The organism is Xanthomonas arboricola pv. guizotiae (assembly GCF_002940205.1).
Classification (GTDB): Bacteria; Pseudomonadota; Gammaproteobacteria; order Xanthomonadales; family Xanthomonadaceae; genus Xanthomonas; species Xanthomonas arboricola_C.
Genome location: NZ_MDSK01000015.1, coordinates 1 through 105,503 on the forward strand (window position 1 = coordinate 1; position 105,503 = coordinate 105,503).

The following is a 105,503-nucleotide window of genomic DNA, read 5'->3' on the forward strand; positions in this document are numbered from 1 at the left end:
CCAAAGCGCACTAGGGATCTCGTTGCGACGTGTCATGCCGGCAATGTTGTCGCCGACTCAACAGAATTCAAGGGTTTTGTTAGCCGCTCTTAATTCAGGCGTTAGGCCGACATGAAAGATCACGACCCGGCTGCAGATTCTCTGCCCCCTGACTCATCTCTATCCAGCAAAGATGCCATGTCTTCTGATCGTTTCGACCAAAGCCGCACACTTCCTGCAGAATCGGAAGGCATCGCGCGCCAGCGCATACGCGTCACCTTCCGTATGCTTGGCTCGCTCCTGCTGGGCGGAGTGGCGATCATGGGTTCGGTACTGGTCTTTCGGCAAGGCTTGCTACCACTGATCGATACGGTGTTCCAGCCTGGACCCGCATGGCTCAGCGTGTTCAGACGTGCCGGCATCATCCTTGTGGCCATCGTGGGCTACTGGGCCTATGTTCACTGGCATGAAAGGCGCAAAGCGACCGAGCTGCGGCTGCAGCCGGTTCCCCTGATACTTGGCGGTGTAGGCGGCGCCGCTCTGGTAGCGTTGCCGATCGCCATGCTGTTCGCGTTCGGCGCATACGAACTGGTGCTGTTTCGCGGCGCCTCGCCGGCTCTGCTGGGCGTGGCGGCCTTCATTGGAATTGCGGCCACCCTAGAAGAGCTGGTCCACCGGTGCCTGCTGTTTCGTCTGCTGGAGCGGGCTTGGGGAACAGTGGTGGCATTGGCGGTGCAAGCGGTGCTGTTCGCCCTGCCGCACTTGGAGAACGTCGCGCACGGTGGACCCGGCGATATCGTAGCCATGCTGATTTCGGTGACAGTGCTGGGCCTGCTATGGGGCGGGCTGTTCGTCCTGACGCGCAACCTATGGGTGGCGGCCGCCAATCACGCAGCATGGAACTTCACCATCTTTCTCAGTGGCGTGCCGCTTTCCGGTATCGAGGACTGGCGCGCCGTAGCGCCGCTCGAAAGCCGCTATGCCGGGCCCGACTGGCTGACCGGCGGAATGTTCGGTCCGGAAAGTTCGCTGCTGGTGATCGTGTCAGCCACAGTCGTGGTTGTGCTGTTGCTGCGCGCGGCACGACGGCGTGGCGCCTTCCTCAAGCCGGCGGCCTAACAATGCGTTCAAGGCGACGTGCGTACCGCACGTGCCTTAACTCCGGTGTTAGGCAGCTATGAAAAATTCCGTCTCGCGCTTTCAAGGCAAGTCGTTTGGTTGGGGGTTCATCCTTTTCATCGGTTTGTTTTCGGCGTCCGCTTTCTGGGGCGAGTCGGTGGGCCTTAGCAAATTGGCTGCCGCCGTTCTGTTCGGTGTGAGCGGCTTTATTCCATTCCTCATTCAGGCCTTTACTGGTTGCGCGCTTGATGGCGCGTGGGTAGCCAGATTCAGCCGCAGAGAGCATCCAACCAAGTATTGGCTGTTGCTTGCTCTTTCTGCTGCTATTGGCATCGGCTTCTCATATGACGCGTACAGCACGTACATGGAGGCTGCACATGTCGCGGCTTAACAATTCTTGCGAATCTTCATGGTGGCTTTGAAGAAGACTGGAGATGCGATAAGGCGGCGGCGCACGGATGCGAAAGTAATTTCGCAACCTGCTAATTCATTTCGCACCTGTCCGTTAAATTGCGGTATAGCCGCCTCATAATAAGCGCTTATCTAGACCGTCGGTGGCGCCACACCTATAGATCAAACTTCGAATAAAACGCCATATCCTGCTTGCCCCTAAGGAACCTCTGAACAACTCTTGGCGTTGCGAGCGAACTTGGGATTTCGCTTGATCACGACAATCTCCGTTGCTGAAAATCAATCACTTACGCGTGATGGCTCCAACCTCAGGCGTCGATCAGAAGTCTATCGAGGAGTTGTTCAGAGCTTCCCTAAGCAAAAAGCATTCCATATGCTCCGCGCCCTGCGTCCGAGGTTACTCTTCGCGAGGCGCTGCACCTGCGCCGTGTGGTCGCGCCATCCGGCTCCGCTGACCAGTTAGAATATGCCGACATTAGATCGATGTCACATTTATTATGTTGGAGATATCCATATAGGCTAGACGATTTACCGCATTTTTTGACCGGAAGGGGTTTGACGGTCAACTAAATTCTGACCCGCAGCCAAGCATAGCGCTCATTGGTCAAGATCCCGTCTCAGTTTTAATCATGAAACAGTGCATCAACGCGGCTCTTTCAGTAAAAAAGAAGATCCGTGCCAAACATTTGGTGTTACGGAATGGCTTTCTCCATCTGGGCTGGGAAGGTCTCGCCACAAGCTGTATTTGCGTTACCCAAACTTGATGAATTTTCCATAAGGTGAACAATATGAAGGCAGTGCTTGCACGATCCCATTCCTTGTCGTCACTCGATCACATACGCCAACCTGAATCTGGCGCGGATAACAATTCGGGTTTGGCACCTGACGCGCAGCTTAGCCATAGCGTCTACCGTCAGTCCGAAGACAGCAGGCTGCCAACCACCAAGCCCCCGCAGCGGCGCGGTGTAAGCCTCCGGCCAGCTAGCCCCGAGGCTGCCGGGCAAGGATCCGGCCGTACTGATAACAATGGATTGGAAACCCCACTACTGACCTCGTTAGCGGCTTTTCAAAAACCCGGGCATGTCGGCTCGGTGCGCAGGGAGTCGGGCCGACTTGTTTCTGACAACTCGGTCGTGCACGCGTTGTTATCTTTCGCGCAGGCTGACCAGCCATTCCCGTCACAGGCCGCGAGCATTGAGGGGGTCCGACTAGAGATGGCGTCGCGTCGAGACCCGGAGAAAGCGCTTGAGGAGTTCAAGGACGCATTCACGGTGGAAACGGCGCAACTGATGCCCACCGCCGACTCGTCAGAGCGGACAGCTGAGCAAATCGATGCTGACATTCATATCCCCTTATTGCTTAAGGCGATTGAGCGGGGCTCCGCAGCATTTGGCCCAAGCGCTTTGATCGAGATGGCAGACGGCAGCCAGATCAGCGCGAAAGCGTTCCTCGCCTCGTGTGCACCAGATGTCATGTCCAATGACGATGTCCTGTCGGCGTTCATCAAACAGAAACTCAAAGGGGACGAGGACCTCCAGGTTCGTCTGGGTGCACAGGAATTGCTACATGTGGCGACCAAGAAAGAATTCCAGCTCGGCGGCTTGGCCGGTAGCATTGGCGTCAGCAGCATGCTCGGCTCCGCATGGGAACTCGGCGCTTCGGAACTGTTGAAAAAAGCCATCTTCGGCAAAAATTTCTCGCCCAGTCAGTATGCTCTGCAATTGGCCGGAATCGATTCAGTGCCGCCTTTGATAATCGAGACTATGGACACCATGTGTGTGCTCGCAATCATCAAGGGTATGAAAGGTGAGGACTGGTCAATGCGCGACCTGCTCCCCAAGGCGATGAAAGCCGGTGCCATCTCTTCAGTTGTGTCATTCCCCAATAACGTCTTGCAGTACGCAGGCTTTAAGTCAGGATTAGGTGATCTTGCGGCCAATACGACGACAACCGAAGCGGCCATTTTTGGCGCTGCTTCAGGCATTCCACCCGAAGTCAAGGAAAGCGAAGAGTTGATGCGTGCTGGATTGTTCCAGAGCATTAAGGATGGCGTGATGGCGCATCCCGGCGAGAACATGGGCCCGGAGGAGGCGATTGAGCAGATGACGCGCCATGCGCTCGATATTGCCCCCGGCGAAAGCACCGCTGTCAAGTCTATGGGGCTGGCATCCATTGTCGGGATGATCCCGCTGATCGCCAGCGACAAAGCCACAGGATTGCTCTCGGAAAAGGTGCTACGTATCTTCCGGAGCGCCGTCTTCAATCCGATCGAAGCCATCGCTCTGAACGCGCTGGCGCTTGGCGGACGCGTGCATGTTCCTGGGCTATTCGAATCCGACAATGCTAAGCACGCGCGCGTTGTGCAAACCATTCTGACGCGAGCAAGCGAGCACATGGAAAGCGGAGAACGGGAAATTACCGCAGAAGAGTTGCATCAGATTTTGGTTCCCAGGAGCGAGTTCCTTCGTCATGTAGGAACCGCGATTGTCAAAGGCATGAATGCAAGCTTCGAGGCCCTTCCCGCGCTGGCCCGTAAACTTGGATATGGCGAAACTCCTTTGGCCGAACGTATTCCGTATCAGGACCTGGCTGTGTCTGATACGGCGCACCAACCCGCACCCTGAGCCGTAATCCACGGGATAGCCGGGGTTGCGATCAGTGGTTGGGGGATCATTGGGATACCTCGCTCCGCAGCTTCGAGGGATGCACGGCGCTGGCGAAGTCAGCGCCGTTGCGTACTGCCTAATCCAACAAGAGCGGTAGGGTACCTAGCACAACAACTGCAAATGGTTGTGCTAGGCATCTCAAGGCGTGCTACCAAGTTGTTTGCAACTCGGCCCAACTTGGGTTGACAGCACTTACGCCATCGCTTCGTCGGCATCCAGCGCAACCGCCGGCTGCTGGGCATGATCGAAGCGTTCGCGTGCGGAGCGGATGGCCGCATGATTCTCGCCTGCCCAGTTGAGCAGCTCCGAGATCGGGCCGAGCAGCGCCACGCCGAGCTTGGACAAGGCATATTCCACGCTGGGCGGCTTGGTCGCGTAGACCTTGCGGGTGATCATGCCGTTGCGCTCGAGGTTGCGCAGGGTCTGGGTCAGCATGCGCTTGGAGATGTCCGGCACGGCGCGCTGGATGGCGCTGAAGCGGGAGGGGCCGGGGATCAGCGTCAGCAGGATCAGCATGGTCCATTTGTCGCCGATCTGATCGAGCACATCGCGCACCGGGCACTTGGTGGCGTCGAACGGTATGCCTTGCAGGGACGGCGGCGGCGGAAACAGAGCAATCGCGTTCACTGGGATATCTCACGGTAACCAGGGGGTGGAAAGCTGCCTCCTTGCGGAGGTTCGAACGGCCCTGACAATAGGTGCGCGGACCAAGAGTCTAGATAGTAGACCACGCCTCTTATCAATACCTACTGGAGTTCACCATGGCACACCCCTCCCCCCTGATCCTCGTCACCGGCGCCAGCGGGCAGCTGGGCGCATTGGTGGTCGACGCACTGCTGGCGCGTGTCCCGGCCGCTCGGATCGTAGCAACGGCCCGCGATACTGCGTCACTCGCGCAGTTCGCAAAACGCGACATCACCGTGCGCCGCGCCGACTACGCCGACCCGCAGAGCCTAGATCAGGCCTTCGCGGGCGTGGGCCGGGTGCTGCTGGTGTCGTCCAATGCGGTGGGCGAACGCGTGCCGCAGCACCGCAACGTGATCGAGGCCGCCAAGCGGGCCGGCGTGGAGTTGCTGGCCTATACGAGCGTGCTGCATGCCGCTACCAGCACGCTCTCGCTGGCACCCGAGCATGTGGCCACCGAGGCGCTGCTGCGCGAAAGCGGCGTGCCGCACGTGCTGCTGCGCAATGGCTGGTACACCGAGAACTACACCGGCTCGATCGCGGCCGAGGTGGCGCATGGCGCGGTGATCGGCAGCGCCGGCGAGGGCAGGATCAGTGCGGCCACGCGCGCCGACTATGCCGAGGCCGCCGCAGCGGTGCTGGCCGCCGACACGCCGCAGGCCGGCAAGATCTACGAGCTGGCCGGCGATACCGCCTTCACGATGGCCGAGTATGCCGCCGAGGTGGCGCAGCAGTCGGGCAAGCCGGTGGCCTATCACGATCTGCCCGAAGCCGACTACGCGGCGGCGTTGGTGCAGATCGGTCTGCCGGCCGCATTCGCACAGGTGCTGGCGCAGTGCTCGGCATCCTCGCGCGGCGGCAGCCTGTTCGACGACAGCCACACGCTGAGCCAGCTGATCGGCCGCCCGACCACCCCGCTGCGCGATGCGGTGGCGGCGGCATTGCAGGCGACGCCGGCCGGCTGAGCCGGGCCGTGGCACGGTGCTGCGCGACACCGTGCAGCCGCGCCGGCCCGGCGCTACGCCACGCGGTGCGTGATCCGGCAAAGGCGGGCGATGCCCGCCTTTGCCATGTTGTTGAGTCATCGTCCCTTGCCACGCGTTGGCGACGACGACAGCACGCCATGGCCGTGCACAGCACGCGCTTCGGCCTTTGCGTCGGCAGCTGCTCCTGGCGGCACCATCTGCTCATGGCACCGCGGGCCGCCGGCCGGCGGCAGCAACCAAAGCGTCACATCGGTGCCCCGTGCGAACGCCGCGCGCCGATGGGCCTGCCTTCTGCGCGTCGCACAACTGACACGCGCCAGACACGCAGCTGACATAGCGCTGCGCTGTGCCGGGCCGCCGATGTCACCAAACTGACATCAAATCTAAATATAACTGCACGCATTGCCGCACCGTCAGGACGACCGGGCGCCTGGTGGGCGTGCCGGCGCCGTGTTCGCCGCCCGCCGGGCAGCGCAGGCCTGACGCTGCCGCCGACCCGTTTCCCTTGCACGAGCCGGACCAAATGAAAAAACGCAATCTCGCCACCGTCCTGTGCGCCCTCAGCACGACCGCCAGCGGCAGCACGCTGGCCGCCGAGCTGGAGCTGTACGTGGACCGCAAGACCAAGCAGATCTTCGCCGAGCCGGCCCCGGGGCGCGACAAGCTGGGCAAGTTCGTGCAGGTGGACGAGAACGGCAAGCTGCCGGCGTCGGCGATGCCGGCTGCACCGGCACTGCCGCCCGCCCCTGCGGCGGCGGCGCCTGCCGACACTGCCATCGCCCAGGCCGCACCTGCACCCGTCCCGGCTGCGGCAACGGCCAAGGCTGGCGAGGCCGGCAAGAAGTGGTACGACAAGCTGAGCCTGCGTGGCTACACGCAGATCCGCTACAACCAGGGCATCGGTGGCGACGCGCAGGATCTGCGCGCACCCGGCGACCGCTTTATCGGCAACGACCAGAGCCTGGGCATCCGGCGTGCGCGCCTGGTGCTGAGCGGCGATCTCAACGAGCACGTGTCGCTGTACTTCCAGCCGGACTTTGCGAGCACGCCGACCGGTTCGACCACCTCCAACTTCGCGCAGTTGCGCGATGCGTATGCCGACATCTACTTCGACAAGAAGCGCGAGTACCGCGTGCGCGTGGGCCAGTCGAAGATGCCGTACGGCTGGGAGAACCTGCAATCCAGCCAGAACCGTCTCACCCTGGACCGCGCCGACGCGCTCAACTCCGGCCTGCGCGACGAACGCGATATCGGTGCGGTGTTCTACTACAGCCCCACCGTGGCCAAGGGCCGCTTCCAGGACCTGGTCAAGTCGGGCTTGAAGGGCTCGGGCGACTACGGCGTGATCGGCGCCGGCGTGTACAACGGCCAGGGCGCCAACCGCGCCGAGCGCAACGACAGCATGCATGCGGTGGTGCACGCCACCTACCCGTTCAAGTTCGCCAACGGCCAGTACCTGGAAGTGGGTGCCGATGCCTACAGCGGCCGCTTCGTGCCGACCGCGGCGGCAGTCAACATCGGTGGCCGCAGCTTCACCCCGGCCATCACCGACCCGAACGGCTACACCGACCAACGCGTGGCCGCGCACATCATCTACTACCCGCAGCCGTTCGGCCTGCAGGCCGAGTGGACGGTGGGCCGCGGCCCGGAGCTGGATGTCGCACAGCGGCGCATCCGCACCCGCTCGCTGAGCGGCGGTTACGTGCAGGCGATGTACAAGCACGATGGCAGCTACGGCACCTTGCTGCCGTACCTGAAGTGGCAGACCTACCGCGGCGGCTCCAAGTTCGACACCAATGCGCCGCGCATGCGCCTGGACGAAGTGGAAGCCGGCGTCGAGTGGCAGCCGATGGATGCGCTGGAACTGGTGTTCGCCTATTCGAAGATGAAGCGCACCGACGTCACCACCGCGCCGTATCCGGTGGTGGAAGGCGACTTGCTGCGGCTGCAGTTGCAGGTCAATTACTGAGCCCTGCACCGTGATGGACGACCAGCAAGCCCCGCATGCGGGGCTTGCTGGTTGGTGCGTCGCGAGCCGTGGTGGCCACTTGCGACGGCAGGATGGCGCTAGCCGCCGCCCTGTTGCTTCGGCTGCCGATCAAACGCCAGCACCGGCGCGCTAGCGGGCCGCCAGTTCTGCGCGAATGATGTCTGCGCCTGCGCTGAGTGCCTTGAGCTTGCCTCTTGCAACGTCCCGGGCCAGAGGCGCCATCCCGCAGTTGGTGGACGGGTAGAGCTTGTCGGCATCGACGAAGCACAGCGCCTTGCGCAGCGTAGCGGCCACTTCCTCCGGCGTTTCGATCGTAGTGCTTGCCACGTCGATGGCTCCGACCATCACCTTCTTGCCGCGCACCAGTTCGATCAGGTCGATCGGCACGTGCGAGTTCTGGCACTCCAGCGAGATGATGTCGAGCGTGGATGTCTGCAGCTTGGGAAACGACTCTTCGTACTGACGCCACTCCGACCCCAGGGTCTGCTTCCAGTCGGTATTGGCCTTGATGCCGTAGCCGTAGCAGATGTGGACGGCGGTTTCGCAGGTGAGCCCTTCGACCGCACGCTCGAGGGTGGCAACACCCCAGTCGTTGACCTCGTCGAAGAAGACATTGAAGGCCGGCTCGTCGAACTGGATGATGTCCACGCCGGCCGCTTCAAGCTCCCTGGCTTCCTGGTTGAGGATGACGGCAAATTCCCACGCCAGCTTTTCGCGGCTTTTGTAGTGCGCGTCAAAGAGGGTGTCGATCATCGTCATGGGGCCAGGCAGCGCCCATTTGATCGGCTGACGGGTCTGCTGGCGCAGGAACCTGGCATCGTCCACGAACACCGGCCTGGGGCGGCTCACCGCGCCAACGACGGTGGGGACGCTGGCGTCATAGCGATTGCGGATCCTGACGGTTTCGCGCTTCTCGAAATCGACGCCGCTGAGGTGTTCGATGAAGGTGGTGACGAAATGCTGGCGGGTCTGCTCGCCGTCACTGACGATATCGATGCCGGCGTGCTGCTGTTCCTGCAGCGACAGGCGCAATGCATCGTGCTTGCCTTCGATCAGTTCGGCGTCCTGCAGTTTCCAGGGAGACCAGAGTTTCTCCGGCTGTGCGAGCCAGGACGGCTTGGGCAGGCTGCCGGCGGTGGAGGTAGGGAGCAGCTTTTTCATGATGAGTGGTGTCTTGCGTTCTTGTTGATCAGACAGCGTGGTGGGAGACCCACTGCGCGAGAATCTTGCCGTAGGGCCTGATGAAGTGCTCCTCGGTGAATTTGCCCTGCGTCACCGCGAGCTGGCTGCGCTCTTCCCGGTCGTAGACGATCTGGGTAGAGGAATAATCCTGGTGCTTCAGGCTCGGCTGGTAGACGGCCCCCGCCGCGGAATTGGCGTTGTAGATTTCCGGGCGGTAAATCTTCTGAAACGTCTCCATGGTGCTGATGGTGCCGATCAGCTCCAGGTTGGTGTAGTCGTTGAGCAGGTCGCCGAAGAAGTAAAAAGCCAACGGGGCGACGCTGTTGGGAGGCATGAAATAACGCACCTGCAGGCCCATCTTCTCGAAGTAGCGATCGGTCAGGGAAAATTCGTCCTGCCTGTATTCGATGCCCAGGACGGGGTGCCGGTTGCCGGTTCGGTGATAGACCCTGCTGCTGGAGACGCTGATGCAGATGACCGGCGGCTTGGCGAAGCGCGCCGTATAGGCGTCCGAGTCCACGAAGTGCTTGAACAACTTTCCGTGCAGGCTGCCGAAATCGTTCGGGACACTGAAGCCGGATGCATCCTGATTGTGCGCCGGCAACAGCACGCTGAAATCGTAGTCGCGCACGTAGGAGGAAAAATTATTCCCTGCAATGCCATCGATGCGCGCGCCGCTCGTCTTGTCGAGGATGCTGGGCTTCAATATCTCGATCAACGGGAATGCATCGCCGCTTTCGGTCTCGCCGATGTTCATCTCGACAGAGATGATGTCCAGTTCCACCGCATAGCGGTCGCGGGTGGGGTTGTCCCAATGCGCCAGGTCGTTGCAGCGGTTGTCGATCATCGCAAGCGTGTTGCGCAGGTTTTCCTGCCGACGCTGGCCCCTGGCCAGGTTGGCAAAGTTCGTCGTGTTGCGCGTATTGGCCGCGGGACGGTAGTCCTGGTCGAACCGCTGACGTTTGATGCTGAAGGTGAATTCTTGAGTCATTGCAAGCTGACGCCTTGTTTCCGAAATTGAATACGAGCGCAGGTCTCGGCGCAGGGGTGGATCCCTGCTGGATGGATGCCGGAACTCCGGATCGGTGGGCAATCGCCAACGAGTCCCGTGGCCGGCGAAGGGTGTGGTGGCCCGCCGGGCAACCGTGGCTGGATGGCCTCAGGCCGCGGCCACGTTTTCTGCGGCGATGGCACCTGCCTGCCGCGTCAATGCGATCAGCGGCAATGCCCGCTGCACCGCCAGCCTGGCCCGCTCGGCCAGGGCCTCGTTGTGCACGCGGTAGTCCAGGAAGTCGCGGTCGGTGGCGTAAACGCCCAGCGGCAAGGTGCGCGCCTGGAAGAAGCTGAAAAGTGGCCGCAGCTGGTGGTCGATCACCAGCGCATGGCGCTCGCTGCCGCCGGTCGCCGCCAACAGCACCGGGGTGTCGATCAAGGCATCCTGGTGGATGAAGTCGAAGAAGTGCTTGAACAGCCCGGTGTAGGAGCCGCGATAGACCGGCGTGGTCACCACCACCATGTCGGCCTGCTCCACGGCGGCAAGTTCCTGCTCCACCGTTGCCGGCAGCTGCGAGCGCCACACCGCACCGGCGAACTGCGGCGCCAACGCCCCGAGTTCGATCAGGTGTTGCTCGCACGGCACCGCAGCGGCAATCAACGCCAGCAGGTGCTCGGCCAGGGCGGCGGCCTTGGAGGGGCGCTGCAGCCCGCCGGAGACCGCGACGACGCGGAGGGGACGTGGCACGTTGACAGTCATGCGGGTTGACCTGAAACGACGAACCCCGATGCTAGGGCTCGCATTCAATGAAGTAAAATGGTGTTATTTCAACAATCCATGAATTCTGATCATCTGAATGCTTGAGCGCATCCATCTCACCATCGTCCAGCAGGTCGAGCAGCAAGGCTCGCTGACCGCCGCCGCCGGCGTGCTGAACCTGACCCAGTCGGCGCTGAGCCACAGCATGAAGAAGCTGGAGCAACAGCTGGGCACCGACGTGTGGCTGCGCGAGGGACGCAACCTGCGCCTGACCCAGGCCGGCCAGTACCTGCTGGCGGTGGCGAACCGGGTACTGCCGCAACTGGATCTGGCCGAGGAGCGCCTGGGCCAGTTCGCACAGGGCGAACGCGGCGCGCTGCGCATCGGCATGGAATGCCATCCCTGCTACCAGTGGCTGCTCAAGCTGGTGGCGCCCTATCTGGCCACTTGGCCGGATGTGGATGTGGACGTCAAGCAGAAGTTCCAGTTCGGCGGTATCGGCGCGCTGTTCGGCTACGAGATCGATCTGCTGGTCACGCCCGACCCGCTGTACAAGCCCGGGCTGCGGTTCGAGCCGGTGTTCGACTACGAGCAGGTGCTGGTCGTGGCCAAGGGCCATGCGCTGGCGTCGGCGGCCTACGTCAAGCCCCAGCAACTGACGCGGGAAGTGCTCATCAGCTATCCGGTGGATCTCGAACGCCTGGACATCTACAGCCAGTTCCTGCTGCCGGCCGGTGTCACGCCCAGGCGCCACAAGGCCATCGAAACCACCGACATCATGATGCAGATGGTGGCCAGTGGCCGCGGCGTGGCCGCCATGCCACGCTGGCTGGTGGAGGAATACGCCGCCAGGATGGACGTGGTGCCAGTGCGGCTGGGTGCGCGCGGCATTCCGAAGCAGATCTTCCTGGGCGCACGCGAGGCAGATATCGCCGTCGACTACCTGCGCGCCTTCATCGAACTGGCCCGCCAACCTGCCGATGGCACCACGACATCCGGAGCCCACTGATGGATACCACCGCAACCCGCACGCCACTCCCCCTGCCTGCCGGCCACGACAAGGTGTTGCTGCATTCCTGCTGCGCGCCATGCTCCGGCGAGGTGATGGAGGCCATGCTGGCGTCCGGCGTCGACTACACCATCTTCTTCTACAACCCCAACATTCATCCGCGCAAGGAATACGAGCTGCGCAAGGACGAGAACATCCGCTTTGCCGAGCAGTGCGGCGTGCCCTTCGTCGATGCCGACTACGATCGGGACAACTGGTTCGAGCGGGCCCGCGGGATGGAGAACGAACCCGAGCGCGGCGTGCGTTGCACCATGTGCTTCGACATGCGCTTTGAACGCACCGCGCTGTATGCGCACGAGCACGGCTTCCCGGTGATCACCAGCTCGCTGGGCATCTCGCGCTGGAAGAACATGCAGCAGATCAACGACTGCGGCGTACGCGCTGCGGCCAGGTATCCGGGCCTGGTGTACTGGGAATACAACTGGCGCAAGGGCGGCGGTTCCTCGCGCATGGTCGAGATCAGCAAGCGCGAGAACTTCTACCAGCAGGAATACTGCGGCTGCGTCTACTCGCTGCGCGACACCAATCGGCACCGCGTGGAAAGCGGGCGCAATCGCATACAACTGGGTATGAAATTCTACGGCGATGCGGAACAGGACGATTGAGTGCCCGCGGGTCATGGGGCGCGGCCGGGATTTCGATGTGCTCTTGGCTCCTGCCCGCTCGATCGGGGCTGACGCAGCGGCGCAGCCAATCACCACGACAGGACGGCAACACCCTTGATCGATCCGGACACGCCCAGCCTCGCCAGCCCCATCACCGAGGCCTATTCGCTGGAGATCAGCGCAAAGCACATTGCCGGGCTGGCTGCAGCGGCGCCCCGGATCACGCATGGCGCAACCATTGCCATCCCCTACCTGCCCAACCAGGACGACGACGCGCGGCTGGCCGCGGCACGGGTGGTGCGCACACTCGGCTTTCAGCCGATGCCGCATCTGTCCGCGCGCCGCATCGCCTCGCGCGAGCAGCTCCACGCCTTCGTCAGCCGCGCCGTCGAGGAAGCCGGCATCGAGCGCTGCCTGGTGATTGCGGGCGATCCGCCTGCTCCGCTCGGGCCGTTTGCGGACAGCTTGTCGCTGCTCGATACCGGGATCTTTGAGCGCTCCGGCATCCGGACCATCGCCGTGGCGGGGCATCCGGAAGGACATCCGAGCATGCCTGCAACCGATCGATGGGAGGTGCTGCAACGCAAGTGTCGCAGCATCGCCGAGCGCGGCATGGCGCCGCTGATCGTCACCCAGTTCGCGTTCGATGCCGACATCGTGCTGACGTGGTTGCAGGCGCTGCGCGCGCACGGCATTGCACATCCCGTGCGCGTGGGCGTACCCGGTCCTGCCGGCGTGGCAGTGCTCGCACGCTATGCCGCCAGCTGCGGTGTCGGCGCATGCGCATCGATGCTGTCCAAATACGGCATCTCGCTCGGCAAGCTGTTGGGCACCGCAGGGCCGGATCGTTTTGTCGATCGGCTGGCCAGTGGCCTGACTGATGCGCACGGTGAGGTCCACATGCACTTCTATCCCTTCGGCGGCATCGCACAGACTGTCGCGTGGGTGGAGCAATACCGCTCCCGCTCCGCGCGGGTTCAGGCGGACTGAGGCGCGCCGAATTCGGCGTTGCAGATCGACCGCAGACCTCTGATGTTCATCAGGCAATGCGCCGTGGAACTCGGCATCTCCACGACCTCGATCACACTCTGTACTTTTTAGTTCTGGTGGGTTGTTTGCTGCGCGTGAGGTGCTGCGGCGCACAGCAGACCTGTCACACATGCGGGGTATAACCATCGGCGAATCGCGGCGAGGGGGCGCTGCATCCGATGCCGTTGCCATGCGCGGCGGCATCGCTTCTGCAACGTTCAAGGAGAGATGTCGCCATGCCGAAGCCGTCGCTGTTGTCCTTGCTGTGCGCCCTGTCGCTGGTCTCCATGCCGCTTGCCGCGGCCGAGCTGCAGCCCAAACAACTGGCTGGCCCACCGGAGGAGTTCGCGCAGATGCGCGCGCCTGATCCGGCCGAGTCGGCGATCCTGTCCAAGAGCGCCTTGCTGCCGGTGGAATTGACGCCGGCCGGCACCTCCGCACGTTGGCAAGGCACCTTGCCGGTGGAAAACGGCCATCTGCGTTTCATGGTGCTGGCCGGCGACCAGCCGTGGGAGGCGGCAGTGACTGCACCACCCACGGCCGGCGCGCGCGCGGCGGCCGTTGCACCGCAACTGCAGACACAACGCACATTGCTGGGCAGTGCCGAGAGCGGCAGCAGCGGCATGCGTTACGCGGTGGAGTCCGCGCAGAACGGCAACTGGGCGCTGACGCTGCAATCGGCGGCACCGGTGGCGCAACGCGGGTATGTGCTGATGGAAGGCGATGCGCGCACGCAGCTGGCTTCGTACCCGCGCCATCGTCGGCAGTAGGTCGGCCAGTCGCTGACGCTCAACGCCTTGCTCAGCGGCAACGATGCAGGCGGCGCGAGCTTGCTTGCTGCACAGGCGGGGCAGATCGAGACAGCGAGCCTGCGTGTGATCGACCCGCAAGGCGGCATCCGCACGCTGCCGATGGCCGATGACGGACAGCACGACGATGGCGCTGCCGGCGATGGCGTGTATGGCGGCACGTTCCAACCGACAGCCGAAGGCACCTGGATCGCACAGGTGATCGTGCGCGGTCGCGACTAGGCCGGGCAGCCGTTCGTGCGCACCAGCGAGCATGTGTTGCCGGTGCTGGATACTTCCCTGCGTCTGCTCGGCAACGCGCTCAGCGCACGCGCTGCCGACGGCACCCCGGCTCAGCATTGCCTTGCCGGTCGCCGCACGCGGCAAGGCACCATCGCACTACCGCGTGCTTGGCCAGGTCTGGGGCACCGATGCCACGGGCAAGGACGTGCCGGTGGCATGGATCGGCGGCATGCTGACGCCGCAGCAAGGCCAGCTACCGTTGAGCCTGGACGAACGCTGGGTCGCGCGTGCCGGCGCGCGTGCGCCGTTTACGCTACGCGGGCTGCGCATCGAAGACCCGGATCATTACATCCCGCTGGTACAGGCCGACACGCTGCCGTTGCAGCTGCCCGCGTTGCGCCGCACCAGCATCGCGCGCTCCGCCACTGCGGTCGACGAGAGCATGCGCATGGGGCCGCGTCCGACGACGCTGGCCCGTGCCAGTGCGATGGCGCAACCGCAAGCCACGGGGTCGCAACTGGTGCTGGTGCACGGGTATTGCTCCAACGGCGTGTGGCCGCAGGCGCAGTTCACCAATGCGTCCTCGTTCCTTGATGCCAAACAGAACCGCAGCAACGACCAGTTCGCACAGCGGCTGGCGCAGTTCGCCAGTCAGTGGTCCTCGTTCGCGACGGTGGCGCACAGCCAGGGCGGCATGGCCGCGCTGCGTCTGTATACCTACTACTGGAGCGGGCTGGATAACGTCACAGGGGGGCGGGTGATGCAGTCGGTCGGCACGCCGTACCAGGGCACCAATCTATCCGGCATTCTGGCAGCGGTGGGCTCGTGGTTCGGCGTGGGTTGCGGCACCAATACCGACCTGACCTACGACGGCGCCAAGGCCTGGCTGCCCGGTATTCCGGCCGATGCGCGCGCCAAGGTCAACTACTACACCACCTCGTTCGCCAAGACCAACTGGTACACCAACGACTACTGCAACGCGGCCTCGGACCTGGTGCTGAACGACCCGGAAGATGGCACCGTGGAGCAGGTCAACGCGCAGCTGCCGGGCGGCGTCAATCGCGGCCACACCACCGGGCAATGCCACACCACCGGCATGCGCGACCCGGCGCAGATCTGGATGCCAGCCGCAATGCAGTGATGAACGCCAACGCGGCGAGATAATTGCGAGATGATGTGCGATGCGATGGTCGGCGCCTACGCGCCGGCCATCTTCTTTCACGATCTGCAACGCGCTTCAGCCGGTTTTCTCAAGCATGGGACGCAAGGGGTCTCTGTTCCGGAAGGGCGATGGTGACTGTGCCGCAGGCGCTCCCTGGCTATCGAACTCCCCGCTAAGGCGAAACAGTCTTCTCGCGGCCCCGGGCCAGGCCAATATTGCGCCTCGCGTTTCGTCGCAATTACCAACTCAGTCCAAATCCTCGCGGATAAGCCACCTTCCCTGTATTTGTCTTCACGTCGTAACTTTTCCAAAGATTTACCGGCAAGTTGCCGCGCGGCGTCAGTTTGCCAGTGAGCACTTCCGCTAGCGACAACATGGAGGGACCGAGCCACACACCGTTGTTATATCCGTAGTAGGAATAAGCGGCGACAGCTGCATCCGTGTCCTCGGAATAATTGACGATGTCGTATGGCGCGCGCAAGGAGAGGTGGACGCGCTTCTTCCCCAAGCCAGCAGCATACCTGAGCCAATCGAGATACCTGTTGTCGTCCTGCACCACGTTCGCTTGCGCAGCGGGAACAACATCCTGCTCGACTGCCGTATAGCTCGTCGGCAGGGTGCCAAGCAGGAACACATCGCACTTGGCGATGTTTTCTCTTATCTGCGCGTCAGTGAGCGTCGCCTCATCTGCGGCAACCACACTGCGGTATCCTTCCTGTCCCATCGCGACCGCAATGCCTGTGGACTGCTGAGCTTGAGGCGTCAGGACGAAATAGCGCAACGATTTGTCTTTCAACGGCAACAGAGACTGGCGATTTATCACCACGGTTATAGACTGATCCGCAATCGCTTTCTGGACTTCTCCTGCAACCAAGGAGGACGCTTTGGTAAAATTTCGGTCGCTCCTTGTCAGCAGGTTATGCCGAGCTTTGAGTTCCAAAATTCGTTCTACCGAGGCATCTATGTCATCCTCGCTGATGCGTCCTTCTCTAACCTCTTCGACAATCAGACTGACAAGTCGAGGCAGAAGGTCGGCCTGAGAGGGTGAAGAGATACTAATTGGCATCAGCGCAATGTCCACTCCCGCAGAAAACACCTTCGCGACGGAATCTTCTTGGTTGAAGTTGTCGGTGATCGCCCCCATGTCCAGCGCGTCAGAAATGGTCACGCCGGCATAGCCTATTTCGTCGCGCAAGATGTGCGTCTGTATCTGACGCGACATGGTGGCGGGAACTATAATCCTTTGCCCGTTACGGTTAGTGACCAGACTTTCATCCAGCGCCGGATACTGGATATGCGCCGTCATGACCATGTCCGGAGCGGCGTTTGCGGAGACGGCCTGTTGATAGGGCGCAATATCGATTGCGAAGGCTTGGTCCCGCGAGAGATCCACGCGGGGAAGGCCAGTGTGCGAGTCGGTTGAAGTGCTGCCGTGGCCCGGAAAGTGCTTATAGGTGGTGACCAGCCCCTGCTGCTGCATTCCGACTGAAATTTTTCGGGCCAAGCGAGATACGACATTTGGATCGTCGCTGAATGCACGAACGTTGATTACCGGATTGAAGGGGTTGGCATTGACATCGGCCACCGGTGCGAAGTTGGTATTTATCTTCAAGGCAAGCAGATCCTGAGCCAATAACCTGCCTTGTTCAAAGGCAAGCTGTTCGCTTGATCCTCCTTCAATGGCTGCCGCAAGCGCCATATTGCCAGGAAAGGACGCATACTCGTTACGGGGAAGTCGAAAGACATTACCTCCCTCATTGTCCGTTGCAATCAGCAAATGCACTCCCCCGCTGCTCTCCATTCCAGCATACCAAGCCGTAAGTCTTTTGATCTGGAACTGATCCTTGAAGTTATTTGAAAAAAGAATGACGCCGCCAACGTGATTGTTCTTAATTATTCGGCCAATTACGTCATCGGGAACTGTCATGTCCCGCTTTTCATTACCCGTCGGGTCCCAGTAGCGAAAATCAAGCATTATTTTCTGCCCGATTTTTTCTTCGAGCGTCATTGCCTTTACTTTTTCTCTTATGTTCACAGCAACCCTCTCTCTGCCACCCATGCCGAACATGCTCCCGCTGGAGCCTGCGGCGCTCTTTGCGCTGACCAAATGAGCGTACGTCGAGCCGTTTTCCGCGACATGATCGACAAACCTGGCCGTTCCGAGAGACGATTTGGATGTCGCCGCGACGCTGTCAGCGCGATTCACGGCCGTTGTCTCAGCGGACACGCCCGGCCCGCTGAGAAGACAGGACGTCAGCAGCAAGGCAAATACTGTCACTCTGGGGCGGGGTCGAGCTTTTCTCGGAGATTTCATTGTGCACCTGCATGATTGCATCGGGATGTAGTGCCCGATGCGCGCGGATGCGATCTGCGGAGGCAAGCCACCCGGCATGATTCGGCAGGCCACTACACTGCGCAACGGACCGATTTTTTGAAGAGTTCGCCGCAGACAGTGGCAGGTATCGCCAATGCTTATTCCGGATATGTCTTCCAGGAAAGCGCGAATTGCCCGCCAATGTGCAGCACTTTCCGTGGGTCTTGCTTTCCTTTGGCGAAAATTCGCTACCGATAACGAATGCTTCCGAAATTTCGTTGGTTTGCCCTGACAGACTCTGGTTATTAGCTGAAAGAATCGATCTGATAGGCAGCTGAATGCCAGTTCGAGCCACCTAGCCCAACACCAGGCGTTGCCCGTAGCTGAGATCTGCGCTCCCGGAGAGCACTGGATGCTCACAATTCCCCGCAGAAGCTCCAAAAATCAGGATCACTCAAGACCGGGCCGTGGTCCTGCCAGAGGTTTTCAGCAAGCTACTCGGCGTAACGAACACCCCTGCCATTGGGTCGCCCCGATCAGTCCCTGACCGTGTACCGGCGAGGGACGTGCCGCGACAGGGATGCCTGGCGCATGCTGGGTCAACGTGATGCCTGGCGACCTAAAGCGCCCGCAGCGCGATGTATCACGCCACCGCGCAAGGTAAACAAGCGAGGCTTTCCCTGGCCGACACCGCCTACCGCTTCAATCGAAGATTCCGGTTGAGCGAACGGTTATCGCGACTCGTCAATGCCAAGATGGAATCCAGCCCTTGCCAAGAGCAGCTTCTGTGTACTCCAGCGATTTTCACGATGCCGGTCAGAGCCCGACGGGTCTTCATTGGCGTGTGATGGCCGTTGAGGCGAGTGCGAAGCGGGCTATCGCGCGTCGAGACGCGATAGCCCGCTTCCCGGACGGTTGGCCGCGCCTCACCGAAACACCACCGTGCGATGGCCATTGAGCACGATGCGGTGCTCGACATGGCGACGCACCGCACGCGCAAGCACCAGCGATTCGGTATCGCTGCCCAGCCGCACCAGGTCGCGCGGCGTCATCGCGTGATCCACGCGCGCCACGTCCTGTTCGATGATCGGGCCTTCGTCCAGGTCTTCGGTGACGTAATGCGCAGTGGCACCGATGATCTTGACCCCGCGTGCGTGCGCCTGGTGATACGGCTGCGCGCCCTTGAAGCTGGGCAGGAAGCTGTGATGGATATTGATCGCCCGCCCCGCCAATGCGCGGCATAACTCGGGCGAAAGAATCTGCATGTAGCGCGCCAGCACCACCAGATCGATCTGCAGCGCCTCGACCAGCGCAAGCAGCTGCGCTTCCTGCGCGGCGCGCGTGTCGGCGCTCACCGGCAGATGGTGGAAGGCGATGCCATAGGAGGCGGCCAGCGACGCGAAGTCGGCGTGGTTGGACACCACCGCCGCGATATCCACCGGCAATTGCCGGCTGTGCATGCGGAACAGCAGATCGTTGAGGCAATGCCCCTGCTTGCTCACCAGCACCAGCAGCCGCGCGCGGCGGCGCGCATCGTGCAGCTGCCAGTCCATCTGGAACTCATCGGCCAGCTGCGCAAAGCGGCGTTCCAGCCCGGCAATGTCGGCGCCCGGCGGTTTGTCGAAGTGCACGCGCAGGAAGAAGCGGCCACTTTCGTCGTCGCCGAACTGCTGTGCGTCGAGGATGTTGCAGGCCAGGTCGAACAGCAGCCCGGTCACGCGATAGACGATGCCGGTGCGGTCGGGGCAGGACAGGGTGAGGATGTAGTCGGAGCGCATCGGCACAATGATAGCCAATGCGCCCGGCTGCGGGCGCAGTGCTTGCGCCCGTAACTTTCCGCTGCAGCTCAGCGCGGCGGCAGGCGCAGCATCAGCCGCCGATTGATCTCGTCCAGTTGCGCCATCGATGCCTCCACCGAGGTCTCCATCGCTTCCTGGGTGGTGATGTGCGCACGCAGATGCGCCGGATCGGCGAGCTCGCCACGCACCAGAAACACGTTCTCGCCCACCTCGCCGACGTGCCGGCTGAGCACCACGTGATCCACCTGGTCGAAGCCATGCTGCTTGGCCAGCGGCAGCAGGCGCGCGGCCATGCGGACACTGGCGGCGTCGGTGGGTTTGTTCAACTCGGCATCGAGCGCGGCCACCGCTTCGCGGATCTGCGCGAACAGAGAGTGGTCCGGATGCTCGGGATGGTCCGGGCCCACCGGGCCCTGATCGACGACCGGTACGGCGGTCATCGTGTCCCACCGGCGCAGGTCGGTGCGCGCGGTGTGCGCTCGGTCGAACCGAGCGTGATATGCAGGTGTCGCATCGCATCCTCCCTGGAGCGGCGGCTGTCACGAGCCGGCATTTTAGAAGGTCTGCTGCATGTCGAGGTGAGCAAGAGGTGGGCCGTGTTGCTCTGGAGCGAAGCGGCCCGAGAGTGGGGAGCAGATGGAGCCGAGGGCGTGCGAAATCTGCTGCACGTGGCGCCGCCTCCTCCCCTCACCCCAACCCCCGCTCCGCGTCCCGGCCCGCGCCAGCAGCGCGGGCGCTTCGAGGCTTGCGCGCCAGTGACGCGCAAGCCGTGCCTTGCCGCCCCGCCGGGAGAGCGGCTAGCTCCGCTTTGCGGAGGCTGCGATCAGGCCTGCCCGGCCCGCCGCGCCGACACCTCTGCCAGCACCGCCCAGTCGGCGTTGCCGTCGCCATGCGCGATGGCCTCGTCCAGGCCGGCGCGCAGCAACTCGCCCAGTGGCATCGGCACCTGCCTGTCGGCGCCGGCCTGGATCGCCAGATCCACGTCCTTGCGGCCCAGGGTGGCGGTGAAGCCGGCGGGCAGGTAGTCGCGCTGCATGATCAGGCGGCCGTAGCCCTGGTACGCGGGCGCGGCGAACAAGGTGCTGGTGAGCATGCCCAGGAACTGGGTGGCGTCCACGCCGTGGCCGCGTGCCAGCGCGCTGGCTTCGGCCATGGCGCCGATCGCGCTGGCCAGGCAGAAGTTGGCTGCCAGCTTGACCGCATTGGCCTGCTCGGGGGTGCGGCCGATCTCCCAGGTGCGTTGACCGAGCACATCGAACATCGGCTGCACGCGCGCCAGTGCTGCCTCGTCGCCGGCGGCCAGAATGTTGAGCTTGCCGGCTTCGGCCACATCGACCCGGCCGAGCACCGGTGCGGCCACATAGGCCACGCCGCGTTCGGCATGCAGGGCGGTCAGCTCGTGCGCCAGTGCCACCGAGATGGTGGCCATGTTGACGTGCACGCTGCCGGCCGGCAGCGCATCCAGCACGCCTTGCTCCAGCACGGTGGCACGCACCGCGTTGTCGTCGGCCAGCATCGAAAACAGCAACGGGCCGTGCGCAGCGTCGCGCGGCGCATCCACCGCCGTGGCACCGGCCTCGCGCAGCGACTGCGTGCGCTGCGGCGAGCGATTCCACACACGCAGCTCGAAACCGCCGCGCAGCAGGTTGTGCGCCATCGGCAGGCCCATCGTCCCCAAGCCCAGAAATCCTATCGGCATGCGTTGTCCTTGTTCGTTATGACGTCTATCGGATGGATCAGCTGGCGAATACGCCACGCGCATCGCGCGGCTCGCAGCGCAGGTATTGCGGCGAGGGCGTGACCGACGCGCCGAGTGCGGCAGCGGCATGCCACGGCCAACGCGGGTCGTACAGGATGCCGCGCGCCAGTGCGATCGCATCGGCCTGGCCGTCCTGCAGGATCGCCTCGGCCTGCGCCGGCTCGGTGATCAGGCCCACACCGATCACCGGCGTGCTGACCTGCGCCTTGATCTGCTGCGCAAACGGAATCTGATAGCCCGCCTGCACCGGAATCTGCTGGCGCGGATCCAGCCCGCCGCTGGAGACATGGATGTAGTGCGCACCGCGCGCATCCAGCGCCTTGGACAGCGCGATGCTCTGCTCGAGATCCCAGCCACCCTCTACCCAATCGGTGGCCGAGATGCGCACGCCGATGGCAATCTTGTCCGACACCGCCGCGCGCACCGCGTCGAAGATGCGCAACGTCAGCCGCATGCGGTTGTCCAGCGAACCGCCATACGCATCGCTGCGCTGATTGCTCAGCGGCGACAGGAACTGATGCATCAGATAGCCATGCGCGGCATGCAGCTCGATCAGCGCCAGGCCGAGGCGTTCGGCGCGCCGTGCCGCACCGACAAAGGCCTGTACCACCGCATCGATGCCGGCCTGGTCCAGTGCCTGCGGCAGCGGCTGACCGTCACCGAACGCCAGCGCCGATGCGGACACGGTCTGCCAGCCATGCGCGTGATCCGGCGCAATCGCCTCGCCGCCTTTCCACGGCAGATCGGTGGAGGCCTTGCGCCCGGCGTGCGCCAGTTGGATGCCGATCGGCATCGGCGACCACTGCCGCACCGAGTCCAGCACCTCGCCCAGCGCCTGCTCGGTGGCATCGTCGTACAAGCCGAGGTCGGCGTAGGAGATGCGCCCCTGCGGCTGTACTGCGGCTGCTTCCAGGATCAGCAGGCCGGCACCGGATTGCGACAAGGTGCCCAGATGGATGCGGTGCCAGTCGCTGGCGCGGCCGTCCTGTGCGGAGTACTGGCACATCGGGGCGATGACGATCCGGTTGGCGAGCGCAAGCGGACCGAAGCGGATGGGGGAGAACAGCTGGCTCAAGGGGGCATCCACAGATGACACGGGGATGCCCATTGCACTGCGCCGCGCGCGTGCGCACAACCGCTGCGATGGATCACTGCGTCATGCCGAGCGCGCACTGGCATCGTTGACGCTGCGTGCACGCAGCGGATCGAACGGCGCATGCAGAAACGCCAGTGCCTGCGCGCACGACTGTTCGACCTTCAGGCTGAGCAGCTCGTCCGCACGGGTGCGCCCGAAGTTGAGCGCGGCGATCGGCAGGCCGTTGCGTGCCGCGGTCTGCACGAAACGAAAGCCCGAATACACCATCAGCGACGAGCCCACCACCAGCACCGCATCGGCCGCCTGCAGATGCGCAAATGCACGCTCCACGCGCTCGCGCGGCACGTTCTCGCCAAAGAACACCACATCCGGCTTCAGCACGCCGCCGCACACCGGGCACGGCGGCACTGCAAAGCTGTCGAAGGCCACATCGTCCAGGTCCGCATCGCCATCGGGCGCCTGCGCCGCGTCCAGCTCGGCCCAGCCGGGGTTGGCGTGTTCGAGCAGCAGCTGGAATTCGGTACGCGGCATGCGCCGCTCGCAGCCCATGCAGCGCACCACATCGAGCCGGCCATGCAGATCGATCACCGCCTGACTGCCGGCGGCCTGATGCAGGCGGTCCACGTTTTGCGTCAGCAGCAGTTCCAGCTGGCCGCGCGCTTCCAGTGCGGCCAGCGCGTGATGGGTGGCATTGGGTTGCGCCAGCCCGAAGCGCGGCCAGCCGACCAGGCTGCGTGCCCAATAGCGCTGCCGCGTGGACAGCTCGCCCATGAAGGCCTGGAACGTCACCGGTTGCGGACGCTTCCAGCCGCCTTGCAGATCGCGGTAATCGGGAATGCCCGAATCGGTGCTGCACCCGGCGCCGGTGAGCACGAACAGGCGCCGGTGGCGCTCGATGAAATCCTGCAGTGCATTGCCGTCCTGCACGAGTGCCGCCGTCATCGCGCAGCTCCGGTGGCCATGAGGTAACCGTGCAGCAACACCACCAGTTGCGCCTGCAGCGGCGCAATCCGCGTGGCGGGCACGCCCTCCTCGAGCAGGCTCCTCACCGGCCCGGTGATGGCCGCCATGCCGATCTCGGCCACCGCCCCGCAATCGTCGAAGCGCACATCCGCGGCGGTGGCCAGCGCAGCGGCAAACGCCTGCTGCGAGCGCTTGCGCGCCTGCGACCCCAGCGCGGCGCCACCATGCAGCTCGGCAATGGCGTACAGCGCGCGCGCGACGTCCATGTGCTGCAGCTTGGCCTGCACGAAGGCATGCACCAAGGCCTCGCACTGCTGCGCCAGCGTGCGTCCGTGCTGTTGCGCGCAGGCCCGTTCCACCGCGTCGCTCACCGCCTGCAGATGCCACTGCAGCAACGCGATCAACATCGCCTGCCGATTGGGGTAGTACTGGTACACGCTGCCGACCGACACGCCGGCACGCTCGGCCACCCGCGTGGTGGTGCAGCCCTGCAGTCCGTCGGCCACCAGCACCTGGATGCTGGCCTGGCGGATGACCTCCACGGTGGCGCGCGAGCGCGCTTGCTGCGGGGCCTTGCGCGGTGCTGGCAGGGGCAATGAGGTGCTCACGAAGGCGGCTGTACACACGGATGGGTGGCACATAGTCTGGGGGCCTTCTCGGTGATTCCAAGCAAGCGCGCCGCTCCAACTCCGCAGCCCCTGGCGCTGCGCGACGGCGCCGAGCGCCCGATTGCTTCACCGTGTCGTTGGCGAAGGTACCGCGTAACGCGGGCCTTGCGGTCAATGCGCCGATGCAGTCGATCACGCTCGCGCCGCCACCGATCTCGACGACCACGCCGGTCCAGGCAGCGTCGAACAAGCGGCTGCCAGCGTGGCGCGGGTTGCGATGTCCGAGCTGGCGCCGGCGCGATGACACCGAGGGCGGGACGATTGACCTGGTGATGCGCACCGAGCGAGGCATAGCCGGCCACCTGCCGCGCACGGTTGAAACCGCTTGAAAACAAGTGCCACGTTACAGATCGGCACGTAGGCCCGCCAACTTAGCGTGATCGGGCGCACACGCAATGCTGCGGAAACATGGCGCCGCGACAGTGGGCAGCTCCCCCGCCGACCCCACTCCTGCCATGCCCTACACCCACATCCGGACGCGCTCCGGAGTGCGTCGTGCCGTGTCGCGTCGTCCGCTCGCCGTCCTGCTTGCATTGACCCTGACCACCCCCGCGCTCGCGCAGGAGGCCGCACCCGCCACGCCTGCCACCCGCAAGGGCGAGGACAGCATCTTCTCGCTGGACCGGATGATCGTCACCGGCGCCGGCCAGGCCCAGAACCAGTTCGACGCCTCGTATGCGATCACCGCGCTGACCGCCGAGCAGATCGACAAGCTGGCCCCGCTCAACCTGGCCAGCCTGATCGGCTCGATGCCCGGCATCTATGCCGAATCCACCGGCGGCGAAGTGCAGAACGTCTACCGCATCCGCGGCATTCCCGACGAAGGCTCGTTTGCGGTGATCCAGGAAGACGGCATCAGCCCCTACCCGGACAACAACGGCTACTTCTACAAGACCGAAGGCCTGGTGCGCCCGGACCTGATGGTCGAATCGGTGGAAACCGTACGCGGCGGGCCGTCGCCGATCTTCACTTCCAATGCCGCGGCCATCGTCAATTTCGTCACCCGCCAGGGCGGCGACACCCCCGAAGGCGCAGTGCGCACCACTGTCGGCGACACCGCGCTGTATCGGCTCGATGGCTACTGGTCGGGCAAGCTTGCCGACGGCTGGTACCTGGCTGCCGGCGGCTTCGTGCGGCGCAACGACGGCTACCGCGAGGTGGGCTTTTCGGCCGACGAGGGCGGGCAGTTCCGCATGAACCTCACGCACACGCTGGAGCACGGCAAGCTGAGCTTCACCGCCAAGCATCTGGACGACAGGAACGCGTTCTACATGCCGATCCCGCTGTACGACCCGCGCGACACCTCGCGTTCGCTGGACCCGTTGATCGACCGCTTCACCGGCACCTTGAGCAGCGCGCAGCTGAAGCGCGCCAGCATCGTCTCCAGCGATGCCAACGGCGCGCCGCAGCGCGAGTTGCGCGACCTGTCCGATGGCCGCCACATGAAGTTCAACCATCTGGGCGTCAACCTGGACCTGGCCTTCGACAACGGCTGGAGCCTGTCCAACAAGGCCATCGTCAATCGCCTGGACATGACCTTCGACGCGCTGTATTCCAGCAATGCGCCGCAGGACGCCGCCGCGTATGCCGACAGCCGCCGCGCTGCCGCCAGCGCCGCGTTTCCCGGGCTGAGCTCGCTGGGCTACGTCTACACCGACGACGGCAGCCGCTTCGATCCGGCCAGCACCGACGGCCTGGTGATCCAGGGCCAGTACCGCGCCATGAACGTGCGCGCCGATTCGTTCGCCGACGACCTGCGCCTGCATCGCCGCTTCGACTGGGGCGGCGACAGCCACGACATCACGCTCGGCGTGTACGGCGCCTACTACGCGCGTTCCTACACTTCGCGTTACCAGAGCTATCTGCTGGAAATGCGGCAGAACCCGCGCACGATCGACCTGCTCGGCTACGGCGCGGCCGGCAACGTGGTCGGTGGCGTGACCAAGGACGGGGTGGTGATCTACGGCGCCGACCGCACCCAGGGCAAGGCCTACACCAGCATGCTGGCGCCCTACATCGCCGACACCTGGCAGCTGACCGACACGCTGCGCCTGGAAGCCGGCGTGCGTCACGAGCGCTACCGCTACCGCGCCTGGAGCATGCTGCGCAGCACCGGCACCCTGGGCATGGCCGGCACCCTGGCCGACGATGCCGCGCGCCTGTTCACCGGGGCCCGCGCACACACCGCGCTGGACGTGGGCGTGACCAACTGGACCGCGGGCTTCAACTACGACATCAATCCCACCGTCGGCCTCTACGGCCGCGCCTCGCGTGCGCACCGCGCGCCCAGCGAGGGCGCCAACGCAGGCAACGTCAACATCCCCACCGCCGACCAGTTCGAGCTCGGCACCAAGCTCAACTTCGACACGCTGGACGTATTCGCCACCGCCTTCTACACCAAGTACGACCCCTACAACATCGGCACCAGCGCGGTGAATCCGCAGACCGGCGCGGCCGAATCCAAGGACTACCGCGGCAGCGTCACCAACCCCGGCATCGAACTGGCGGCGGTGTGGACGCCGGCGCAGTGGCTACGTCTTGATGCCAACCTGACCTACAACGACACCAAGGTGTCCGACCTCACCGAGGTGGTGGCCAATGGCGCGGTGGCCGTGGTCGACGTGGACGGCAACATGCCCAACCGCCAGCCGAGGCTGTACGGCAATGCCGGCCCGACGCTGTTGTTCACCACCGGTGCGTTCGATTGGGAAACCTCGTTGCGCTACGCCTACGTGGGCAAGCGCTACGCCGACCTGGAAAACACCACCGAGCTGGCCGCCTACGACACCCTGGCGGCCAACATCCTGGTGCGCAACGGGCCGTGGGACGTGCAGCTGTCGGTGGACAACCTGTCCAACACCTTTGCACTGACCGAAGGCAACCCGCGCACCGACACCATCTCCGGCCAGGGCACGCGCGCACCGATCTACGGCCGGCCGATCTACGCGCGCAACTCGCGGCTGGTGGTGACCTACCACTTCTGAGTGCGCCGGCGTCCGGGGTCTCGCAGCCTCGATGCCAGCGCTCCACTTCCCGATCCATCGCCTCTAGCGCCGCAGCTGCGCTGCAGGCCACAAGGACTGCCATGACAGCTTCCCGTCTTGCCTGTGCGCTGCTGGTTGCAGCAGCGACGTGTTCCGGCGATGCCGCCGCCTGGGGCCACCGCGCGCATGCCGCCATCGACAGCGCCGCGGTGCAGGCGCTGCCCGACGACGGCCCGGTCTTCCTCAAGCAGTACGCGCAGGTGATCGCCGACGGCGCCACGCTGCCGGACGGCTGGCGCAGCGACAGCGAACCCCTCCTCAAGATCGAAGAAGACCCCAACCACGGCTGGTTCCGCGAGCAGTTCGCCTTCATGCAGCACCTGCCGCGCTCGCGCTACGCCTTCGTGCTGGCTCTGTACGACCAACAGCGGCGCATCGCCGGCAGCGACCCGCAACTGGCGCAGCGCATGAACGTGCGTTGGGCCGGCACCTTGCCGTACGCCGCCAGCGAAGGCTACCAACGCATCGTGGCGACCATGCGGCAGCTGCGCACGCTGCGCGCCAAGGGCCAGGACACCCGAGAGCTCGAACGCAACTGCGCGTTCTACGTCAGCTGGTTTGCGCACTACATCGGCGATGGCGCGCAGCCGCAGCACGACAGCATCCATCACGACGGCTGGCAGGGGCCGAACCCGCACGGCTACAGCACCGACCCGAAGGTGCACGGCAAGTTCGAGAGCGATTACGTGGAGAAGATTGCGCTGACCCCGCAGGACCTGCTGAGCCGCATGCCGGCCCTGGCGCACCAGGATGGCGATGTGTTCGAGCAGATCCTGGGCTTTCTCGACATCGGTACCGGCCGTGTCGAGCAGGTCTATCGCCTGGAAAAGGCCGGCGCCTTCGACGATGCGTCCAGCAGCGACGGTCGCGCGATGGTCTATCGCACCGCCGGCGACGGCGCGGCGATGCTGCGCGACCTGCTGGTGCGCGCCTGGCGCGAAAGCGCGCTGCGACCGGGCACCTCCACGCCACCCAGCATGGACCCGGGCCATCCGCAGTACGACCCGGCGACCGGATCTGCACCTGCCGGCAGGTCGCCCACGCTGTAACTGGCGATGGCGACACGGGGGTGCCGCCATCGGCGTGCCGACCTGCGTGCCGACCTGCGCGGTGGCAGCGGGCGCCGCGCGGGCAGCGCAGCGCGCCCTGCGGATCGCACGTGCCATCACGCCGCGTCAGTCGGCGTTGGCGGCCTAGTCGACAAAGCGCAGCAGATCCTGACTGAAGCGCGGGCTGTCTTCCAGAAACGGGGCATGCCCGGCGTCGGGATACAGCACCGTCTGCGCACGCGGCTGCAGCTGCCGTGCACGCGCCAGCGTCGGCCCGGTGGTCACCAGTGCATCGCGCGCACCGTACATCAGCAACACCGGCAGCTGCGTGCGTTGCAGGCCGGCGACGTCGATCGACATGCCCTGCACGGCCCGCTGCATGTCCCACGAGGCCAGCGACGCATTGGCCAGCAAGGTTTCAAACACCGGCGCAGGCGGCTGGGTGGCGAAGCACAGCCGCAGGAAGTCCTGCACCGCCCGCAGGTGCGTGCGCAGGTCGTCGGAGACCAGGTCGCGATAGAGCGCCGGATGCGCGCCCAGTTGCTCTGCGCGCAATTCGATCACGCCATCGACATACACCACCCCGCCAAGCCCTTCGTCGCCGTAACGGGTGAGGTAGTTGCTGATCACCGCACCGCCCAGCGACCAACCCACCAGCACCGCATCGCGCGCGTTTGCGGCCTTCACCACGGCGGCAAGGTCGTCGGCCCAGCGCATGCCGTCCCGATATGCGGACGCAGCCGCCGGCTTGCCAGACCGCCCATGCCCGCGCAGGTCGTAGGTGATCAAGCGATAGCCTTGCAGGCGCGGATCGGCCAGCTGCGCGTCCCAATCGATGCGGCTGCCGAGCAGGCCGTGCACGAACACGATTGCCCGGCCATCGGTGGCGCCATGCTCCTGCACCGCCAGGGCCACGCCGTCGGGCGCGGTGACGGTGTAGCTGCGCGACGCCGGGGGTGAGGCAGGGCCCGCCGCCGCCAAGGTTGAAGAGAACAGCAGCAGGCAGGCCAGCAGGTAGCGCATCGGCACCATGCCAAGAACGGGGAGAAAGCGAACAGGCATCGGAGTGAGCTCCAGACAATGGGAGCCACCATCCTCCAGCCTCACCCCAATGTGAGGGTCAAGCGTTGCGTGCACCGTATGCTGGGCACATGGTCACATCGTCCGAACCCTCGCTGAGCATTGGCGCGCTTGCGCTGCAGACCGGCGCCAGCGTGCGCTCGCTTCGTCACTACGACGCGCATGGGCTGCTGACCTCCTCGCGCAGCGCCAATGGCTACCGGGTGTTTCCCGCCGCCTGCGTTGCGCAGGTGCGGCAGATCCAGCGGCTGATCGCCACCGGCTTCAGCCTGGACGACATCCTCGGCTTCCCCGATTGCATGCGTCTGGTGGAAGGCGCGCAGATGTGCCCGGAAACCGCGCAGGCGCATCGGGCACGCCTGCAGCTGATCGAGCGCCAGCTGGCCGACCTGGAGCGGCGGCGGGCGCGTTTGCTGGAGACCCTGGCGCAGGGTTCAGCGGATGCCGCGGCCACGCTGCCGCCTGCCGCGCAGACCAGACGCAGCAGGCGGGCGCGCTAGAGCGGCTGACAGACGCCGCGCAGTCGTGCAGTCAGTCGTTCCTGGACGCGGCGGTCGAGCCGCGTCACTCGCCGCGTGCAGGGTGCGGCGCAAAGCGCCCGTACGGCCGCGTGTCGTCGGCGCGCTGGCGCAGCACGTAGGCCGCGGCGAAGGCGAGCGCCAGCAAGGTCAGGCACATGCCGACCAGCGCCCCCCAGCCACCGTGTTGCCAGAACCAGCCGCCAAGCGCGCCGATCACGCTGGAGCCGGCGTAATACGCCAGCAGATACAGCGATGCGGCGTGACTGCGGTGCGCGCCGCCGAGCCGGCTCACCCACGCGCTGGCCGCCGAATGCGCAATGAAGAAGCCGATCGTCAGCAACACGATGCCGCCCACCACCAGCGCCAGCACATGCGCCAGGGTCAGCGCCACGCCGAGGACGCACAGCACGATGCCGGTGGTGACCACCGGGCCGCGCCCGAAACGGTCCGACGCCGCACCGGCCACCGACGAACTGACGATGCCGAACACATAGGCGCTGAAGATCATGCCGATCTGGCTCTGGCTCAGGCCGAATTCCGGCCCGCCCAGCCGGAAGCCGGCGTAGTTGTAGAGGCAGACGAACACGCCCATCAACAGGAACGGCAGCGCGAACAGGAACGGCAGGTTGCGGTCGCGCAGATGCCCGGCCCAGGCGCGCAGATGGAAGCGCAGGTTGATGCCGTGCCGGCGCACGAAGTTGCGCGACGGCGGCAGCAACCAGAAGAACGCCAGCGCGCACAGCAGGTCGAACACGCTCAACACCGCCAGTGCGGTGCGCCAGTCGTAGTGATCGGTCAGCACGCTCATCACGATGCGCCCGCTCATGCCGCCGAAGGCATTGCCGGCCACATACAGGCCGGTGGCCGCGCCCATCCTGCTGGCCGGCAGTTCCTCGCCCAGATACACCATCGCCACCGCCGGCACCCCGCCCAGCGCGATGCCGGACAAGGTGCGCACCAGCACCAGCGCGCCCCAGTGCGGAAGGAAGGCGGCGACCAGGTTGAGCACCGCGGCCAGCGCGATCGACACGAACATCAGCCCGCGCCGGCCCAGGTTCTCCGACACTGCGCCGGCGCAGAAGATCGCCAGGGCCAGCGCGCCGGTGGCCAGCGACAACGGCAGCGAGGCGATGGCCGCATCCACGCCGAAGACACGCGCAAACTCCGGCAGCACCGGCTGCACGCTGTACAGCAGCGAGAAGGTGGCAAAGCCGGCCAGGAACAGGGCAAGGCGGATGCGGCCGCTGGCCGGCGCATCGGCGGCGGCGGCGTTGTCGGCAACGCCGGCGGTGGCGCCCGGCAGGCGGCCGGTGCGGCGATCAGGAGAGGACACGGGCGCAGCATCGAGGTAGGGGACGGCGAGTATTCGCCTGCGCTGACCCCCTGTCCAATATATGATGCTGGCAGTTGCCATATGCAGAACAGATAGCATGGAACTTCGCCACCTGCGCTACTTCCTGGCCGTCGCCGAGGAGGGCAACTTCACCCGCGCCGCAGCGCGGGTCGGCATCGGCCAGCCGCCGTTGAGCCAGCAGATCCAGGCGCTGGAGCGCACTCTGGGCACGCCGCTGTTCCGGCGCACCCACAGCGGCGCCGAGCTGACCCCGGCTGGCGAGGCCTTCCTGGTCGAGGTGCGCCGCGTGCTCGCCGATGTGGAGCGCGCCGCGGAAACCGCACGGCGGGTGGCGCGCGGCGAATCCGGCCGGCTGCGGCTGGGCTTCACCGCCTCGGCCGCGTTCAACCCGGTGGTGCCGCACCTGATCCGCGATTTTCGTCGGCAATGGCCGCAGGTCGAGCTGTTGCTGGAAGAAACCAATACTGCCGGGCTGCTGCTGGCCCTGGCCGATGGCCGCCTGGACGCGGCCTTCGTGCGCTACGGCCTGAGCACGCCGCCCGACCTGCAACTGCTGCGCTTTGCCGACGAACCGATGAAGATCGCCGTGCCCACCGCGCATCGCCTGGCCGCCCGCAACAGCGCGCCACTGGCCGCGCTGGCGGGCGAACCGTTCATCCTGTTCCCGCGCAGCTTCGGGTCCAGCCTGTACGACGAGATCCTCGCCGCCTGCCGGCAATCCGGGGTGACCCTGCGCATCACCCAGGAGGCGCCGCAGATGTCGTCCATCGTCAACCTGGTGGCCGCCGAACTGGGCGTGTCGGTGGTGCCGGCCTCCACCGCGCAGCTGCAGCTGCCCGGCGTGCGCTATCTGGATATCGAAGGCCAGATGCCGCTGGCCAGGCTGGCCCTGGCAGTAGCGCCCGGCGCCCTGGACACCGCGCCGCTGGTCCAGCATCTGTGGGCGCTGGCGGAAGTGCTGTGAGCCCGGCTGATCTTGAGCCGACAGCACCACGGTTTTTGTAGGAGCGCACTCGTGCGCGATGTGGCTCTCCCGGTAACGCCCTCGCGCACAAGTGCGCTCCTACCCTGCCAACGGANGCCAGGCCTGTCGTAGGAGCGCACTCGTGCGCGACGTGGCTCTCCCGGTAACGCCCTCGCGCACAAGTGCGCTCCTACCCTGCCAACGGAAGGCCAGATGCCGCTGGCCACGCCTGTCGTAGGAGCGCACTCGTGCGCGATGTGGCTCTACCGGTAACGCCCTCGCGCACAAGTGCGCTCCTACCCTGCCAACGGAAAGCCAGATGCCGCTGGCCAGGCCTGTCGTAGGAGCGCACTCGTGCGCGACGTGGCTCTCCCGGTAACGCCCTCGCGCACAAGTGCGCTCCTACCCTGCCAACGGAAGGCCAGATGCCGCTGGCCACGCCTGTCGTAGGAGCGCACTCGTGCGCGACGTGGCTCTCCCGGTAACGCCCCTTCGCGCACAAGTGCGCTCCTACCAACCCGCGGGTCGAAAGATGTTGGATTGCGTTGCCTGCCACCAGCGATGGCGCTGGTTTTGAGCCGAGGTCTGATCAACACACCCTCAGCCACGCCAGCAGCCATTGCTCCTGTGGAAGCGCACATGCCCGCGATGCTTGCGTGGCGACATCATCGCGGCCAGGGCCTTCGCTGCAGGCAGCATGCACGTTGCCAGCGCGCGCACGTGCCCTGCCGAATCCGCGTACATCATCCGGGCACACCGCTTGACCTCAACCGCGATTGAGGGCTTTGCCGCGCTGGGCGACGATGATGGCTTGTTGATCGTGGTCGATCAGGCGCGGCGCTGGTTTCCGCAGCAGCGGCAGTTGCCGTGGGCCAGCGGCGTGCGGGTCAGCGTGGATGCACCGCAGGCGGGGCTGCGCTTGCGCGATGCGCAGGGCTGGGAGTTGCTGGCGGCGTGATGGCCCACGCCGCGCAGGTCATGCCGCCGCTGCAGGCGCGGGCAGACGGAAGAACGCCCGCGCCGCCGCAGTGCTGCTGGCCGCGGTCAGCACCATGTCCTCGCCGCGATCGCGTGCGAGTTCTTCGACGATATGCGACAGGAACATCGGCTCGTTGCGGCGGTCCTTGGGCATCGGCTTGAGCGTGCGCGGCAGCAGGTACGGCGCATCGGTTTCGATCATCAACCGGTTGGCCGGGATGTTGCGCACCAGCTCGCGCAGATGCAGGCCGCGGCGCTCGTCGCACAGCCAGCCGGTGATGCCGATGTAGTAATCGCGGTCCAGGTAGTCGAACAGTTCTTCGCGGCTGCCGGTGAAGCAATGCACCACCGCCGGGCCGAGGCGGCCATCGAAGCTGCGCATGATCGACAGGAAATCGTCGTGCGCCTCGCGCTGATGCAGGAACAGCGGCTTGCCGTTGTCGGCAGCCAGTTGCAGCTGGCGCTCGAAGGCCTTGTGCTGGGCCGGACGCGGGGCGAAATCGCGGAAATAATCCAGCCCGCATTCGCCTACCGCCACCACCTGCGGGTGCGCCTGCAGCGTGCGCATTTCGGCCTCGCATTCGGCGGTGAACTCCACCGCGTGGTGCGGGTGCACGCCGGCGGTGGCGTAGAGGAATCCGGGATGCTGCTGGGCCAGCTGCAAGGCCAGCGGCGAATGCTCGCGACTGGCACCGGTGATCACCAATTGCGCAACGCCTGCGTCGCGTGCACGTTGCAGCACGGCGTCGCGGTCGCGGTCGAAGGAGTCGTGGGTGAGGTTGGCGCCGATATCGATCAACTGCATGCTGCGGTGTCGTGTGGGGAGAGCCGGGCAAGTGTAACGAGTGGGGGTTGTGTGCGCTTAGCGCTTCGCGTCCCTTCGCCCGCCGGGAGAAGCTGGCGCGTAGCGCCGGATGCGGGTGCGAGCGAAGCCTCGCATGACCAACCACCCAATCTGGTTTCGCCCCGTCCCCCTCACCCCAGCCCCTCTCCCGCAGGAGAGGGGCTTTGCTCCGTTCTTCCAGGAGAGAGAGGGGTTCAACCAATCACCGGCACCACCATCGCATCGATCTTCGCCGCCAGCGCCTGGATCGTCAGTAGCGCCGAGCGCGACAGTTGCCGCTGCGGGGCCACGCACAGCGCCAGCGTCATCGGCTTGGTCAGGTGGCGGCGGAACGGCACGAACGCCAGGCGGCCGTCGGCCACATCCGGCGCGGCGTCCAGCCACGACATCAGGCCCACGCCGGCACCGGCGCGCACCAGCCCGCGCAGCGTGCGCACGTCGTTGCAGTGGGTCAGCCGCTTCACGTCGATGTGTTGGCGTTGGTACAGCACCTTGGCATGCTCGCCGACGATCAGCGGGGCGGCCGGCAGCAGCAGGCGGTGTTCCAGCGTTTCGCTCAGCTGCAACTCGGTACGGGTGCTGAGCGGGTGGCCGACCGGCATCGCAATCCCCAGCGGGATGTCGGCAAAGGCGCGCACCTCCAGGTCCACGCTGCTCACCGGGTCCAGCAGCAGGCCGATGTCCACATCGGCCGAGGTCACCATTTCCATCACCCGCTGGTTGCGCGCGGTGGACAGGTTGAAGGTGATGCCGGGGTACTCCTGCACCAGCGCCGCCACCGCCTCCGGCACCGCGCCCTCGCTGAGCGCGTCGATCATGGCGATCTCCACATGCCCGCGGCGCAGCCCCTTGAGCTCGTCGAAGCGCTCCAGGGTGCGGGCGTAGGCCTTCTCCCAGCCGCGCACGTCCACCAGCAGCAGCTCGCCGGCGGCGGTCAGCCGCAGCCGGCCGGGCAGGCGCTCGAACAGCTGCGCACCCAGCTCCTCCTCGGCCTTGAGGATCTGCCGGTCGATCGCCGAGGCCGACACGTGCAGCACCTCGGAGGCCTTGCGGATGCTGCCGCAGCGGGCCACTTCGATGAAGTAACGGGTGAAGCGGGAAAAGGTCAGCATGCGGCGGGGCTCGGTTGGCGTTGCATTTTTTGCAATGGCTTGGCTGAAAATCGATGTTTGATAACACACCCCCGGCTTCCTAGAGTCAATCCGGCACCGCTCCCGCCCTATGTCAGAGACTGGACCCATGGATGTCGCCGTCCCCGCCCTGCCGCTGCACTGCACCTTCGAGGCCGCCGACTGGCAGCGCCTGGCCCAGCACTGGCACGCGGTGGCGCTGAGCAGCGAGGTCGGGCAGGCGCCGTTCAAGGCCACCCTGCTGGACGAGCCGCTGGTGCTGTACCGGCTGGGCGAGGAACTGGTGGCCGCGCGCGATGTCTGCCCGCACCGCGGCGTGCCGCTGAGCATGGGCACCGCCGATGGCGGCGGCGTGGTCTGCGCCTACCACGGGCTGCGCTTCGGTTCGGGCGGGCGCTGCAACCACATCCCCGCCAGTCCCAGCCAGAACATCCCGGCCAAGATGCGCCTGCACACCTACGCGGTGGCCGAGCGCTACGGGTTGATCTGGGTCTGCCTGGCCAAACCGGCCGGCGTCAGCGCGGCCGAGGTGCGGATTCCACCGATGCCCGGCTGGGACGAGGACGGCTTCCAGCAGATCGTCTGCCCGGCCTTCGACATCGGCGGCAGCGCCGCGCGCCAGCTGGAGGGCTTCATCGACGTGGCGCATTTCGCCTTCGTGCACACCGCCACCTTTGCCCAGCCGGACAAGCGCGAGGTGCCGGCCTACACCACCACCGAGACGCCGACCGGCTTCAATGCCGACTACCTGAGCTCGGTGGCCAATTATTCGGTGGACATGCCGCTGCCGGACGTGGACCCGGATTTCCAGTGGCTGCGCCATTTCGAGGTGCATCTGCCGTTCACCGCCACCCTCACCATCCACTTCCCGGTGCCGGGCAAGCGGCTGGTGATCATGAACGCGGCCAGCCCGGTGTCCAAGCACAGGACGCGCCTGCTGGTGCCGATCGCGCGCAACTTCGACACCCATCTGCCGGTGGAGGACGTGCACGCCTTCAATCTGCGCGTGTTCGAGGAAGACCGCGCCATGGTCGAGGCGCAGCGCCCCGAATACCTGCCGCTGGACCCGCTGCTGGAGGTGCATATCCCGGCCGACCGCAGCTCCATCGCCTATCGCCGTGGCCTGCGCAGCCAGGGCTATAGCGACTTTTTCCTCCGTTGACGGCCGAGGACTACGCCATGCAGTTGCACGAGGTCCGCGTCGCCGGGGTCTTCGACCAGGGCCATCGCCAGCGCGCGATCCGGCTGGAGCCGGTCGGCGCGCAATTGCCGGCCTTCGAGGCCGGCGCGCATGTGGACCTGCATCTGCCCGACGGCATGATCCGCCAGTACTCCATCGCCAGCGCACCGCATGTGCGCGACCACTATCTGCTGTGCGTGAAGCTGGCCGACGCCTCGCGTGGCGGCTCGCGGCATCTGTGCGAGCAGCTGAGCACCGGCGACCGCCTGCGCATCTCCACACCGCGCAACCTGTTCCCCCTGCATCCTGGCGAGCGCCACGTCCTGCTGGCCGCCGGCATCGGCATCACCCCGCTGCTGTCGATGGCCGAAGCGCTGGAAGCGCGCGGCGAGCCCTTCGTGCTGCACTACTACGCGCGCCGGCACGCCGACGTGGCGTTCGGGCAGCGGCTGCAGCAGGGTTTCGTGCATGGCCAGGTGCAGGTTCATCTGAGCGATGGCGGCGAGAGCCCGCGCGTGCATGTGCCCGAGGAAGTGGGCCAGGCGCGTGCGCGCGACCAGCTGTACCTGTGCGGGCCGGCCGCCTTCATGGACCACTTCACGCTGCTTGCCAGGGCGCACGGCTGGACGGCGGAGCAACTGCACCGCGAACACTTCGCCGCCGCCGGGCCCGGCATCGCCCACGATGCCGACAGCGCCTTCGAAGTGGAACTGGCCGCCAGCGGCCGCGTGGTGCAGGTGCCGGCAGACTGCAGCATCGCCAGCGCCCTGCTGGACGCCGGCATCGAGGTGCCGCTGTCCTGCGAGCAGGGCATGTGCGGCGCCTGCCTGACCGGCGTCCTGGCGGGCACCCCCGATCACCGCGACAGTGTGCTCAGCGACAGCGAACGCGCGCAGAACCGGCAGATCACGCTGTGCTGTTCGCGTAGCCGCTCGCCGCGGCTGGTGCTGGATCTTTGAGGTGGCCTGGGTGCGGCGGATGCCTGTGCAGCGCTGCCGCGAGTGCGGCCATTGCCCCATGCCGACCGTCCTGCCGGTGCGATCGCTAGGCTCCGCAGATGATGATGCGTTGTGCCGCCGATCGTCATGACCTGCACGCAACCGCAGCGCATCACCCGTACATCGCATGCCCGCTGCCGGAAACGGCCTGGTCGCTGCAACGCGCTTGTCTGCGCTGCGCTGGTGTGCAGCGTCAGGCCTGGTGTGCCGATGAGCGGGACGCTGCGGGAGATCCGCAAGCGACGAAGCAGCGCTTGTCGATCCGCAGGCATTGATGGCGGCTTAGTGCCTCATGCAGCACTAAGCCGCCTTGCAACCTCACCCGGGCATCCGCCCATCAACACGACTTTCAGCGTCAGCAAAAAAACCACTCCGGCGCTGGCCGTCCACCACGCATGCAGGGCATGCTTCGCATCTACCGGCGGCGTAATCGCGCCATTGCCGTTCTTCCCGGGCTTTCCATCGCATGTCCATCGTTCATCGCAGTCTGATTGTGGCGCTATGCCTGCTGTTGCCCACCGCCGCACCGGCACGCAGCCAAGCCACCCCTGCACAGCAACGCGAGCAGCAGGTGGCGCAGCTGCTGCGCACCGCCGCCGATCAGCCTGCGCAGCTGCGTGCCTGGCTGCAGGCGATGCCCAAGGGCGGCGACCTGCATAACCATCTGTCCGGCTCGGTGTATGCCGAGGACTACCTGCAGTGGGCCAGCGAGGATGGCGCCTGCGTGCAACTGGACGACCTGAGCCTGCGCGCGCCGCCGTGTGGCAACGGCCAGGAGCCGGCACGCGACCTAGCAACGCGCAATGCCGCGCTGTATGGCCGGGTGGTGGATGCCTTGTCGATGCGCAAGTTCCTGCCCAGCCCAGCGCAACCCACCGGACACGGTCAGTTCTTCGGCACCTTCGGCAAGTTCGACGCGGTGGTGCGCACGCGCGTTGCCGACACCGTGGCCGCGGTGCTGGAGCAGGCCGCACGCGACCGTGTGCCCTATGTGGAAATCATCGCCAATCCGCCGCAGATGGATGAGGCGGCCAGACAGATGCAGTCCTTGCCCTGGAAGGGCGACGACGACGCGGCCAACCTGCGCGCCTTGCAGGATGCCTTGCCGCCGCTGGTGCAGGCCGCACAACGCGCGCTTGCCGACACCGATGCCCAGGTGCGCCGCGTGCTGCACTGCGACCAGCCCGATGCACGTCCCGGCTGCCAGGTCACCTACCGCTACGTGCCTTACGTGCTGCGCGTGTTGCCGCAGCCGATGGTGTTCGGGCAGATGGCGCTGGCGCATGCGCTGATCGCCGCCGGCGGCAGCCGCGCGGTGGCGTTGAACATCGTCGCGCCCGAAGACAATCCGGTGGCGCTGGCCGATTACGCGCGGCACATGGCGATGTTCCGCTTCTTCGCCGAGCGCTATCCCGACGTGCCGCTGTCCCTGCATGCCGGCGAGCTGGCCCTGGGCCTGGTGCCGCCGGCGCAACTGCGCTCGCATATCCGCCAGGCGGTGGACGCCGGTGCGCGCCGCATCGGGCATGGCGTGGACCTGCCTTATGAAGACGACGCCGGCGGCCTGCTGCAGCGCATGCGCCGCCAGCAGGTTGCGGTGGAGATCAACCTCACCAGCAACGATGTGATCCTCGGCGTCAAAGGCGCCGCACATCCGCTGGCGATGTATCTGCGCGCCGGCGTGCCGGTGGTGCTGTCCACCGACGATGCCGGCGTCGCGCGCGCGGACATGACCCACGAATATCAACGCGCGATGCAGGAACAAGGCATCGATTACCTTACCCTCAAGCAGCTCGCCCGCAACGGCCTGACCTACAGCTTCCTGCCGGGCACCAGCCTATGGGATGCCGACGGTAACGCTGCGCAGGCCTGCGCCACTGCGTTGCAGCGCGAAACCGATGATGGCGTCTGTCGCGCATTCCGCCAGGGCAGCGAGAAGGCCCGGCTGCAATGGCAGCTGGAAACCGACCTGGCCCAGTACGAGCGCACGTTGTTGCAGGTAGGAGCGCGCCAGAGCGCGAACGGGCTTTACCGGTAACCCCCCGTCGCGCGCAGGCACGCTCCTACCAACGCGACTTCCGATCCATCGCCGCTGCAATGCCTTCAGCCTTCCACGACAAAACGCAATGACCGACCCACACGCCCCCTCATCCAGACGCCGCGTCATTCTCGAAGACGACATCGACGGCTTCACGCCCGCGCAGCTGCTGCTGTTGCAGTCGCCCGAGGTCGAGGTGCTGGGCATCAGCGCGGTCAGCGGCAACATCTGGCGCGACGAAGTGCTGGCACATAGCTGCCGCCTGCTGGAATTGGCCGGTCACCCCAACATCCCGGTGCTGCCCGGCCCGGTGCATCCGCTGCTCAACAGCGAACTGGCCACCGAGCGCTGGGAAGCGCTCTACGGCAAGCTGGTCTGGAAAGGTGCCTGGACCAGGCACTGGGTGGATGGCGACACCGTGCAAAGCGCGCCGCGTTATCACGCCCACGACGTGGTGCCCGACCTGCCGTTGGGCAATCCCAGCGTGGTGCGCGCGTCCGACGAGCCGGCCGCATTGTTCATGCTGCGCATGGTGCGCCAGTATCCGGGCCAGGTGAGCATCATTGCCACCGGCCCGTTGACCAATCTGGCGCTTGCGCAGTCGCTGGATCCGACCTTCGCCACGCTGGCGCGCGAGCTGGTCTACATGGGCGGCAGCCTCAACCCGCGCCAGCAACGCAACAGCATCAGCGCGCAGCAGTTCGCACGCGAGTTCGTCAACTCGCCACGCCGCGAATTCAATATCCGCTGGGATCCGGAAGCGGCCAGCATCGTCATGCGCGCCCCCTGGCGCAGGATCACCATGGTGCCGGTGGACCCATCGACCGCGACCGAACTCACGCCCGACCTGATGGCGCGCATGAGCGCGGCCGACACCAGCATCGGCCAGGCCTTGCGCCGCAGCGAACCGGGCTTTCCGATGTGGGACGAGCTGGCCACCGCGGTGTGGCTGCGGCCCGAGCTGGCGACACGGACCGAGACGCTCTACGTCGATACCAACACCGCGTTCGATGCCGGATATGGCGACATCCTGTCGTGGGCACCGGGGTACCAGCCGGGGCTGGGCGAGCAGGCCCAGACCGTGGTGCACGCAGTGGATATCGAAGCGTTCGAACAATTGCTGGTAGACCATCTCACCGCACCGCAACCACCAGCAGTCGGCCTGCCGCTCCCCCTTCTCCCCTCGGGAGAAGCTGCCCGAGGCGCGGATGAGGCAGCGGCATCCCAATCCCGAATCCCAAGTAGCGAATCCCCGCTCCCAACCAGGTGACCCCATGCAACTCCCAGCGCAGTGGCAGGCCGGCATCGATCGCAATACCGAGGTCCTGCGTGGCCACGCGCAGCTGCTCGCCAGCTTCAGTGCGCCGCGCCCCGCCGCGCCGGACACCACCACGCCGCGCGGGCTGATCGCCTCCATCGTCAGCACCACCCGCAGCCAGCCCAGCCTGGCCGCACGCCTTGCCACGCAGACGCTCACGCGCATCAACCAGGCCAACGGCAGCCTGCGTGCGATCACCCGCCTGCTGCCCGCACGCGCCGCCGCCGATGCCGCGCGCGTGCAGGCCGCGCTGGCCGGCGGCAGCGATGGCGGTGCGTTGGCCGGCGTGCCGTTCGTGGTCAAGGATCTGTTCGACGTCGCCGGCCAGGTCACCACCGCCGGTGCCGTCATGCGCGCGCACTGCGCGCCCGCCAGCCGCGATGCGGCCGTGGTGCAACGGCTGAGCGACGCCGGCGCGGTGCTGGTCGGCACCGCCAACATGGACGAATTCGCCTACGGCTTCGCCACCGTCAACGCGCACTACGGCACCACCGCCAACCCGCACGACCACCGTCATCTGGCCGGTGGCTCGTCGGGCGGCTCGGCCGCCGCGGTGGCCGCCGGGCTGGTGCCGTTCGCGCTGGGCTCGGACACCAACGGCTCCATCCGCGTCCCGGCCGCGCTGTGCGGCGTGTACGGCCTGCGCCCCACGCATGGCGCGTTGCCGCTGGATGGGGTGTTCGGCTTCGTCGATGCGCTGGACGTGGTCGGCCCGTTCGCCAGCTCCATCGCCGACCTGCGCCGCGTCCATGAAGTCATGCTCGGTCGCCCGCTGGCGTCGTGCAATGCCGGCAGCCTGCGCGTCGCCCGCCTGGGCGGCTGGTTCCAGCGCAACCTGGATCCCGAGCTGGATGCCGGCCTCGGCACGTTGCTGACCGCCTGCAATAGCGTCACCAGCATCGAATTACCCGAAGCAGAACGCGCCCGCGCCGCCGCCTTCGTGCTCACCGCTGCCGAGGGCGGCCACCGCCACCGCGCCGGCCTGAGCACGCAGGCCGAGTGGTTCGACCCGGCCACCCGCGACCGCCTGCTCGCCGGCCTGCAACTACCCGCCAGCGCGGTGGCCGATGCGCACCGCTTCGCGCAGTGGTTTGGCGCCGCCATGCAGCGCCTCTGGGACGAGGTGGACGTGTTGATCGCGCCGGCCACCCCCTGCGTGGCACCGCGCATCGACCAGGACAGCATCCAGATCGACGGCCTGCCAGTGTCCGCACGCGCCAACCTGGGGATCTTCACCCAGCCGCTCGGCCTGGCCGCCTGCCCGGTGCTGGCCGCGCCGTTGCCGCGCCCCGGTCGCCTGCCGCTGGGCGTGCAGCTGATTGCCGCACCCGGCCGCGAAGACCGCCTGTTCGCACTCGCCGCGCAACTCGAACGCGACGGACTGCTCGCCTTCAGCCCCCCGGCGGAGACACGCTGATGCTGCACACCTTGCGCGCACGCCGCGGCATGATCGTGGCCCCGCACCATCTGGCCGCACAGGCCGGGCGCGATGTGCTGCGCGACGGCGGCAATGCCATCGAAGCGGCCGTCGCCACCGCCGCCTGCCTGGCCGTGGTCTACCCGCACATGACCGGTATCGGTGGCGACGGCTTCTGGCTGATCCACGACCCCGACGGCCGCGTGCACGCCATCGACGCCTGCGGCCGTGCCGCACAGGCTGCGACACTGGAGTTCTATCGCGGCCACCGCAGCATTCCGTGGCGCGGCCCGGGCGCGGCCAATACCGTCGCCGGCACCGTCGCCGGCTGGGCGCTCGCCCTGCAGCAGGCAGGCGGCAATCTGTCGCTGCAGCGCCTGTTGCAGGACGCCATCCACCACGCCAGCGCCGGCGTGCCGGTGACGCTGGGCGGCGCGCACATCGCCGCCAGCAAGGGCGCCGAACTGCGCGTGCAGCCCGGTGCCTACGCCGACATCTTCGAACCCCACGGCGCGCCGCTGCACGAAGGCGCACTGCTGTATCAGACGCAGCTCGCACATACCCTGCAACGGCTGGCCGACCACGGCCTGGACAGTTTCTATCGCGGCGCACTGGCCGACGACATCGCCGCCGACCTGCAGGCGCTCGGCAGCCCGCTGCGCGCGCACGATCTCGCACGCCACCATGCCGAGCCCAGCGTGCCGCTCTCGGTCGCCATCCGCGGTGCGCGCCTCTACAACCACGCACCGCCCACGCAAGGCCTCGCCTCGCTGCTGATCCTTGCCTTGTTCGATCGCCTGCAGGTCGAACAGCCCGACAGCTATGCGCACCTCCATGGCCTGATCGAAGCCAGCAAACAGGCCTTCCTGATCCGCGACGCACACCTCGGCGACCCCGCCTGGATGACGCTGGACGCACAGGCGCTGCTCGATGACAGTGGCGCACTGGATGCGCTCGCCGCACGCATCGACATGCGCAGCGCACTGCCCTGGCCGCAGCCCTCGCAGGCCGGCGACACCGTCTGGTTCGGCGCCATCGACGCGCACGGCCGCGCGGTCAGCTGCATCCAGTCCACCTATTTCGAATTCGGCTCCGGCCTGGTGCTGCCGCGCACCGGCATCACCTGGCAGAACCGTGGCTGCAGTTTCCGCCTCGCGCCCGACGGCTGGAACGCGCTCGCCCCTGGGCGCAAACCCTTCCACACCCTCAACCCGGCGCTGGCCACCTTCGACGACGGCCGCGTCATGGCCTACGGCACCATGGGCGGCGAAGGCCAGCCACAGACCCAGGCGGCGATCTTCTCCCGCTACGCGCGTTTCGGCGTGCCGCTGCAACAGGCCATCACCACACCACGCTGGTTGTTGGGCCGCACCTGGGGCGAAGACAGCACGTCACTCAAGCTGGAAGACCGCTTTGATCCAGCGCTGGTGCAGGCACTGCGCGATGCCGGGCATGCGGTGGACGTGTTGCCCGCCTACACCTCGGTGATGGGACACGCAGGCGCGCTGGTGCGCGAGCTGGATGGCGTGATCGCCGGGGCAAGCGATCCGCGATCCGATGGTGCGGTGGCTGGGTGGTGATGGTCGGGCGTTGCGCGGTGACGGGCGGACCTCGCTGCCCGCCGATCGAGCCATCGGGTCGGAGCGTCCGCCTGCACCCCAGCACCGGCTGGCGCTCAGGATCCAGACCCCAGCCGGGTGCGGGCCGACACGGTAAACATGGCATAGACTCTGGGCATGCTCTCCAAGGCGACGATGGCGGACTCAACCACGCCGATCACTGGACACGACGTCCCGGCTTTCTTGGGCATGCAAGGCGATGGGTAGGGACTTCGCCACGCTTATTTCGACAGACGCATCACCCGTTCTTCCACCAAGGAGAGCCATATGACAGAGCAAGAAGACAACCAACCAACCCTGGAAGACGTCAAGCTGGCGTTCGACGGCCAGAGCCTGGATTGGTATTTGCAGAAACTGGTCGCAACCGTCAACACCTGGAACGTGCAGTTCGGCATCACGCTGTTTGTCGAAGGCATCATCGTGTCCGGCCAGCTGGTCAGCGGCAAGCAATACTTCGAGGCGTTTGCGCAGGAGTTCTCTACCGCCTATCCCGGCGACGCGGAAGAAAAAGAGGATATCCGCCGTGCGTTTGCCAGCCACGCCAGCATCTACGACACCGAGGAAGATGCGCAGCAAAGCAGCCGGCCGCCGCAGTTCATCCACCTGATCGAATCGCGTTGCTTCTCGCCCGGCGGCCAGCCCCTGCCCAGCAACCGTGGTGTGCTCTGGCGCGGCAAGATCAATGCCGTGTCCGGCTTCACCCTGGGCTCGCTGTCGGCCGATTGAGCCTGGCAAGTTCCACGTTGGTATGAGGTGCTCGTCATCGCACATTGGACTGGCGGAGAGAGTGCCAGGAGCACTCCACCACCGCATAGCAGCCAAGCGTGCCTGCGCTTGCCGCCAACCTTGCGCGCGCCAACCGCTTCGGTTGGTTCCCGGCACCAGAGCGGCGCGGCTCCAATGGCAGCAGCACCGGCCACGCGGCAATGCCTACGCAGTCACCTCGAGCGTGCGCGGCGAGCTGTCGCCGATGGCGCTTGCGACGGCGGGCAAGCCGATTGCCGTCCAGGACGCGCGTTCGTGAGCTTCGTGCGCGATGCGCTTGAGCAAAATCCGCTGTTGCCTGCGGCGTCGTTGCGCGACACGAACCGGCGTCCACGCAATGCGCGCTGCACCGTGCGCTCGCCATCGCTCACGGCTGCAGACGATCGCCCCGGCCTGCAACCAGTGACGAGGCCAGCAGCAACATGCTGGCTCCGACAAAGGTGGCGCCGATCGACACATGATCCAGCAGCACGCCGCCTGCGGCACCGCCCAGCATGATGGAAAGCTGGATTGCGGCAACCATCAGGCCGCCACCGCTTTCCGGTGCGTCCTTGACGCAACGGCTCAACCAGGTGGACCAGGCCACCGGCATCGCCGAGTTGAGCGAGCCCCAGGCAATCATCGCCACCGCCACCGCCCACAGCAGATGCCCGGCCAGCAGCATGCCGATGGTCGCCACGCCCAGCGCGACCGGCAGCACGCCGAGCAGGGTGAACAAGCGCTTCGGCACCAGCGCGGTGGCGGCATAGGTACCGACGAATCCAGCCAGGCCCAGGCCGAGCAGCAGCAACGACAGTTGCGAGACATCGACCTGCGCAACGGTTTCCAGAAACGGGCGGAAGTAGGTGAACGCAGAAAACGCGCCGGCAAATCCGAGCATCACCGCCAGCATGGCGCGCGCCACATAGCGACGCTTCAACAAGGTGACGCTGCTGCCCAGCGACGTGGCGCCCCGCATGGGCATCGACGGCAGGCTGCGCCATTGCCAGGCGATGGTCAGCGCCACCAGCGGCAGCATGCCCCAGAACACCCCGCGCCAGCCGATGCTGGCGCCCACATAGCTGCCCAGCGGCGCTGCGAAGGCGGCAGCGACCGCGTTACCGATAAATATGATGCCCAAGGCCTTGGGCACCACATGCTCGGGCACGATGCGCATCACCGTGGCGGTGGACAACGCCCAGAAGCCGCCGATGGTGATGCCGAGCAACGCGCGCGCCACCATCAACATGCCGAAGCTGTGCGCATTGGCGATCGACAGCAGCGACACCAGCATCACTCCGGTCAGGGCGATCAACACATGGCGCCGGTTGAAGCGCGACGACAGCGGTGCGATCAGCAGGCTGGCGACCACCGCGAACAGGCCGGAGATCGAGATCGCCTGGCCGGCCATGCCGGCACTGGCGTGCAGATCGGCGGCGATCGGCGTGAGCAGGCTGACCGGCATGAATTCGGAGGCGATCAACAGCGCAACGCAGAGCGACATCGAGCCGACCGCGCTCCAGGTCTGGCGGGTTGCGACGGGTGCGGCACGCGAGGATGGATCGGTAGCGAGCGAACTGGCGTGCATGTGGAGCCCTTGTGCAAAGTGGGATGCGAGACGAACGCCACGCCGCAAGCGCGCTGACGCCGCGCTCGATCGCGAACCTGGTGTTCGGAGGGGATGCGCCGCAGGCAGCGATGCACTGCACCGACCTGCCAGCGCAGCGACGCACGCCGGGCGCAATGCAGCAACGGGTGCTGCGGCTCGGGCATGCGCGTGTCCGAAGGTGCTGCAGCTTACGCAGGCAGTGGGCGGCGATAAAGATGGCGGATCGGCACGGGCTTATGAAGTCCACTCATCAACCGCGTGTCTGCAGCGTGATGCTGCGCCTTCCACCGACACCGACTTGCGCAAGCGCAGCGCAGACGCGTGCTCGTGCTGCGCTCGCAGCGGAACGATCGGCCGCTGGGCCTGCATATATGCTGGATTCGCGCACCAATGATGCCGGCAACGCGGCAGATCCTTCAGCCCTTGTAGCGCAGCGCATCCACGACGAGGTTGAAGGCGGGCGAGCAATGGCGGCGGCTGGGGTAGAATGCGTGCAAGCCCGGCCAGGTCGGCGACCAGTCCTTCATCACCCAGCGCAGCCGCCCGGCCTTGATATGCGGGCGTGCCAGATCCTCCTGCACGAACGCGATGCCGAAGCCGTCCACCGCCGCGTCCAGCGCTTCGTAGGTGCCATTGAAGGTCAGCTGGCCATCCACGCGCACGATGACTTCGCGTCCGTCTTTCTCCAGCTCCCAGGCGTAGATGCCACCGGCGGTTTGCATGCGCAGGTTGATGCAGCTGTGCGCGGTGAGATCCTGCGGCGTCCTGGGGATGGGCCGACGCGCGAGATAGGACGGCGCGGCGACGATGGCCATGCGCCTGTCCGGCGCGATGCGCGCGGCGATCATGTCCTTTTCGACCTGGTCGCCCAGCCGCACGCCCAGGTCGTAACGGTCGGCGACGATGTCGGTCAGGCCGTTGTCGACCACGATCTCGACCTTGATCTCCGGGTAGTCGCGCAGCAACCCGGACAGCTTGGGCCACAGGATCGCGCGCGCGGCGTAGTCGGTGGCGGTGATGCGCACGCTGCCTGCGGGCGTGTCGCGCATTTCGCCGAGCGCAGACAGCGCCTGCTCGATTTCGGCAAAGCGCGGCGCCACCGTCTGGATCAGCCGCTCGCCGGCTTCGGTGGGCGCCACGCTGCGCGTGGTGCGGGTCAGCAGGCGCAGGCCCAGCGTCGCTTCCAGCCCGCGAATGGTATGGCTCAGCGCCGATTGCGAAACGCCCAGCTTGGCGGCGGCGCGGGTAAAGCTGCCCTCGCGAACGATGGCGATCAGCGCCAGCAGGTCCTTGAAGTTGTCGCGCGCCATTGGTGAATCTCTTTCATGGAATCCACATGACTGTAGCAGCCGGTGAAAGAGGAATCCCAAAGCCCCGCTCCTGCGGGAAAGGGGTTGGGGTGAGGGTACGGCTGCTCAGCTGTCTCGACGCTGCCGCACCCGCATCCGCCCTTCGGGCACCTTCTCCCGGCGGGAGAAGGAACAAAGCCAGCCACACGCTGCCTGTCGCATTTTTTGCAACGCCCGGCCCTAAAAAAACCGCTTTGGGGTGACGGGGCCGGTTCGTATAGTCGATTCGACGGCCGCCGCCTGCCGCGCAAGCACCTGATGCCATGGCGAGGCGACCAATGTTGGCGATATCCGCCCCCTTTCCACACCGCCTGCGGAGGCCTCATGCATCAGTCCCTGTCGCATCGCGGTCCTGGCAGCTCCTTTGCAACAACACACCCGCACGGCACCCCATGCTGAGCGCGCAACGCAGCTCACCCGTCCACAGCTCGGGCGCACGCGCGGTCGCCCGCTGCGACGCCCTGGGTGTTCCGCCCTACAGCGACACGCCCGGCGGGTTGTTCCGCGCCTGGCTCAGCCCGGCGCATCGCGCCGCCGTCGCACAGGTGGGGGAATGGATGCGCCAGGCCGGCATGCAGGTGCGACTGGATGCAGCGGCCAACCTGATCGGCCGCTACGAAGGCGCGCGTGCCGACGCACCGGCGCTGCTGATCGGCAGCCACCTGGACAGCGTGCGCGATGCCGGGCGCTATGACGGCCCGCTCGGCATCCTGCTCGGCATCGAATGCGTCGCCGCGCTGCATGCCCAGGGCCGGCGCCTGCCGTTCGCGATCGAGGTGATCGCCTTCGGCGACGAGGAAGGGTCGCGCTTTCCTGCCTCGATGTTCTGCAGCCGCGCAGTCGCCGGCACGCTCGACCCCGCCATGCTGGCGGTCACCGACGCGGCCGGCACCGACGTGGCCAGCGCGCTGGCCGACTGGGATCTGGACATCGCGCACATACAGCAGGCCGCACGCGCGCCCGGCAGCGTGCTGGCCTATCTGGAAACGCATATCGAACAAGGCCCGGTGCTGGAAGCCGAAGGCCTGCCGGTCGGCATCGTCACCGCGATCGCCGCGCAACGGCGCTTTGCGCTGCGCTTCGACGGCCGCGCCGGCCACGCCGGCACCACCACCATGGCCTTGCGTCGCGATGCATTGAGCGCCGCTGCCGAGGCCTTGCTGGCGATCGAAGGGATTGCACGCGCCGGCAGCGACGACCTGGTCGCCACGATCGGCAAGCTGCAGGTCGCACCCGGTGCCACCAACGTGGTGCCCGGCCGGGTGGACTGCACGCTGGACGTGCGTGCCGGCGACGATGCAAGGCGCGATGCGGCAGTGCTGGAGATCGAACGCGCCCTGGCCCGTATCAGCAAAACCCGCAACATCGCCATCGCCATCGACCCGTTGCAGACGCTGGCCGCCAGCCCCTGCGCGCCGGCATTGATGAGCCGCCTGGCACACGCAGTCGCCGCACAAGGCATCGTGCCACGCCGGCTGGTGTCCGGCGCCGGCCACGATGCGATGGTGATGGCCGCGCTCTGCCCCACTGCAATGCTGTTCGTGCGCTGCGCCGGCGGCATCAGCCATCATCCGGACGAACACGTGGCCCCGGCCGATGCCGAGCTCGCACTGGCGGTCATGCGCCACTTCATCGAACACCTGGGAGATCCCCTTGTCACCTGATCTGCGTCACCTGCACACCTTCGGCGAGCTCGATCCCCCGCAACGGCTGTTGATGGGCCCGGGTCCGGTCAATGCGCATCCGCGCGTGCTGCGTGCGATGGCCGCCGATCTGCTCGGCCAGTTCGATCCGGAAATGACCACCTACATGAACGAGGTGATGGCGCTGTACCGGCCGCTGTTCGGCACCGAGAATCGCTGGACGTTTCTGGTCGACGGCACCGCGCGCGCCGGCATCGAAGCGGCGCTGGTGTCGCTGGTCAGCCCGGGCGAGCGCGTGCTGGTGATCAACTTCGGCCGCTTCGGCCTGCTGCTCACCGAGATCCTGGGCCGGCTCGGTGCCGACGTGCACACCGTGGATGCGCCCTGGGGCGAAGTGCTGCCGCTTGCTGCCATTGCCGAGGCGATCGAGCGCGTGGCACCCAAATTGGTCGCTACCGTGCACGGCGACACCTCCACCACCATGGCCCAGCCGCTGGATGGCCTCGGCGCGCTGTGCCGCGCGGCCGGCGCGCTGAGTTACGTGGATGCCACTGCCACCATCGGCGGCATGCCCATCGCCAGCGACCGCTGGGACGTGGACGTGGTCACCGGCGGCCTGCAGAAATGCCTGGGCGGGCCGTCCGGCTCGGCGCCGATCACCGTCTCCGACACGGCGGCCGAGGCGATCTTCGCGCGCCGGCATGTCGAACGCGGCATCGTGCGCGCCGACATCGTCAACGGCAGCGGGCCGCGCATCGCCTCGAATTATTTCGATCTGGCGATGATCATGGATTACTGGTCGGACAAGCGCCTCAACCACCACACCGAAGCCACCACCATGCTGTACGGTGCCCGCGAATGCGCACGCGTGGCGCTGCAGGAAGGCCTGGACGCCCGCTTCGCCCGCCACGCTGCGGCCGGGCGTGCGGTCAGCGCCGGCATCCGCGCACTGGGGCTGGAGGTATTCGGCGACGATGCGCACCGCATGACCAATGTCACCGGCGTGGTGATTCCGCACGGCATCGACAGCGATGCGGTGCGCCGGCGCATGCGCGAGGATTTCGAGATCGAGATCGGCACCGCGTTCGGGCCGCTGCAGGGCAGGATCTGGCGCATCGGCGCGATGGGCTACAACGCGATGAAACACAAGGTGCTGATCACCCTGGCCGCGCTGGAAGCGGTGCTGCGCGCCGAAGGCTACGCCTGCACACCAGGGCTGGCGGTGGAAGCCGCTCTGGCCGCCTGGCACGCGGAGCCGCAGGCATGAACGCAGCGCGCGACCTGGTCGGCTATGGCGCCACCCCGCCTGCGGCGCAGTGGCCCGGTGGCGCACGCATCGCGGTGCAGTTCGTCATCAATTACGAAGAGGGCGCGGAAAACTGCGTGCTCAACGGCGATGCCGGCTCGGAAGCCTTCCTGTCGGAGATGGTCGGCACGCAAGCGCAGCCCGGCGCGCGTGCCATGGCGATGGAAAGCCTGTACGAATACGGCAGCCGTGCCGGCTTCTGGCGGCTGCATCGGTTGTTCACTGCGCGCAAGGTGCCGGTGACCGTATTCGGCGTGGCGCAGGCATTGGCCTCCAATCCCGAAGCGGTCGCCGCGATGCAGGCCGCAGATTGGGAGATTGCCAGCCACGGCCTGCGCTGGATCGATTATCAGCATGTGGATGCGGCCACCGAGCGTGCGCATATCGCCGAAGCCATCGCCGTGCACACCCGCGCCACCGGCAGCCGCCCGCTGGGCTGGTACCAGGGCCGCACCAGCCCCAACACCGCGCGGCTGGTCGCCGAGGAAGGCGGCTTCGTCTACGACGCCGACAGCTACGCCGACGATGTGCCGTACTACGACCATCGGCACGGCCGTGCGCAGTTGATCGTGCCGTACACGCTGGACGCCAACGACATGAAATTCGTCGCCTACAACGGCTTTGCCGATGGCGAGCCGTTCTTCCGCTATCTGCGCGATGGCTTCGAGCAACTGCGCAGCGAAGGCGGGCGCATGCTGTCGGTCGGCCTGCACGGGCGCATCGTCGGCAAGCCGGCGCGCGCGGCGGCCCTGGCACGTTTCGTCGATCACGTGCTCGCCAGCGGCGATGCCTGGATTGCGCGCCGCATCGATATCGCGCGGCATTGGCTGCAGGTGCATCCGGCATGAGCATCGGCACCGACGACATCGACCTGCCCGAGGTGATCGCGCAAGTGACCGCCGCCTTCCACGCCTACGAACAGGCCCTGATGGACGACGACATCGCCGCAATGGACGCGCTGTTCCACCCCGCACCCAGCACGGTACGCTATGGCGTGGGCGAGGTGCTGTACGGCATCGAGGCGATCCGCGCCTTCCGCATCGGCCGCGGCGGCTCGCCGCAACGCCGGCTTGTGCATGTGCAGGTGCATGGCTTCGGCCACGACTTCGCCACCACGCACGCAGAATTCATCCGCGACGGCAGCAGTGCGCGTGGCCGCCAGAGCCAGAGCTGGGTGCGTTTTGCCGACGGCTGGAAAGTGGTGGCCGCGCATGTCTCGCTGCAGGGGACGCATGCATGAGCGTAACCGACGACAGCGTGCTGGACGATGCCGCCTTCGTGGCGCGCTACCGCGAGCTGTTCGAGCATTCGCCGTGGGTGGTCGAACGCGCTGCGCGGCGGCGCCCGTTCGCCGATGTGTACCGCGGGCTGATGCAGGTGGTGTTCGACGCGTCGCAGGAGGACCAGGTTGCGTTGATCCGCGCGCATCCGGAGCTGGCCGGCAAGGCGGCGATCGACCGCACGCTCACCGCCGCATCGGCCGCCGAGCAGGCCTCGGCCGGATTGGACCGGCTCAGCGAAGCCGAATTCAAGCGCTTCCACGCGCTCAATCAGGCCTACCGCCACCGGTTCGGATTCCCGTTCGTGATCTGCGTGCGGCTGCACGACAAGGCCGGCATCCTGGCCGCGCTGGAACGCCGGCTGGATGCCTCGCGCAGCGAAGAACTGTCCACCGCCCTCGCCGAGATCGGCAAGATCGTGCAACTGCGCCTGGAGGCACTGCCATGAGCCTGGCCCAACTCGAACGCGAGCTCCATCACGACCTGCAACGCCTGGCCCATGGCGGCGATGCATGGACGCAGCCGCGCGTGCATCCGGCCGGGCATGTGTACGACGTGGTCATCGTCGGCGCCGGCCAGAGCGGCCTGGGCGCGGCGTTCGCACTGCAACGCGAGCGCGTGCACAACCTGCTGGTCATCGATGAGAACCCGGCCGGGCAGGAAGGTCCGTGGGTGACCTACGCGCGCATGCAGACCTTGCGCACGCCCAAGCAGATCACCTCGATCGACCTGGGCGTGCCATCGCTGACCTTCCGCGCCTGGTGGGAGGCCCAGCACGGGGGCGCCGGCTGGGACGCGCTGGACAAGATCCCGCGCGGCCGCTGGATGGACTACCTGCGCTGGTACCGCGCGGTGCTGCGCCTGCCGGTGCGCAATGCCACCCGGCTGGCGCGGGTGGAGCCGGACGTGGCGCCAGGCATCCATCGCCTGCATCTGGCGATGGGCGCGCCGCTGCTCACGCGCAAGCTGATCCTGGCCACCGGTATCCAGGGCGGCGGCCAGTGGGTGGTGCCGGACTGGATCAGCCGCGCCCTGCCCGCGCAGCGCTACGCGCACACCTCCGGCCAGATCGACTTCGCCGCGCTGGCCGGCAAGCGCGTGGGCATCCTGGGCGGGGGCGCCTCCGCGTTCGACAACGCCTGTTTCGCGCTGGATCAAGGCGTCGCCAGTGCCGAGGTGTTCGTGCGCCGCAGCGCATTGCCGCGCATCAATCCGTTCCGCCACATGGAACAGGCCGGCATCATCCCGCGTTTTCTCGCGCTGCCGGATGCGGACAAGTACCGGATGATGGCCAGCTTCTTCGCGCACAACCAGCCGCCGACCAACGACACCTTCCAGCGCGCCTGCGCGCATGCCGGCTTCGCGCTGCACCTGGGCGCACCATGGCTGGAGGTGGCCGAGCGCGATGGCGAGGTGGTGGTGCGCACGCCGCAGGGCGAGCACCGCTTCGATTTTCTGGCCGTTGCCACCGGCCTGGTCACCGATCCGCAACTGCGCCCGGAACTGGCCGCGCTGTCCGGGCGCATCGCCTGCTGGGGCGACCGCTACCAGCCGCCGCCGGGCCAGGCCAATCCGGTGCTGGATGCGCATCCCTACCTGGGGCCAGGCTTCGAACTGCTGCCGCGCACCCCCGACGATGCCGCACTGCTGCACGGCTTGTTCGCCTTCAACTATTCGGCGCTGATCAATCACGGCCCCTCGGCGGCGGCGCTGTCCGGGCTCAAGGTCGCGCTGCCGCGGCTGGCCCGCGCGGTGGCCGACCAGCTGTTCCTGGACGACCGCCAGGCCATCGTCGACAGCTACCTGGCCTACGACCAGCCCGAGTTCGTCGGCCAATGGCCGCAACCGACCCAGGCAGTGGCATGAGCACGCTGTCCACCCATGTGCTGGATACGGCCACCGGCCGCCCCGCCGCCGGCATCGCCTTGCGCCTGTTCGCCGGCGCCACGCTGCACTTCGACGGGGTCACCAACCAGGACGGACGCTGCCCCGAACTGGCCGCACTCACGCTGCAACCCGGCCGCTACCGGCTGGAATTCGAGGTAGCCGGCTATTGGCGGGCCGCCGGCACCGCACTGCCCGACCCGCCCTTCCTGGAACAGGTGCCGATCGCGTTCGGCATCGCCGACGACGGCCATTACCACGTGCCGCTGCTGCTCTCGCCCTACGGATATTCCACCTATCGCGGCAGCTGAGCGGCCGCCGGTTCGGCGACGGACCGGCCGGGCACACGCCGCGTTCCGCATCGGCCCCGTAGAATGGCGCCTTTCCGGCGACAGGCCGGGGCCCCGGAATTGTCATGATCCACAACGATGTACTGCGCAGCATCCGCTACATGCTCGACCTCAGCGACGACAAGGTGGTGGAGATCACCCACCTGGCCGACCCCGAATTCGCGCTCGACAAGCCGCAGGTACAGGCCTGGCTGAAGAAGGAAGACGAGCCCGGTTTCGAGCCCTGCACCGACGCGATGCTGGCGCGCTTCCTCGATGGCCTGGTGCTGCGTTTCCGCGGCCGCGACGGGAGCCAGCCGGTGCGCCCGCTGGAAGCCCGCGTCGGCAACAACCTGGTGCTGAAGAAACTGCGCGTGGCCTTCGAGCTGAAAGACGTGGACATGCACGCCATCTTCGCCAGCGCCGGTTTCCCGCTGTCCAAGCCGGAACTGTCCGCGCTGTTCCGCCAGCCCGGCCACAAGAATTTTCGCCCCTGCGGCGACCAGCTGCTGCGCGCCTTCCTCAAGGGCCTGACCGCGCGGATGCGCGAAGCGGGTTGACGCTGTCGGCGCCGGTGTCGTCGATATGCTGTCGACCGGCGCCATCGCAGCACCTGCTCAGGCAATGACGTAGCGCACCCAGACACACGCATCATGCGTGTGCATGCAGCGGCGGACCGGCGTTGCTCGACCCTGGCGTGAGAGGTCTCCCACGCAAGAGGCGTTCTCCGCATCGCCGACAGGAACTGGCAAGTTCCCGACACGCTTCAGACCATCGCACCGGCGCGAGCAGGCCCGTATCCTTCCCGCGATGACCGAGCCTGTCTTCCCCATCGCCCCCCTGTTACCGCAGATCCGCGACAGCCTGGCCGCCCATCCGCGGCTGGTGCTGGAAGCCCCGCCCGGCGCTGGCAAGACCACCCAGGTACCGCTGGCCTTGCTGGACGCACCCTGGCTGGCCGGTCGCAAGATCGTGATGCTCGAACCGCGGCGCGTGGCCGCCCGCAGCGCCGCCGTGTTCATGGCGCGCCAGCTGGGCGAGCCGGTCGGCGAGACGGTGGGCTACCGCATCCGCTTCGAGAACAAGACCTCCGCGCGCACCCGCATCGAGGTCGTCACCGAGGGCATCCTGACCCGGCTGATCCAGGACGACCCGATGCTCGAGCACATCGGCGCGCTGCTGTTCGACGAATTCCACGAACGTCATCTGGCCGGCGACCTCGGCCTGGCGCTGGCGCTGGATGTGCAATCGCAGGTCCGCGAGGACCTGCGCATCGTGGCGATGTCGGCCACGCTGGATGGCGAGCGCCTGGCCGGCTTTCTCGATGCGCCACGGCTAAGCAGCGCCGGGCGCAGTTTCCCGGTGGAGATTGCGCACTTTCCCGCGCGCCGCGACGAGGCGCTGGAGCCGCAGACCCGGCGCGCGGTGGAACACGCCTTGTCCACCCATCCAGGCGATGTGCTGGTGTTCCTGCCCGGCCAGCGCGAGATCGCACGCGTGCATAGCGCGCTGCAGGACGTGCTGGACCCAGCGGTACAGGTGCTGCCGCTGCACGGCGAGCTGGCGGTCGAGGCGCAAAGCCAGGTGCTGCAACCCGACCCGTCAGGGCGCCGCCGCGTGGTGCTGGCGACCAACGTCGCCGAGTCCTCGGTGACCCTGCCCGGCGTGCGCGTGGTGATCGACAGCGGGCTGGCGCGCGAGCCGCATTACGATCCCAACAGCGGTTTCTCGCGCCTGGACATCACCACCATCGCGCAGGCCTCGGCCGACCAGCGCGCCGGCCGCGCCGGGCGTGTGGCCAGCGGCTGGGCCTACCGGCTGTGGCCGCAATCGCAACGGCTGGAACCGCAGCGGCGCGCGGAGATCACCCAGGTGGAGCTGGCCGGCCTGGCGCTGGAACTGGCCGCCTGGGGCAGCGCCGCGCTGCGCTTCGTCGATACCCCGCCGGCCGGTGCGCTGGCCGCCGCGCACGAATTGCTGCAGCGGCTGGGCGCGCTCACCGGCAGCGGCGGCATCACCGCGCTGGGCCGGCGCATGCTCGCGCTGGGCACCCATCCGCGCCTGGCCGCGATGCTGGCGCAGGCCGGCGATGCGACACGCGTGGCGCTGGCCTGCGACCTGGCCGCCTTGCTGGAAGCGCGCGACCCGCTGCGTCAGGGCGGCGATGGACTGGCTGCGCGCTGGCGCGCACTGGCCGCATTCCGGCAGGGCCGCAGCGCGCATGATGCCAACCGCGGCGGCCTGGCCGCGATCGACAGCGCCGCCAGACAATGGCGCCGCCGGCTGCGCTGCGACAGTGCCCCGCCGGCCAGCGTGGAGGCGCACGCACTCGGCGACCTGCTCTCGCACGCCTTCCCCGACCGCATTGCCGCACGCCATCCCCACGACCCGTTGCGCTACCTGCTGGCCAACGGCCGCAGCGCCCGCCTATTCGACCACAGCGACCTGCGCGGCGAACCCTGGCTGGTTGCCAGCGAGTTGCGTTACGAAGCCAAGGACGCGCTGCTGTTACGTGCCGCGCCGGTGGACGAAGGCTATCTGCGCCGCAGCGTGCCCGAGCGCTTCGTGCAGCAGGATCTGGTGCAGTGGGACGCGGACAAGCGCGCCCTGGTCGCGCGTCGGCAATCCAGCTTCGACCGCATCGTGCTCGACAGCCGCCCGGCCGGCCGCGTCGATCCGGCGCAAGCCGCCGGTGCGCTGACCGAGGCGGTGCGGCAGCTCGGCCTGGATGCCTTGCCGTGGACCGACGGCCTTCGCCAATGGCGGGCCCGCCTGCAGTCGTTGCGTGCCTGGATGCCCGAGCTTGCACTGCCCGATCTGTCCGACGCCGCGTTGCTGGAGACACTGGACACTTGGCTGCGCCCGGCCTTCGCTGGCAAGACCCGCCTGGATGCGCTGGACGAGGCCAATCTGGGCGAGGCGCTCAAGGCCGCCCTGCCGTGGGACCGCCGCCAGCTGATCGACCGCCATGCGCCCACCCGCATCAGCGTGCCCTCGGGCATGGAGCGGCAGATCGTTTACGCCCTCGACCACGCCGGGCAACCGTTGCCGCCGGTGCTGGCGGTCAAGCTGCAGGAACTGTTCGGCCTGGCCGAAACCCCGCGCATCGCCGACGGCCGCATCCCGCTGACCCTGCATCTGCTCTCGCCCGGCGGACGCCCGTTGCAGGTGACGCAGGATCTGAGGAGTTTCTGGGTCACCACGTATCCGGATGTCAGGAAGGAGATGAAGGGGCGGTATCCCAGACATCCGTGGCCGGACGATCCATGGACCGCGACTGCAACGCATCGGGCAAAACCGCGCGGCACCTGATATGAGCCTCTCTCCCCTCGGGAGAGGGGTTGGGGTGAGGGTACGGTGCCAAGCCCTCGCGCTGCTCAAGCGCAGGTGGCTTCGGCCGTACCCTCATCCGCCCCTGCGGGGCACCTTCTCCCGGCGGGAGAAGGGAAATCAACGTCGACACCGGCCAGGGCAGGCTTCTGCCGCATCAGGTAGATACCGGATCCAGGTAAGCACCGATCACAACGTCACCCCGCACTACTTAACCGCAACCCAAACACGCCCTAGCACCGCTAACACCGTCTATACGCAGCAGCCCACACACTGCGGCCCACGTACTCAGAAAGGAAACGCCTCCCATGAGCAAGCTGACTGTGATCACCGAACGCGCCCTGGAGCGTGCCCTGGAACTGGCTGGCAATGCGGGCGACCATCTGCGTCACGCCGCCTCCAACGCTAGCGATCAGGCCCGTCATGCAGGCAGCAGCCTGCGTCATTTCGGTCCAGGCGCCAGCGAATGGCTGAAGACCGGTGCTGCCCTGGGTGCCGTGCGCACCGGCGGCAAGGTGGTCGGCAAAGTGGTCAAGCGCAACCCGGCGGTCACCGTGGCCGCTGCTGTCGCCGGCCTGGGCCTGATCGGTTATGCCGTGTATCGCAAGCGTCAGCGCGATCAGCAGGTGCTCGGCAGCAACGTGCACCGTCTGGACCGCGAAAATGCCGGCAACGCCAGCGCTCGTCGCGCCGCCTACCAGCGTCGCGGTGCAGTGACTCCGAGCGACGGCATCGAGTAAGCCGTCGTTCCAGGCACAAAACATGACGCCACGGCCCTGCGCCGTGGCGTTTTTGTTTGTGGACCACGATTGATGCCACCGTTAAATCGCCAAGTCATCGATACCCACTCGCGTGGTCGAAGAATGCGGCACTACATGTGCAGGTCCGCGGCGATTAACGATCGCGTGTGATCGCGTTGCTTGCCCATAGCCGCGCGCTTGTCATTACCGCGCTTGGCCTGACCCGCGCCGTATTGCCGCATCGCAGGGTGGATCGGCCACGCAGGCATGCAACCGTTGCATCTGTGCTCGCGTTACCAATCCTGCTGCTCATGCCGCATGAGCGGCTCTGTAAGCAGCGCCGTCCAAAATGCATCGAGCTCAGCGCCGCGTGCGGTGCAGCGACCGCTGTACCGGATGCATCAGGCTCCGCGTCGCGTCCTACTTGGACGCGCGCCGCGCGTTTGTTCGATGCGCCACTGGCCCGGCGCGAGCGCATCCAGGGTCCAGTCGCCGATCGCCACGCGGATCAGACGCAAGGTCGGAAGGCCCACCGAGGCGGTCATGCGCCGCACCTGACGATTACGGCCTTCGGTGATCTGCAGCTCCAGCCAGGCATCGGGCACCGTCTTGCGCACGCGCACCGGCGGATCGCGCGGCCACAGCTGCGGTGCCGGATCGAGCCTGCGCACTTCGGCCGGGCGGGTCGGGCCGTCGTTGAGCAGCACGCCATCGCGCAAGGCCTGCAGTTGCGCAGGCTCCGGGTCGCCTTCCACCTGCACCCAGTAAGTCTTGGGTTGCTTGTGGCGCGGGTCGGTCAAGCGATGCGCCAGTGCACCATCGTCGGTCAGCAGCAACAGGCCTTCGCTGTCGTGATCCAGGCGACCGGCCGCATAGACGTCGGCCGACAGGCCGAATTCGGCCAGCGTGCGTTTGGGCGGCTGCGAGCGGTCGCTGAATTGCGACAGCACGCCATAGGGTTTGTTCAACAACACCAACATGCCAATCCTGTTGCGCAAGGTCGTTGCCGGCCACGCGCGTGGCGCGTGGGTCATGCACCGGGTTGAAGAGGTCGCGCCACCGGCGGCAGGCGATGTGCTGCTGCATGCAACCGCGTTGCACGCTGACGCAGCCGGCATCGCTACCCGGGGCGGTTGTGCATCAGTGGCCTGACGCATGCAAACCAGCGCAGCGTTGGTCCAACTGGCCGTCGTTGCGCCGTCCGCGCCGTCCTTACGGTCGTGCAGCCGATTGCGCAGTCATCGCATGCCGCGCGTCAGGCCAGCATCGACGCACCGTAGCGGGCAGCGCCCAAGACCTGCATGCCGACGCGCGGTGCGTCGGCATGCTGGCCGCGTCTCACTGCTTGACGAACTTCAAGGTCATGCGGTCGCTCTCGCCGATCGCCTTGTACTTGGCATCGTCGGCCTTGTCGTGGTTGTTGCTCGGCGGCAGGGTCCACACGCCACCGGCATAGTCCTTGGTGTCGCGCGGATTGGCGTTGACCTCGCTCTTGCCGGCGAGCTTGAATCCGGCCGCTTCGGCCATCGCGATCAACTGCGCCTGGCCGACATAGCCGCTCTTGTCGTCGGCCGGCACGTCGGCCTTGGCACGGTGCTCGACCACGCCGAGCACGCCGCCGGGCTTGAGCACCTTGTAGAAGCCGGCAAACATCGCCTCGGCATTGCCGGCCATGCGCCAGTTGTGCACGTTGCGGAAGGTCAGCACCAGATCGGCAGAGTTGTCCACGCCGAACGACGGCGTCTTGGGCACATAGGAAACGAACGACGGTTTGCCGTACACCTCCGGCTTTGCGGCGAACTTCTTCTCCAGCTCGTCGCGCCCACGTTGTGCCGAATCGCGGCCGCGCCCCTCCGGCACCGCCGCCGGGTCGACCACCGCGGCCACGTACTTGCCCTTGTCGCGCAGGTACGGCGCCAGGATTTCCGAGTACCAGCCGCCGCCCGGGGTGATTTCGATGACGGTCTGGGTCGGCTTGATGCCGAAGAACGCCAGCGTCTGGCCGGGATGACGATAGACGTCGCGCTGCACGTAGACGCGATCGCGCCAGTTGCCGTCGATGGCTTTTTGCAGCGCCGCATCGGGCGCCGGCAAGCTGGCGCTATCGGCCGGTTTGATTGCCATTGCCAGTGGCGCGCTCATCGCCACTGCCATCCCCACCACACATGCACACACCAGCTTGTTGCGGATCATCGCAGCGCCCTTTGCGGGAAAAAGTAGCGCGAGCCTAGCATGCGGCCCGAAGCCTGCCATGTGCACGGATCCGTGCGCCGCATGACGCGCCGCACCAGGCGCGGCGGGCGACATGTTCAGACGACGTGAGTCGATGAGGGCGATCTGCGGAACGCTGAATCCACGCAGGTGTCACACGCAACATCGGCACGCATGACTATCCTGTCGGCAGTTCGAATCAGGAGCAACCGTGATGACCCACTCCCGCGCGCTAGGCCGCTCCGGCCTGCAGGTTCAACCGATCGTGTTCGGTGGCAATGTGTTTGGTTGGAGCGCCGACGAGGCGACCTCGTTCGCGTTGCTAGATGCCTTCGTCGATGCCGGCTTCAACCTGATCGACACCGCCGATGCGTACTCCGGCTGGGTGCCGGGCAATCGCGGTGGCGAGTCGGAAACCATCATCGGGCGCTGGCTCGCACGCAGCGGCAAGCGCGACAAGGTGCTGATCGCCACCAAGGTGGCCAAATGGAGCGAGCATCCGGGCCTGTCGCCGGAGAACATCGCCGCCGCGGTGGAGGATTCGCTCACCCGCCTGCAGACCGATGTGATCGATCTGTACCAGGCGCACGAAGACGACGAATCGATTCCGCTGGAAGCCACGCTGGCCGCGTTCGGCCGCTTGATCGAACAGGGCAAGGTGCGCGCGATCGGCGCGTCCAACTACAGCGCCGCACGCCTGCGCGATGCCCTGGATATCTCCGAGCAGTACACGCTGCCGCGTTACGAAAGCCTGCAACCGGAATACAACCTCTACGACCGCGCCGGCTATGAGGCCGAGCTGGAGCCGCTGGTGCGCGAACGCGAACTCGGCGTGATCAGCTATTACTCGCTGGCCAGCGGTTTTCTGACCGGCAAATACCGCAGCGCCGACGACGCCGGCAAGAGCAGCGCGCGCGGTGCCTCGGTGGTCAAGCAATACGTCAATCCGCGCGGCCTGCGCATCCTGCAGGCGCTAGACGATCTGGCGGCCACCCACCGCGCCACGCCGGCACAGATCGCACTGGCCCGGTTGATCGCCCGCCCGGGCCTGACCGCACCGATCGTCAGCGCCACCAGCGTGACCCAGTTGCACGATGTGCTGGCCGCCGCGCAGCTGTCGCTGAGCGCCGATCAGATTGCACAGCTCGATGCCGCAAGCGCCCCCGAGCCGGCCGACGCCGCCTGACGCATCGGCTTGCGCCGCATACGTAGTCGACCACGCGTGTCTTTCCGCGCGCAGCCGCCATTGCGGCTGCGCTCCCCCGGTCGCGTACGCGCGGCCCTTTCCGCAAGGAATCCCCCATGACATCAATCACCAATCGCCGCATCGTGCTGGCCTCACGCCCGCTCGGCGAGCCGAGCGCCGACAACTTCCGCAGTGAAGACGTCGCCTTGCCGCCCACCGGGCACGACCAGATCCTGGTGCGCAACCGCTTCCTGTCGCTGGACCCGTACATGCGCGGACGCATGGACGCAGGCCCGTCCTACGCCGCACCGGTGGAGATCGACGCGGTGATGGAAGGCGGCACCGTCGGCGAAGTGCTCGAGTCGCACCATGCCGGCTATCAGCCAGGCGACCTGCTGGTACTGCCCGGCGGTTGGCAGAGCCATAGCCTGCTCACGCCCACCGCGCCGTTGCGCAAGCTGCCCAAGGACGATGCCCTGCCGCTCAGCACCGCGCTCGGCGTGTACGGCATGCCCGGCTTCACCGCCTACGCCGGCCTGCACGAAATCGGCAGGCCGCAGGCCGGCGAAACCCTGGTGGTGGCGGCAGCCAGCGGGCCGGTCGGCGCCACCGTGGCCCAGCTGGCGCGTCTGCAGGGATTGCGCGTGGTGGCCATCGCCGGGGGCGAGGAAAAGGTGCGCTACCTGCGCGAGGTGCTGCGCGTGGATGTGGCGCTGGACCATCGCGCCGACGACTTTGCCGAGCAGCTGCGCGTGGCCACCCCGGACGGGATCGACGTCTATTTCGAGAACGTCGGTGGCAAGGTGTTCGACGCGGTATTGCCGCAATTGAACGACTTTGCACGCATCCCGGTGTGCGGCGTGATCGCCACCTACAACAGCCGCGGCCAGGCCTTGCCCGGGCCGGATCGCCTGCCGGAGTTCATGGGCCAGGTGCTGCGCAAGCGGCTGACCGTGCGCGGCTTCATCCAGCACGATTTCATCCGCCTGATGCCCGCCTTCCTGCGCGAGATGGGCCAGTGGCTGCGCGACGGCCAGATCCAGTACCGCGAACACGTCCTGCACGGCCTGGACAGCGCCCCGCAGGGCCTGATCAGCCTGCTGCGCGGCGAGAACTTCGGCAAGGCCGTGGTCGCACTGGACCAGTAGCTCACAGCGCCCCGCACGACATCAGCTGTTGCGACTCACGACTCCCCATTCCCGATTCCCCATTCCGATGACCAAAGGAACACAATGACAGTCCCCGCATTCGGCCTCGACACCTTCCGTCTCAAGGGCCAGGTCGTCATCGACTCGGTACGCAATGCACTGGAGTTGGGCTACCGCGCCGTCGATACCGCGCAGATCTATGACAACGAAGAACAGGTCGGCCAGGCCATTGCCGCATCCGGTCTGCCGCGCGATCAGCTGTATCTGACCACCAAGATCTGGGTCGACAAGTTCGACCGCAACGCCTTGTTGCCCAGCCTGCAGGAAAGCCTGCGCAAACTGGGCACCGACGACGTCGACCTGACCCTGATCCACTGGCCTTCGCCCAAGGATCAGGTGCCGATGCGCGACTATCTGGAAGCCTTGAACGAGGCCCGGCAGCAGGGCCTGACCCGCGCGATCGGCGTCTCCAACTTCACCATCGCATTGATCAAGCAGGCCATCGAGATCCTGGGCGCCGAGGCCATCGCCACCAATCAGATCGAAGTGCATCCCTACCTGCAGAACCGCAGCCTGATCGCGTTCCTGCGCGAGCAAGGCATCCATGTCACCTCGTACATGACGCTGGCGGTGGGCGAGGTGCTGAAGGACCCGGTGATCCAGGCGATCGCCGCACGCCACGACGCCACCCCGGCGCAGGTCACCCTGGCCTGGGCACTGCAGCAGGGCTATTCGGTGATTCCGTCCTCGACCAAGCGTGACAATCTGGAGAGCAATCTCAAGGCGCAGACGCTGCGCTTGAGCGAGCAGGACATGGCCGAGATCGCCGCACTGGACCGCGGGCAGCGGCTGGCCAACCCGAAGGCCATCGCACCCGACTGGGATTGAGGTCCCGGCTGCCACGGGTCGGCGCTGTCCGGCCCGTGGCACCACCACCGTGACGACCGCTCGTCGTCGCGTGCTGGTTGCATGCGGCAGGCGCTGCTACGGTGCCGGGCACAGGGGGTAGTCTCGGCAACGGAGTCCTACCCATGCACAGCGCATCCGTCTTGACCCGCCGCAGCGTCGATCTCGACACCGAGATCGCCTACTGGCGCGGTGTCCACGCCGAAGGCCATCTGGGTGGCTACGCCTTCGCCGATTATGCCCGGCTACTCACGCTCGGCTACGACATCTATCTGGCCTATCCGCGCGCGACCGAGGCGCAGCTGTATCGCGTGCTGCAGGACGGCTATTACCACTATCGACCGCTGCTGTCGGTGCCCTGGGACCAGGCGCGCTGGATCGTGCGGCATGCCTGGCGGCATCTGGAAGAGGCCGCCGTCCGGCATTGAAGCAGGCCTCTGACATGAAGCCAACGCTCGGACGGCAGCACAGCCCGTGCGGCCGCGCAGCGCGGTCAGCTCACTGTCCCAGCGCCATCGCCTGGCGGTCGATGCGGTGCTTGTCGGCCAGCGCCTGCATGCCTTGCAGTGTCGAGGCGATCAGGCTGGCATAGCGCAGCCGCCACAGCGTGGCGCGGTCGTCGTCGTTTTGCGTGCTGCCCAGGCCGTCGAGCACCTGCGGCAGACGGCGGTCGGCCAGCGCGGAGGCGGCCAGGTAGGGCTTTTCGGGTGCGATCACATCCACCGGTGCGCGCCAGTCGTTGGCAACCTGCTGGGAGATGCCGGCCAGGTGCGAGAGTTGGTGCATGCCGATCAGCGTCTCGTGCAGCATCTCGCGGCACGCCCACTGCCACAGCGCCACCTTCTCCGATGGGTCCTTGGCAATCTCGGTGAGTGCCAGATCAACCTTTTCGATGCGTGAGTCGAGCATTGCTGAGCTCCGATGCTGCTGTGCAACATAATTCACACCATACACCGTGAGAATCAAGTGAGCCAGACGTTTGCAAGGTGTCGGCACAGCGATGCCCGACCCGGTTCACGCTTTGCGCCGTCGCCACTGAGGTGCCGCTGCGGCACCCTGACTTCCTGCCCATGACCGGCCGTGCAGCCGCGCGCCATGCTGCCGCATCACCACTCCCGGGCATCCGTCATGCGCGTCAGCACCGTCCTGGCCCCGCTCCTGCTGCTGGCGACCTGTAGCGCACAGGCCGCGACCGCCCGGCCGCAGGTATCCGCACAGCAATGCGAGGTCAGTACCTCCTACGACGTGCTGGCCGACAGCGGCGGCATCTGGCTGCGCCGCAAGCAAGGCGTACCGCGCGAGATTTTCTTCCATGGTGGCGAACTCAACATCGATCGCCAACCGCAAGCGGTCAGCGCTGCCGACGCGCAACGCCTGCGCGAACTCGAACAGGGCGCACGCGCGCTGATGCCGGCCGTGACCGCCATCGCCCGCTCGGTGGTCGACATCAGCTTCGACGCACTGGCCGGCGTGGTGCAGATGCTGAGCAGCAGCGCGCGCCAGGAGCGCAAGCTGGAGCAGCTGCGCAGCACCGCACTCGCGCAGGTCGATGCCACGCTGGGGCGTGGGCGCTGGGAACAGGCGCTGTTCGACGAACGTTTCGAAGCCAGTGTCGAACGCGCTGCCGACGACCTGGCCGGCAGCCTGACCCGCAGCGTGATGTGGACGGTGATGACCGGACGCGCTGCGCAGCTGGAGCGACGCGGCGCGCAACTGGACGCGCGCATGGAGCAGCAGATGCAGGTACGCAGCCAGGCGCTGGAAGCACAGGCACGGACGCTGTGCACGCAGGCGCAGGCGCTGTACGGGGTACAGCAGGCGCTGGAATATCGCTTCCAGGGGCAGCGGCTGCAGATGCTGGAACTCCACACGCATCAGCAGAAAGACGACGCCGATGCGCCGGTATCCAACGGCGTTGTAGCAACGGTCGCGCGCTGACGGCGGCGATGCAGCGCAGGCGGCCTTGCACGCCTTGTGGCAGCCCGACGCTGGGCCTTGGCCGGATGGCCGCCGTGACTGGGCAAGACCTCTTGCATGCATGGATGCAGGCATTGCATATCAGCCGACGCCGCGCTGATCGGTTTCCCAGAGCCCCTGGTTCAAAGCCCCACCAGCACGCACCGGTTGATGCCATCCCGCCGCATGGGATCGCACGGCAGCAGGCCTGGCCGGGTCGGCCCGGTCGTCGCGGTATCAGGCGAGCAGCCAGTGCCGCAGTGCCTCCGACACCGCCTGCGGCTGTTCCAGCGGCGACAGATGGCCGCACGCTGGCACTTGCACCAGACGCGCCTGCGCTGCCAGTGCGGCCATTTCCTCGTGCAATGCCGGCGGGGTGATCGCATCGTCCTGGCCGCACAGCACCAGCAGCGGGCCGGCATAGGCGCGCAGCAGCGCGCGGCCGTCTTCCCGCTCCAGCCGGTTCTGCCGCAGGAACACCTCCACGCCCAGGCGCTGGGTCATGCCACGCACCCGCTCCAGCAAGGCCTGGTCCTGCCAGCGCGAGGGATGCACGTAGTGCCGCAGCAGGCGTTCGCCGAATCCGTGGAAGGCACTGGCGCCACGCACGCTCGCTTCCTGCGCGCGCCGTTGTGCCGCACGCTCGGGCGAATCGGCACGCGCGGAGGTATCCAGCAAGGCCAGCCGCTCCACGCGCTCCGGCGCGATACGCAGGATGTCCTGCGCCACGTGGCCGCCCAACGAAAACCCTGCCAGCGCAAACCGCGGCGGCATCTGCGCCAGCAGCTGTGTCGCCAGCGCGCGCATGCTCTCGCCCTGGGTGATGTCGCCGACCACGCAGTCGGCAAGCTCGGCCAGGGCCACGCGCTGCGCCTGCCACAACTGCGCATCGTTGAGCAGACCGGGGAGCAGCAACAAGGTGGGACGCGTTGCGCTCATGCGCAGCAAAGTCCGATCGGGATCGCAGGAGCAGGCACTGTCATCGCAACAGTGTGGCGCGCGGTGACGCCCATCGCCAGCGCGTGCATGCGCACCAGCACGCGGGTCGCATCGACGCGGTGGCGTCTGCCGCGTCCATGCCGGGTCGCGCTGGCATGGCGACGCCGGATGCCGATGGTCTTCAGGGCAGCGCTCCTGCTCCCGTAACAAAAATCGGCCCGACGCATGCGCCGGGCCGTTGCTGACTCCACCACGCGCTGGGCGTGGGGATGCTGGCCTGGATCAGGCCAGGGTCAGGGTGACGTCGATGTTGCCGCGGGTCGCGTTGGAGTACGGGCAGACCTGGTGGGCCTTGTCGACCAGCGCCTGCAGTTCGGCCTGGTCCATGCCCGGCACGGCGATGCGCAGCTCCACAGCAATGCCGAAGCCGCCCGGAATCTGGCCGATGCCGACGCTGCTGTCGATGCTCACTTCGCCCGGCAGCTTGAGCTTGTCCTGCGCCGCGACCGCCTTCATCGCGCCGATGAAGCAGGCCGCGTAGCCGGCAGCGAACAGCTGCTCCGGGTTGGTACCGTCGCCGCCGGCGCCGCCCAGCTCGCGCGGGGTGGACAGCTTGGCGTCCAGCGCCTTGTCGGACGACACGGCGCGGCCTTCGCGGCCACCGGTGGCGGTGGCGTGGGCGGTGTAGAGGACTTTTTCAGGTGAGGCCATGGTGGTTCTCCAGAATGAGCGCTGTCAGCGCGTGATGTAGATCGATAGTTGACGATTTGATCGTGTACGACACATTGCGTGGGGCGAGCGTAATGCTGGCTCGGCTCACCCCGCGCCGAGGTTGGAGCGTAAGGTCTCCAGCTGCTGCTTGAGCTGACGCAATTCGTCCAGAGAGCACGCCGAGGCACAGTAGAACTGCTCGGGTACCGCGCCGGCCTTGGCGCGCAGTGCGCGACCGGCATCGGTGAGCGCGATGATCACCTGGCGCTCGTCGCTGGCGGCACGGGTACGGGTGACCAGTCCGGCAGCCTGCAGGCGCTTGAGCAGCGGGGTCAGCGTGGCCGAGTCCAGGTACAGGCGCTCGCCGATCTCCGACACGCTGCGGCCGTCGGTTTCCCACAGCACCAGCAGCACCAGATACTGCGGATAGGTCAGGTCCAGCGTCTTCAGCAGCCCGCGGTAGAGCTTGTGCATCGCCAGATTGGCCGAATACAGCGCAAAGCACAGCTGGTTGTCGAGCTGCAGCAGCGCGTTGGTCCGGGCGGTGGTGTCCATGCCTGCAATTTACATAGCGCGCAATTTAATTGCAAGCGATTTATTGATCTGCCGGGTGACCGGGCACCATCGCCGTCCTGGTCGGTCACAATGCTGTTGCGGAATCCGGGCCGGGCCATGCCTGCATGTCTAGGCCCGATGCGCAGTCGCCAGGTATTCGGCGCTCTGCATCTCGATCAGGCGCGAGGCAGTGCGCTCGAAGGCGCCGGCCAGGCGCTGGCCGCTGTACAACGCAGGCGGGGCGTCCTGCGCGGTGCAGACCAGGTTGACGTGGCGGTCGTACAGCTCGTCGATCAGGTTGACGAAGCGGCGCGCCGCGTCCTCGTTCATGCGGTCGAAGTGCGGGATGCCGCCCAGCAACACGGTGGTGAATTCGCGTGCGATCTCGATGTAGTCGCTAGGTCCGCGCGGGCCTTCGCACAGTGCGGCAAAATCGAACCAGGCGATGCTCTTGCCGCGCGCGCGCACGGCAATCTTGCGCGCCTCGATTTCGATGTTGCCGCTGCGCGGCTCGGAGTTTCCGCTCAGCTCGCCCCAGCGCTGCGTCAGCCACGCGTCGGCCTGCGCATCCAATGGCGCGCGATACACCGGTGAGCGCGTCAGCGCGCGCATGCGGTAATCCTCGGTGCCTTCTGCATAGAGTTCCACGCAGAACTTCTGCAGCAGGCCGATCGCCGGCATGAAGCTGTCGCGCTGCAGGCCGTTGGCATAGAGGTTTTCCGGCGCGGTGTTGGAGGTGGTCACCAGGGTCACGCCTTCGGCGAACAGCCGTTCCAGCAGGCGCGCCAGCAACATCGCATCGCCGATGTCGGTGACGAAGAATTCGTCCAGCACCAGCACGCGCAGGTTCTCGCGCCACTGCTGCGCGATCTTGGCCAGCGGATCGCTCTGCCCGGCATGCTCGCGCAGTTGCTCGTGCACCCCACGCATGAAGCGATGGAAGTGCGTGCGGTACTTCTGCTTGATCGGCAACCCGTCGTAGAACAGGTCGACCAGGAAGGTCTTGCCGCGCCCCACTCCACCCCAGAAATACAGGCCGCGCACCGGCTCGGGCTTTTTCCAGAACGCCGACAGCCGGTCCAGCCAGCCGTCCTGCGCGCTGTCCACCAATGCCTCGTGGATACGGTCCAGCTCCGCCAGGGCGGCCTGCTGCGCCGGGTCGGCGCGCCAGTCGCCGCGCTGTACGCCGGCGGCGTAGCGCTGCGACGGGGTCATCTCACTCATTGCATTCTCCGCGGGCCGGCCGCTGCCTGGCCCGCTCAACGGCGCATCGCCGGGCGATACGCGTGGGCCGTGCCGCGCTCAGACGGCGGCCGGCAACCAGCGCCGGACACCATGCTGGATCGCACCGCGCAGGTCGATCAATTTGCGGTGGAAGAAATGGCTGGTGTCGGGCATGCGCACCAGCTCGGGCTGCTGCTCCAGGGTTTCCAGCCAGTCGTAGACCGCCTGCGGGTCGACGATCTCGTCGGCATCGCCCTGGATCACCAGCCACTGCGCAGGCGGCTGGATATCGCTGAAATCCCAGCGCCCGGCCGGCGGCGCGATCGAGATCAGCACCTGCGGTGCGAGCGAGCCGGCGGCGCGCAACGACACATACGCCCCGAAGCTGAAACCGGCCAGCCACAGCGTGTCGCCGGGGCGCTGCGTTCGCACCCAATCGGCAACTGCACGCAGATCGTCCTGCTCGCCATCGCCATGATCGAACGCACCGGCCGAGTTGCCGACACTGCGGAAATTGAAGCGCACCACGGTGATCCCCAACTCGCGCAGCGCGCGCGCAGCCATGGTGACGACCTTGTTGTGCATGCTGCCGCCCTCGGTGGAGAGCGGGTGGCAGACGATGGCGGTGACCGGTTGCACGGCAACGTCCGGCTCGGGCAGATCGACCGCGACATCGAGCGGGCCGACCGGCCCCTGCAACGTCAACGCAGACGATTCGGTGGGGAATAAGGGATTGGACATAGCGTCATAATAGCCGCCCCGCCGGCCGCGTTCATCGCCCTGCCTGCACACTTCGTTGCGTTGCCCATGCATTTTCTGCTGTTTGCCGTCGTTTGCAGTGTCCTGGTGTCGGTGGTTCTCAAGCTGCTGCCGCGCTATCGCCTGGACGCTGCGCAGGCGATCACCTGGAACTACGCCACCGCCGCGCTGCTGGCGTGGCTGACCCTGCATCCGTCACTGGACACGCTGCGCGCGCCGACCACGCCCTGGCTGGCACTGTTTGCATTGGCGGTGGCGCTGCCGTCGATCTTCATGCTGCTGGCACGCGCGGTCGCCACCGCCGGCATCGTCCGTACCGACATTGCCCAACGCCTGTCGCTCCTGCTCTCGCTGGCGGCGGCGTTTACGCTCTTCGGTGAACCGGTCAATGCCTGGAAGCTGGCGGGACTGGGCCTGGGTCTGCTGGCCATCGTCTGCATCCTGCAACGGCCACGTCAGGCCGCCGGTGCGGATTCAGCGCCGGCCTCGATCGGCTGGCCATGGCTGGCAGGCGTGTGGATGGGCTTTGCCCTGATCGATCTGTTGCTCAAGCACATCGCACAGGCCGGTACGCCTTCATTGACGTCATTGACGCTGTGCTTTGCCCTGGCAGGTGTGCTGATGCTTGGCCTGCAAGTCGTTCGCCGGGGCGGTGTCGCGCGCCTGAGCTTTCGCAACCTGCTCGCCGGTGTGCTCTTGGGCGCACTCAATTTCGGCAACATCCTGTGTTACGTGCGCGCCCATCAGCTGCTGCCGCACAGCCCGGCCACCGTCTTCGCCAGCATGAACCTGGGCGTGGTCATCCTGGGAGCACTCGTCGGCAAGCTGGCATTCGGCGAGCGTATCGGCCGCCGCGGCTGGGTGGGACTGTTGCTGGCGGCGCCGGCAATCGCAGCGATCGCCTGGGGCATGCAGTCGGGCTGATGGAGGCATTCGGCCGGCGCGACGCCGGTTCGCAACTCGCCTTGAGGCGGACGCAGCGCTGGCTATCATGCGTGCAGACAACCCACGGGAGTGTGTGATGCGCCTGAGTCAGTTGTTTAACAGCCGTAATCGCGTGGCCCCGGAACCGCACGGCGCCAATCCGACCGAGACGACGCCGTTGACTCCAGGCGCATCGTCGCAGCACCCGCTGTCTCAGGCTCCCAAGTCCGCAGCAGCACAGGCCGCGTCGAAATCCCATCGCGGCATGCTCGCCTCGGCGCGTAAATCGCTGGCATCGTTACGCAAGCAGTTGCCGTTGACGTGCATGGGCTCTCCAACGCTTGAAACAGTGGAAAGCCCACCTGCGCGCACGGCAGCCGTGACGCCCGGTCGCACGCAACAACAGCACGGGACGCAGGCCCGTGTCGATCAGCATCGGCAGCCCCCCATATCCAACGCAGCGGATCATGAGCGGGCGCAGCGACCGCAACCGCAACCGCAACAGACCCCGCCCACAAGACAGTCGGTGTCGGTTCCACCCAAGCCAGCGCGTGCGCAGCAGCTGCACGGGCCGCAACGCCCCGTTGACCGGAGAATGCAACCGCCCGTTCCCGAAAGAATGCGCGGTGACGAGGGCCAGCCGCCGCAGCACGGCAAGCCGGCATCGCCCCCGGTGCAGATCACGCCCGCGCAATCGTCGCTGCCCTTCCCACGTCCCCAGCCCGGACGGCAGCCCTCGTTGCGCCGCCTGGATCTGCAACTGGAAGAGATCACCAGGCAGTGCAGCGATATTCAAAAGCAGCTGTTCATGGAGGACCGCGAGGCAACTCCGCAGGAGCAACACCTGCTCAAGACACGTGCGGCCCTGATCGCGCGGCGCAACGAGGTCCGCGATAGTCAGCTCGAGGCACTGCTGGTCGCACTGGCACCGATGGAAGACATCTGCGCACCGCGCACCACGAGCAGCGGCCTGGCAATGGTGCAGATGGACGCCATGCAGCACAACCGGCGCGAAGTGCTCAAGGCACGGCGTAAATCCGTCGACAGAGACGCCCTGGCCAGAAACTACGCACGCGCGCAGCGGCGCCTGGAGTCATTGAAGCAAGGCGACGCACCCAAGGACCAGATACGGCGCCTGCAACGCATGATGCAGGGCTACGAGAACATGCTTGCGTTGGAACAGATCGTCAGAAGCACCGACGACCAGCTGGAAAGGTTGGGAGCGCCGCGCCTGATGTCCGGCATCCCCACCACCGCCGAACAGCGTCGACAGTCGCTCGAAAAAGAAAGAGATACCCATCAAGAGGCAATCGACAACGGCTATTACTGAAGATCCTGGCAGCGCAGCTTGCACGTGCACGTGCACGTGCACGTGCACGCCGCGCGGCAGCCGCAGGTGAGACATGCGACGCCACCCAGTGCGGCGCATCCGCACGCCGTACTGGGGATGCAAGCCCGCTGCCGATTGCACCCGGTACCAGGCGAACCGATGTCGACAGCGTGATCCAGTCCGCCATCAACGCTGCCAGTGCGGAAACGGGTCGTCCAGCAGTTGCCATTGCGCAGGGCCCTGGCGCAGCTCGTGATCGCTGAGCAGGCAGGCATCCAGCGCGGCGCGCGTACGCGGCGCATCCATGTCCACGCCGATCACCGCCAGCTCCTGGCGACGGTCGCCCCACAGTGGGTGCCACAGCCGCTGCAGCGCGGCGTACTCGCTGGCGTCGCCGACCTCGTGCAGTTGCGGCAGCGGCGCGGTCCAGCATTGCGTCTGCTGACGCTGCCAGCCGATATCGGTATACGGCAATGGCGTGATGCTGGTCTGCAGCGGCTCGCCGATGGCGTGCGCATCCACGCGGTGGCGTGCGGCAAACCAGAAGCCGGCTGCATTGGTCTGGGTCGCGCCACCCACGCTGGACAATTCGCCGACCCAGTCCATGCGGCTGGCCAACCAGAAAAACCCCTTGCTGCGAATCACCTGCGGCAGCCCGCCTTGCACCATGCGCGCAAAGCGCTGCGGGTGAAACGGCCGGCGTGCGCGATAGACGAAGCTGCTGATGCCGTATTGCTCGGTTTCCGGCGTGTGCTGGCCACGCAGTTCCTGCATCCAGCCCGGCGCCAGCTGCGCACGGGTGAAATCGAAGCGGCCGGTGTCGAGCAACTGGCGCGGCGGCACCTCGCCATGTGCCGCATCCACGATCGCCGCCTCGCGATTGAGCGCACGCAACACCGCGCGCAGGCGTTGCAGCTGCTGTGCATCGATCTGATCGCACTTGCTGATCACCAGCACGTCGGCGAATTCCACCTGTTCGCCCAGCAACTGCACCAGCCCGCGGCTATCGTCCGGGCCGGCTTGCTGGCCGAGTTCGGCCAGCGTGGCGGCCGAGCCGAAGTCCTGCAGGAAGCGGCTGCCGTCCACCACCGTCACCATGGTGTCGAGCCGGGCGATGTCGGCCAGGCTGAAGCCGTCGGCATCGCGCACCGCAAAGGTGGCCGCCACCGGCATCGGCTCGGCGATGCCGGTCGATTCGATCAGCAGATAGTCGTAGCGCTTGCGTTCGGCCAGCTTGCGCACCTCCTGCAGCAGATCGTCGCGCAGCGTGCAGCAGATGCAGCCGTTGCTGAATTCCACCAGCGTCTCTTCGGTGCGTCGCAATGCTGCACCGCCCTCGCGCAGCAGCTGCGCATCGATGTTGACCTCGCTCATGTCGTTGACGATCACCGCCACGCGCAGGCCGTCGCGGTTATGCAGGATGCGGTTGAGCAAGGTGGTCTTGCCGGCGCCGAGAAAGCCCGACAACACGGTGACGGGCAGGCGTGAATCGCGCGTGGGGGACAGGGACATCCTGAGGGCCTGGCTGGAGTGAAGTGTTACTATATAACATCAATTCGATGGGACACCCCCGATGCGCGTTACCGCTTCCGTGCTGGACAACTCGGCCATCGCTCTATCCAGCCTATGCCTGCTGCACTGCCTGGCGCTGCCATTGCTGGCCGCTGCACTGCCGCTGCTGGGTGCCTGGAGCCGGGCCGAATGGGTGCATGTGGTGTTCGCCACGGCTGCCGTGCCGCTGAGCGGCTACGCGCTGTGGAGCAGCCATCGCCGGCATGCGCTGCCCGCGCCGGTGTGGGCGCTGGCGGTCTTCGGCCTGGCCGGCCTGGTGCTGGGCGCCAGCGGGGTTGCCGGCGGCAGTTGGGAAACCCCGATCACGGTGACCGGCAGCCTGCTGCTGGCCAGCACGCACCTGCTCAACCTGCGGCTGCGCCGCCGTGCCGGGACGTACGCCAGCTAGCGCGTTACAGCGAAAAACCCAGCAGCACCGGGTCGTGGTCGGAACTGCGCCACGGGCCGGGTAGATTGCGCCTGGCATAGCCGGCATCGTCCATGACATCGGCATTGATATGCCATTCCACCGCGCCGCGCAGTTGCCTGGCCATCGCCGGGCTGAGCAGGGCGTGGTCCAGCCGCCCGCTCACGCCATCGTAGACGTAGCTGTAGGGCTGCTTCACGCCGGCCACCGCAAAGGCGTCCTGCCAGCCGCTGGCGCGCAGGCTGCGCATCGGCGTTTCCATCGCGTAGGCGTTGAAATCGCCCAGCAATACGGCCAGCTTGGTCTGCGCGCCGGTGGGATCGGTCTGCAGCCACTGGTGCAGGCGCTTGGCCGATTCGGTGCGGGTGGCGTTCCAGCAGGCCTGGCCATCGCGCTGGTCGGCATCGGCGCCGTTGGCGCTGCCGCAGCCCTTGGACTTGAAGTGATTGGCGACCACCACGAAGGTTGCCCCGCGGGTGCTGCGAAACGCCTGCGCCAGCGGCACCCGGCTGTGGCTGTCGAACGGCCCGCCGGTCAGCGTGGCCGGCTTGCCGACCGGCGTGACCTGCGAACTGCGGTACACGATGCCGACCCGGATCGCGTCATCGCCCGGGCCGCTGCCGGTGTCGACGAACTGCCAGTCCTTGTCCTTGTCGGCCGCGTTGAGCGCGGCGACCAGTTGCGCCACCGCCGCATCGGCGCCATTGCCGTCGTTTTCCAGTTCCATCAACGCGGCCACATCGGCGCGCAGCGGCACGATGGTGGACACCAGCTTGGTCAGCTGCGCCTGGAACTGCTCGTGCGTGCGCGCACCGCGCTTGGTCGGAAAGCCGCCGCCGCGGCCATTGCCGTTGAAGAAATTCTCCAGATTGAACGAGGCGATACGCAGGTCGCCGCCCACCTGTGGCGCCACCGCGGTCGGCATGGCCGGCAGCGTCAACGGACTCAGCACCTGGATGCGGTAGTTGCCGTCGTAGCGCTGGTCGACGATGCCGTCGACCGACTTGAGCAGGCTGCCGCTGCGCAGTACCGGATCGGCCGGCAGATAGGCCACCGTCTTGGGGCTGCGGCCATTGCGCGCGTCGTCCAGCAGCACGCGGCGGCGTGCGTTATCGGCCTCGACTTGCGCGAACCCCGGCGTGCCGGCAGCGGCCAGCTCGCTCGGCTGCCACAGACGTCCGCCGAACGCGGCGACCAATTCGCCGTACGTATCCAGGCGGTCGCTGCCATTGAGCGTGAGCGCCGCGATGCGCACGTGCTCGCCTTCGAGTGCTTCCCAATTGGCCGGCGGGCCGCTGAGCATGCGTACCGGCACCGGCTGGCCGCTGGCGAGCCGCTCGATGCTGCTGGCATCTACCGTGGTCAGGCTCGCCTCGCCCCCTGCCGAAACCTCACGCACGGTACCGACGATGCGCACGCGATCGCCCACCGCCACTTCGGCATTGCCGGCACCGGTGACGAACAGGCCGTGCGAGCGCCGCGGCTCGAAGCCGGGCTGCTGTACGAACAGGCCGGCCAGCCCGAAGCGCGTATCGGCGGTGACGATGCCTTCCACCTCGACCACGCGCCCGTCGTACGGGCTGCGCGTGTCTTCGCCTTGCACGTCGGCGATCGAGAGCCGCTGCGGCGCGCCCTCGGCAGCGCTGCAGAGCAGTGGAGCCAATAGACCAACCAGACCGAGCACAACCAGCGGGCGACGCGACATCGAACGACTCCAGTGAAGTGGATCAAACGCAAACGCCGCCCGGAAGGCGGCGCGTGATAACTAAAGCGCGGAAACAGGCTAACAAACCGCAGTGACGTGCCGCCAGGCGCTTCGCTTATGGAAGCACGGAGCACACAGTGCCGTGCATCGGCGCTCGGCTCTCCATCTCTGCGCCAGTGGTCTGCAAGCAAGACATCCGATCAGACAACGGAAAACGCAGACGCTCACCCGTGCAGGGGGCGAATGCACCCAGAGTCCCCAAACAGCTCGCCAGGGTCTTACTTTAGATTGCCCAGCATCCAGTCGACGGTGGCGCGCACCTGCTCTTCGGTCAACCCCGGGTTGCCGCCCTTGGGCGGCATGATGCCGCCATCCGGGCCGGTGTAGCCCTCGATCGCATGCTTGTACAAGGTGTCCTTGCCCTGGGCGATGCGCGCGTCCCAATGCGAATGGTCCAGCGTCGGCGCCTTGCCGACACCGGTGGTGTGGCAGGCGGTGCAGAGGTTGTCGAAGATGGTCTTGCCGTCGGTGGTACCGCCGTAGGCGGACTGCGAGGCGGCCTTGGCCAGTGCTGCAGCCTGGGCGGCGGCCTGGGCGGACGCACCGGTGGCGCCGGCATAGACCGCACCGGCAGGCGCGATGCGTTGCTGCACGCGTTTGGCGGCAGTGGGCGAGACTTCGTCGGGAATAGCGCGTTGCAAATAGGCTGCCAGGGCGATCAGGCCCAGGGTGATCACCACCAGTAAACCGATCACCATCGAGAATTTTTTCAGGAACTCGAGGTCGTAATTCCGCACGCGCTCACCCCTGGCTGTTGGTCGAAGACCTCTGCTAGCGCCGGAGTATAGAGCACAGTTCAGGCCAGTCTCACCAGCCCGCATGACAGTTTTCGCAGCGATGTACGCTGCGCCTTGACGCGCTGTCGCCTCGCTGCGGACACACGCTCGCGCCCGCTGCTGAATTGCCGCAACGCCGCATGCGCATTGGTCTCGCCGAAAGGAATTGCGTATCATTCCCATCAATCCACGGTGATGCGGCCCTCGCCTCGCCCGGTCCCGTCTTGAGGAGTCGCCGCGATGAAGTCCTTCCTGCTGTCCTGCCTGGCCTTGGCCAGCATCAGTCTGTCTGCCCAGGCCCACGAGATCTGGATCGAACGCGACGGCAGCGGCCCGGTACGCATCTACTTCGGCGAGCCTGCGCAGGAGGCCCTGGATCACGGCGAAGACGAGATCAAGCGCGTGGTCAAGCCGAGCGTGTTCGGCAGCGCCGGCAAGGCTGGCACCCTGCAGCGCGGCAGCGAGTTCCTCACCGCGCCGTTGTCCGGCACCGGCGATGCCTGGCTGAGCGACGACAGCGTGTTCGAGCCGTGGAAGGGCGAGGCCGGCGGCTTCGAGACGGTGAGCTACTACGCACGCGCCGGACGCGCCACGCCCGCAGCCAAGCTCGATTTCGAGCTGGTGCCCACCGCCGCCCACAGCAATACGCTGACCGTGCTCTATCGCAACAAGCCGCTGCCCAAGGTCGAGGTGACGGTGATCGACCCGCAGAAATGGCAGAAGACGCTGACCTCCGACGCCAAGGGCCAGGTGACCCTGCCCAAGCTGCGCGCTGGCCGGCACATCCTGGTCGCCACCAACAAGGAGCCGGTGAAGCGTGAGATCGCCGGCAAGCAGGTGTCGATGATCCATCACATCAGCACGTTGACCTTCCTGGCCGAGTAAGTCGGCCGCACGCCTGGCTGATCCGATGTCCACCGCACCGCCGCTGCCGCTGCCCTGGTTCAGGCGTCCCTGGCTGGGCGTGCTTGGGCGCACGCTGGCGGCGATGTTTGGCGGCTATGCACTCGCCAGCGTCACCAATCTGCTGCTGGCGCTGGTGCTGCCGATGCCACGCAGCGAGGCGGTGTTGACCAGCATGCTGGTCGGCATCGTGGTGTGCGCCTGCGCGCCACTCTGGGCCTTCGCCACCGCCAGCGTGTGGCGCGCCTGGGCCGGCATCGCGGTGCCTGCGGCGCTGATGTTCGCACTGGCCGCATGGCTGCAACGGGGCGTGGCATGAAGCAGGGATTCCGCCAGTCGATGGCGTGGCTGCACACCTGGACCGGCCTGCTGGTCGGCTGGGTGCTGCTGTTGATCTTCATGGGCGGCACGGCGAGTTATTATCGCGACGAAATCAGCCGCTGGATGCGCCCGGAATTGCCCACCACCACGGTGAGTACCGCCACTGCGCTGCGCAGTGCCGAGCAGTATCTGCAGACGCATGCAGCCGATGCGCAGAGCTGGAACATCACCTTGCCGGACACGCGCAATCCGGTCGTCAGCATGTACTGGCAAAACCCTGGGCCAGCCGATGGCAAACCGGCCAGCCGCCGGCAGATGTACGGCACCGCCATCATCGACCCGGCCACCGGCAGGGAGATTGCCGCACGCGACACCCTGGGTGGCGAATTCTTCTACCGGCTGCATTTCGACCTGCATTATCTGCCGGTGATGTGGTCGCGCTATATCGTCGGTTTCTGCGCGATGTTCATGCTGGTGGCAATCATCAGCGGCGTGATCACGCACAAGAAAATCTTCAAGGATTTCTTCACCTTTCGCCCGGGCAAGGGCCTGCGCTCGTGGCTGGATTTCCACAATGTCAGCGCGGTGACCGCGTTGCCGTACCACGCGATGATCACCTACACCGGCATCGTGACCTTGATGTTCATGTACCTGCCGTGGGGCATCAAGGCGCAGTACCCCGACAACGAAATGCGTTTCTACGAAGAGTCCGCCAACCGGGTGGCCGATACGCGAAGCGCCTCCGGCACGCCGGCGCGCATGCTGCCGCTGGAACAATTCGTGGCGCGTGCGCGCAGCGACTGGCGTGGCGGCGAGGTGGGCAACGTGGCGGTCTCGCTTCCCAACGACGCGCATGCGGCGGTCGGCGTCACCCAGCGCGCTGGCAATCTCTCCACCGATGCGCCGTCCATCCTGTTCGATGCAATCACTGGACAGCGCCTGCAGCGCAGCGGGCCGCCGGGCGGTGCCAGCCAGACGCGTGGGGTGATGGTGGGCCTGCATATCGCCCACTTCGCCGGGCCGTGGATGCGCGCGCTGTTCTTCGGCTCCGGCTTGCTCGGTTGCCTGATGGTGGCCAGCGGCGTGGTGATGTGGGCAGTGAAGGAACGTCCCAAACACCTGAAGGCCGGGCGCATCGGCGTCGGGCTGCGGTTGGTGGATGCGCTCAACATCGGCACGGTCGCCGGCCTGCCGATCGCCTTTGCCAGTTTCTTCTGGGCCAACCGCCTGTTGCCGGTGAGCCTGGACGCGCGCGCGGCGATGGAGGCCAATGTGTTTTTCGCCGCGTGGGCCACGGCACTGCTGGCCGCGTTCGTGTGGCCGCGGCGTGCGATGTGGAGCTGGCAGCTGTATCTGGGTGCGGCCTTGTTCGCGCTGGTGCCGGTGGTCAATGCGATCACCACCGATGTGCATCTGGGCGTGACGTTGCCGGCCGGGCAATGGACGCTGGCCGGGGTCGATCTGGTCTGCCTGTTCCTTGGTGTGTCCCTGGGGATCGCAGGATGGCGCCTGCAACACTGGAAGGCACCGCAGCCGGCATCGGCGCGACGTGCGCGCGCCACTGCCGCCGCGCCTGCGCAAGGCAGCGTGCCGCTGCAGGAGAGCGCATGAGCGTGTGGCTGTTGTTGGCGCTGAATTTTTCCGGCTTCGCCGCGCTGTGCCTGGCGATGGACAAGCATCAGCAGGAAGTGCGTGGCCGCACGCTGGGCGCCGCACGTTCGCGGCAACTGCGCGTGCTGGGTTGGTTGCTGTTGCTGCTCAGCTTCGGCCTGGCGGTACACGCGCAAGGCTGGGGCATCGGTCCGCTGTTGTGGCTGGGCACATTGACCGGCGCAGCCGCGCTGCTGTCGCTGTGGCTGCTGCCGTATCGGCGTGGATTGATTCTGCCCACGGCTGTGGCCGCGCCGGTGCTGGCGGGTGCGCTGCAGCTGTTGCTGGGTTGACGGACCTCGCTACGCCTCGATCGGCGGATCGCCCCAACTGCGGCCCAGGCGCAGATCGGCCAGCGCCGGCAGGTCGGCGGCGTAACTGACCAGGGTCAATGGCGGCAGGAACAGCGCGGCCTGCGCATATTCGGCGGCAGCGGTTTCCAGCTGCAGCGATAGATACAGCGCCGGCTGCCCGAAACGATTGAAGCGTCCGCCCGAGCGTGCCGCACCGGCGCCGCTCAGCGGTTCGGCGGCCCAGCGCGGGGTGAAGGCGCGATACAGCGTGCAGTGCGCCGGGGCGCTCAGCTTCAACCGGCGGCCCCCGAGACGACGGTGCGCAGATAGGTCAACGCATCGTCGGTGCGGCCCTGTTTGACCACTTCCAGCAAGGTGGCGAATTCGAACGCGGCGATCGGGGTGTTCTTGAGGTGGAACACCACCTGGCGTTCGTCCGGCTGGAGCTGCGTCATCGCCACCAGCAGGCGCGACAGGTTGCGCAGCAGGTCCTGCACGCGCGGGCTTTCCGGATGCACGCGCAGGCTGTTGCGATGCACACCGGCCAGCTCGGCCAGCTCCTGCTGCGACAGATCCAGCAGGCCAGCCATGGCCGCAGGCGACAGGATGGTGCGATCCGGTACGCGCAGGCGTTCGGTCAGGGCCAGGGGATTGAGAACGGCGACCATCGCACGGCTCCAGCAGGATGAGTGCACAGTATATGCACAGTCAGCGGCATCCATACAGCCCAGTTGGACACTCGGTCAGTGCACTGTCAGACCGCCGCCTGGGGCGCACCCACCGCGCGCAGGCAGAACCCGCAGATCGCCTCGACCAGTTGCTCGCCCTGTTGCGGGTCGCCGCGACTGGGTGCGATCGGTCCCACCAGCGCCTCGGTGAAGGCACCGACGATGCAGGCCGCCGCAGCGTCCAGCGACTGCGGCGGGAACTCGCCGGCCGCCACACCTTCGGCGAGCAGCTGACGGAACACTTCGCCGAACAGGCGGCGGCCACGGATGCGCTCGGCATCCACCTCGCCTTCCACCGGCTCGGCGATGAAGGCGTACGCCAACGCCGGGCCGGCCAGTGCGCGCCGCACAAAGGTGGCGATCGCATTGCGCAGGCGCTCGGCGGCGCTGGCCTGGGTGGTGGCGATGGCGCGCAGGATGGTCATCTCGCGCTGCACTGCAGCATTGAGAACTTCCACGAAAAGCTCGGCCTTGGACGGGAAGTGCCGGTAGATCTGCCCGGTGGACACACCGGCGGCGGCGGCGACGGCGGTCACCGGGGCGTTGCGGTAGCCGCCTTCGGCGATCAGCGCGCGGGCCGCGTGCAGGATGCGTTCGCGATTGCCGGCCAGGCGTTCTTCCATCAGGGCGGAGCGTCGATAAGCCATGGTGTGACTCTGGGTTCAATATTTGAATTTTAGTTCACTTTTTCATTGCGGACCGCTAGGCTGCGCACAAACGCCGTGCGGCCTGCCCGCTCCCACCCGGCACATCCCGATCCCTGCGGAGTCGCTCCATGCACGTGCCGTCCCTGAATTTTGCGCTTGGCGAAGACATCGATCTGCTGCGCGAAAGCGTGGCGGCCTTCGCCAGCCACCATATTGCCCCGCTCGCCGCCGCGGCCGACCAGGACAATGTCTTCCCTGCCCAGCTGTGGCGCCTGTTCGGCGAGCAAGGCCTGCTCGGCTTGACCGTGGAAGAAGAGTACGGCGGCAGCGGCATGGGCTACCTGGCCCATGTGGTGGCGATGGAAGAGATCTCGCGGGCCGGCGGGGCCATCGGCCTGTCCTACGGCGCGCATTCCAACCTGTGCCTCAATCAGCTGCGCAAGAACGCCACGCCGGAACAGAAGCAGCGTTACCTGCCCAGGTTGTGCAGCGGCGAGCATGTCGGCGCGCTGGCGATGAGCGAGGCCGGCTCCGGCTCGGATGTGGTGTCGATGAAGCTGCGCGCCGATGCGCGCGGCGACCGCTATGTGCTCAACGGCAGCAAGATGTGGATCACCAACGGCCCGGACGCCGATGTGCTGGTGGTGTACGCCAAGACCGACCCGGAGGCCGGCGCACGCGGCATCACCGCCTTCATCGTCGAGAAGGGCATGCCGGGATTCTCCACCGCGCAGAAACTCGACAAGCTGGGCATGCGCGGCTCCAACACCTGCGAGCTGGTCTTCACCGACTGCGAAGTACCGGCCGAAAACGTGCTGGGCACGCTCAACGGCGGCGTGCGCGTGCTGATGTCCGGGCTGGATTTCGAACGTGTGGTGCTGGCCGGTGGCCCGCTGGGCTTGATGGCCGCGGCGATGGACGTGGTGCTGCCGTACGTGCACGAGCGCAAGCAGTTCGGCGCGCCGATCGGCAGCTTCCAGTTGATGCAGGCCAAGCTGGCCGACATGTACGTCGGGCTCAACGCCTGCCGCGCGTATGTGTATGCGGTGGCGCGCGCCTGCGATGCCGGGCTGACCACGCGCCAGGATGCGGCCGGCGCGATTCTCTACGCCGCCGAAAAGGCCACCTGGCTCACCGGCCAGGCGATCCAGGTGCTGGGCGGCAACGGCTACATCAACGACTACCCCACCGGGCGCCTGTGGCGCGATGCCAAGCTGTACGAAATCGGCGCGGGCACCTCGGAGATCCGACGCATGTTGATCGGCCGCGAGCTGTTCGAACGCACCGCCTGACGGAGCCACCATGAGCGCGATCACCAGCCAGCTGCAGGTCAGCGGCGAGAGCTTCCAACAAAACGCTGCCGCGATGCGCACCCTGGTCGAGGATCTGCGCCGCACGCTGGCGCAGACCGCGCTGGGCGGCAGCGCCGCCGCGCGCGCCAAGCACAGCGCACGCGGCAAGCTGCTGGTACGCGAGCGCATCGATGCCTTGCTGGATCCGGGCAGCGCCTTGCTGGAAATCGCGCCGTTGGCCGCGCACGGCATGTACGACGATCAGGTGCCGTGCGCCGGCGTGGTGGCCGGTATCGGGCGCGTGTCCGGGGTGGAATGCGTGATCGTGGCCAACGATGCCACCGTCAAGGGCGGCACCTATTACCCGATGACGGTGAAGAAGCATCTGCGCGCGCAGGAAATCGCGCAGCAGAACCGCTTGCCGTGCATCTACCTGGTCGATTCCGGCGGCGCGTTCCTGCCGCTGCAGGATGAGGTCTTTCCCGACCGCGATCACTTCGGGCGCATCTTCTACAACCAGGCCAATCTCTCGGCCAACGGCATCCCGCAGATCGCCTGCGTGATGGGCTCGTGCACCGCCGGCGGCGCCTACGTGCCGGCGATGAGCGATGAGACGGTGATCGTGCGCGAGCAGGGCACGATCTTTCTCGGCGGCCCACCACTGGTCAAGGCGGCCACCGGCGAAGAGGTCAGTGCCGAAGAACTCGGCGGTGCGGATGTGCATACGCGCATCTCCGGCGTGGCCGACCACGTTGCCGACAACGATCTGCAGGCCCTGGCGCGCGTGCGCGCCATCATCGCGCAGCTCAACTGGCGCAAGCCGCCTGCATCGCTGGCACTGCAGGCACCGCTGCCGCCGCGCTACATCGCCGACGAACTGTATGGCGTGATTCCCGCCGATACGCGCAAGCCCTTCGATGTGCGCGAGGTGATCGCCCGCATCGTCGACGACTCGCAGCTGGACGAATTCAAGCCGCGCTACGGCAGCACCCTGGTCACCGGCTTTGCGCATCTGCACGGCTACCCGGTGGGCATCATCGCCAACAACGGCATCCTGTTTTCCGAATCCGCGCTCAAGGGTGCGCACTTCATCGAGCTGTGCACGCAACGCGGCATTCCGCTGGTGTTCCTGCAGAACATCACCGGCTTCATGGTCGGGCGCAAGTACGAACATGGCGGCATCGCCAAGGACGGCGCCAAGCTGGTGATGGCGGTGGCATGCGCCAAGGTGCCCAAGTTCACCGTGGTGATCGGCGGCTCGTTCGGTGCCGGCAATTACGGCATGTGCGGCCGCGCATACTCGCCGAACTTCCTGTGGATGTGGCCGAATGCGCGCATCGGCGTGATGGGCGGCGAGCAGGCCGCCAGCGTATTGGCCAGCGTGCGCCGCGACGGGATCGAAGCCAAGGGGGGCGCCTGGTCGGGCGAAGAGGAAGCTGCATTCAAGGCGCCGATCCGTGCGCAGTTCGAGCAGCAGGGGCATCCGTATTACGCCAGTGCACGCTTGTGGGACGACGGCATCATCGACCCGGCCGATACCCGTCGCGTGCTGGGGCTGGGACTGTCGGCCGCAGTGAATGCACCGATCGAGACAACACGCTTCGGCGTGTTCCGGATGTGAGGTGGTGATGTCCGCTTGCAGGTGTTGCTCTTGGCTGTCTTGCGGTGCACACGCATCTGCAAGCAAGGTGTTGCGTGTCGTCTGGAGCATTGCATGAGGCCGGGCGCGTTGCCTGCGTCGAGTAGCGCATCGCGCTGGGGCGCAGCGGCGTCAGCTGCCACCGCACGGCGTGCCGCGCAATCCATGCAACCGTCTTTCCATCGCAGTGCCCGCCAGCATGGCGGCGTGCAGAGAACTTCGTCATGACCCAGCGCGAACTCACTACCGCAGCAAGACCGCCCTATTTCGACAAGATCCTGATCGCCAATCGCGGCGAGATCGCGTGCCGGGTCATCGCCACCTGTCGCAAGCTCGGCATCGCGACCGTGGCGGTATATTCGGATGCCGACCGCGATGCGCGGCATGTGCGGCTGGCCGATGAGGCGATCCATCTCGGCGCCGCACCGGCGCAGCAGAGTTATCTGCGTGGCGATGCGATCCTGGAGGCGGCACGCGCAAGCGGTGCGCAGGCGATCCATCCCGGCTATGGCTTCCTGTCGGAAAACGCGGCGTTTGCCGATGCCTGCGCGCAGGCCGGCATCGTGTTCATCGGCCCGCCGGCGGCAGCCATCCGCGCCATGGGCGACAAGAGTGCGGCCAAGGCGCTGATGCAACGCGCCGGCGTGCCGCTGACGCCGGGCTACCACGGCGACGAACAGGCACCGGCCTTCCTGCGCGCGCAGGCCGATGCGATCGGCTATCCGGTGCTGATCAAGGCCAGCGCCGGCGGCGGCGGCAAGGGCATGCGCCGGGTGGATACCAGCACGGCCTTCGAAGAGGCCTTGGCCAGCTGCCAGCGCGAAGCGCAATCGGCTTTCGGCAATGCGCAGGTGCTGGTGGAAAAATACGTCGAGCGGCCGCGTCATATCGAGATCCAGGTATTTGGCGATACCCGGGGCGAGGTCGTCTACCTGTTCGAACGCGATTGTTCGGTGCAACGCCGGCATCAGAAAGTGCTGGAAGAGGCGCCTGCTCCCGGCATGAGCGAACAACGCCGCGCCGCGATGGGCAAGGCCGCCGTGGATGCCGCGCGCGCCGTGGGTTATGTCGGTGCCGGCACGGTGGAGTTCATCGCCGGCCCGGATGGCGATTTCTATTTCATGGAAATGAACACCCGGCTGCAGGTCGAACACCCGGTGACCGAGTTGATCACCGGCACCGATCTGGTCGAGTGGCAATTGCGTGTCGCCGCGGGCGAGCCGTTGCCGCTGCGTCAGCAGGACCTGCGCATCCACGGCCACGCGCTGGAAGCGCGCCTGTATGCCGAAGATGCCGACCGCGGCTTTCTGCCGTCGACCGGCACGTTGCGGCAGCTGCAGTTTCCCGCAGCCGGCGCGCATGTACGCATCGATGCCGGGGTGGAGCAAGGCGACAGCATCAGCCCCTACTACGACCCGATGATCGCCAAGCTGATCGTATGGGAGGTGGATCGCCCCGCGGCACTGGCACGCATGCGCGAGGCGCTGGCGCAATTCCATGCGGTGGGCGTCACCACCAACAGCGCGTTCCTCGCGCGCCTGATCGGCACGGCGTCGTTTGCGTCTGCCGATCTGGATACCGCGCTGATCGAACGCGAGCAGGCCGCGTTGTTTCCCGAGGCGGTCAGTCCGGCCGATGCCTGGTGGTGCCTGGCGGCGGCGTTGATTGCCGATGCGTTGCCGAAGGCTGCCGCCGATCCGGCCGACCCGTTTTCGCCATGGCGGCACACCGATGGCTGGCGCATCGGCGCGCATGCGGCGCACCGCATGACGCTGGAGGCCGCAGGCGAGCGCCGTCAGTTCGGCGTGCGCCCGCTTGGCGATGGCTGGCAGGTCACGACTGCCGGCGACACCCACACGCTGCGCTACCACCAGCAGGGCGACGCACTGCGCGTGGAAATGGATGGCCGGCAATGGCGCATGCAGGTCCTGCGCGACGGCCACACCCTGACATTGCGCGATGCCACGCAGCGGGCGACCTTCCGCCACCATGACGCGCTGGCCGAAGCCGATCAGCCCGCGCACGACACTGGTGGCCTGACCGCACCAATGCCGGGCCGCATCGTGTCGCTGGTCGCCCCGGTGGGGCAGTCGGTCACTCGCGGGCAGGCCCTGGTGGTGCTGGAAGCGATGAAGATGGAGCACACCTTGCACGCGCCCGGCGACGGCACGGTGGCGGCGTACCTGGTGGCCGAGGGCGAGCTGGTCGCCGAGGGTGTCGCGTTGGTGGAATTTATGTCCGCGTCTGCGTAGCGGCACCTGCCGGCGTGACCAACGGCACGTCCGCAACGGCCGGCCTTGGCCCTAGCGTAGGGACAGCGGCTGGAGTGGCCGCGCCCCAGACCGGAGACGTCCATGCAACGCCTGCTTCTTGTTTCCAGCATGCTGCTCGCGCTGTCTGCCTGCAGCGACAACGCCGCGCCCACCACCGACAAGGCTGCCACGCCGGCCCCGGCCGCTGCGCAAGCACCCGCGGCGCCACCCGAACTGATCACCCGCGAGGCGCTGTTCGGCAACCCGGAACGGGCGAACGTGAGCATCAGCCCGGACGGTAAATACCTCAGCTGGGTCGCGCCGCTGGAGGGCGTGCTCAATGTCTGGGTCGCCCCGGTGGATGCACCGGATCAGGCGCGCGCGATCACCAAGGACAGCGCACGCGGCATCCGCAATTATTTCTGGACCTATCAACCCAACACGCTGCTGTACCTGCGCGACAACGGCGGCGACGAGGACTTCCATCTGTTCTCGGTGAATCTGAGCGATGGCAGCAGCAAGGACCTCACCCCGTTCAAGGAGACCAACGCCGAGGTGTATCGCGTCAGCGCGCAGCACCCCGAGTCGATCATGGTCGGCATGAACGACCGCGATCCCAAATGGCATGACCTGTATCGGGTGGACCTGGCCTCGGGCAAGCGCAGCCTGGTGCAGCAGAACACCGACAGCCTGGCTTCCTATCTGCTCGACGGCAACTACCAGCTGCGCTACGCCACGCGCGCCACCGACGATGCCGGCAGAGAATTGCTGGTGCCGGACGGCAAGCGCTGGAAGAGCGTGGACCGCATCCCGTTCGAGGACGTCAGCAACACCTCGCCCGACGGACTGACCGACGACGGCAAGACGCTGTACATGCAGGATTCGCGCAATCGCGACACCGCGGCGCTGTATGCCATCGACACCGCCAGCAATGCGCGCACGCTGCTGTTCGAAAACCCGCGCACCGATGTCGGCGCCACCTTGGACGACCCCAGGACCGGCGTGGTGCAGGCCGTGTCCACCGACTACTTGCGCGAGGAGTGGAAGGCGCTGGACACCAGCATTGCCGCCGACCTGCAGAAGCTCAAGTCGCTGGGCAGCGGCGATGCCAGCGTTGCCGCACGCACGCTCGACGATCGCATCTGGATCGTGGGGTATTCGGCGGCAGAGACGCCGCTGAGCTACTACCGTTACGACCGTGCAGACGGCGGCAAGCTGACCAAATTGTTCTCCGCCCGCCCCGCGCTCGACGGCAAACCGCTGGTCCCGATGTGGCCGCAGGAACTGACCGCGCGCGACGGCCTCAAGCTGGTCAGCTATCTCACCCTGCCCGCCGAGGCCGACGCCAATCACGATGGCAAGGCCGACAAGCCGGTGCCGCTGGTGCTGTTCGTGCATGGTGGCCCATGGGGGCGCGACAGCTACGGCTACGGGCCGTATGAGCAGTGGCTGGCCAATCGCGGCTATGCGGTGCTGGCGGTGAATTTCCGTGGCTCCACCGGCTTCGGCAAGGCCTTCACCAATGCCGGCAACGGCGAGTGGGCCGGCAAGATGCACGACGACCTGCTCGACGCCGTGCAATGGGCGGTCAAGCAAGGCGTGACCAGGCCCGAGGACGTGGCGATCATGGGCGGCAGCTACGGCGGCTACGCCACGCTGGTCGGCCTGACCTTTACCCCGGACGCGTTCAAGTGCGGGGTGGACATCGTCGGCCCGGCCAACCTCAACACCCTGCTCGGCACCGTGCCGCCGTACTGGGCCAGCTTCTACAAGCAGCTGACCAAACGCATCGGCGACCCGGCCACCGAGGCCGGCAAGCAGTGGCTGACCGAGCGCTCCCCGCTCAGCCATGTCGACAAGATCAGCAAGCCGCTACTGATCGGCCAGGGCGCCAACGACCCGCGCGTCAAACAGGCCGAGAGCGACCAGATCGTCAACGCGATGAAGGCCAAGAACATCCCGGTCACCTACGTGCTGTTCCCCGACGAAGGCCACGGCTTCCGCCGCCCGGAAAACAGCAAGGCCTTCAACGCGGTGACCGAGGGGTTCCTGGGCCAATGCCTGGGCGGCCGCGTACAACCGATCGGCGACGACCTGACAGGCTCCAGCATCACCGTGCCGGAAGGCGCCGACAAGGTGAACGGTCTGAGCGATGCGTTGAAGGCGCATACGCAGGCGATTCGGCGGTAACGCCATTGCGAAGTGATTGCTTTGGATCGACGTCAGCGCTCGCCTGCAACGACGAGTGCTGACGGTTGTAGCCAGGTTCTCCAACTAGCCGGCATGCCTGACTTCCCTCGCCAAGCGGTCCAGATCGAAAGATGTGTGATGGTCTCTCGCTAATGGGATCCGATGTCCTTGGCCGCCTCTGGATCACGACCAGCCGGCCACACTGCCCCGCCGGGATCCAGCTCGGTACTGTTCATTTCCTCGCCACGCCAACCGAATCCGCAGATGGCCAGTGGGCCGTCCTGCAGGCCGTCCAGGCCAAGCGCCTGTTCAATGTCCACCTCGTTGATCGCCGAGGTGACAAACGCTCCCAGCCCCAGGTCGGTTGCGCTCAGATAAAGTGTCTGCGCGATATGGCCGACATCCAGAATCATCGCGCGGTAGGCCTTGGCGTGGTTTCGATATTTCCAGAAGCTGCGTAAAAACCGCGGTACCAGGATCACCAGCACCGGCGCATCGGCAAACCAGTGCTGCCCGGACACGGCGCGACGCGCGAAGTCCACCAGCGGTTGCGATGGCGACTGCAATGGCTGCAAAGCATGATCGACAGGGCGATAGTGATAGAGACCGCTCGTCATTCCCTCGACACGCTGGACCAGCAAGTAGGTTTCGGTGGGATGGAGACTACCCCCCGACGGTACCGGCTTCTTCAAGAATGCGGTGTCGTGCCCCACTTCGATGCGCGCGCTTGCCATGACGCTGCGCTCAAGCATCTGGCCGAGCAAGATGGATGACAGTGGACGCTGCGTATCGAAATTGCGACAGGTGACGCGACGCGACAGTAGCTCATCGAACGTGCCCGGGGTTGACCGCGGCAAGGCAATGCGCGCTTCGACGCCACCCTCGCCTCGGTCTACGATTTCTGCCGGGGGGGCGCCCAGTCGGCCGACCATGCCTTCTGCAGTTGTCAGGCCATGCGCTTCCATGGTGGCCACGCTGTCTTCGCCACTCCAGCGCGCGGATCGATGCCACAACGCAGCCAATGGCCACCAGCGCTGCTGCTGCACGCACTCGTCGTTGCGGCGGTGCTGAACATGTTGTGGTTGATCGCTGATCACAAGACCTTGCTCGATCAAACGCTCCGCCCAGATTGGCAACGGATGCACCTGATCGATGGACTGCCAGCGCGAGGAACTCAACTCGCCCAGCCATTCGCGCTCTTCCTCTGAAACCTCCACCTCCGCCTCAAGATGAGGCGCGAGCGCCAGCCATCGTGTGCGGCGACGCAGGCCATCGCCCCCGGCAAGCAATCGTGCAAGATCAAACACCGAATCGTCGCGCAGTTCAAAAAACAACGTGGTACAGCGACGAATTTGCATAGGAACATCTCAAGGACGCATGAGTACGGTCGATATTGTGTCAGGTCCCACGTCATACGACAGCACACTCCCTCACCTTCCAGGCAAGCCACACCATGACTGACGCAGCCAATGACACCCATCTCCCGTTTGATGCATCCACAGCCGACAAGCTGCTGGAGCTACTGGCAACCGATGACGACTTCCGCGACTGCTTTCAATGCAATCCGGCGCAGGCGCTTGCCCAGATCGGCGCACCTGGCGTGAGTGCGGACAACGCCGTCCCCGGCGTAGGAGAGGCTTATTACTGCATGAACACCAATCAGCTCGCATCCAAGCAGGACATTGCAGCGGCTCGCGCCGAGCTGCAGAGCTACCTGACCGAAAAGGCCAATCACACCGTGATCTTCGCCTTCGAATCGGACAGCATGCGTTCGACCCTGTTACGCAAGTAAGCAGGCAGACTCGGTAAAGGCCAGGCGCGCGCAAATGCCTGGGCCTGTTCGCGCGCCTCTTGGCTACGGCCGAGTGCGTGCAGCGATTCGGCCATCCAGAGCTGGGCCAGACGCGCATCGGCAACATTGAGCGGCTGCAGCGTTTGCGACGCATTTGCTTCGATGTAGGCACGCCCGCGATGGAGAAGCAGCCAACGTGCCTGTTGCAACGCTTCAGCGTGCCGACCGCTGTCGTGCAACAGCGTGTACAGCGTCACGCGTGTCTGGAAAAGATCATCGTCATTGACCGGCAGGCGCGCGATGGCTGCTGCACGGTCGCCCGACAGTGCCAGCTGCTGGGCTTCGACAATGGCGCGCAGGTCGGCAAGCACCGGTGTTTCATGCACAAGCGCCGGCTTGATCGCCGCAAGCGCGTGGGCGGTGAGGCTGTTATCGCCGCTCCGCTGCGCCTGGCTTGCGAGGATCAATACCATCGCGGCATTGTCCTGCAGGTTTACCGTTGCCGACCCGTCGTCAATGACAGCCGACACCAGCCGATCGAACGTCGGCTTGAGCGCTGCCGCCGTCGCCAGGGACGGATCGACCAACGCATCGGTTGTCACCGCAATGACCGAGAACTGGCGACGGTTGAAATCGTCGCCTTGCTTGCTGCGCGTCAGACCTTGTGCGATCGCTGCACGTGCAGCGCTCCAGTCGGCCTGATCGATTGCGATGCTGGTGCGATCGATCAATGGCACCACATCGTCGTTGGCATAGCCTTGCTCGATGATCCTGTCGAGCGTTTGCTTCGCTTCGACATGGCGGTTCAACACCGCAAGCGCGTTCGCCTGGCGCCGCAGCGGGCCGGCGCGATCGGCATCGCCGGGAATGGCAAAGCGCTGCAGTGCGGCTTCGGCCTTTCCCTGTGCCAGCAAAATGCGTCCAACCCGATCGGTCGCGATCGCGCGCAGCGGGTCCTGCGGAACATCGGCCGCCTGCGCGTACGGCAACGCGTCGGCAAAACGATTGGCAACGAACAGGTGCCACGATGCGTTCGCGGTGCCGGCAAAATTGTCCGGGTAGAGCGAGGCCAGCGTTCTCCACAGCGTCAATGCCTTGTCGGGTGCTAGCAACTCGGCTGCCCATGCATCCATGTACAACTGGTCACGCTCAGGCAAACGCTGACGGAAACGAATTGCCTTCTCCAGGTACGGAAGCGCACCACGGCGATCGGAGATAGCCACCTTGATGCGTGCCGCCCCCAGATACGCGAGCGCAAATTCCGGATCGATGGCCACCGCGCGCTCGAACAGTTCCAGCCCTTCTTTCCATTGGCCTTTCGCCGTTGCGTCGACCCCCAGGGCATAAGCCCGCAGCGCATCCAGGCTGGACGTGGTCACGGCGGGTAACGGCACGGAATTCTTGTCGATCGAGGCCACCACCTCACCCAGCCCCTGCCTGAGCTTGCGGGTCACCTGATCCACCGAGGACAGTGCCGATGGCAAGCCATCGCCTTGCACAAACTCCGAGTAAACCGTGGTCTGGGTCCGCGGATCCACCAACTCAACGCTGAAACGAAGCTTGCCGCCAATCTCCGCGACAGTCGGCAGCAGCACAGCGCTTGCACCATCGCGCAGCGCCACTTCCGAGGCGATCGCGCGATCGACGATTACGCGATCAGGATCGCGCTTCATCCGCGCCATGGTGTCGCGCACTTTCATCTCACTCAGGACATTGACGTAGCGCGACTGCTCCAGGCTGATGCGCAGCGCCTGGTCGAGCGAACTGTCGAGCAACGTATTGCCGGTGAGATTACGTAGATCTCCGACCACCACCCACCCACGTTCGGAGAACGCAATGGCTGGCTCGGAACGGGTGAAAAACCACGCCGACACGCACACGGCGACGACCAAGGCAGTTTCCGCCAACAGTGCCGCCGGCCGCCGCCACAGCGGAATATCCCGCCATGCCTTCGGCGAATGTTTCGGCGCGCGCAATGGCGTGACATCGATCTCGCCGACCTCATAGATCTCCATCGGCGTGGGCACGCCCTTGAAGCGCCAGCGGCCGTGGGATTTCCACAGGATGCGTTCGCCGCGTTCGCCCAGTTCGCGCGCAGCGCGGTGGGTCAACGACTCGGCCACCGCCGACAACAGGACCTGCCCGGGTCGCGCCATCGACATCAGGCGTGCGGCGGTGGGCTTGGCCAGGCCTTCGACTTCCAGCGGTTTGGCGCCGATGCTGACCGCTTCGTCGCTGTTGCGCCAGGTCAGCACTTCGCCAACGTGAAGGCCCTGCCGCGCGCACAGCGTGAGCGCGCGGGCATCGCCCATCGCCTTGAGGCCACGGGCGTAATCCAGCGCAAAGCCCAGGCCGTCGATGGGGCGATCGAACAACAGCAACAATCCGTCCGAGCGGTCGATCAGCCGGCCACGCCATTGCTGCTGCAGTTTGACCACCAGCCGGTCGTGCTCGCGAAACAGCGCGGCAGCGGCGTTGTCACCGATGCGCTCGACCAGCGCGGTCGAGTCGCACAGGTCGGTCAGCAGCAAGGTGCGCAAGCGCGGCGCCTGGATCGCTTCCGACGACGCATCCTTGCGTGCGTGGGTACGGGCGCTCATTGCTCAGCGATTGTCCGACGTGGCTGCGTTGCCGGGTGGCTGCGTGCTGCCCGACCCCAGCGCTTCATGCATGCACAGCACATTGCCGCCTTGCCGCTTTGCTTCGTACAGCGCGCTGTCGGCCAGCGTGTACCAATCGTTCCATGCCGCGTCGGCATCGATCATGCACAGGCCCAGGCTCACCGAGCAGCCCTGCTCACTCTGGCCGTTGCAAAGCCGCGCTTCCACTGCGCGCACGATGCATTCGCCGATGTGGTGCAGCAGCTCCCGGGTGCCCTGCGCGACCAGCACACAGAATTCGTCGCCGCCTAGCCGGCAGGCCAGATCACCGTCGGCGATCACCGAACGCAGCGCATGGGCGACGTTCTGCAGCACGCGGTCGCCAGCGAGATGGCCGAATTCGTCGTTGATGCGCTTGAAGCGGTCGCAATCGATCAGGATCAGGCCCACCCCGGGCACGTGGCCGGCGCGCCGGCATTCCTGCAGATGCAGGGCGAGCCCGCGGCGGTTGTGCAGGCCGGTGAGTTCGTCGGTGCGGCTGAGTTCTTCGGTGTGGTTGAGCTGGTGCGAGGTGACGTAGAGGTTGTCCAGCGCCGCTTCCAGGTCGTGGTTGCGCCGACGCAACTGGCGGATCAGCAACTGCTCGTTATTGACCACACGCACGATGGAGCGGCGCAGGAAATGCGCCACCATCGACGGGTCGTGATCGACCAGGCGCTGGAAGTCCTCGTGCGCCAGTTCGATCAGACGGGTGTCGGTGGATGCAGTGGCGCCGGCACTGCGCGCATGGTCGCCGATCAACAGGCCAAGTTCGCCGAAGAATTCGCCCGGACCAAGGTGCTTGAGCATCAGGTCTTCGCCGAAATCCAGATCGATCTGGCCACTGACCACGATGAACATCTGCGTGCCCACTGCACCGCGCTCGAACAGCGCCTGGCCGGCAGCCAATTCGCGGGCGCGGCCGAAGCGGGCGAAAAACGCCAGCTCTTCGGCAGTCATCAGCGCATGCAGCCCATCCGACAGCGTCTTTGCAACGCTCCCCGTCGGCTCCACTGCGCCGGCAGTGTTATGGCACGTCATTCCCAAATCCCTTAGACCGACCTGCAGCGCCGGCCTGCCCTGGCATCGTACAGGAGCGCTTTGTTCAGCACCAGGCCACACTCCATCTCATGAAACGTGAGACGAAATGACGGGTATCGGCAAAAAAAATCGGCCCGGTTTCCCGAGCCCTTCTTTCCACTTCCGGCAGAGCCCGCCAATCATCTCTGCCAGACCACGTACCGCTCCAGTGCTGTGCTGCGTCGCCGACAGGGCCTGCCGGCGGTTAAGGATCGCAGGCGCCGAGCCGACCATCGGCCAGCCGGCACGCATCCGCGGCGCCTGTGCACTGGGTTACGCGGCCTTTTCGCCGTGAAACTGCTCTTCCTCGGTCGAGCCACGCAGCGCGGTGGTGGACGATTGGCCCTGCTGGATCGCCTGCGTCACCGCGTCGAAATAGCCGGTGCCCACCTCGCGCTGATGCTTGACCGCGGTAAAGCCCATCTCGGCCGCCGCGAACTCGGCCTGCTGCAGCTCGACGAAGGCGCTCATCTGGCGACGCGCGTAGCCATGCGCCAGGTTGAACATGCCGTAGTTCAGGGCATGGAAGCCGGCCAGGGTGATGAACTGGAATTTGTAGCCGTAGCTCGCCAGCTCGGCCTGGAATCTGGCGATGGTGGCGTCGTCCAGGTTCTTCTTCCAGTTGAAGCTCGGCGAGCAGTTGTAGGCCAGCAACTTGCCGGGGAATCTGGCATGGATGGCTTGTGCGAAGGCGCGCGCAAACTCCAGATCCGGCTTACCGGTCTCGCACCAGATCAGATCCGCGTACGGCGCATAGGCCAGACCGCGGCTGATCGCCTGATCCAGCCCGTTGCGGGTCTTGAAGAAGCCTTCGACGGTGCGCTGCCCGGTGGTGAACGGCTGGTCGTTGGCATCCACATCGCTGGTGATCAGATCGGCCGCCTCGGCATCGGTGCGCGCGATCAGCAGCGTGGGCACGCCCAGCACATCGGCCGCCAGACGTGCGGCGTTCAACTTTTCGATCGCCTCGCGGGTGGGCACCAGCACCTTGCCGCCCATGTGGCCGCATTTCTTCACCGATGCCAGCTGATCCTCGAAGTGCACGCCGGCCGCGCCGGCCTCGATCATCGCCTTCATCAGCTCGAAGGCGTTGAGTACGCCGCCAAAGCCGGCTTCGGCATCGGCCACGATCGGCTGCAGGAAGTCGATGTCGTCGTTGCCTTCGGCGTGATGCAGTTGATCGGCACGCAACAAGGTGTTGTTGATGCGCTTGACCACCGCCGGCACCGAGTCGGCCGGATACAGCGACTGGTCCGGATACATCTGCCCGGCCAGGTTCGCATCGGCGGCGACCTGCCAGCCGGACAGGTAGATCGCCTTCAACCCGGCCTTGACCTGCTGCATCGCCTGGTTGCCGGTCAACGCGCCCAGCGCATTGACGAACGGCGTGGCGTGCAACGCGTTCCACAACTTGTCCGCGCCCAGCCGCGCCAGCGAATGCTCGACATGCACGGTGCCGCGCAAGCGCACCACGTCGGCGGCGGTGTAGTTGCGGGTGATGCCAGCCCAGCGCGGGTTGCTGGCCCAGTCTTGCTGGATCTGTTCGGCGGTCTGCAGTGTGCTGCTCATGGTGCGTTCTCCTGGCAGGGATACGACGGATGCAACGAGGAAGGAAGGGGCGCATTGATACGCGCCGGGCATGGCAAGGCCGTCGTTGCGCGTATGGGCGCAACCGGCGGTGTGGTGCATGACGTGGATGGATTGCAGCGACAGCGCGCGTGCGCTGGCGTGTCGCTGCAGCATTGGCTCAATCGATCAGGCGATATGCCGGCACGGTGAGGAAGTCGGCCAGCGCATCGGCACGGCTGAGCGTGTCCAGCAGTGCAATGGCGTCGTCGATGCGCGCGGCGCCCGGCAGTGCATCGGTCGCGCCCAGGCGTGCCGGCAGCGCACGCAACGTGGCCTGCAACAGGGGCTGATCGATCGCAGTGCCGTCGTCCAGGTGCTGGCCGTGATGCAACCACTGCCACAGCTGCGCGCGGCTGATCTCGGCAGTGGCGGCGTCTTCCATCAGGTTGTGGATGGGCACGCATCCATTGCCGTCCAGCCAGGCGGCCAGATAACGCACGCAGACTTCGACATTGCCTTCGAACCCGGCGCGGGTGACGGTGCCTGGCGAAGGCGCGATCAGCATGTCGCGCGTCACCTGCACGTCGTTGCGCAAGACATGCTGCTGATGCGCGGTGGGCATGTGTTCGTCGAAGATCTTCATCGCCACCGGAATCAACGCCGGATGCGCCACCCAGGTGCCATCGTGCCCGGCGCTGACTTCGCGCAGCTTGTCGGCACGCACGCGCGCCATCGCCTGCTCGTTGGCGGCCTCATCGTGATTGATCGGAATCTGCGCGGCCATGCCGCCCATCGCATGCGCGCCGCGGCGATGGCAGGTCTTGATCAACAGTTCCGAATAGGCCTTGAGGAAGGGCTGGGTCATGGTGACCTGGCCACGTTCGGGCAGCACGCGGTCGCGATGCGCGCGGAAGGTTTTCAGATACGAAAAGATGTAGTCCCAGCGGCCACAATTGAGCCCGACGATGCGCTCGCGCAGCGCGTGCAGGATCTCGTCCATCTCGAACACCGCCGGCAGCGTTTCGATCAGCACGGTCACCTTGATCTGCCCGTGCGGCAGGCCGAGCATCGCTTCGATATGCGCCAGCGCGGTCTCCCATAGCGCGGCTTCTTCCATGCTCTGCAACTTGGGCAGATACAGATACGGGCCACGGTCCTTGGCCAGCAGCGCGCGGCCGTTATGGAAGGCGAACACCGCCGCATCGAACAGGCCGCCGGCCAGCGGCTGCCCATCGATGAGCACGTGTTTCTCATCCAGATGCCAGCCGCGCGGGCGCACGATCAACACCGCGCGCTCGGCTTCCGGGCGCAACGCGTAATGCTTGCCGTTGGGCGCATCGAAGCTGAGCTCGCCGCGCACCGCAGCGGCCAGCGTGCGCTGGCCGGCCAGCAGGTTGCGCCAGGTCGGCGCGGTGGAATCCTCGAAGTCGGCCATGAACACCTTGGCGCCGGAGTTCAGCGCGTTGATGACCATCTTCGGATCGGTGGGGCCGGTGATCTCCACCCGGCGGTCCTGCAGCGCCGACGGCAGTGCGGCGACGCGCCAGTCGCCATCGCGGATGGCGCGGGTGTCTGGGCGGAAGTCCGGCAGCTGGCCGGCATCGAACTCGGCCTGGCGGGCGCGCCGCTGGGCCAGGCGCTGCTGGCGGCCGGGTTCGATCGCGCGGTGCAGCGACACCAGCAAGGCCAGCGCGGCGGCCGGCAGCAGTTCCGCCTGGCCTGCGATCTGCGTGGTCAGCGACAGACCGGGCGTGGCGCGTTCGGTGGGGCGTGGGGCAAAAGCGGTGGCAGACATGTCGGGGAGTCCTTGTGCATCCGGACCTGCACCGTGCTCCGATGGCAACTATTTGACAAAGCAGTTTTATCAATGCTGTAAATAAGCCTGACTTATATTGGGCTTCAAAATACATCCGGATGGCGCCAACCCCGCGATTTTCCTACAAATCCGACCGGCTCAAACCGCTGCGCGCGTTCTGCCAGACGGTGCGTCTGGGATCTGTCTCACGGGCAGCTGAGGCGCTATACGTGAGCCAGCCGGCGGTGAGCCTGCAGCTGCAGGCGCTGGAACGCGAACTGGGTGTGGCCTTGTTCGAACGCTCGGGGCGGCGCATGGCGCCCAGCCGCGAGGGCCAGCTGCTCTACGACATGGCGCTGCCGCTGGTGGAGAGCCTGGACGGACTGGAGGCGAGCTTTCGCGAGAAGGTGCGCGGGCTGGATGCGGGCGAGCTCAATATCGCCGCCAACAGCTCCACCATCCTGTACCTGCTGCCGCGCATCGTGGCGAACTTCCGCGCGCGCCACCCGGACGTGCGCCTGACCCTGCACAACGCCATCAGCGCCGATGGCACCGACCTGCTGCGCGAAGATGCGGTGGACCTGGCGATCGGCTCGATGCTGGACGTGCCGGCCGACCTCAACTACGCGCCGGTGTATCGCTTCGAACAATTGCTGATCACCCCGCCCGACCACCCCTTGGCCGGCAAGCCCTCGGTGACGCTGCAGGATCTGTCGCCGTATCCGCTGATCCTGCCGCCGCGCCGGCAGGTGACCTACAGGCTGGTCGATCTCATCTTCCAGCAGGCACGCGTGCCCTACACCGTGGCGCTGGAGGTGGGCGGCTGGGAGGTGATCAAGCAGTACGTGGCGATGGGCATGGGCATCTCCATCGTCACCGCGATCTGCGTCACCGAGGCCGATCGCGACAGACTCGCCACCCGCTCGCTGAAGGACTATTTCCCTACCCGCAGTTATGGCGTGGTGGTGCGCAAGGGCAAGTATCTGTCGCCGCAGGCACGTGCCTTCATCGAGCTGATCCAGCCGGATCTGTTCACCCCGCGCGGGTATGACGAGAGTGGCGATTCGGAGCGGTGAGTCTGCTGCCTGCTGTGCGCGCGGGAGTTCGCATCGCGCCTGAGCTTGCTCGCCAGTAACAGCGCATGAGGCCGCCACGCGCTCTCCATCTGCGATGCCATGTGCGACATGCGGGTTGCCGTTGAAGGCGTCGTTCGATCAAGCCGTGCAGGCGCACACAAGCAGCACCGACGACGGTTCCCGCCTGCGGCGCGAACCACGCCGCATTGCCGCATCATGTCGGCTCGATGTCACTGCACGGTGGTTGTCGTCATCGACTGGGGCGATGCTGTGGGGACTGCATGTCGCATGCTGATCAGCCCATGGGATCACTGACCAGATGCGCCGCCATCCCGCACTGCGGGAGCGAGCCGACTCAACCAACCAAGGCTGACGCAATGAATCCGACCATGCTGTTGCTGGTGCAGTTGGCGCTGATCCTGGGCGCGGCGCGTGCATGCGGTGCGCTACTGCAACGCTTCGGGCAGCCGCCGGTGATCGGCGAAATGGCCGCCGGCCTGCTGTTGGGGCCGATCGCATTCGGCGCGTGGCTGCCGGAGTTGCATGGTGTGCTGTTCGCCTCCAGCAGCTTGCCGCCACTGTCGGGCCTGGCCAACATCGGCGTGGTGCTTTTCATGTTCATCGTCGGCGTGGAGTTGCGTGCACCGGAAGGCACCACTGCGCAGGTGCGCGCGTCAGTACTGGTGGGGCTGTCCGGTATCGTGCTGCCGTTGCTGCTGGGGCTGGCCGCCGCACCGTGGTTGTTTGCGCGCTTTGCTCTGCAAGGCATCGGCTTCTGGCCCTTCGCCTTGTTCATTGCCGCGGCGATGTCGGTGACTGCGTTTCCGGTGCTGGCGCGCATCCTCAAGGACCGCAACATGACCCGCACGCCGGCCGGCCGCCTGGCCCTGGGCGCGGCGGTGATCGACGATGCCACGGTGTGGATGTTCCTGGCGATCGTGCTCACCCTGACCGGCGGCAACAGCCATGGCGGCGTTGCATTCACTGCGGCCGGTGCGCTGGTGCTGATTGCGGTGGTGTTCGGCGTGTTGAAGCCGGTGTATGCGCGCGTGCTCACCCCGCGCGCAAGCGATGGAGGCTATGCGCCGACTGCGCTGGTGTGGGTGCTGATCGGTGTGCTGGCCTGCGCCGCAGCGGCGGAATGGATCGGCCTGCATGCGATCTTCGGCGCATTTCTGTTCGGCATCTGCGTGCCGCGCGATGACCGCCTGCTGGAACACCTGGCCGGACGCATCGAACCCCTGGCGATCAGCTTGCTGATGCCGGTGCTGTTTGCGGTCGCCGGCCAGGCCACCAGCCCCGGCGTGTTGGTCGGCGCAGGTGTGGCCGGCCTTGCGTTGGTGGTCGGCGTGGCGGTGACCGGCAAGCTGGTCGGCTGCACCCTGGGCGCGCGCCTGAGCGGCCACGATTGGCGCGATAGCCTGAGCGTGGGTTCGCTGATGAACGCGCGCGGCCTGATGGAACTGCTGGTGATCAAGATCGGCCTGGAAAGCGGCGTGATCGGGCCGGCGCGGTTCACCCTGCTGTTCGGCATGACGCTGGTGACCACGATGATGGCCTCGCCGATGGTGGCCTGGTTGCAACGCGGCCGGCATGTAGCCAATGCCAACAGGTTGGGTGCGGGTAACTGGCCGCATTGACGATGCAGCGCTGAAACACGGCGCGGCGTCGGTCGACAAGGCACGTCGCGCCGGCACGCGCAACGCCACGCCCTCACTCGCGTCCGTACACACCCAGGAACATCGCCACCGCCGATTCGGCCACCTGGGTGCGTTGCTGCGGCGACAGCGGCGGCTGGCCCATGGCGATCTGCGGCCAGAACGCAAAGCCCTTGATCAGTGCCTGCAGTTGCTGCGCGCCGACCTCCGGCTCCACGCCCGCCAGCCGGCCGTCGGCCAGTGCGGCGCGCACCCAGGTGGTGGTGCCTTCTTCCTTGCTGCCCAATTGCGCGACCAGTGCGCGCGCGCGCTCGGGCGAATGGATGCCTTCGGCAATGGCGACACGCGACAGGTCGATAAACGCCGGGTCGTCGAGCAGGTGCAGTTTCTGCTGCAGCAGCTGGATCAACTGCGCGCGCAGTGGCTGGTCGGGCCGGTAGGCAAGATTCACCGCATCGGCGCTGCGTTGCCACAGCCCGCGCAGGATCTCGCCGAACAGCACGTCCTTGCTGGGGAAATGGTTGTAGACGGTGCGCTTGGAGACGCCCGCGGTGGCCGCCACGCGGTCCATGCTGGTGGCCTCGAAGCCATGCTGGCGGAACGCGACAATGGCCGCCTCGACGATGGCGTGGCGCTTGCGGTCGGTCAGCCGCTGCGGCGCGGGCTCGGGGGAAGATGCGCTCGACATCGGAGCATTTTACACCGTGCAGTTTACTTTCAGCCGAATGAAACTACACTGCTCAGTGTAATTTCCTGCTGCTGTCATCCCCTGCCCGCCCGGACTCCTCATGGCTTCCTCTCGTCCTTCGCCCTATGCCGATTCGCCGCAGTTTCGTGGTGGCCGGTTCCGCAATGCAGTGCCGCTGCCGACCACCGTGCTCAGCCTGCGCAAGCAGATCGGTCTGATGTGGACGTTCTTCTTCGACAAGCCAAGCACCACGGTACCGTCCGTGCCGCTGCCGGTACAGCCGCTGACACGCGCGCAGCTGCTTGCCGCGCCCGATCGCAGCCTGTATCGCCTGGGCCATTCCACCGTGCTGATGAAGCTGGCCGGTGGCCTGTGGCTGACCGACCCGGTGTTCTCCAGGCGCGCCTCGCCAGTGCCGTTTGCCGGACCCAAGCGCTTCCATGCGCCACCGATCGCGCTGGACGAGCTGCCGCCGCTGGCCGGGGTGATCCTGTCGCACAACCATTACGACCACCTCGACCGCGCCAGCATCCGTGCCTGGCCGACCGCGTCGGCGTGTTCGTCGCGCCCCTGGGCGTGGGCGATCTGCTGGTGCGCTGGGGCGTGGACCCGGCCAAGGTGCGCCAGCTGGACTGGTGGGACACGCTCACCATCGATGGCCTGCAACTCACCGCCACCCCGTCGCAGCATTTTTCCGGGCGCGGCCTGTTCGATAGTGGGCGTTCGCTGTGGTGTTCCTGGGTCATCCAGGAGCGCGAGCTGCGCGTGTTCTTCAGCGGCGACGGCGGCTATGGCCCGCACTTCAAGACCATCGGGCAACAGCTCGGTCCGTTCGACGTGGCGCTGATCGAAAACGGCGCCTACGACCAGCAGTGGCCGCACGTGCACATGCAGCCGGAGCAGAGCCTGCAGGCCTACCAGGACGTCGGCGGGCAGACCCTGCTGCCGATCCACAACGGCACCTTCGACCTGGCCATGCACGCGTGGCAGGAACCGCTGGACCGGATCGTGGCCTTGGCCGATAGCGCCGGCGTTGCGCTGGCGACACCGCGCATGGGCGAGCGGGTGGACCTGGATGCGCCCGGCAATCGCCTGCGCTGGTGGCGTCAGGAGGCTGCGACGCAGGCGTCGGATGGGGTGGTGGCGCCGCGCTAGCCAGTGCGGTGCACGCATCCACAAACAAAAACGGGATGGCGCGTGGCCATCCCGTTTCGATTGCTGGTGACAGCTATTGCATACGCATGCGCCAACGACGCACGCGCATCGCCTGGTCGCTCACTCCGTCAGACCGCGATTGTCCAGCAGCGCCTTGACGCTGGGATCCTTGCCGCGAAAATCGCGGTACAGCGTGGCCAGATCGACGGTATTGCCGCGCGAAAGGATCTTGGCGCGGAAGATGTCGCCGTTCTTGCGGGTCAGGCCGCCGTTTTCCTTGAACCATTCGAACGCGTCGTCGTCGAGCACTTCCGACCAGAAGTAGGCGTAATACCCGGCCGAATAACCGCCGCCCCAGATGTGGTCGAAATAGCTGCTGCGATAACGCGGCGGCACTTCGGCCAGGTCCACCTTGAAGCGCTTCAAGGCGTCGGCTTCGAACTTGCTCACGTCCTGCAGCGGCGCGTCGGCCGGCTGGGTGTGCCAGGCCAGATCCAGCAGTGCCGCCGACAGATACTCGGTGGTGGCGTAGCCGCTGTTGAAGGTCTTGGCCTTCTTGATCTTCTCCACCAGCTCGGCCGGCATCGCCGCGCCGGTCTGGTAGTGCTTGGCGTAGTTGGCGAAGACCTTGGGATCGGACGCCCAGTGCTCGTTGAACTGCGAGGGGAACTCGACGAAGTCGCGCGAGGTGCTGGTGCCGGCGATCGAGGGGTACTTCACCTTGGAGAACATGCCGTGCAGCGCGTGGCCGAACTCATGGAACAAGGTGGTGACGTCGTCGAAGCTCAGCAGCGCCGGCTGGCCGGCGGCCGGCTTGGTGAAGTTGCAGACGTTGTAGACCACCGGCTTGGCACCGGTGAGGCCGTCCTGCTCGACAAACACGTCCATCCAGGCGCCGCCGGACTTGCTGTCGCGCTTGAAGTAGTCGGTGTAGAACAGCGCCATCGAGCTGCCGTCCGCGTCGAACACTTCATACACCTTCATGTCCGCGTGATAGGTCGGGATGTCGGTGCGCTGCTTGAAGGTGATGCCGTACAGCTGCGTGGCCGCGTAGAAAACGCCGTTCTGCAGCACGTTGTCCAGTTCGAAATACGGCTTGATCTGCGACTCATCGAGGTCGTACTTGGCCTTGCGTACCTGCTCGGCGTAGAAATCCCAATCGGAGGCGGCGAGTCTGAAGTCGCCGGTCTTTGAATCAGCATGCTGCGCGTCGATCACCTTCTGCATCTCGGCCACTTCGCGGCGCGCCTTGGCAGTGGCCGCCGGCACGGTGTCGGTCAGCAGCTTGAGCGCGGCGTCCGGGGTCTTGGCCATCTGGTCGCCCAGGCTGTAGGCGGCGTAATTGTCGAAGCCGAGCAGCTTGGCCTTTTGTGCGCGCAGCTGCGCCAGGCGCTGGATGGTCTGGCGGGTGTCGTTGGCATCGCCCTTTTCCGCGCGTGTTTCCGAGGCCTTGAGCACGTCGGCGCGCAGCTGGCGGTCCTTCAGCGAGGCCAGCACCGGCTGCTGGGTGGTGTTCTGCAGGGTCAACAGATACTTGCCGTCGAGCTTGCGCGCCTTGGCCGCATCGGCGGCGGCGGCGATGTCGCCCTCGCTCAGGCCGTCGAGCCTGGCCTTGTCGTCCACCACCACCGCACCGGCGGCCGAGGCGGCCACCAGACGGGTATGGAACTGGGTGGAGAGCGTGGTTTCTTCGATATTGAGCTTGCGCAGGCTGGCCTTGTCGGCCTCGGACAGCTGCGCACCGGCACGCACCAGCTCTTCGTAGTCGCGCTCGACCAGACGCTTCTGCTCCGGCTCCAGGTTCAGCGTGTCGCGCTGGTCGTAGATCGTCTTGACGCGTGCGAACAGCTTCGGGTCGAGATTGATCTCGTCCTGGTGCGCGGCCAGCTTGGGCGCGATCTCTTCCTGGATCTTCTGGCGTGCATCGCTGGTATCGGCCTGCACCAGCCCGAAGAAGATGCGCGACACGCGCGTGAGCGTTTCGCCGCTGCGCTCCATCGCCTCGATGGTGTTGTCGAAGCTGGGCGCTTCGGGGTTGTCGGCGATCTTGCGGATCTCGGCCAGGTGCAGGCGCATGCCTTCTTCGAAGGCCGGCAGGTAATCGGCGTCCTTGATCTTGTCGAACGGCGGCGCCTGGAACGGCAGCGTGCTGGCGGTCAGCAGCGGGTTCGGCGCAGCATCCGCGGCCGGGGTGGTGGCGGTCTTTTCGGGCACGGTGGTGGACTCCTTACCGGACGAATCTTTTCCAGAACAAGCAGCCAGTGCCAGGGTGATGGCAGCGGCCAGAACGACGGTACGCGACATGGCGTGTGATTCCTGAGTGGGTAGCGCAGCCGGTCACGCTAGCGGGTTTGCGCAGCACCGGCATGTGCCGTTGGCTGGGGATTGCTGAATGGCGTCGTGCGGGGGGGGGGTACCGATGGGTGTGCGCGCCCTCATCCGCCCTTCGGGCACCTTCTCCCGCAAGCGGGAGAAGGCAGAAAGCAATCCTTCCGCTTGCGGGAGATAGGGGAGAGCAGCGCGTCAGCGGATCAGCGAAGAGGTTGCCGCGCGCGGCGGACCAGAAGGCACTCGCTCAAAGCGTCTCGTCCTTGAAGATCGCCACGTGCGGGGTGCCGTCGGCGCCGATCCAGCCGCGGTACATGCCTTCGGTATTGAACGGGAATGCGGCGTTGCCCTGCGCGTCCAGCGCGATGGCGCCGCCATCGCCGCCGGCCTTGGGAATCTGCTGGTCGATCACCGTGTCGGCGGCCTGTTGCAACGACTGCCCGGCGTACTTCATGCGTGCGCAGATGTCGTAGGCGGCCACCGCGCGGATATAGAACTCGCCCCAGCCGGTGCCGGACACCGCGCACTGGCTGTTGGCGTAGGTGCCGGCGCCGATGATCGGCGCATCGCCGACGCGGCCGTAGCGCTTGTTGGTCATGCCGCCGGTGGAGGTGCCGGCGGCCAGGTGTCCCGCGCGATCCAGCGCCAGCGCGCCCACGGTGCCGAAATGCTTGGCGGTTTCCAGCTCCAGTTCGGCCTGCGCCTTGCGGTCGCCGGCCTCGGCCTTGAGCGCTTTCTGCAGTTGCTGCCAGCGCTTGTCGGTGCGGAAGTAACTGGGGTCGACCAACGTGACGCCCTGCTCGCGCGCGAAGTGTTCGGCGCCGTCGCCGACCAGCATCACGTGTTTGGAATGGTCCATGACGCTGCGCGCCAGCTGGATCGGGTTCCTGACCGTGTGCACGCCGGCAATCGCCCCGGCCTTGCCGGTGGCGCCGTCCATGATCGCGGCATCCAGTTCGTTCTTGCCGTCATGGGTCAACACCGCGCCGCGCCCGGCGTTGAACTGCGGCGCATCCTCCAGCACGGTGATGGTGGCGGCCACTGCATCCACCGCGGTGCCGCCACGTTGCAGCACCGCGTGCCCTGCGCGCAGCGCGCGTTGCATCGCCTCGCGCGCCTGCGCCTGTTCCTCGCTGGAAAGGCTGGATTTTTCCACCCCGGCGCCGCCGTGGATCACCAGCATCGACGTGGCCGCCAGTGCGGGACCACTACATAACGCTAGCGACAGGCACAACGCACGCGCTGACGAAGCGATCATGATATTTCCTCTGCTGCAATTGATTGAGGTGACCGTCCATGCCGGGCAGCTAGGCAAGTCTGATCGGTGAATACGGGCTTAGAGCGGCTAACAAAACCCAGGAAGAAGGCGTAAGCAGATGATGGAGGATGCGAGCGAAAGCAACGCCAAGTGGAGATCGATGCGACGT

At 66.3% G+C, this 105,503-nt stretch carries 87 protein-coding genes and 5 pseudogenes; 53 read left to right on the plus strand and 39 right to left on the minus strand.

Annotated features, from left to right (window positions below):
• Positions 1 to 177: 177 nt before the first annotated feature.
• From XarbCFBP7408_RS10875 to xopB, 3 genes are all read left to right on the plus strand, one after another.
• Positions 178 to 1,098 carry a type II CAAX endopeptidase family protein gene (locus XarbCFBP7408_RS10875; RefSeq protein ID WP_181107056.1) on the plus strand — a complete coding sequence of 307 codons (921 nt, stop codon included), beginning with the start codon at positions 178 to 180 and terminating at the stop codon, positions 1,096 to 1,098.
• Between the two features lie 58 nt (positions 1,099 to 1,156).
• Complete coding sequence (locus tag XarbCFBP7408_RS10880; RefSeq protein WP_024938819.1) at positions 1,157 to 1,489, plus strand: hypothetical protein; 333 nt, start codon at positions 1,157 to 1,159, stop codon at positions 1,487 to 1,489.
• An 808-nt stretch (positions 1,490 to 2,297) separates the two neighbouring features.
• Positions 2,298 to 4,133, plus strand: coding sequence for a XopB/HopD1 family type III secretion system effector (xopB, locus tag XarbCFBP7408_RS10890; protein WP_258072108.1), 1,836 nt, complete (start codon positions 2,298 to 2,300; stop codon positions 4,131 to 4,133).
• Between the two features lie 234 nt (positions 4,134 to 4,367).
• Here the strand turns inward: xopB and XarbCFBP7408_RS10895 are convergent, their stop codons facing one another.
• Entirely contained in the window at positions 4,368 to 4,802 is a 435-nt protein-coding gene (locus XarbCFBP7408_RS10895; RefSeq protein WP_104562965.1) for a winged helix-turn-helix transcriptional regulator, read from the minus strand.
• Positions 4,803 to 4,936: 134 nt separating this feature from the next.
• Between XarbCFBP7408_RS10895 and XarbCFBP7408_RS10900 the strand changes: the two genes are divergently transcribed.
• Together XarbCFBP7408_RS10900 and XarbCFBP7408_RS10905 are read left to right on the plus strand one after the other, a co-directional pair.
• Positions 4,937 to 5,824, plus strand: a complete 888-nt coding sequence (locus XarbCFBP7408_RS10900; RefSeq protein ID WP_104562966.1) for an SDR family oxidoreductase — start codon at positions 4,937 to 4,939, stop codon at positions 5,822 to 5,824.
• A 544-nt stretch (positions 5,825 to 6,368) separates the two neighbouring features.
• Positions 6,369 to 7,814, plus strand: a complete 1,446-nt coding sequence (locus XarbCFBP7408_RS10905) for an OprO/OprP family phosphate-selective porin (RefSeq protein WP_104562967.1) — start codon at positions 6,369 to 6,371, stop codon at positions 7,812 to 7,814.
• 150 nt (positions 7,815 to 7,964) lie between these two features.
• On the opposite strand, the gene XarbCFBP7408_RS10910 is transcribed toward XarbCFBP7408_RS10905, so the two are convergent.
• The 3 genes from XarbCFBP7408_RS10910 to msuE form a co-directional block, all read right to left on the minus strand.
• Positions 7,965 to 8,996 (minus strand): methionine synthase, encoded by a 1,032-nt coding sequence (locus XarbCFBP7408_RS10910; protein WP_104562968.1) that lies wholly within the window; start codon positions 8,994 to 8,996, stop codon positions 7,965 to 7,967.
• 28 nt (positions 8,997 to 9,024) lie between these two features.
• The gene (locus XarbCFBP7408_RS10915; protein ID WP_104562969.1) at positions 9,025 to 10,008 is read right to left on the minus strand and encodes a DUF1852 domain-containing protein; all 984 of its coding nucleotides are present in this window, start codon (positions 10,006 to 10,008) and stop codon (positions 9,025 to 9,027) included.
• A 168-nt stretch (positions 10,009 to 10,176) separates the two neighbouring features.
• Entirely contained in the window at positions 10,177 to 10,770 is a 594-nt protein-coding gene (msuE, locus tag XarbCFBP7408_RS10920; protein ID WP_181107058.1) for an FMN reductase, read from the minus strand.
• A gap of 97 nt (positions 10,771 to 10,867) precedes the next feature.
• Between msuE and XarbCFBP7408_RS10925 the strand changes: the two genes are divergently transcribed.
• The 4 genes and pseudogenes from XarbCFBP7408_RS10925 (at position 10,868) to XarbCFBP7408_RS10940 (ending at position 15,668) form a co-directional block, all read left to right on the plus strand.
• Positions 10,868 to 11,779: a LysR family transcriptional regulator gene (locus tag XarbCFBP7408_RS10925; protein ID WP_104562970.1), complete on the plus strand. Its 912-nt coding sequence runs from the start codon at positions 10,868 to 10,870 to the stop codon at positions 11,777 to 11,779.
• Entirely contained in the window at positions 11,779 to 12,444 is a 666-nt protein-coding gene (locus XarbCFBP7408_RS10930) for an epoxyqueuosine reductase QueH (RefSeq protein ID WP_104562971.1), read from the plus strand. Before XarbCFBP7408_RS10925 ends, XarbCFBP7408_RS10930 begins: the two co-directional genes overlap by 1 nt.
• A gap of 114 nt (positions 12,445 to 12,558) precedes the next feature.
• Positions 12,559 to 13,434, plus strand: a complete 876-nt coding sequence (locus tag XarbCFBP7408_RS10935) for a methylenetetrahydrofolate reductase (protein ID WP_429001417.1) — start codon at positions 12,559 to 12,561, stop codon at positions 13,432 to 13,434.
• Positions 13,435 to 13,709: 275 nt separating this feature from the next.
• Positions 13,710 to 15,668, plus strand: a pseudogene (locus XarbCFBP7408_RS10940) (choice-of-anchor X domain-containing protein).
• Between the two features lie 236 nt (positions 15,669 to 15,904).
• Here the strand turns inward: XarbCFBP7408_RS10940 and XarbCFBP7408_RS10945 are convergent.
• On the minus strand, positions 15,905 to 17,872 hold the full coding sequence (locus XarbCFBP7408_RS10945) for a glycoside hydrolase family 3 N-terminal domain-containing protein (RefSeq protein ID WP_258072109.1): 1,968 nt from the start codon (positions 17,870 to 17,872) through the stop codon (positions 15,905 to 15,907).
• Between the two features lie 661 nt (positions 17,873 to 18,533).
• Here XarbCFBP7408_RS10945 and XarbCFBP7408_RS23150 point away from each other — a divergent pair.
• Positions 18,534 to 18,828: pseudogene (locus tag XarbCFBP7408_RS23150) on the plus strand (hypothetical protein); the annotation flags it as partial.
• A gap of 78 nt (positions 18,829 to 18,906) precedes the next feature.
• Here the strand turns inward: XarbCFBP7408_RS23150 and purU are convergent.
• The 6 genes from purU to XarbCFBP7408_RS10975 form a co-directional block, all read right to left on the minus strand.
• Positions 18,907 to 19,758, minus strand: a complete 852-nt coding sequence (gene purU / locus XarbCFBP7408_RS10950; RefSeq protein WP_181106585.1) for a formyltetrahydrofolate deformylase — start codon at positions 19,756 to 19,758, stop codon at positions 18,907 to 18,909.
• Between the two features lie 68 nt (positions 19,759 to 19,826).
• Complete coding sequence (locus XarbCFBP7408_RS10955) at positions 19,827 to 20,219, minus strand: XVIPCD domain-containing protein (protein WP_104562973.1); 393 nt, start codon at positions 20,217 to 20,219, stop codon at positions 19,827 to 19,829.
• 383 nt (positions 20,220 to 20,602) lie between these two features.
• Positions 20,603 to 21,478 carry an NAD(P)-dependent oxidoreductase gene (locus XarbCFBP7408_RS10960; protein ID WP_104562974.1) on the minus strand — a complete coding sequence of 292 codons (876 nt, stop codon included), beginning with the start codon at positions 21,476 to 21,478 and terminating at the stop codon, positions 20,603 to 20,605.
• A 37-nt stretch (positions 21,479 to 21,515) separates the two neighbouring features.
• On the minus strand, positions 21,516 to 22,634 hold the full coding sequence (locus tag XarbCFBP7408_RS10965; protein ID WP_181106583.1) for an NADH:flavin oxidoreductase/NADH oxidase: 1,119 nt from the start codon (positions 22,632 to 22,634) through the stop codon (positions 21,516 to 21,518).
• Between the two features lie 60 nt (positions 22,635 to 22,694).
• Complete coding sequence (locus XarbCFBP7408_RS10970) at positions 22,695 to 23,576, minus strand: NAD-dependent protein deacetylase (RefSeq protein ID WP_104562976.1); 882 nt, start codon at positions 23,574 to 23,576, stop codon at positions 22,695 to 22,697.
• Entirely contained in the window at positions 23,573 to 24,193 is a 621-nt protein-coding gene (locus XarbCFBP7408_RS10975) for a TetR/AcrR family transcriptional regulator (RefSeq protein ID WP_104562977.1), read from the minus strand. Before XarbCFBP7408_RS10975 ends, XarbCFBP7408_RS10970 begins: the two co-directional genes overlap by 4 nt.
• Positions 24,194 to 24,336: 143 nt before the next feature.
• Between XarbCFBP7408_RS10975 and XarbCFBP7408_RS22370 the strand changes: the two genes are divergently transcribed.
• The 3 genes from XarbCFBP7408_RS22370 (at position 24,337) to XarbCFBP7408_RS10985 (ending at position 28,358) form a co-directional block, all read left to right on the plus strand.
• Complete coding sequence (locus tag XarbCFBP7408_RS22370; protein ID WP_146094135.1) at positions 24,337 to 24,594, plus strand: hypothetical protein; 258 nt, start codon at positions 24,337 to 24,339, stop codon at positions 24,592 to 24,594.
• Between the two features lie 171 nt (positions 24,595 to 24,765).
• Positions 24,766 to 27,249 (plus strand): TonB-dependent receptor, encoded by a 2,484-nt coding sequence (locus XarbCFBP7408_RS10980; RefSeq protein ID WP_258072111.1) that lies wholly within the window; start codon positions 24,766 to 24,768, stop codon positions 27,247 to 27,249.
• A gap of 101 nt (positions 27,250 to 27,350) precedes the next feature.
• Complete coding sequence (locus XarbCFBP7408_RS10985) at positions 27,351 to 28,358, plus strand: nuclease (protein WP_258072112.1); 1,008 nt, start codon at positions 27,351 to 27,353, stop codon at positions 28,356 to 28,358.
• Between the two features lie 144 nt (positions 28,359 to 28,502).
• Here XarbCFBP7408_RS10985 and XarbCFBP7408_RS10990 read toward each other — a convergent pair whose 3' ends face one another.
• Positions 28,503 to 29,420 (minus strand): alpha/beta fold hydrolase, encoded by a 918-nt coding sequence (locus XarbCFBP7408_RS10990; RefSeq protein WP_104562979.1) that lies wholly within the window; start codon positions 29,418 to 29,420, stop codon positions 28,503 to 28,505.
• Between the two features lie 89 nt (positions 29,421 to 29,509).
• Between XarbCFBP7408_RS10990 and XarbCFBP7408_RS10995 the strand changes: the two genes are divergently transcribed.
• Positions 29,510 to 29,938: a MerR family transcriptional regulator gene (locus XarbCFBP7408_RS10995; protein WP_104562980.1), complete on the plus strand. Its 429-nt coding sequence runs from the start codon at positions 29,510 to 29,512 to the stop codon at positions 29,936 to 29,938.
• Between the two features lie 64 nt (positions 29,939 to 30,002).
• Here the strand turns inward: XarbCFBP7408_RS10995 and XarbCFBP7408_RS11000 are convergent, their stop codons facing one another.
• Positions 30,003 to 31,292, minus strand: a complete 1,290-nt coding sequence (locus XarbCFBP7408_RS11000) for an MFS transporter (protein ID WP_429001387.1) — start codon at positions 31,290 to 31,292, stop codon at positions 30,003 to 30,005.
• A 97-nt stretch (positions 31,293 to 31,389) separates the two neighbouring features.
• Between XarbCFBP7408_RS11000 and XarbCFBP7408_RS11005 the strand changes: the two genes are divergently transcribed.
• Positions 31,390 to 32,277 (plus strand): LysR family transcriptional regulator, encoded by an 888-nt coding sequence (locus XarbCFBP7408_RS11005; protein WP_104562982.1) that lies wholly within the window; start codon positions 31,390 to 31,392, stop codon positions 32,275 to 32,277.
• 775 nt (positions 32,278 to 33,052) lie between these two features.
• Positions 33,053 to 33,235, plus strand: a pseudogene (locus XarbCFBP7408_RS11010) (hypothetical protein); the annotation flags it as partial.
• An 18-nt stretch (positions 33,236 to 33,253) separates the two neighbouring features.
• Here XarbCFBP7408_RS11010 and XarbCFBP7408_RS11015 read toward each other — a convergent pair.
• Together XarbCFBP7408_RS11015 and XarbCFBP7408_RS11020 are read right to left on the minus strand one after the other, a co-directional pair.
• Positions 33,254 to 34,060, minus strand: coding sequence for a TatD family hydrolase (locus tag XarbCFBP7408_RS11015; RefSeq protein WP_104562983.1), 807 nt, complete (start codon positions 34,058 to 34,060; stop codon positions 33,254 to 33,256).
• 233 nt (positions 34,061 to 34,293) lie between these two features.
• Positions 34,294 to 35,211, minus strand: a complete 918-nt coding sequence (locus tag XarbCFBP7408_RS11020; RefSeq protein ID WP_104562984.1) for a LysR family transcriptional regulator — start codon at positions 35,209 to 35,211, stop codon at positions 34,294 to 34,296.
• 127 nt (positions 35,212 to 35,338) lie between these two features.
• Here XarbCFBP7408_RS11020 and XarbCFBP7408_RS11025 point away from each other — a divergent pair, with 127 nt between their 5' ends.
• The 7 genes from XarbCFBP7408_RS11025 to gvpU all read left to right on the plus strand — a co-directional run bounded on the left by XarbCFBP7408_RS11025 (position 35,339) and on the right by gvpU (position 44,525).
• Positions 35,339 to 36,391: an aromatic ring-hydroxylating oxygenase subunit alpha gene (locus XarbCFBP7408_RS11025; RefSeq protein WP_104562985.1), complete on the plus strand. Its 1,053-nt coding sequence runs from the start codon at positions 35,339 to 35,341 to the stop codon at positions 36,389 to 36,391.
• Between the two features lie 17 nt (positions 36,392 to 36,408).
• Positions 36,409 to 37,368: a PDR/VanB family oxidoreductase gene (locus XarbCFBP7408_RS11030; protein ID WP_181106581.1), complete on the plus strand. Its 960-nt coding sequence runs from the start codon at positions 36,409 to 36,411 to the stop codon at positions 37,366 to 37,368.
• Between the two features lie 505 nt (positions 37,369 to 37,873).
• Positions 37,874 to 39,445, plus strand: a complete 1,572-nt coding sequence (locus tag XarbCFBP7408_RS11035) for an adenosine deaminase family protein (protein WP_181106579.1) — start codon at positions 37,874 to 37,876, stop codon at positions 39,443 to 39,445.
• A gap of 88 nt (positions 39,446 to 39,533) precedes the next feature.
• Entirely contained in the window at positions 39,534 to 40,715 is a 1,182-nt protein-coding gene (locus XarbCFBP7408_RS11040) for a nucleoside hydrolase (protein ID WP_104562987.1), read from the plus strand.
• A gap of 4 nt (positions 40,716 to 40,719) precedes the next feature.
• The gene (locus XarbCFBP7408_RS11045; protein ID WP_104562988.1) at positions 40,720 to 42,180 is read left to right on the plus strand and encodes an AtzE family amidohydrolase; all 1,461 of its coding nucleotides are present in this window, start codon (positions 40,720 to 40,722) and stop codon (positions 42,178 to 42,180) included.
• Positions 42,180 to 43,760 carry a gamma-glutamyltransferase family protein gene (locus XarbCFBP7408_RS11050; RefSeq protein WP_104562989.1) on the plus strand — a complete coding sequence of 527 codons (1,581 nt, stop codon included), beginning with the start codon at positions 42,180 to 42,182 and terminating at the stop codon, positions 43,758 to 43,760. Before XarbCFBP7408_RS11045 ends, XarbCFBP7408_RS11050 begins: the two co-directional genes overlap by 1 nt.
• Positions 43,761 to 44,066: 306 nt before the next feature.
• Positions 44,067 to 44,525: a gas vesicle accessory protein GvpU gene (gvpU, locus tag XarbCFBP7408_RS11055; protein WP_104562990.1), complete on the plus strand. Its 459-nt coding sequence runs from the start codon at positions 44,067 to 44,069 to the stop codon at positions 44,523 to 44,525.
• 406 nt (positions 44,526 to 44,931) lie between these two features.
• Here gvpU and XarbCFBP7408_RS11060 read toward each other — a convergent pair whose 3' ends face one another.
• Positions 44,932 to 46,131 carry an MFS transporter gene (locus XarbCFBP7408_RS11060; protein ID WP_104562991.1) on the minus strand — a complete coding sequence of 400 codons (1,200 nt, stop codon included), beginning with the start codon at positions 46,129 to 46,131 and terminating at the stop codon, positions 44,932 to 44,934.
• 437 nt (positions 46,132 to 46,568) lie between these two features.
• The gene (locus XarbCFBP7408_RS11065) at positions 46,569 to 47,462 is read right to left on the minus strand and encodes a LysR family transcriptional regulator (protein WP_104562992.1); all 894 of its coding nucleotides are present in this window, start codon (positions 47,460 to 47,462) and stop codon (positions 46,569 to 46,571) included.
• A gap of 431 nt (positions 47,463 to 47,893) precedes the next feature.
• On the opposite strand from XarbCFBP7408_RS11065, the gene XarbCFBP7408_RS11070 reads away from it, so the two are divergent.
• The 10 genes from XarbCFBP7408_RS11070 to XarbCFBP7408_RS11115 all read left to right on the plus strand — a co-directional run bounded on the left by XarbCFBP7408_RS11070 (position 47,894) and on the right by XarbCFBP7408_RS11115 (position 58,013).
• On the plus strand, positions 47,894 to 49,165 hold the full coding sequence (locus XarbCFBP7408_RS11070) for an allantoate amidohydrolase (RefSeq protein WP_104562993.1): 1,272 nt from the start codon (positions 47,894 to 47,896) through the stop codon (positions 49,163 to 49,165).
• A complete protein-coding gene (locus XarbCFBP7408_RS11075; RefSeq protein WP_104562994.1) occupies positions 49,155 to 50,411 on the plus strand; it encodes a pyridoxal-phosphate-dependent aminotransferase family protein in 1,257 nt (418 codons plus the stop codon). Before XarbCFBP7408_RS11070 ends, XarbCFBP7408_RS11075 begins: the two co-directional genes overlap by 11 nt.
• Positions 50,408 to 51,298, plus strand: a complete 891-nt coding sequence (puuE, locus tag XarbCFBP7408_RS11080) for an allantoinase PuuE (RefSeq protein ID WP_104562995.1) — start codon at positions 50,408 to 50,410, stop codon at positions 51,296 to 51,298. Before XarbCFBP7408_RS11075 ends, puuE begins: the two co-directional genes overlap by 4 nt.
• Positions 51,295 to 51,690 (plus strand): oxalurate catabolism protein HpxZ, encoded by a 396-nt coding sequence (gene hpxZ, locus XarbCFBP7408_RS11085; protein WP_104562996.1) that lies wholly within the window; start codon positions 51,295 to 51,297, stop codon positions 51,688 to 51,690. Before puuE ends, hpxZ begins: the two co-directional genes overlap by 4 nt.
• Positions 51,687 to 52,178, plus strand: a complete 492-nt coding sequence (uraD, locus tag XarbCFBP7408_RS11090; protein ID WP_104562997.1) for a 2-oxo-4-hydroxy-4-carboxy-5-ureidoimidazoline decarboxylase — start codon at positions 51,687 to 51,689, stop codon at positions 52,176 to 52,178. Before hpxZ ends, uraD begins: the two co-directional genes overlap by 4 nt.
• Positions 52,175 to 53,596, plus strand: a complete 1,422-nt coding sequence (hpyO, locus tag XarbCFBP7408_RS11095) for an FAD-dependent urate hydroxylase HpyO (protein WP_104562998.1) — start codon at positions 52,175 to 52,177, stop codon at positions 53,594 to 53,596. The genes uraD and hpyO overlap by 4 nt, the downstream gene beginning before the upstream one ends.
• Complete coding sequence (uraH, locus tag XarbCFBP7408_RS11100) at positions 53,566 to 53,925, plus strand: hydroxyisourate hydrolase (RefSeq protein WP_104562999.1); 360 nt, start codon at positions 53,566 to 53,568, stop codon at positions 53,923 to 53,925. The genes hpyO and uraH overlap by 31 nt, the downstream gene beginning before the upstream one ends.
• A 104-nt stretch (positions 53,926 to 54,029) precedes the next feature.
• A complete protein-coding gene (locus tag XarbCFBP7408_RS11105) occupies positions 54,030 to 54,503 on the plus strand; it encodes a DUF1456 family protein (protein ID WP_104563000.1) in 474 nt (157 codons plus the stop codon).
• Between the two features lie 250 nt (positions 54,504 to 54,753).
• Entirely contained in the window at positions 54,754 to 57,255 is a 2,502-nt protein-coding gene (gene hrpB, locus XarbCFBP7408_RS11110; protein ID WP_104563001.1) for an ATP-dependent helicase HrpB, read from the plus strand.
• A 326-nt stretch (positions 57,256 to 57,581) separates the two neighbouring features.
• Positions 57,582 to 58,013, plus strand: a complete 432-nt coding sequence (locus tag XarbCFBP7408_RS11115) for a hypothetical protein (protein WP_104563002.1) — start codon at positions 57,582 to 57,584, stop codon at positions 58,011 to 58,013.
• Between the two features lie 401 nt (positions 58,014 to 58,414).
• Here XarbCFBP7408_RS11115 and XarbCFBP7408_RS11120 read toward each other — a convergent pair whose 3' ends face one another.
• Both XarbCFBP7408_RS11120 and XarbCFBP7408_RS11125 read right to left on the minus strand, forming a co-directional pair.
• Positions 58,415 to 58,993 carry a pseudouridine synthase gene (locus XarbCFBP7408_RS11120; RefSeq protein WP_104563044.1) on the minus strand — a complete coding sequence of 193 codons (579 nt, stop codon included), beginning with the start codon at positions 58,991 to 58,993 and terminating at the stop codon, positions 58,415 to 58,417.
• A 358-nt stretch (positions 58,994 to 59,351) separates the two neighbouring features.
• On the minus strand, positions 59,352 to 60,206 hold the full coding sequence (locus tag XarbCFBP7408_RS11125) for a class I SAM-dependent methyltransferase (RefSeq protein ID WP_024938993.1): 855 nt from the start codon (positions 60,204 to 60,206) through the stop codon (positions 59,352 to 59,354).
• A 232-nt stretch (positions 60,207 to 60,438) separates the two neighbouring features.
• Between XarbCFBP7408_RS11125 and XarbCFBP7408_RS11130 the strand changes: the two genes are divergently transcribed.
• The 4 genes from XarbCFBP7408_RS11130 to XarbCFBP7408_RS11145 all read left to right on the plus strand — a co-directional run bounded on the left by XarbCFBP7408_RS11130 (position 60,439) and on the right by XarbCFBP7408_RS11145 (position 63,892).
• Positions 60,439 to 61,410, plus strand: a complete 972-nt coding sequence (locus tag XarbCFBP7408_RS11130; protein WP_104563003.1) for an aldo/keto reductase — start codon at positions 60,439 to 60,441, stop codon at positions 61,408 to 61,410.
• A gap of 116 nt (positions 61,411 to 61,526) precedes the next feature.
• A complete protein-coding gene (locus tag XarbCFBP7408_RS11135; RefSeq protein WP_104563004.1) occupies positions 61,527 to 62,558 on the plus strand; it encodes an NADP-dependent oxidoreductase in 1,032 nt (343 codons plus the stop codon).
• 84 nt (positions 62,559 to 62,642) lie between these two features.
• A complete protein-coding gene (gene dkgB, locus XarbCFBP7408_RS11140; protein ID WP_104563005.1) occupies positions 62,643 to 63,446 on the plus strand; it encodes a 2,5-didehydrogluconate reductase DkgB in 804 nt (267 codons plus the stop codon).
• A 143-nt stretch (positions 63,447 to 63,589) separates the two neighbouring features.
• On the plus strand, positions 63,590 to 63,892 hold the full coding sequence (locus tag XarbCFBP7408_RS11145) for a hypothetical protein (protein ID WP_104563006.1): 303 nt from the start codon (positions 63,590 to 63,592) through the stop codon (positions 63,890 to 63,892).
• Between the two features lie 70 nt (positions 63,893 to 63,962).
• Here the strand turns inward: XarbCFBP7408_RS11145 and XarbCFBP7408_RS11150 are convergent, their stop codons facing one another.
• Positions 63,963 to 64,373: a hypothetical protein gene (locus tag XarbCFBP7408_RS11150; RefSeq protein WP_181106577.1), complete on the minus strand. Its 411-nt coding sequence runs from the start codon at positions 64,371 to 64,373 to the stop codon at positions 63,963 to 63,965.
• 219 nt (positions 64,374 to 64,592) lie between these two features.
• On the opposite strand from XarbCFBP7408_RS11150, the gene XarbCFBP7408_RS11155 reads away from it, so the two are divergent.
• Positions 64,593 to 65,402: a DUF2884 family protein gene (locus XarbCFBP7408_RS11155; protein WP_104563008.1), complete on the plus strand. Its 810-nt coding sequence runs from the start codon at positions 64,593 to 64,595 to the stop codon at positions 65,400 to 65,402.
• 255 nt (positions 65,403 to 65,657) lie between these two features.
• Here XarbCFBP7408_RS11155 and XarbCFBP7408_RS11160 read toward each other — a convergent pair whose 3' ends face one another.
• From XarbCFBP7408_RS11160 to XarbCFBP7408_RS11180, 5 genes are all read right to left on the minus strand, one after another.
• Entirely contained in the window at positions 65,658 to 66,359 is a 702-nt protein-coding gene (locus XarbCFBP7408_RS11160) for an alpha/beta fold hydrolase (RefSeq protein WP_104563009.1), read from the minus strand.
• Between the two features lie 282 nt (positions 66,360 to 66,641).
• Positions 66,642 to 67,070: an organic hydroperoxide resistance protein gene (locus tag XarbCFBP7408_RS11165; protein WP_039515670.1), complete on the minus strand. Its 429-nt coding sequence runs from the start codon at positions 67,068 to 67,070 to the stop codon at positions 66,642 to 66,644.
• A gap of 105 nt (positions 67,071 to 67,175) precedes the next feature.
• A complete protein-coding gene (locus XarbCFBP7408_RS11170) occupies positions 67,176 to 67,625 on the minus strand; it encodes a MarR family winged helix-turn-helix transcriptional regulator (protein ID WP_104563010.1) in 450 nt (149 codons plus the stop codon).
• A gap of 129 nt (positions 67,626 to 67,754) precedes the next feature.
• Complete coding sequence (gene zapE / locus XarbCFBP7408_RS11175; protein ID WP_104563011.1) at positions 67,755 to 68,849, minus strand: cell division protein ZapE; 1,095 nt, start codon at positions 68,847 to 68,849, stop codon at positions 67,755 to 67,757.
• Between the two features lie 78 nt (positions 68,850 to 68,927).
• On the minus strand, positions 68,928 to 69,590 hold the full coding sequence (locus XarbCFBP7408_RS11180; RefSeq protein WP_104563012.1) for an alpha/beta hydrolase: 663 nt from the start codon (positions 69,588 to 69,590) through the stop codon (positions 68,928 to 68,930).
• A 66-nt stretch (positions 69,591 to 69,656) separates the two neighbouring features.
• On the opposite strand from XarbCFBP7408_RS11180, the gene XarbCFBP7408_RS11185 reads away from it, so the two are divergent.
• Together XarbCFBP7408_RS11185 and xopR are read left to right on the plus strand one after the other, a co-directional pair.
• Positions 69,657 to 70,532 (plus strand): EamA family transporter, encoded by an 876-nt coding sequence (locus tag XarbCFBP7408_RS11185; RefSeq protein ID WP_181106575.1) that lies wholly within the window; start codon positions 69,657 to 69,659, stop codon positions 70,530 to 70,532.
• Between the two features lie 97 nt (positions 70,533 to 70,629).
• Complete coding sequence (gene xopR, locus XarbCFBP7408_RS23155; protein ID WP_104563014.1) at positions 70,630 to 71,862, plus strand: type III secretion system effector protein XopR; 1,233 nt, start codon at positions 70,630 to 70,632, stop codon at positions 71,860 to 71,862.
• Positions 71,863 to 72,048: 186 nt separating this feature from the next.
• On the opposite strand, the gene XarbCFBP7408_RS11200 is transcribed toward xopR, so the two are convergent.
• Positions 72,049 to 73,374, minus strand: coding sequence for a GTP-binding protein (locus XarbCFBP7408_RS11200; protein ID WP_104563015.1), 1,326 nt, complete (start codon positions 73,372 to 73,374; stop codon positions 72,049 to 72,051).
• 61 nt (positions 73,375 to 73,435) lie between these two features.
• Between XarbCFBP7408_RS11200 and XarbCFBP7408_RS11205 the strand changes: the two genes are divergently transcribed.
• Positions 73,436 to 73,822, plus strand: a complete 387-nt coding sequence (locus XarbCFBP7408_RS11205) for a MerC domain-containing protein (protein WP_104563016.1) — start codon at positions 73,436 to 73,438, stop codon at positions 73,820 to 73,822.
• A gap of 4 nt (positions 73,823 to 73,826) precedes the next feature.
• On the opposite strand, the gene XarbCFBP7408_RS11210 is transcribed toward XarbCFBP7408_RS11205, so the two are convergent.
• Positions 73,827 to 75,545, minus strand: coding sequence for an ExeM/NucH family extracellular endonuclease (locus tag XarbCFBP7408_RS11210; RefSeq protein WP_104563017.1), 1,719 nt, complete (start codon positions 75,543 to 75,545; stop codon positions 73,827 to 73,829).
• Positions 75,546 to 75,823: 278 nt separating this feature from the next.
• Positions 75,824 to 76,342, minus strand: a complete 519-nt coding sequence (locus XarbCFBP7408_RS11215) for a c-type cytochrome (protein WP_104563018.1) — start codon at positions 76,340 to 76,342, stop codon at positions 75,824 to 75,826.
• A 279-nt stretch (positions 76,343 to 76,621) separates the two neighbouring features.
• Here XarbCFBP7408_RS11215 and XarbCFBP7408_RS11220 point away from each other — a divergent pair, with 279 nt between their 5' ends.
• Genes XarbCFBP7408_RS11220 through XarbCFBP7408_RS11235 form a run of 4 tightly spaced genes read left to right on the plus strand, consistent with a single transcriptional unit; the run spans position 76,622 to position 79,548 of the window.
• Positions 76,622 to 77,266 carry a DUF4198 domain-containing protein gene (locus tag XarbCFBP7408_RS11220; protein WP_104563019.1) on the plus strand — a complete coding sequence of 215 codons (645 nt, stop codon included), beginning with the start codon at positions 76,622 to 76,624 and terminating at the stop codon, positions 77,264 to 77,266.
• A gap of 25 nt (positions 77,267 to 77,291) precedes the next feature.
• A complete protein-coding gene (locus XarbCFBP7408_RS11225) occupies positions 77,292 to 77,603 on the plus strand; it encodes a DUF3649 domain-containing protein (protein ID WP_104563020.1) in 312 nt (103 codons plus the stop codon).
• Positions 77,600 to 79,216 carry a PepSY-associated TM helix domain-containing protein gene (locus XarbCFBP7408_RS11230; protein ID WP_104563021.1) on the plus strand — a complete coding sequence of 539 codons (1,617 nt, stop codon included), beginning with the start codon at positions 77,600 to 77,602 and terminating at the stop codon, positions 79,214 to 79,216. Before XarbCFBP7408_RS11225 ends, XarbCFBP7408_RS11230 begins: the two co-directional genes overlap by 4 nt.
• Positions 79,213 to 79,548 (plus strand): DUF3325 domain-containing protein, encoded by a 336-nt coding sequence (locus XarbCFBP7408_RS11235; protein WP_104563022.1) that lies wholly within the window; start codon positions 79,213 to 79,215, stop codon positions 79,546 to 79,548. Before XarbCFBP7408_RS11230 ends, XarbCFBP7408_RS11235 begins: the two co-directional genes overlap by 4 nt.
• A gap of 33 nt (positions 79,549 to 79,581) precedes the next feature.
• On the opposite strand, the pseudogene XarbCFBP7408_RS11240 reads toward XarbCFBP7408_RS11235, so the two are convergent.
• The 3 genes and pseudogenes from XarbCFBP7408_RS11240 to XarbCFBP7408_RS11250 all read right to left on the minus strand — a co-directional run.
• Positions 79,582 to 79,845: pseudogene (locus XarbCFBP7408_RS11240) on the minus strand (RES family NAD+ phosphorylase); the annotation flags it as partial.
• Positions 79,842 to 80,216 carry a DNA-binding protein gene (locus XarbCFBP7408_RS11245; RefSeq protein WP_181106573.1) on the minus strand — a complete coding sequence of 125 codons (375 nt, stop codon included), beginning with the start codon at positions 80,214 to 80,216 and terminating at the stop codon, positions 79,842 to 79,844. The gene XarbCFBP7408_RS11245 and the pseudogene XarbCFBP7408_RS11240, both read right to left, overlap by 4 nt.
• Before the next feature lie 86 nt (positions 80,217 to 80,302).
• Positions 80,303 to 80,923 (minus strand): TetR/AcrR family transcriptional regulator, encoded by a 621-nt coding sequence (locus tag XarbCFBP7408_RS11250; protein WP_104563024.1) that lies wholly within the window; start codon positions 80,921 to 80,923, stop codon positions 80,303 to 80,305.
• Positions 80,924 to 81,051: 128 nt separating this feature from the next.
• On the opposite strand from XarbCFBP7408_RS11250, the gene XarbCFBP7408_RS11255 reads away from it, so the two are divergent.
• The 4 genes from XarbCFBP7408_RS11255 to XarbCFBP7408_RS11270 all read left to right on the plus strand — a co-directional run bounded on the left by XarbCFBP7408_RS11255 (position 81,052) and on the right by XarbCFBP7408_RS11270 (position 88,296).
• Complete coding sequence (locus XarbCFBP7408_RS11255; RefSeq protein WP_104563025.1) at positions 81,052 to 82,215, plus strand: isovaleryl-CoA dehydrogenase; 1,164 nt, start codon at positions 81,052 to 81,054, stop codon at positions 82,213 to 82,215.
• A gap of 10 nt (positions 82,216 to 82,225) precedes the next feature.
• Positions 82,226 to 83,836, plus strand: a complete 1,611-nt coding sequence (locus XarbCFBP7408_RS11260) for a carboxyl transferase domain-containing protein (protein ID WP_104563026.1) — start codon at positions 82,226 to 82,228, stop codon at positions 83,834 to 83,836.
• 242 nt (positions 83,837 to 84,078) lie between these two features.
• Positions 84,079 to 86,106, plus strand: a complete 2,028-nt coding sequence (locus XarbCFBP7408_RS11265) for an acetyl/propionyl/methylcrotonyl-CoA carboxylase subunit alpha (RefSeq protein WP_104563027.1) — start codon at positions 84,079 to 84,081, stop codon at positions 86,104 to 86,106.
• 102 nt (positions 86,107 to 86,208) lie between these two features.
• Complete coding sequence (locus tag XarbCFBP7408_RS11270; protein ID WP_104563028.1) at positions 86,209 to 88,296, plus strand: S9 family peptidase; 2,088 nt, start codon at positions 86,209 to 86,211, stop codon at positions 88,294 to 88,296.
• Between the two features lie 149 nt (positions 88,297 to 88,445).
• Here the strand turns inward: XarbCFBP7408_RS11270 and XarbCFBP7408_RS11275 are convergent, their stop codons facing one another.
• On the minus strand, positions 88,446 to 89,654 hold the full coding sequence (locus XarbCFBP7408_RS11275) for a putative peptide maturation dehydrogenase (RefSeq protein WP_104563029.1): 1,209 nt from the start codon (positions 89,652 to 89,654) through the stop codon (positions 88,446 to 88,448).
• A 95-nt stretch (positions 89,655 to 89,749) separates the two neighbouring features.
• Here XarbCFBP7408_RS11275 and XarbCFBP7408_RS11280 point away from each other — a divergent pair, with 95 nt between their 5' ends.
• Complete coding sequence (locus XarbCFBP7408_RS11280; RefSeq protein WP_024939015.1) at positions 89,750 to 90,088, plus strand: NHLP-related RiPP peptide; 339 nt, start codon at positions 89,750 to 89,752, stop codon at positions 90,086 to 90,088.
• Here the strand turns inward: XarbCFBP7408_RS11280 and XarbCFBP7408_RS11285 are convergent.
• From XarbCFBP7408_RS11285 to aceB, 4 genes are all read right to left on the minus strand, one after another.
• Entirely contained in the window at positions 90,028 to 92,688 is a 2,661-nt protein-coding gene (locus XarbCFBP7408_RS11285) for a putative peptide modification system cyclase (RefSeq protein ID WP_104563030.1), read from the minus strand. The two genes, XarbCFBP7408_RS11280 and XarbCFBP7408_RS11285, sit on opposite strands and share 61 nt — an antisense overlap.
• Before the next feature lie 3 nt (positions 92,689 to 92,691).
• Positions 92,692 to 93,768 carry a GGDEF domain-containing protein gene (locus XarbCFBP7408_RS11290; protein ID WP_104563031.1) on the minus strand — a complete coding sequence of 359 codons (1,077 nt, stop codon included), beginning with the start codon at positions 93,766 to 93,768 and terminating at the stop codon, positions 92,692 to 92,694.
• Between the two features lie 312 nt (positions 93,769 to 94,080).
• A complete protein-coding gene (gene aceA, locus XarbCFBP7408_RS11295; RefSeq protein ID WP_104563032.1) occupies positions 94,081 to 95,376 on the minus strand; it encodes an isocitrate lyase in 1,296 nt (431 codons plus the stop codon).
• Between the two features lie 178 nt (positions 95,377 to 95,554).
• Entirely contained in the window at positions 95,555 to 97,171 is a 1,617-nt protein-coding gene (gene aceB / locus XarbCFBP7408_RS11300; protein ID WP_104563033.1) for a malate synthase A, read from the minus strand.
• Positions 97,172 to 97,290: 119 nt separating this feature from the next.
• Here aceB and XarbCFBP7408_RS11305 point away from each other — a divergent pair, with 119 nt between their 5' ends.
• Both XarbCFBP7408_RS11305 and XarbCFBP7408_RS11310 read left to right on the plus strand, forming a co-directional pair.
• Positions 97,291 to 98,247, plus strand: coding sequence for a LysR family transcriptional regulator (locus XarbCFBP7408_RS11305; RefSeq protein ID WP_104563034.1), 957 nt, complete (start codon positions 97,291 to 97,293; stop codon positions 98,245 to 98,247).
• A gap of 377 nt (positions 98,248 to 98,624) precedes the next feature.
• The gene (locus tag XarbCFBP7408_RS11310) at positions 98,625 to 99,887 is read left to right on the plus strand and encodes a cation:proton antiporter (RefSeq protein WP_104563035.1); all 1,263 of its coding nucleotides are present in this window, start codon (positions 98,625 to 98,627) and stop codon (positions 99,885 to 99,887) included.
• 73 nt (positions 99,888 to 99,960) lie between these two features.
• Here XarbCFBP7408_RS11310 and XarbCFBP7408_RS11315 read toward each other — a convergent pair whose 3' ends face one another.
• The gene (locus XarbCFBP7408_RS11315; protein WP_104563036.1) at positions 99,961 to 100,593 is read right to left on the minus strand and encodes a TetR/AcrR family transcriptional regulator; all 633 of its coding nucleotides are present in this window, start codon (positions 100,591 to 100,593) and stop codon (positions 99,961 to 99,963) included.
• A 100-nt stretch (positions 100,594 to 100,693) separates the two neighbouring features.
• Between XarbCFBP7408_RS11315 and XarbCFBP7408_RS11320 the strand changes: the two are divergent.
• Positions 100,694 to 101,748 (plus strand): annotated as a pseudogene (locus XarbCFBP7408_RS11320) (MBL fold metallo-hydrolase).
• Between the two features lie 120 nt (positions 101,749 to 101,868).
• Here XarbCFBP7408_RS11320 and dcp read toward each other — a convergent pair.
• On the minus strand, positions 101,869 to 104,052 hold the full coding sequence (gene dcp, locus XarbCFBP7408_RS11325; protein WP_181106571.1) for a peptidyl-dipeptidase Dcp: 2,184 nt from the start codon (positions 104,050 to 104,052) through the stop codon (positions 101,869 to 101,871).
• Positions 104,053 to 104,323: 271 nt separating this feature from the next.
• Positions 104,324 to 105,334, minus strand: a complete 1,011-nt coding sequence (locus XarbCFBP7408_RS11330; protein ID WP_181106569.1) for an isoaspartyl peptidase/L-asparaginase family protein — start codon at positions 105,332 to 105,334, stop codon at positions 104,324 to 104,326.
• Between the last annotated feature and the right edge of the window lie 169 nt (positions 105,335 to 105,503).

Excerpts from the sequence above, each read along its gene's own strand:
- XarbCFBP7408_RS10875 (WP_181107056.1), top strand. The coding sequence starts at position 178 with ATGTCTTCTGATCGTTTCGACCAAAGCCGCACACTTCCTGCAGAATCG.
- XarbCFBP7408_RS10880 (WP_024938819.1), top strand. The coding sequence starts at position 1,157 with ATGAAAAATTCCGTCTCGCGCTTTCAAGGCAAGTCGTTTGGTTGGGGG.
- xopB (WP_258072108.1), top strand. The coding sequence starts at position 2,298 with ATGAAGGCAGTGCTTGCACGATCCCATTCCTTGTCGTCACTCGATCAC.
- XarbCFBP7408_RS10900 (WP_104562966.1), top strand. The coding sequence starts at position 4,937 with ATGGCACACCCCTCCCCCCTGATCCTCGTCACCGGCGCCAGCGGGCAG.
- XarbCFBP7408_RS10905 (WP_104562967.1), top strand. The coding sequence starts at position 6,369 with ATGAAAAAACGCAATCTCGCCACCGTCCTGTGCGCCCTCAGCACGACC.
- XarbCFBP7408_RS10910 (WP_104562968.1), bottom strand. The coding sequence starts at position 8,996 with ATGAAAAAGCTGCTCCCTACCTCCACCGCCGGCAGCCTGCCCAAGCCG.
- XarbCFBP7408_RS10915 (WP_104562969.1), bottom strand. The coding sequence starts at position 10,008 with ATGACTCAAGAATTCACCTTCAGCATCAAACGTCAGCGGTTCGACCAG.
- msuE (WP_181107058.1), bottom strand. The coding sequence starts at position 10,770 with ATGACTGTCAACGTGCCACGTCCCCTCCGCGTCGTCGCGGTCTCCGGC.
- XarbCFBP7408_RS10925 (WP_104562970.1), top strand. The coding sequence starts at position 10,868 with ATGCTTGAGCGCATCCATCTCACCATCGTCCAGCAGGTCGAGCAGCAA.
- XarbCFBP7408_RS10930 (WP_104562971.1), top strand. The coding sequence starts at position 11,779 with ATGGATACCACCGCAACCCGCACGCCACTCCCCCTGCCTGCCGGCCAC.
- purU (WP_181106585.1), bottom strand. The coding sequence starts at position 19,758 with ATGCGCTCCGACTACATCCTCACCCTGTCCTGCCCCGACCGCACCGGC.
- XarbCFBP7408_RS10955 (WP_104562973.1), bottom strand. The coding sequence starts at position 20,219 with ATGACCGCCGTACCGGTCGTCGATCAGGGCCCGGTGGGCCCGGACCAT.
- XarbCFBP7408_RS10960 (WP_104562974.1), bottom strand. The coding sequence starts at position 21,478 with ATGCCGATAGGATTTCTGGGCTTGGGGACGATGGGCCTGCCGATGGCG.
- XarbCFBP7408_RS10970 (WP_104562976.1), bottom strand. The coding sequence starts at position 23,576 with ATGACGGCGGCACTCGTGCAGGACGGCAATGCACTGCAGGATTTCATC.
- XarbCFBP7408_RS10985 (WP_258072112.1), top strand. The coding sequence starts at position 27,351 with ATGACAGCTTCCCGTCTTGCCTGTGCGCTGCTGGTTGCAGCAGCGACG.
- XarbCFBP7408_RS10990 (WP_104562979.1), bottom strand. The coding sequence starts at position 29,420 with ATGCCTGTTCGCTTTCTCCCCGTTCTTGGCATGGTGCCGATGCGCTAC.
- XarbCFBP7408_RS10995 (WP_104562980.1), top strand. The coding sequence starts at position 29,510 with ATGGTCACATCGTCCGAACCCTCGCTGAGCATTGGCGCGCTTGCGCTG.
- XarbCFBP7408_RS11005 (WP_104562982.1), top strand. The coding sequence starts at position 31,390 with ATGGAACTTCGCCACCTGCGCTACTTCCTGGCCGTCGCCGAGGAGGGC.
- XarbCFBP7408_RS11015 (WP_104562983.1), bottom strand. The coding sequence starts at position 34,060 with ATGCAGTTGATCGATATCGGCGCCAACCTCACCCACGACTCCTTCGAC.
- XarbCFBP7408_RS11020 (WP_104562984.1), bottom strand. The coding sequence starts at position 35,211 with ATGCTGACCTTTTCCCGCTTCACCCGTTACTTCATCGAAGTGGCCCGC.
- XarbCFBP7408_RS11025 (WP_104562985.1), top strand. The coding sequence starts at position 35,339 with ATGGATGTCGCCGTCCCCGCCCTGCCGCTGCACTGCACCTTCGAGGCC.
- XarbCFBP7408_RS11030 (WP_181106581.1), top strand. The coding sequence starts at position 36,409 with ATGCAGTTGCACGAGGTCCGCGTCGCCGGGGTCTTCGACCAGGGCCAT.
- XarbCFBP7408_RS11035 (WP_181106579.1), top strand. The coding sequence starts at position 37,874 with ATGTCCATCGTTCATCGCAGTCTGATTGTGGCGCTATGCCTGCTGTTG.
- XarbCFBP7408_RS11040 (WP_104562987.1), top strand. The coding sequence starts at position 39,534 with ATGACCGACCCACACGCCCCCTCATCCAGACGCCGCGTCATTCTCGAA.
- XarbCFBP7408_RS11045 (WP_104562988.1), top strand. The coding sequence starts at position 40,720 with ATGCAACTCCCAGCGCAGTGGCAGGCCGGCATCGATCGCAATACCGAG.
- XarbCFBP7408_RS11050 (WP_104562989.1), top strand. The coding sequence starts at position 42,180 with ATGCTGCACACCTTGCGCGCACGCCGCGGCATGATCGTGGCCCCGCAC.
- gvpU (WP_104562990.1), top strand. The coding sequence starts at position 44,067 with ATGACAGAGCAAGAAGACAACCAACCAACCCTGGAAGACGTCAAGCTG.
- XarbCFBP7408_RS11060 (WP_104562991.1), bottom strand. The coding sequence starts at position 46,131 with ATGCACGCCAGTTCGCTCGCTACCGATCCATCCTCGCGTGCCGCACCC.
- XarbCFBP7408_RS11065 (WP_104562992.1), bottom strand. The coding sequence starts at position 47,462 with ATGGCGCGCGACAACTTCAAGGACCTGCTGGCGCTGATCGCCATCGTT.
- XarbCFBP7408_RS11070 (WP_104562993.1), top strand. The coding sequence starts at position 47,894 with ATGCTGAGCGCGCAACGCAGCTCACCCGTCCACAGCTCGGGCGCACGC.
- puuE (WP_104562995.1), top strand. The coding sequence starts at position 50,408 with ATGAACGCAGCGCGCGACCTGGTCGGCTATGGCGCCACCCCGCCTGCG.
- hpxZ (WP_104562996.1), top strand. The coding sequence starts at position 51,295 with ATGAGCATCGGCACCGACGACATCGACCTGCCCGAGGTGATCGCGCAA.
- uraD (WP_104562997.1), top strand. The coding sequence starts at position 51,687 with ATGAGCGTAACCGACGACAGCGTGCTGGACGATGCCGCCTTCGTGGCG.
- hpyO (WP_104562998.1), top strand. The coding sequence starts at position 52,175 with ATGAGCCTGGCCCAACTCGAACGCGAGCTCCATCACGACCTGCAACGC.
- uraH (WP_104562999.1), top strand. The coding sequence starts at position 53,566 with ATGGCCGCAACCGACCCAGGCAGTGGCATGAGCACGCTGTCCACCCAT.
- XarbCFBP7408_RS11105 (WP_104563000.1), top strand. The coding sequence starts at position 54,030 with ATGATCCACAACGATGTACTGCGCAGCATCCGCTACATGCTCGACCTC.
- hrpB (WP_104563001.1), top strand. The coding sequence starts at position 54,754 with ATGACCGAGCCTGTCTTCCCCATCGCCCCCCTGTTACCGCAGATCCGC.
- XarbCFBP7408_RS11115 (WP_104563002.1), top strand. The coding sequence starts at position 57,582 with ATGAGCAAGCTGACTGTGATCACCGAACGCGCCCTGGAGCGTGCCCTG.
- XarbCFBP7408_RS11120 (WP_104563044.1), bottom strand. The coding sequence starts at position 58,993 with ATGTTGGTGTTGTTGAACAAACCCTATGGCGTGCTGTCGCAATTCAGC.
- XarbCFBP7408_RS11125 (WP_024938993.1), bottom strand. The coding sequence starts at position 60,206 with ATGATCCGCAACAAGCTGGTGTGTGCATGTGTGGTGGGGATGGCAGTG.
- XarbCFBP7408_RS11130 (WP_104563003.1), top strand. The coding sequence starts at position 60,439 with ATGACCCACTCCCGCGCGCTAGGCCGCTCCGGCCTGCAGGTTCAACCG.
- XarbCFBP7408_RS11135 (WP_104563004.1), top strand. The coding sequence starts at position 61,527 with ATGACATCAATCACCAATCGCCGCATCGTGCTGGCCTCACGCCCGCTC.
- dkgB (WP_104563005.1), top strand. The coding sequence starts at position 62,643 with ATGACAGTCCCCGCATTCGGCCTCGACACCTTCCGTCTCAAGGGCCAG.
- XarbCFBP7408_RS11145 (WP_104563006.1), top strand. The coding sequence starts at position 63,590 with ATGCACAGCGCATCCGTCTTGACCCGCCGCAGCGTCGATCTCGACACC.
- XarbCFBP7408_RS11150 (WP_181106577.1), bottom strand. The coding sequence starts at position 64,373 with ATGCTCGACTCACGCATCGAAAAGGTTGATCTGGCACTCACCGAGATT.
- XarbCFBP7408_RS11155 (WP_104563008.1), top strand. The coding sequence starts at position 64,593 with ATGCGCGTCAGCACCGTCCTGGCCCCGCTCCTGCTGCTGGCGACCTGT.
- XarbCFBP7408_RS11160 (WP_104563009.1), bottom strand. The coding sequence starts at position 66,359 with ATGAGCGCAACGCGTCCCACCTTGTTGCTGCTCCCCGGTCTGCTCAAC.
- XarbCFBP7408_RS11165 (WP_039515670.1), bottom strand. The coding sequence starts at position 67,070 with ATGGCCTCACCTGAAAAAGTCCTCTACACCGCCCACGCCACCGCCACC.
- XarbCFBP7408_RS11170 (WP_104563010.1), bottom strand. The coding sequence starts at position 67,625 with ATGGACACCACCGCCCGGACCAACGCGCTGCTGCAGCTCGACAACCAG.
- zapE (WP_104563011.1), bottom strand. The coding sequence starts at position 68,849 with ATGAGTGAGATGACCCCGTCGCAGCGCTACGCCGCCGGCGTACAGCGC.
- XarbCFBP7408_RS11180 (WP_104563012.1), bottom strand. The coding sequence starts at position 69,590 with ATGTCCAATCCCTTATTCCCCACCGAATCGTCTGCGTTGACGTTGCAG.
- XarbCFBP7408_RS11185 (WP_181106575.1), top strand. The coding sequence starts at position 69,657 with ATGCATTTTCTGCTGTTTGCCGTCGTTTGCAGTGTCCTGGTGTCGGTG.
- xopR (WP_104563014.1), top strand. The coding sequence starts at position 70,630 with ATGCGCCTGAGTCAGTTGTTTAACAGCCGTAATCGCGTGGCCCCGGAA.
- XarbCFBP7408_RS11200 (WP_104563015.1), bottom strand. The coding sequence starts at position 73,374 with ATGTCCCTGTCCCCCACGCGCGATTCACGCCTGCCCGTCACCGTGTTG.
- XarbCFBP7408_RS11205 (WP_104563016.1), top strand. The coding sequence starts at position 73,436 with ATGCGCGTTACCGCTTCCGTGCTGGACAACTCGGCCATCGCTCTATCC.
- XarbCFBP7408_RS11210 (WP_104563017.1), bottom strand. The coding sequence starts at position 75,545 with ATGTCGCGTCGCCCGCTGGTTGTGCTCGGTCTGGTTGGTCTATTGGCT.
- XarbCFBP7408_RS11220 (WP_104563019.1), top strand. The coding sequence starts at position 76,622 with ATGAAGTCCTTCCTGCTGTCCTGCCTGGCCTTGGCCAGCATCAGTCTG.
- XarbCFBP7408_RS11225 (WP_104563020.1), top strand. The coding sequence starts at position 77,292 with ATGTCCACCGCACCGCCGCTGCCGCTGCCCTGGTTCAGGCGTCCCTGG.
- XarbCFBP7408_RS11230 (WP_104563021.1), top strand. The coding sequence starts at position 77,600 with ATGAAGCAGGGATTCCGCCAGTCGATGGCGTGGCTGCACACCTGGACC.
- XarbCFBP7408_RS11235 (WP_104563022.1), top strand. The coding sequence starts at position 79,213 with ATGAGCGTGTGGCTGTTGTTGGCGCTGAATTTTTCCGGCTTCGCCGCG.
- XarbCFBP7408_RS11245 (WP_181106573.1), bottom strand. The coding sequence starts at position 80,216 with ATGGTCGCCGTTCTCAATCCCCTGGCCCTGACCGAACGCCTGCGCGTA.
- XarbCFBP7408_RS11250 (WP_104563024.1), bottom strand. The coding sequence starts at position 80,923 with ATGGCTTATCGACGCTCCGCCCTGATGGAAGAACGCCTGGCCGGCAAT.
- XarbCFBP7408_RS11255 (WP_104563025.1), top strand. The coding sequence starts at position 81,052 with ATGCACGTGCCGTCCCTGAATTTTGCGCTTGGCGAAGACATCGATCTG.
- XarbCFBP7408_RS11260 (WP_104563026.1), top strand. The coding sequence starts at position 82,226 with ATGAGCGCGATCACCAGCCAGCTGCAGGTCAGCGGCGAGAGCTTCCAA.
- XarbCFBP7408_RS11265 (WP_104563027.1), top strand. The coding sequence starts at position 84,079 with ATGACCCAGCGCGAACTCACTACCGCAGCAAGACCGCCCTATTTCGAC.
- XarbCFBP7408_RS11270 (WP_104563028.1), top strand. The coding sequence starts at position 86,209 with ATGCAACGCCTGCTTCTTGTTTCCAGCATGCTGCTCGCGCTGTCTGCC.
- XarbCFBP7408_RS11275 (WP_104563029.1), bottom strand. The coding sequence starts at position 89,654 with ATGCAAATTCGTCGCTGTACCACGTTGTTTTTTGAACTGCGCGACGAT.
- XarbCFBP7408_RS11280 (WP_024939015.1), top strand. The coding sequence starts at position 89,750 with ATGACTGACGCAGCCAATGACACCCATCTCCCGTTTGATGCATCCACA.
- XarbCFBP7408_RS11285 (WP_104563030.1), bottom strand. The coding sequence starts at position 92,688 with ATGAGCGCCCGTACCCACGCACGCAAGGATGCGTCGTCGGAAGCGATC.
- XarbCFBP7408_RS11290 (WP_104563031.1), bottom strand. The coding sequence starts at position 93,768 with ATGACGTGCCATAACACTGCCGGCGCAGTGGAGCCGACGGGGAGCGTT.
- aceA (WP_104563032.1), bottom strand. The coding sequence starts at position 95,376 with ATGAGCAGCACACTGCAGACCGCCGAACAGATCCAGCAAGACTGGGCC.
- aceB (WP_104563033.1), bottom strand. The coding sequence starts at position 97,171 with ATGTCTGCCACCGCTTTTGCCCCACGCCCCACCGAACGCGCCACGCCC.
- XarbCFBP7408_RS11305 (WP_104563034.1), top strand. The coding sequence starts at position 97,291 with ATGGCGCCAACCCCGCGATTTTCCTACAAATCCGACCGGCTCAAACCG.
- XarbCFBP7408_RS11310 (WP_104563035.1), top strand. The coding sequence starts at position 98,625 with ATGAATCCGACCATGCTGTTGCTGGTGCAGTTGGCGCTGATCCTGGGC.
- XarbCFBP7408_RS11315 (WP_104563036.1), bottom strand. The coding sequence starts at position 100,593 with ATGTCGAGCGCATCTTCCCCCGAGCCCGCGCCGCAGCGGCTGACCGAC.
- dcp (WP_181106571.1), bottom strand. The coding sequence starts at position 104,052 with ATGTCGCGTACCGTCGTTCTGGCCGCTGCCATCACCCTGGCACTGGCT.
- XarbCFBP7408_RS11330 (WP_181106569.1), bottom strand. The coding sequence starts at position 105,334 with ATGATCGCTTCGTCAGCGCGTGCGTTGTGCCTGTCGCTAGCGTTATGT.